Genomic DNA, 111270 nt, shown 5'->3' with positions numbered 1-111270 from the left:
ATCTGGCGGCGCTCACCGCCGCCCCGCAGGGCTCCGCGATGACGATCCTGCGCACCCATTTCGCCTTCGAATACGCCCAGATGGTCGAGGACCGGCGCACCCGCGAGATCATCCGGATGTTGCTCGCCGAGGTCAGCCGCTTTCCCGATCTCGTCGAGCGCTGGCGCGCCGAGGTGATCGGCCCCGAGGTGGAGGCGCTGCGCCGGGTCGTCCGCTACGGGATCCGGCGGGGCGAGTTCCGGCCTTCCGCCGCCGAGGAGTTCCCCCACCTGCTCTTCGCCCCGGTCATCATGGCCTGCACCTGGCGGCTGATGTTCGGCGACGACCACGCCATCGACGGACCGGCCTACCTGGCCGGGCACCTGGACCTGCTGGAGCGGGGGTTGACGGGCGGCTCCCGCCCGAACCCTTCCCTGCAGACGGCAGGGCTGTCCGAATAAAATCCCATTTGAAATCAGGCGCGGGATTCCCTCTCCGGGCGATGCCGGGCTTGCCCGGTATCGCTGCAAGGTGTGGGAGAGGGGTAGGGGCGATCGAAGATCGCGCGAGGGTGACACGCTTCAGTGTAAAGCTGTGACTGTTGTGCTGGCAGCTCTACGCTGAGTGCTTCACACGGAACCGTAACACCCTCACGCGGGATCTTCGATCCTCGGCCCCTCTCCCACACGGGAGAGGGGAGGCGCGCTTTTTTCTTTCCCCGGATAGCCCTGAGGGGGGGAGGGTTCGGGCGCGAGCCTTCGGATCGGAAGCGCAGCCCCACCGCCCCGCTCCCGCCGCAATGCGGCGGGACCAGTGCGCCACCGGGGGCGCGACGCGCTTCACCACCGCTTCACCACGACGGGCGAGCGTCGCCGAAGGACATCGTCATGCTGCGCCCGTCCCGTCTCCTCGTCGGCTTCCTGCCTGCCGCTCTCGCCGCGGCGACGCCGGCGCTCGCCCATCCGCATGTCTGGATCACCACCCGGGCCGAGCTCGATTACGGGCCGGACGGGGTGCTTCGGGCGGTGCGCCACGCCTGGACGTTCGATCCGACCTACTCGGCCTTCGCGATCCAGGGACTGGGCCAGTCGACGACCGGGCCGGTCAACCCGGCGGCGCTCGCCGCGCTCGCCCGGGACAATGCCGAGAACCTCGCCGACAACGCCTACTTCACGGTGCTGAAGGTCAACGGCCGCAAGGTCGATCTCGGCGCCGCCGCCGATCCGGCGATGACCTTCGCGGACGGGCAGCTGACCCTGCGGTTCACCCTGCCGCTCAGGGCGCCGGCCGCCGGCACGGCCTCGCTCGAGGTCTACGACCCGACCTACTTCGTCGCCTTCAGCCTCGCGGAGGGCGGCGAGGTCGCGACGCTGGTGGGCGCGCCCGCCGCCTGCCGCGTCACCGCCCACCGGCCCAAGACTGCCGCGCCGGCGCCCGCCGCCACCGGCATGTCGGAGGCCTTCTTCGAGGCGATCACCGCCGCCTCGACCTACGGCGTGCAATTCGCCAACCGGATCGTCGTCGCGTGCTGACCCGAGCCCTTCCCCTCGCTCTCCCCTCCCGCGGCGTCCAGCGCCTGATGCTGGCCGCCCTCGCGGTCCTCGCCGCCGCCGCCCTGCTGGCGGTCCTGCTCGGGCTGCTCGCTCCCGGTTTCCGGGCGCCGCCGCGCTCCCCCTTCGGCATCGGCTTCCGCGAGGCGAGCCCCAACGGCGCCACGAGCCTCGGCGCCTGGCTGCTCGCCATGCAGGCCGGCTTCTCGCGGGCGCTCCAGGCCGCCGTCTCGGCGGTCAAGGACGGCCGCGACGGGGCGCTGACGCTCGTCGGGCTCGGCTTCGCCTACGGGGTGCTGCATGCCGCCGGGCCCGGCCACGGCAAGGCGGTGATCGCCGGCTACCTGATGGCCGGCGAGCGCGCCCTGCAACGCGGCTTCACCCTGAGCCTGCTGGCGGCCCTGCTCCAGGCGGTCGTCGCCCTGGCCCTCGTCGGCGGCGGCGCGGTGGTCTTGCGCCTCACCGCCGCCGGCCTCAACCAGGCCGGCACGGTCATCGAGACGGCGGGCTTTGCCTGCGTGGCGGTGCTCGGCGCGGCGGTGACCTGGCGCAAGGCCGGGCAGCTCGCGCGCCTCCTCAACCGCGAGGCGGGGCCGGCTTGCGGCCCGGGCTGCGGCCATGCCGGCCTCGCCGACGGGACGAAGGTCGAGCGGCTGGCGGGCTGGCGCGAGCAGGCCGGCGTGGTGCTGGCCGCCGGCACGCGCCCCTGCGCCGGGGCGATCCTGGTCCTGGTCTTCGCCCTGTCGCAGGGCATCCTGTGGGCCGGCGTCGCCGCGACCCTGGCGATGGCGCTCGGCACCGCGATCACCACCGGGGTGCTGGCGGCGCTCGCGGTGTTCGCCAAGGCGTTCGCGCTCCGGCTCGCGGGAGGCCGCGGTCAGGGTGGGGCGATCGCGGTCGGCATGCTTGAATTATGGGCCGCCGCCTTCGTGATGGTGCTCGGGGCGGGGCTGCTCTCGGGCTGGGCCGCGACGGCGTTCTGATCGGGCGAGCCGATCGGGCGCCTCTGATCAGGCGCCTCTCTGATCAGGCGCCTCTCTGATCAGGCGACCTGGGCGACCCGCCGGCGCCGCGGGTTCGCCTCCGCGACGGCCGCGAGGCTGATCTCCTGGCGCTCGCGGGCCACGAAGGCTCCGGGCATCTCGCCCTGCATCTGGACCTCCAGGTCGCGCAGCAGCGAATCGGTGTGCTGCGGGTAGAGGTGCACGATGGCGAGCCTTTCGACATCCCCGGCCTGGCACAGCTCGACGCCCTTCTGCCAGGTCGAGTGGCCCCAGCCGCGACAGGACGGGTATTCGCCCTGCGTGAACATGCCGTCATAGACCACGAGGTCCGAGCCGCGCACGAAGTCGAGGAGCGCCGGATCGGGCCAGGGCTCGGAATGCTCGAGGTCGCTGATGTAGCAGGCCGAGCGGCCGGCATGCCGGAAGCGGTAGCCCGTGGCGCCCTGCGGATGCTGCAGCGGGATGGTGTCGACGACCGCGCCGTCCGGGAAGGTCAGGCTCTCGCCGGCCCGGAACCCGTGATGGACGAAGCGGGCGGGGAACATGTCGAGGGTGATGGGGAAGAGCGGCGGCGAGAAGAGCCGGTCGAGGGGCTCGGCGGCGCTCGCCCCATCGAGGTTGCCGCACCAGGTGTGAATCTCGCGGGAGGGGTCGAGGATCGCCGGCTTCATGAACGGCAGGCCGCCGACATGATCGAGGTGGAGGTGGCTGAGCAGCAGGTCGACCCGCTGGGGCACCCGGTCGCGATGGTGGGCGCCGAACGCGTTGATGCCGGTGCCGGCATCGATCACGAACAGCCGCTCGCCGCAGCGGACCTCGACGCAGGGCGTGTGCCCGCCGAATTCCACGAAATCGGGGCCCGAAGCACAGGTCGACCCCCTGACGCCCCAGAACCGGAGCGTCAAGCCGGCTTCCATGAGAGGACCCCTCGTTGTCATGCCGGTGACCGTGATGGGGGTTGCGGGAGATGGATGTGCGACAACGCACATGGCGAAGGCTCCGGCCGGGCAGGCCGGCAAGGCACGGATGGGAACTGTACACGAAAGATGTGCAGCACGAACGGCGAGCACGAGACGAAGGTTCCCCCGGACGACCTAATCTGGCGTTAAGCGAGTGCGGTCCCGCACCGGCTCTGTGGATGACGAGACCACCTCGGATGACGGGGCCGCCTCTGCGCCGGCGGGAGGCCCGGCCGGGCCGGACTCTGCGACAGCCGTCTCCGCGACATCCGGCATCCCGCCGGCCCGCACCACGGTGGTGCGCTCGGCCCGCAGCACGACGTCGAAGGGGGCGGCCTCGTCCGGCCGGCACTCGGCCGGCAGGCACACCACGAGGCCGCGCCCGGCCCGGGCCGCCCGCAGCCGCTCGATGCCCGCCATCACCTCGGGCGCGCCGCGGTCGTCGAGGGCGAGGCCGACCACCAGGATGTCGGGCCGGCGCACCAGGCAGCGGGCGACGTCGATCGCCGTGCGCTCGAACGGCGTGAAGCCGTCGCGCCCGGCAAGGCCACTCTCCGCCGCCCGCGGATCGACCTGGCTCGCCAGGCCGAAGCGGTAGACCGTGCGCTCGAGGCCGCGCTCGCGCAGCACCGCCTGCATCAGGGTGCGCACCCGGGCGCCCGCCCCGGCTTCCGCCCCGGCGACGCGGCCGAACAGCAGGTTCTCCTCCAGGCTCGCCGCCGCCGTGACCTTGCCGGGATCGTAGAACTCGACCGAGCCGGTGAGCGAGGCCGGCAGCAGGGCCGCGAAGGTGCGCCGGGCCGCGACGAGGCGCGTCTCCATCGCCTCGTCGATGAGGCCGAAGCGGTGCCGGGTCTCGCTGTAGCGCAGGCACAGGCCGATCAGGCGGGCGCGGTCGCGCTGGCCCGCGGGGCCGCGGCGCCAGCCGGAGGCCTCGGGCTGGCGCGCGATCAGATCCTCGAAGAAGCCGCGCTCGCGCGCGGGAAACAGCGAGAAGGCGTCGAAGAGCGGGTGGTCGTCCGGCAGGTCGGAAAAGATCTCGACGGTGGCCCGGGCGATGGCGAGACCCATCTCGGTCATCGGCCGGGTCAGGCCTTCGGCCTCCAGCACCGCCCGGGTGAAGGGGTGGCCGGCGAGCCGCGCCTCCGAGAAGGCCGAGCCGACCGGCGCCCCGAACAGGATATTTTCGCCCACCGTCGCCTGCCGGTTGTAGCGGGCGGGGTCGAAGGGCTCGATCAGGTGCGCGGCGTGGTCGGCGGCGAGCGCGGCCCGCAGGGCGTCCCGGGTCTGCACGATGGCGGCGGCGGTGGCGGCGTCGAGGCGGCGCGGCAGCACGCTGGCGAGCCCGCGCCCGTAGACCAGCCGGTCGAGCCCGGTGACCGACAGGGCCTCGACCAGCCTCTCCTCCAGCTCGCGGGCGTTCGGCGTGCTCGCGTCGGGGCTCGATCCGTCGGCGAAGGCCGGGTCGCCGTAGAGGAGGTTCTGCAGCAGCGTGCCGCTCATCAGCACCGGCTCGCCGCCCGCATAGGCGATGCGGCGCGCCCGCTCCGCCGGCTCGACCGAGCGCAGGTCGGTGCCCGCATAGGTCACCGCCCCGGCGGTGGGTTCGAGCTGGCCGGCGATCAGGGCGGCGAGCACCCGGCCGCCGCTGCCGCGGTCCCCCAGGATCGCGACGTGGCTCGGCATCGGCAGCGAGAGATCGAGGCCGATCAGGCGCTCGCCCGAGGCCGGATCGTAGGCCGCGACGTTCGCGAGCACGATCGGCCCGCCGTCCGGCAGCGGTTCGGACTGGCTGCGCAGCCGGCGCGGCGCCCGGGCGCGGGCCTCCAGCGAGGCGGTGGCGCGGGCGATCTCCCGGAAGGCCGGAAGGGCGGCGCGCCGCCGCCGGCTCTGGCGCAGGAAGGCCGCCACCGCGCTCGACGCGATCGCGAGCGCCCCCAGCACCGCCGACAGCCCGCCGGCACTCACCGGGGCGGCGGGGGCGGGGGCCTGCCACAGGGCGGCCGCCAGCATCACGGTCGGCACCAGCACCGCCAGGGCGAGGGCCGGGGCGCGGGCGCGGGAGAGGTCGTTCTCGGTCTCGGTGAGGGCCCGGCGCGCCCGCTCGGCGACGTGGCCGAGGCGGGCATGCTCGAAGGCGGTGGTGCCGTGGGCCCGCACCGCCGGCAGGCGCCGCACGAGGTCGGTCAGGCCGCGCTCGAGGGCGGCGCCCTCCAGCCGGCGCTGGTCGTCCCGGCGCTCGGTTCGGGCGATGAGGAGCTGGCGGGCGAGCGCCGCGGCGACGAGGCTGATGCCCGCGGCCGCGACGAGGCGCGGGGCCACCGCCGCCGCGACCGCGAGCGCCAGCAGCACGCTGCCGGCGGCGAGCGCCGGGACCAGGATGCCGACCGCGAGGAGCCCGTCGGCGGCGCGGATCGCCGCGCCGACCTGGCCGGCGAGCGCCCGGGCATCGTCCCGGGCGGCGGGCCCGGAGCGCAGGATCGCGTCCTCGGCCACCTCCCGCAGGCGGCGCACCGCCTCGGCCTGGGCCCGGACGCAGAGCCGCGCCACGCCCCAGCCGAGTCCGGCCAGCGCCAGGGCGACGAGGATCAGGGCGCCCAGCGCCCACAGGGTCAGGGCGCTCTCCGGCAACGGCCAGCCGCGCACCAGCGTCAGGCCGTGGCCGCCGAGGCGCTCGGGGAGCGGCACGACGAGATGCAGGAAGTGGATCGGCCCGCGCCCCGGCTCGGCGAGGGCCAGGAGCTCGTCGACGAGGTCGCGCAGGGCGAGCAGCCCGAGCCCGACCAGGGGGCCGCCGAGCCCGAGGGCGACCGCGATGGCGGCGGCGTGCCGGCGCTTGGCGCTGCGCCAGGCGAAGACGATCGGATCGCGGTCCATCAGAGCGGGCGACGGGACCGCGGGGCGGGGGCGCCCGGATGCTGCCGGGCCGGCGCCGGTCCGGTGCGCGGGGGCAGGCCCGGAGGCCGTCTCGCGGTGGTGACCATGGGCCTCCTCGATGCTGCCGGTGGTATGGGCCGCGGGGGCCGGAGCGGTCAAGCCGGGGCCGCCGGCGTCCCGGTCTGCGTGCCGGCGGACGCCGCGCGGCGGCATCTCATCCGATATCGCCACGCGATCGACCGGTCGGAGCGTGCGTGGCCGCACCCGAGAGACCGAGGCCGGGATTATTTCTTCAGATGAGCCCGGGTGCGTGTCCGCACATCCCCCGAATGGCCCATCCCCCATTCTCGGTGTCATCGCTGGAGCGACGATGCCTCGCCGGGCAAGACTGATGAAAATCGACTGATAGTCATTTTCCTCTGCGCCGTCGGCGGGAGGAAGGCAGGCCCGGTCCGGCCTTGCGCCTCCCTCCGACGGGTGGAGGCGTCGCCCGCATCCCTCTCATTCCTGCACAAGGACACCCCGTGGACAGCAGCATCATCCAGGGCATCTCGACCTTCCGCGGCAGCGTGTTTCCGGGCCAGCGGCAGATGTACCAGCGCCTCGTGCGCGACGGGCAGCAGCCGAAGGCCCTGATCATCGCCTGCGCCGATTCCCGGGTCTCGCCCGAGCACATCACCCAGGCCGGGCCCGGCGAGCTGTTCGTCTGCCGCAACGCCGGCAACATCGTGCCGCCCTTCTCGCAGATGAACGGCGGCGTCTCCTCGGCGATCGAGTACGCGGTGGTGGCGCTCGGGGTGCGCGACATCGTGGTCTGCGGCCACTCGGATTGCGGCGCCATGAAGGGTCTGATGCAGCCCGGCGCCCTCGACGCGATGCCGAACGTCGCCGCCTGGCTGCGCCACAGCCACGCCGCCGACCGCATCGTCTGCGAAGCCTACCCGGACGACATCGGCCCGACCGAGCGCCTGCGGGCGCTGGCCCTCGAGAACGTGGTGGCGCAGATCGCCCACCTGCGCACCCATCCGAGCGTGGCGGCGGCGCTCGCCAAGGGACGGCTCGCCCTCCACGGCTGGTTCTTCGAGATCGAGACCGGTGCGCTGCTGGCCTATGACGGCAGCCGCTTCGTGGCGCTCGCCGACGACGGCGTGCTGCCGGTGGCCCACGCCCCGGCGCCCCGGCGCGCGGCCGGCGACGGGGCGCGGCCGGTGCCGGTGGCGGCCGCGTAGCGCCGGCATCGGCCTGCCCCGCACGGATGACGGGGCAGGCCCCGCCGATTCGCGCTTCCGGTGCCTCCGGCGAGCGCTAGATACGGCGCCATGCGCACCGCCCGGATCGTCCCCCTCGTCGTCGCGACGGCCCTGTTCATGGAGAACACGGATTCGACCGTGCTCGCGACGTCGCTGCCGGCGATCGCCGCGGATATGGGCGAGGATCCGATCGCCCTGAAGCTGGCCCTGACCTCCTACCTCGTCAGCCTCGCGATCTTCATCCCCATCAGCGGCTGGGCCGCCGACCGCTACGGCGCCCGGACGGTCTTCCGCTGGGCGCTCGCGGTGTTCATGGCCGGCTCGCTCGCCTGCGCGGCCTCGAACTCGCTCGGCTGGTTCGTCGCCGCCCGCTTCCTGCAGGGCATGGGCGGGGCGATGATGGTGCCGGTCGGGCGCCTCGTGCTCCTGCGCAGCGTGCCGAAGGGCGAGCTCGTCCAGGCGCTCGCCACCCTGACCATCCCGGCCCTCGTCGGCCCGGTGATCGGGCCGCCGCTCGGCGGCCTCATCACCACCGCCCTGCACTGGCGCTGGATCTTCTTCATCAACCTGCCGATCGGGCTCGCCGGCATCCTGCTCGCGACCCGCTACTTCCAGGACATCAAGGAGGAGGCGCGCCCGCCCCTCGACCTCCTCGGCTTCGTCCTGTCGGGGGCCGGCCTCGCCAGCCTGATGCTCGGCCTCGCCTCGAGCGGGCGCCACCTCCTGCCGGAGGTCGTGTCCTGGGCCTGCACCGGGGCGGGGGTCGTGCTGTGCGGGCTCTACCTCGCCCATAGCCGCCGGGTGGAGCACCCGGTGATCCGCCTCGATCTGCTGCGCTACCCGACCTTCCGGGCGGCGGTGCTCGGCGGCAGCCTGTTTCGCATCGGCACCGGGGCGATCCCGTTCCTGCTGCCCCTGATGCTCCAGCTCGGCTTCGGGCTCGACCCGCTGCATTCGGGCCTCATCACCTTCGCGGCCGCCGCCGGCGCCCTGTTCATGAAGACCATCGCGGCGCGCATCCTGCGCGCCTTCGGCTTCCGGGCGGTGATGACGCTGAACGCGGTGGTCGCGGCATGCCTGCTCGCGGTGAACGGCCTGTTCACCGCCGGCACGCCGCACGCCCTCATCATCGCGGTGCTCCTCGTCGGCGGCTGCTTCCGCTCGCTGCAATTCACTGCCGTCAACGCCATCGCGTACGCCGACGTGGATCCGCGCGACATGAGCGCGGCGACGAGCCTCGCCAGCGTCGCCCAGCAGCTCTCCTTGAGCATCGGCGTCGCCTTCGGGGCCTTCGTGCTCCAGTCCGCGGCCGAGTGGCACGGCCGCGGCGACATCCGGGCGGAGGATTTCGGGCCCGCCTTCCTGGCGGTGGCGGTCGTCTCCGGGATTTCGGCCCTGTCGTTCCGCCGCCTCGCCCCCGAGGCCGGCGCCGAGGTGTCGGGCCACCGCATCGTCCGGGCGAAGCCGACGGCCGACGCCGCGTAACAGGCTGAAGGAATTCTGTGGCCGCGCTTCAGCCATCGTTCAGCGTGGCGGCGCGATAACGGTGTCGTCGAGCCGCAGGGATCACGGTCATCCGGTCTCGGGCGCTCGCGAATGCTTGTTCCACCCTTACGTCATGGGGATCTGCCATGAAGCGCATCGCATCCATCTGCGTGGCCGCGGCCACCCTGGCGAGCGTGACCCTGGCCGGCGCGGCTCCGGCCGAGGCGCGCTGGCGGGCCGGGCCGGCCTTCGCCCTCGGGGCGGTCGGCGGCCTCGCCCTCGGCAGCGCCATCGCGGCCGGCGCGCGCCCGGCCTATGGCTACGGATACGGCTATGCGCCCGCCCCGGCCTACGGCTACACCCCCGTCTATGGCGGGCCGGCCTACGGCTACGCCCCGGCCTACGGCCCCGAATGCTACACCGTCCGCCGCCGGATGATCGACGAGTTCGGCGACGTCTACATCCGCCGCGTGCGCGTCTGCGACTGATCTGCGCGACGGGACCGGGACGGCCGTGAGCCTGCTCGCCCGACACATCCCGGCTTTCGGCACCTCCGCCCTGGCGGATTGGGCCGCCGAGCCGCCCTGGGCGCTCACCTCTGCGGCGGACGCCATCGTCCGCCGGCTGCTGACCCGCCTCGGCGAGGCGTTTTCCGTCGCCGACGGGATCGCCGTGCATCACAGCGCCCGGGTCGAGCCCGGCGCGGTGCTCAAGGGCCCGCTCGTCGTCGGGCCGCGCTGCGTCATCGGCCACGGCGCCACCCTGCGGGGCGGCGCCTGGCTGGAGGAGGCCTGCACGATCGGGCCGGGATCCGAGCTGAAGGCCTCGTTCCTGTTCGCCGGCACGGCGCTCGCCCATCTCAACTTCGTCGGCGAGAGCGTGATCGGCCGGGGTGTCAACCTCGAGGCCGGCGCGGTCGTCGCCAACCACCGCAACGAATGGCCCGGCGCCACGGTGGCATTCCGGCACGATGGGGCCACGATCGAGACCGGCTGCGCGAAGTTCGGCGCTCTCGTCGGGGACGGGACGCGGCTCGGCGCCAATGCCGTGGTGGCGCCCGGCGCGATCCTCGCCCCCGGCACGGTGGTGCCGCGCCTCGGGCTCGTCGACCAGGGCGTGGCGCCGGACCTCCGGTGATGCCGGGGACCCGCCGATCGACAGTCCGGGCCGCGACGCCCCGTCACTCCGCCCCGCCGAGCCGCGCCAGTCCCTCCCCGTCCAGCCGGAAGAAGACCTTGTCGGGCTTGGGCGCCGCGCCGAGGCTTTCGTAGAACGCGAGCAGCGCCGGCTGCCCGGCATCCGCCGTCCAGTCGACGCGCTTCAACCCGCGCGCCACCGCTTCCACCGCCACCGCCCGCACCAGGGCGCGGCCGTGGCCGCCGCCGCGGTGGCGCGCGCCGACGAACAGCTCCTTCAGGAAGAGGCCGCCCGCGAGACCCGGGCCGGGATAGATCGCCGAGAAGGCCGCGAAGCCGGCGAGGGCCGCGCCGTCCTCCGCCACCAGGATCTCGGTCCCGGCCGGGCGCCCGGCGAGCGACGCCTCGATGTCCTCGCGGGGCGGGCAGGGCACGGCGTAATAGGCCTGCATCTCCTCGAAGAGTCGCGCCAGGGCCGGGTGGTCGGCCGGCGAGAGCGGCCGGATCACAGGGCGCCCCGGCGCAGGTCGGTCAGCACCGCGGCGAGGTGGGAGAGGAAGCGGGCTGCCGCCGCGCCGTCCACCGCCCGGTGGTCCCAGGACAGGCTCAAGGGGAGGATCAGCCGCGGCTGGAAGGTGCTGCCGTCCCAGACCGGCTCGATGCGCGAGCGCGCCGCGCCCAGGATCGCCACCTCGGGCGCGTTGATGATCGGCGTGAAGCCGTCGCCGCCGATGCCGCCGAGCGAGGAGACCGAGAAGCCCCCGCCCTGCATGGCGGCGGGCGGCAGCGTGCCGGTGCGTGCCTGCTCGGCGAGCTCCCCCATCTCCCGGGCGATCTCGACGAGGCCTTTGCGGTCGCAATCGCGGACCACCGGCACCAGGAGGCCCCGCGGCGTGTCGACCGCGAAGCCGACATGGACGTAATCCTTCAGGATCAGGTCGTCGCCGTTGAGCGCCGCGTTGAAGCGCGGATAGGCCCGGAGCGCCGCCGCCGCCGCCTTGATCAGGATCGCCACCATGGTGACCTTGTGGCTGCCGGGGCGGGCGGCCCCGTTCAGCTCGCGGCGCAGGGCCTCGGTCTCGGTGACGTCGGCATGGTCGAAATTGGTGACGTGCGGGATCGTCAGCCAGTTGCGGGTCAGCGCCTGGCCGGAGATCTGCTGGATGCGCGACAAGGCTTCGCGCCGCACCGGGCCGAACTTGCCGTGATCGACCTGCGGCCAGGCCGGCAGGCCGGCGCCGATCCCGGAGGCGGGCGCGGCCGGAGGCGCCGCGGGGGCGGCGGGCGCAGGGGCAGGGGCAGAGGAAGCCGGGGCGGCCATCTGGCCGCGCACGAAGGCCAGCACGTCCTCGCGCAGGATGCGCCCCTGGGGCCCCGAACCCGGGATGCCGGCCAGCGCGACGCCGAGTTCGCGGGCATAGGCGCGCACCGACGGGGTGGCGTGCGCCTCGGACGATGCGGTCGACGCCGAGGCGCCCGCGGGGGCCGGGGCCGGTGGCGCTTCGGCGGGGGCCGGTGGCGGCGGAACGGAGGCTTGAAGGGCGGGGATCTCGGCCGGCGCGGGCTGGGCCGCCTCGCCGGAGGTGTCGACCATCAGGATCGGCACGCCCTGCGACACCCGGGTGCCGGGCGCGACCAGGATCTCGGAGACCACTCCCGCCACCGGCGAGGGCACCTCCATGGTGGCCTTGTCGGATTCGATGCTGATCAGGAGGTCGTCGACGGCGATCCGGTCGCCGGGCTTGACCAGGATCTCGACGACCGGGACGTCCTTGAAGTCGCCGATATCGGGCAGGGCGACCGGCAGGCTGGCACTCACGAACGTCCTCCGCGGCGGTGTCTCGTTGTCCCCTCGCGGCTCGGCCCGTCACGGGCGGCGCGGCATCCGGGATGCCGTGCCTAGCCGATTTCGCCGCCGAGGTGAAACCGTCGCGCGCCGGGTGCGCGGCCCGCCGCGTCCTCCTCGGCGCTACCGCGTCTTGCGGGTGCGCTCCGGCAGGCTCGGGCGCAGGGCCGGGGCCGCCGCCGCCGGGCGCAGGCGCGGCGAGGCCGGGCCGTGGGCCGGACGATGCTGGTCGGGCGTCGCGCCGCGGGCGGCCGGTTCGCTGCCGAGGATCGAGGCGACGAGGTCGCGCGCGGTGGCGGCGTCCATCGAGCGAAACAGCTTCGTGAGGCCGAACACCGCGTCGACCGAGCGGGCGATCGAGGGATCGAGGCGCAGGAAGATGAACACCGCCTCCTCCTCGGCGAGGTCGGCGGCGCGCAGCGCCAGGGCCAGGAGGTCGCGGCGCTCCGGCTCGGTGGCGCGGAAGCACGCTCCCGGCATGCCGAGGGCCTCGCCGAGCGCCGCCTCGAACCGCTCCGGCTCGCCCCGGCCCGCGAAGGCGGTGAGGGCCGCGCCGGCGGCGCGCATCCCGGCCCGGCCCTGGGGCCGCAACGCCGCCCGGGCCGCCACGCCGTCCCGGATCGCGGTCCGGCGCTCGGGCCCGGCCTGGAGGTAGAGCGGGGCGAGGTCGACGGCCGGCAGGTCGTCGCGGGAGAGAAGCAGGGCGGCGAGGTCCGGTTGGCGGCGCGCCCGCTCGACCAGCCGCTCCAGGGCCGGCCCGGCGAGCGGCGCATCGGCATTGCCGGCGAGCGCCCGGTCGACCTCGGGGTCGCCGCGCAGGCTCAGATCCTCGATCAGGGCCCGGCCGAGATCGGTGCGGCGGGCCAGCACCGCGTCGAGGCCCGGGCCGCTGCCGGCGGCCTCGAGCAGGGCCGTCGTCAGGACCGGGCTTCCGGCCAGCACCGCGTCGCGGGCGCCGCCGCCCTGCGCGGCCAGCAGCGCCAGCACGCTCTGGGGCGTGTCGGGGAGCGGCGCGAGCTTCTGGGCGACGATCTCGGCGGTGGCGGCGTCCACCGTCGGGATCAGCCCGCAGGCCAGGGCCTCGAAGGCCCGGATCGTCGCGACGTCCCGCACGGGGGCGGCCCGGAAGAGGTCCGTCTGCACCCGCAGCAGGACCGGTTTCATGTCGAGACGCCGGTCTCGTGCGAGATCGAGGAGGCCGGACAGGTCCGGCGGAGCGTCGGCGGCGGAGCGGGCCATGGGCGATCGGATACGCAGAACATGAAAGCGACCCCGAGAATGCGAGGGGCCGCGTAAAGCGACGCTTAAGGCTGCGGGCACGGGCCGGGGCGGAGCCTGGGGACAACGGGGATGACGCGCGGATTCGCGCCGATCCGCTCACCGATGGTTTACGCCGCCGGCCCGCCCGCCCCTCGGGAGCGACGGCCCGGAAACAGTCCGTTAACCATGCCCGTGCTTTCGTCCACCCGTGAAGCCGCGACGGGCGGCGGTCCCGGAGGGACGTGGAGAGGCGGGAGAGCGCGCATGATCGGCCACCAGCGACGTCCCTCGGCGGACATCATCCCGTTCCGGGCCGAAGGCCCGCGCCGCGCCGGCGTCCTCCGCGGCGGCGCATGCGGCCCGGCCGATCACCCTGCGGCGGACCCGGTCCGCGGCACGATCCTGCTGTTCACGGGAGTGCGCTATGAGAGGCTGCCCGATCCCGCCGAGACGGACCGGCCCGCCCCCGAGCGGCGCCGGACGCGCTGAACCGAGGGTCCGGGTCATGGTTCTCCGGGGCATGTCCGTGCGTGGTCTCCTGATCGGCGGCGTGCTGCTGGCCGCGCCCCTGGTGGCGTCCTGCGTGCAGCAGGGCGATTTCGGCCGGCCGGCCCCCACCGCCTGGAACAGCCTGATCGACGCCGCCGACACCATCGCGGCGCATGAGCGCGGCGAGGCGGCCTCGCTGTTTCCGTTCACCGAGGACGAGCGGGCGTTGCGCGACCGGGCCTGGCGCTTCCTGATGCCGGCGCGCGAGCGCAGCCTGTTCGAGGCCGCCCTAGACAACCTCACCCGCGCCCGGGTGCTGCCGGTCGGCTGGCGCCTGTCGGACCCCGCCGCCTATTACGAGGCGATCACCGCCGGGCCGTACCGCTCGGTGATCTCGCGCTACCGGCGCCTCTCCGACGACATGGTGGCCGACGGCCGCCTGGTTCCGGCCTTCGCCGAGACCGCGTCCCGGGTGGTGCGGGCCGACCTGACGCGGCTGCAGAGCCTGCCCTTCATCACCACCCTCGACGACCGCGACGTGCGCAGCGCCGCGATGCGGGTGGCGGAGAACCGCTGCCTCATCGCCTGGGTGCGGCTGGAGACGGGGGCCCGGACGGCCTCCTACCGCTACGCCCTCGAGCACCTGCTGATCGCCGCCCCCGAGGAGGAGGCGGTGGCCGGCGAGCGCGCCCTCGCGTTCCTCGACTCGCGCCGCACCCTTCTCGACCCGCTCTTGCCGCCGGATGCCGAGGCGCGCTGCGGCCTCGTCCCGCCGGAGCCCGGCCCGGCGGTGCTGGTGCGCAAGGGATAAGGGCTCCGGTCCTACTCGTCCGGCCCGTCGATGGTGCAGGAAACCGAGCGGGCGGCCTCGTTGGCGAGGGCCTGCTGGCTCGGCAGGGCGGCCAGCACCCGGATGCTGACGAAGCCCTCCCGGCTCGGGGCGACGATCCGCATGTCGCGGTTGCGCTCGTCCTCGTCGGCGCTGGCCAGCGCCTCGTCGTACTGGCGCTTGGTCATGATCACGAGCTCGACGGTGCCGCGCAGGGCCGCCTGGTCGGTAATGGCGTAGTAGGCGCCGTTGCGGCCGTGCAGCGCGATCGTCTCGAGGAGCGGGCCGGTCTCGGCGGTGATCCGCACCGGTCCGTCGTCGAGGTCGTAGGCGCAGATGCCGACCGCCACCGCCGGGTCCTGCCGCGGCAGCCAGCCCGCGGCCGGCGCGCCCTCGGCCTTGCCGCCGGTCTCGACGGCGTGGACCAGCACCGAGGTGTCGTTGGCGAGCGTGGCGCGGGCCTGGCTCAGGGCGTCGCCGGTGGCGAGGTAGGGGATCGCCAGCACCGCCGCGACGTGGACGAGACCCGCCAGCACGAGGCCGCACAGGGTGGCGAGGAGGAAGCGGCCGAACGGCGTCACGGGCAATCCTCCCGGGTGATCGAGGGCACGCCCTCGCGTTCGAGCACGCCGGTGCTCGCCGCCACCGGCGTGTCGTAGAGGCGCAGCACCAGCCGGATCGAGCCCTCGCCCGCCGGCATTGGCAGCCAGTTGCCGGGCTGCACGGTGGGGCTCAACGTCACGGCGAAGCGGCCGTCGCGGTCGCGCAGCACCTCCGTGGAGGTGAAGCCGGTGCGCGGCGCCATGCCGGTCTCGCCCGCGGGTTCACCGGCGGCCTCGGCCTTGGCCCGACCGCGCCGCTCCACCGTCAGGGTCCAGGCCCGGGACGGCGGGGTGGCTCCGGCGATGCGGTAGCGGCAGGACGGATCGAGCCGGCGCCCGGATTCGTCGGTGAGCGCGGTGAGCAGCAGCCCCTCGCCGAGCGCCAGCGGCACCTCGCCGGTGCGGGCATGGATCGCCCGCACGTAGGGATCAGCGTCCCGCGCCCCGATCTTCGGCCAGGCCGTCCATGCGTTGAGGACGACGCCCCCGAACGGATAGCGCCCCCGCGTCGCCCAGTTGGCCGTGGCGAGACCGAGGCCCGCGCCGAGGGCGAGGGCGTAGAGGACGAGGCCCACGGTCCCGACCTGGCGCGGACACGCGAGGTTCTGCAAGAGGCGGGGGCGGAATCGCGAGCCTGGGGGGGCAGCGCGTCCGGAGGCCGGGAGGGCGACGTTCTCGGTCAGCATTGTGGGAGTGTGTCTAGCCCAGGTCGGGTCGGGGCCGAACGGTTTTTTTCCCCGGAGGCCCACGGACGCTGGCGGACCAGTCGGCAAGAGGGGCGCACGAAGATCCTACAACATAAGCCGCTTGTACTCTTTATCGAACCTGGCTTCGAATAGGGCTATCCGCGTATCGGTTGCCTCGTTACGGTCGAGGATATCGAACCTCTCGCGCGAGTGTTCGCGCGGCTGGTTCGATGCGTAGTTCGCATCGCCTCGCATCATGCGGGCGCGAAATTCTTCATAGGTCTTGCATTGATAATGGTTGATCTGAATGCCGTCATGTGCGATGCGATCCGACATTCCGCGTTGGTACATCTCAAATTCTTTGAAGTCAGACAGCACTTGGCGGCCGGAAGATGTCCATATATTGTGAATATGAACATCGACTGCCAGTTTTGTCCTTGCGAAGGTTTTGAAGTGGTGATGATTTCCCCATTGGGGATCGGCCGCTTGGAAAAAAGTTTTCGTCACGAAAGTATAATCGGACGATGTCCTGCCACCCGAACCGAAATTTCGCCAGTTGACATGCACACTCGCGACGTCGTCTGGAACGCGATCGAGGAAGCGCTGCACACTGCCGTCAGCAAAGGGTAGGAGGAATTCGTCGATATCTAGAAAGATCACCCACTCCGTCGCGACGATGCTCAAAGCATGAGCATATGCTGTTACTTGGGGGGACGTATCGGGGATCGACGGCCACTCAATAAGTGACACTCTCGGGTCGCGCTTTGCAATCTGCGAAACGACCTGATTCGTTTCATCGGTGCTGTCGTTCGAAAAAACGATGACCCGATTGAAACCGATTGTGAGATTATACGCAATCCACTCTGCTATGTATCGCCCCTCGTTTTTGGCGATTGCGACAACGGTAGAGCATACCTCGGAAATCATGGTCGTGTTCCGGACTTCATGGTCGATCATGGGCTTGGGGCAAGAGCAGGCGAGGGGCGAGATAGGCACATGCATCGAGCCTATTTTATTCGAACGGGCAGGCGACACGTCGTTGGCTCCAGAATCGCCGTCTGCCCGAGGAGCCGTCGCGGTTGTCTTATAATCATCGTAGCAGCGAAATCTCCGCCATCGTTATAGAGGTGCGCTCACTGCTTCTGCGGCCGCGTCACTATGCGACATGCGAGTTTCGATAGAATCAAGGGAAGATTGGCAATATTCGGTCGATCGCCATATTCCACCCTAGTTGCATTGTCCGCCCACCCTTCGAAAAATCTTGCGTGATCCAAGGGTCGTGGCATATCAGATTCTGCTCTTGGGCGAAAGGTGTGCGACCAGAGGGCTGCAGCACGTCAGGGGAAGAATATTGCGTCGTCTATTTGAGATTTCTCGGATGTGGTCACGGCAGAGTGCTGCGCGCATATCAGATGAAGGCGCCGGGGCGCGCCAATTTTCTGAGACCAAGCTGCCTTTACCATCGAATGAGCCGGGTGGGTCTCAAGTTTCGGGATGCCCGATTTTTCACAAAGACTTTCCGACGCATTATGCAAATCTTATGATGCAATACATGGTAGCGAAAAAACTGAAGTCTTTGATACCAAATCTTGAGTTATCCAATTTCATGATGCCATATTGGAATATTGATCATCGTCCAATCGACGATACTGGGTCCTATGCCTCGTGTGTTCTTGATCACGAGCAGCATGTTGATATGCAGCGAATTGCATACTTAGCAAATAATAAATTATTTGACCGGTTCAATTGGCGCGGATACGGTCAGAGAATCGAGTATTTCCCCCCAGTCGATGAGGCTCGAGTGCTATTCTCTCGACCGGACATCGTCGCTCCGGTTTTCGACGGCGATGCCGTGGTCTGCCCAATCCGCGGCGGCGAGATACTCGATGCGAGACATCCCGGATACACGATCTTGCCGATCGATTTTTATGTCGATGTCATTGACGAGATGGGATGGCGACCTGTCTTCGTCGGTCAGACCGAAGACAATATTTACATGCGGGCGCTGAAGGACCGGTTTCCACAAGCGGAAATCGTGAGCCATCAGGGTGTGATGGAGGATTTTGCCATCATCCGTGCGGCCTCGAACGTGATCCTGTCAATCAGCACTTTCGCCTGGCTCGCCGCGTGGCTATCGCACGCAAAAACCATTGTCCTGCCGGTTTACGGCATGTTCAATCCCGCTCTCTTCTCGTTGCACGACCTGCTGCCGCTGGGCGATGACCGCTATCGCTTTTACCAATTCCCGCCGCAGCCCGCAGTGCCGCTGCACGAGCTCTTGGAAGTCCATTCAGCAATGAAGGGGCAATGGCATCGGGTTGGCCGAGATGAACTCAGGCGACTCTGATTCTGCCTCGCGCTGACGCGCCTCACTGCGGCATCGTCCGTGCGTCGTCCACCGCATTGAACGCCGCCCGCCCAGGCGGCGGGCGCTCGACAGGAACATGTTACCAAGCCCCACCAGCACCCCTCGAAGGAGCACCGCGCCGGGCGACCATCGGATTTTGAGCGGTTCGGGCGCCGACCGTGTCGGATCCAAAGCCTAACGGAGGTGTGCTTCGACGGCCCGCGTTGAAATCGCCAGCTGCCCGACCGCTTGGCCTGCTCGACTCAGGGCCCGACGAACAACGACGCCTCGAACCCGTCCAGGATCGTGTCGGTCTCGGCGATCGTCCGGCCGTCGTAGAAGCGCGCGCGCAGGGCGTCGTCCATCATGATCCCGCGATACTCGTCGAGGATGGCGTAGTAGTTCCGCTCCAGGATCATGGAGGACGGATCGAGGTCGGTGATGCAGATGCTACCCGCCGGGCGCACGTCGACGGCGGTCACGCGCAGGTCGGGGCGGTATTTTTCCAGGATCGGCAGCAGCTTCCAGACGTCGCCGGTCCACCACCCCGCCAAGTCCCTGTTCGCGCGTCCCTCCGGGTTGTGGGTGCGCTCGGTCATCTCGGCATTGGCGGACAGGCAATCGTCCCGCATGAGCAAGCCGTGGCGATGCGTCGCCCTCTCGCTGTTGGTGAAGTCGCGCAGCAGGTATTCGAACGGGTGCAGCCCATCCAGGAAGATCACGTCGATCGGCGCGTTGATGATCCTGCTCGGTTCGTAATCGCGAAAAAAGTCGGCGCTCGTCATCTGATAGAGATAAAGGTTCGTCTTCTTTCCAATCACGTTGCCGGTGGTCTGGAAGAACGGATCGACGCCGATGCTCGGGCAGTCGATCCGCGACAGGGTGGTACCGTCTCGGACGCCGACCTCCAAGAAGCCCCGCGCATTCTTGGCGCGCGCCATCCTGGCGACGAAGTCGAAATACGGGGGACCGGAATGCCAATGGGTGAAAGCCGTCGTCATCCGTTCCGAGTCCGTCGCGTGTGGTCTGTCGGATGCAGGTCAGCTCCGTATAGGCCCCGTGCGGGCCCTCCGCTCTAGTTCGACGAGCTGCCGGGCGAGCCGGGCCGGTCGATCACGTTGAACGCCGCCCGCCCCGGCGGAGGCGCCTCGACCGAGCGGAACAGGTTCCCCAAGCCCCCCAGTACCTCGAAGGAGCGGCGCGACAGGGCGCCGGCCGGCGCGCCGGGGGGCGGCGCGGTCGGGGCCGCGGCTTGCGCATTGCGGGCGCTCGCCTTGTCGGTATCGAAGCCCGGCAAGGGCTTGATCTCGATGCCCTGGTGGGCCGGGGCCATCACCTCGTGGAAGGTCATCGCCGGCAGCGAGCCGCCGGTCATGTTCTTGGTCGAGGAATGGTCGTCGTTGCCGTACCAGACGGCGGTGACGAGGTTGCCGGTATAGCCGACGAACCAGGCGTCGCGGTAGGCGTTGGTGGTGCCGGACTTGCCGGCGGTGCGCACGCCCTCGATCGCCGCCTTGCGCCCGGTGCCCTCGTCGACGACCTTGTTCAACATGAAGTTCATGTCGGCGACGACGCGGGTCGAGAGCACCTGCTCGGGGGCCGGCTCGCTGGTGTCGTGGCGGTAGATCACCTCGCCGGCGCCGGTGCGGATCTCGGTCGCCGCGTAGGGCTTGGCCCGCTTGCCGCCATTGGCGAAGACCGAGTAGCCGGCGGCCTGGTCGATCACCGTGACCTCGGCCGAGCCGATCGGCAGCGAGACCGAATCGACCAGGTTCGAGGTGATGCCCATCTTGTGGGACAACTCGATGATCTTGGCCCGGCCGAGCTTGGCGGCGCGGGCGTCGTGGGTCTCGCCGAGCTGCTTGCCCATGGCGATCGAGAACTGCACCGGGATGGTGTTGATCGATTTCGCCACCGCGACCCAGAGCGGCACCGTGCCGGCGAAGGAGCGGCCGTAATTCGCCGGGCACCAGTTGCCGATGCAGACCGGCCGGTCGACGACCTTGCTCTCGGGCCGCCACTGCCCGGTGGCGAGGGCCGCGGCGTAGACGTAGGGCTTGAACGAGGAGCCGGGCTGGCGCAGCGCATCGGTGGCGCGGTTGAACTGGCTCTGGCCGTAATCGGCCCCGCCGACCATCGCCCGCACCGCCCCGTCCGGATCCATGGTGACGAGGGCCGCCTGCTCGACGTCGAAGGCGTCGCCGAACTGGCGCAAAACATTCTCCACCGCCTGGTCGGCCCGCTTCTGGATCGCGAGGTCGAGCGGGGTCTTCACGACCAGGACCCGCTCCTTCTTCAGCTTGCCCTCGTCGACGAGCTTCTTGATCTCGTTGAAGGCCCAGTCGAGGTAGTAGTCGGCGCTGATGTCGCGCGAGCGCGTCACCGGCGTCGCCGGGTTGCGCAGGGCCGACTGGATCTGGCCCTCGGTCAGGTAGCCGGCCTCGACCATGTTGTGCAGCACGTCGGCCGCGCGGGCGCGGGCCGCCGGCAGGTTGACGTGGGGGGCGTATTTCGTCGGCGCCTTGAACAGGCCGGCCAGCATGGCCGCCTCCGGCAGGGTGATGTCCTTGAGGCTCTTGCCGAAATAGTAATCCGCCGCGGCCGACGCCCCGAAGGTGCCGCCGCCCATATAGGCCCGGTCGAGGTAGAGCTTCAGGATCTCGTTCTTGGTCAGGTGGCATTCGAGCCACAAGGCCAAAAACGCCTCGTTGATCTTGCGCTCGAGCGAGCGCTCGTTCGACAGGAAGAGGTTCTTGGCGAGCTGCTGCGTCAGCGAGGAGCCGCCCTGGACGTGGCCGCCGCCCCGCGCGTTCACGGTGACGGCACGCAGCGTGCCGATCGGGTCGATGCCCCAATGCTCGTAGAAGCGCCGGTCCTCGGTCGAGATCAGCGCCTTGATCAGGATGTCGGGAAACTCGTCGATGCGCAGCGAATCGTCGTGCTTGATGCCGCGCCGCCCGACCTCGGTGCCGTAGCGGTCGAGGAAGGTGACGGCGAGGTCCGGCGCCTTCAGCCAGTTCTCGCTGGTCTGGTTGAAGGCCGATTGGGCGAGCGTCAGCATCACCACGCCGCCGGCGAGCCCGAGGGTCACGCCCTCGCTGGCGAGGTCGAGGACGAACCGCTTGACGCCGGTGACCCGGAAGCACCGCTGGATCTTCTCGGCGAATCGGCCATAGGCCTCGCCGAACGAGCGGCCGCCATTGTAGAGGCCGTCGTTCAGCCAGGCGTCGAAGCCGAGCAGCCCGTGGGACAGGCGGGTCCGGAGCTGGGTCAGCCGGTTGGTGGGCCGGTTCTCGGGCACGACGAGTCCTCGGATGGGCGCGCGGTCGGGTCTATCAAGCCCCGCACTCTAGCGCGAGACCGGGGCGGCAGAGAGGCGGATCGCCCCCCTTCCGTGCAGTATATGGGGCACGAACGCGCCGACACGACGTCGCAGGAATGCGGAGCCCCGTTCGGCCGCGCTTGCCCTCGGGGCGAGGGTGCGGCAGGGGAGGGGCCTCCCATCCGCCTTCCCCGCATCCGCGCCCAGTCCTCCGGCGCCCTCGAGGCCGAACGTCCGTGGCCGACGCCCCCGAATCCTCCATCCCGAAAGCCCCCGCGGGCAAACCGTCCGCCTCCAAATCCTCCGTTTCCAAGCCCTCCGCTTCCCTCAAGGCCGCGGCCCCGTTCTGGCGCGGCCGGAGCCTGGAGGAGTTCAGCCCGGCGGAGTGGGAGAGCCTGTGCGACGGCTGCGGCCGCTGCTGCCTCCTGAAGCTCGAGGACGAGGACACGGCCGAGATCCACTACACCGATATCGGCTGCACCCTCCTCGATGCGGCGTCCTGCCGCTGCCGCGACTATCCGCGGCGCCAGAAGAAGGTGCCGGACTGCGTCCGCCTGACGCCGGAGGCGGTCCGCACCCTGTCCTGGCTGCCGCCGACCTGCGGCTACCGCCTGGTGCGGGACGGGCACGACCTGCCCTGGTGGCACCCTCTGGTCTCCGGGACCCGCCGCACCGTGCACGAGGCCGGCATCTCGGTGCGCGGACGCGTCAGCGGCACCGAGGAGGAGTTCGAGACCGAAGAATTGCTGGATCGCATCGTCGACTGGCCGGGGCAGGACCCTCAGAAGGACCCGCAGGCCGGGGGGTGAGGCCGGGCGGCCCCGATCCGTCGCGTTGGCACGCCACTTGCTCCGTCTCTCCCGACGCTCATGGGCGTTTCCTCCCCGACTCGGGGCCCCGCTGCGCTTGGCGCGCGGGGCCTCCTTTCCGTCACCGCCGTTGCCATCGGGCGCGGGCCGCCCGATAACCCCGGGCGACCGGAGATCTCCCGACATGGCCCTCACCGTCGCGGTCCAGATGGACCCGATCCAGGCGATCCGCATCGCCGGCGACACCACCTTCGCGCTGCTCCTCGAAGCGCAACGCCGCGGCCACACGCTGCTGCACTACACGCCCGACCGCCTCTCGATGCGCGACGGGCGCGTCACCGCCCGGGTCGAGCCCCTGCGGGTGCAGGACGTCGAGGGCGACCACGCGCAACTCGGCGCCCAGGAGCGGGTCGATCTGGCCACGGTCGACGTGGTGCTGATGCGCCAGGACCCGCCCTTCGACCTCGCCTACATCACGGCGACGCACCTGCTCGAGCGCATCCACCCCCACACGCTCGTGGTGAACAACCCGTTCGAGGTGCGCAACGCCCCCGAGAAGCTGTTTGTCACCGCCTATCCGGACCTGATGCCCCCGACCCTGATCACCCGCGACAAGCAGGAGATCGAGGAGTTTCGCGCCGAGCACGGCGCCGTGGTGATGAAGCCGCTGCACGGGCATGGCGGCGCGGCCGTGCTGCGGGTGCTCCCCGACGACCCGAATTTCGGCTCGATGTTCGACCTGTTCTCGGTCACCTTCCGGGAGCCCTGGGTGGTGCAGCGCTTCCTGCCGCGGATCACCGAGGGCGACAAGCGCATCATCCTGGTCGACGGCGAGCCGCTGGGCGCCGTCAACCGGGTGCCGGCGGCCAACGACATCCGCTCCAACATGGTGCGGGGCGGCAAGGGCGGCGCCACGGCGCTGACCCCGCGCGAGCAGGAGATCTGCGCGGCGATCGGCCCGGAATTGCGCCGGCGCGGCCTGATCCTCGTCGGCATCGACGTGATCGACGGCAACCTCACCGAGATCAACGTCACGTCGCCGACCGGCATCCGGGCGATCAAGCGCCTCGGCGGTCCCGACCTCGCGGTTCCGGTCTGGGACGCGATCGAAGCCAAGGTGACGAAGCCGCAGAGCGCCTGACGCCGTCGGAGCCGAGAGGCTGTTCAACCGGGAGGGCGGCTTTCATCCTCCCCGCGACCTCATCCTGAGGTGTCAGTCCATCGGTGATGGGCTGACCTCGAAGGAGGACTCCAAAAGCCTCCGCGATCCCTGGAGCCCTCTTTCGAGGCTTCCTTTCGGCCGCACCTCAGGATGAGGCGGGAGGATAGGACGTGACGATCCCCCGGACTCCGTCCCGGGCCGTCGAGCCTCGTTCGAAGGGCGAGCCTCAGCCCGCATTCTCCCCCAGCGTGTCCTCGATGTAGAGCCGGTCGAGCAGCACCTTGGCGACCGCCATCAGCGGCAGCGCCAGGGCGACGCCCCAGAGGCCGAACAGCACGCCGAGCAGGATCTGGCCGGCGAACAGGGTGGCGGGCGGGATGTCGAGCGCCCGCTTCTGCACGAAGGGCGTCAGCACGTAGCTCTCGAGGGTCTGCACCAGGAGGTAGACGGCCATCCCGGCGACCACGCCCTTCAGCCCCGAGGCGAGGGAGGCGAGCACGATGATGATGCCGGCGACGAGCGCCCCGATGGTCGGGATGAAGCAGAGCAGGCCCGCCTGGAGCCCAAGGATCAGGGACCCGTCGATGCCCACGAGCGTCAGCCCGAGCCAGACGCAGACGAAGATCGCCGCCATCACGACGAGCTGGCCGAACAGCCAGTGGCGGAGCGTGATGCCGATGTCGTCGGCGACGGAGGCCGCGTGGGTGCGCTGGCGCGAGGGCACGAAGCGCAGCAGCCCGTCGCGGTAGGTGCGCGGTTCGGCGGCGACGAACAGCCCGAGCACCACCACGATGAACACGTTGCCGATGGCGCCGAACACCGCCAGCGCCACCGTGGAGGCCTGGCCGAGCACGCTGCCGGCACCCGAGAGCAGCGTTCCGGGGCTCGGCAGGCTCGGACCCTTCGGGCGCTCCTCCTCCGCCGCGCCGCCTTGGGGCCCACCCTGGGCGGCCGCATCCTTGAGCTTGCCGAAATCGAGGAAGCGGGTGTCGACCCCGCGGGCATCGAGCCAGGACTTCACGGTGCCGGACTGCTCCCGCAGCGTCTGGCCCAGGCGCTGGGCCTGCCCCGCCACGGTGGCGCCGCCGAGCCCGACCATGCCGAGGATCAGGACCGTGAGCAGCAGGCTGACGATCGCCAGCCGGAACCCGTGCCCGAGCGGGACGACGCGGCCGAGATAGTGCGTGAGCCCGTCGAGGAAGACCGCGAACAGGATTCCGGCGAAGATCAGCAGCAGGGTGTCGGCCGAGTGCCAGGCCAGCAGCAGGGCGGCGGTGAACGCCACCACCCCGATCCCCGCGAGGACGAGCGAGCGGGTGCTCGTCCAGGCGGCGCGGGGGACGCCCTGGGACGACGCGTCCTGCGAGGGGGAAACGGGCATGTCCGGCGATCTCTCCGCTGGCGGCCCGCATGGCCGCCCTGCCGCACAGATAGCCCCGCGCGGCCGTCCGGCGACCGCGGACCGGCTTTTATCCCTCCTCGCGCCGGCGCCGCACGCCGGCGAGGACGGCGGGATGGGCCGGTGTGCTCCAGGCCGCCTCCGCCGGAGCGGCGACCGGCTCGGCCGCCGTCATCCCCTTGGGCAGGGCGATGGGTTTCGGCAGCGCCAGGGTCGGCGCCGGGCGCCGGGGTGCCCATTCCTCCGGCTCCAGGATCTCGACGACCGGCATCGGCCGAGGACGAACTTTTCGGCGCACCGGTTGCGGCGCGCGCCCGAACACGCGCAGCAAGGCCCAGCCGACGAGGCCGCCCCAGGCCAGCAGCACGCCCCCGGGCGTCGGCCGCTCGGAGATCAGGAGGGTGACGAGCCCGACGAGCGCGCAGACCATCGCGAGGTTGCGCGCGCTGAAGGGATCGAACGGCAGCGGGTCGGAGGATCTGTGGTCGCGGATCATGGGCCGAGCTTGCCCGAGCCCGGTCAGCGAATCCTCAGCCCGACCGCTCGAATTGTCCGCAATCCCCGCTTCCCACGCCCCACGCGCCCCCGTTTCGCGGATTTCCCGCGCGCGGCGGCGTCCCGGGCCGGCTCACCACCGCTCTGCGGCGGCCGCGTCGTGCTCGGTCGCCTCGACCCAGCCGCCGAGCGTACCGTCGGCATGGTGCTCGCGCTTCCAGAACGGGGCGCGGGTCTTGAGGTAGTCCATCAGGAAGCTCGCGGCCTCGAAGGCGGCGGTACGGTGGGCGGAGGCGGCGAGCACCAGCACGATGCCCTCGCCCGGGCGTACCAGGCCGTGGCGGTGGATCGCCACCGCGCCCTGGAGCGGCCAGCGCCCGGCGGCCTCGTCGAGCACCCGGCCGATCTCGGCCTCGGCCATGCCGGGATAATGCTCGAGCTCCAGGGCGGCGAGCCTCCCGTCCTCGTCGCGGCACAGGCCGGTGAAGCTGACGATGGCGCCCGCCCGCCCGCCGAGCTCCGCCGTGAGGGCGGCGATCTCCGCCGCGACGTCGAAGGGCTCGGGCTGGATCGAGAGGCGAGGGGTCATGGCGGGTCCGCACGGAGGGGTCTGACGGGGCTTCTCTAAGCAGACTTGCATTGGCAGGCCAACGCTCCGCCCGCTCAGGTTCTTGTTTCGTCGCAGATTCTTGCCGCCGAACCGGTGTCCACTTCGGCGAAATCTGCTTAGCACGGACGCGCCCGCGCCGAGACCCGCCGCCGACGCGGCCGGGCTGTCGGCGGCGGCCGGGCGGGGGTAGAGAGAGGGAAGGAACGGCCGGCCGCGCGGTCGGCCGGACGGAGGACCCGCCCCGTGACCCCAGACCTCCTCCTCCCCTACGACGACACCGAGCCGACCTTCGCGGCCCGTCCGGTCTGGTGCGGCCGTGGCAGCGCGGTGATCGGGCGGGCGAGCCTCGGCGCCCAGGCCTGGCTCGGCGACGAATCGGTGATCCGGGCCGACGGCCACGACGTCGTGGTGGGCGACCGGTTCTGGCTCGGCGCCCGCTCGACCCTGCACATCGCCGCCGAGATGTATCCCTGCATCGTCGGCGACCGGGTCACGGTCGGGCGCGACGCGGTGGTGCATGCCTGCACGGTCGGGGACGAGTGCGTGATCGAGGAGGAGTGCGTCGTCCTCGACGGGTCCGTGATCGAGGACGGGGTGCTGATCGAGGCCGGCAGCACGGTGTTTCCGCGTACCACCCTGCCGGCGGGCTTCGTCTGCGCCGGCAGCCCGGCCCGGCCGGTGCGGCCGCTCGCTCCCGGTGAGCGGGCGGAGCGGGCCGAGCGCCTGCGCGAGGCCGCCGCCGCCGAGCCGGCCGCCGCCCCGGGCGAGGCCTTCGAGCCCGATCCCGGCGTGTTCGTCGCCCGCACCGCGCGGCTGCACGGCCGGGTCGCCCTGGCGCCGGGGGCGAGCGTGTTCTTCTCCTGCCGGCTGGAGGCCGGGCTCGGGCCGATCGTCGTCGGCGCCAACGTCAACGTGCAGGACAATTGCGCGCTCCACACCCGCGGCGAGGGCCTGGTGATCGAGCACGACACCACGCTCGGCCACAACGTGCGCGCCGGCGACGGCCGCATCGGGCCGCACTGCCTCATCGGCATGGGTGCCCGCCTCAGCCCCGGCACGGTGGTGGAGGCCGACGTGCTGCTGGCCGCCGGCAGCGCCACCGATCCCGGGCAGGTCCTAGAATCGGGATGGCTCTGGGGCGGGCGCCCGGCCCGGACGCTCGCGCGCCTCGATTCGGAGCGCCGCGCCATGATGGCCCGGACGGTGGCGAGCTACGCGGCCTACGGCCGGACCTTCCGCCGGCTCCAGGCGCGGTCGGGCGGGGAAGGTTAGAGACCCGCCGCCGCCCGTCCCGATCCGGCCCGGCGGGCCGCCTCGGCCACGTCGAGGAGGTGGCCGAGCTCGGCCGCCGCCGCCGCGACCCGCTCGGCGACCCGCGGATCGCTGACCGCGCCGTCCTCGATCTCGGCCTCGCCGGCATAGACCGCCGTCGGGGCCACGTGGGCGGTGAAGAAGCCGAAGAGCGGGCGCAGCTGGTGCTCGACCATCAGGGCGTGGCGCGGCCCGCCGCCGGTCGCGGTCAGGACCACCGGCTTGCCGGCGATGGCGGCGGGGTCGAGGAAGTCGATCACGTGCTTGAACAGGCCCGAATACGAGCCGTTATAGACCGGCGAGCCGACGATCAGGCCGTCGGCGCCCTCCATCGCCTCGATCATGTGGCCGATCGGCAGCGGCAGGGCCTGCCGGCTGGTGGCGCCGAGCCCGGTGCCGACCTCGGCGAGGTCGTAGAGCTTCAGGTCGATCGGCCGGCGGCGGCCGAGCTCGGCCGCGACCGCCTCGACCAGCACGCGGGTCCGGGAGGGGCGGCGGACGTTGCCCGAGAAGGCGACGATGCGGGCTGGTCTCACGGTGGGCTCCGGTTGTCGAGGACGGGTTCCCGGAACGGGTCGCGGGACCGGTCGCGGCGGCCCCCGACTGTGCCGGGAGCGCGCGCGAGGTCAATGCGAAACCGGTGCCAGGGCTCCCCGTCCCTTAACGGGACTCTGGGTCCCACGTCCCGAGAAGATGGGGCAGGTCGGCGAATTCGTCGAAGACCCGGACGGCGCCGGCGGCCAGAAGATCCGCCCCGGCCCGGTCGTGCGACCAGTGGCCGCCGCCGCAGAAGCCGAGCGCCGGGATCCCGGCGGCCCGCGCCGCGGTGACGCCCGGCACGCTGTCCTCGATCACCACGCAGGCCTCCGGCGCCACCCCCATCTGCGCGGCGGCGTACAGGAAGAGGTCGGGGAACGGCTTGCCCCGCGACACCATGGTGGCGCTGAAGACGTGCCCGTCGAAGTGGCGCAGGAGGCCGGTGAGCGCCAGCGCGTGGCGCAGGCGCTGGGGATCGCTGCTCGAGGCGACGCAGCGCCGATCCGGCATCGTCTCCAGCACCGCGGCGACGCCCGCGATGGCCTGGAGCTCGGCGTCGAAGGCCCGCAGCGTGTCGGCCCGCACCGCGTCGACGAAGCCCTCCGGCGTCGGCACGCCGTAATCCGTCGCGATGTGGGCCATGATCGAGGTCATGCTGGTGCCGGTGAAGCGCCGGGCCACCGTGTCGAGGTCGATCGGCACGCCGATGCGCTGCAGGTTCTCGGTCAGGCGCGCGAGGCTGATCGGCTCGCTGTCGATCAGCACGCCGTCGCAATCGAAGATCACCAGTTCCGGTCGCCCGCCCGTCCTGCCGCTCATGCCGCTTCCCTCATGCCGCCCCCCTCACGCCGCGTCCCTGGCCGGCGGTCCGCCAGGGCCGTGGCACGCCGGGTCGTGTGGGATCAACCCGCCACGGTGCCGCGCTCACGCTTGCCCCGGCCCCCGCAAATCCTTGCGCCGGCAAGGGCCTCTCACTACTCAAGGTGCCGCGCGTCCCGGGGGGCGCGGTCCGGAGCCCTGGATGATCCGCTTCCTCTGCCGTTGCCTCGGCCTCTTGCTTCTCGCCGCCGGCTTCGTCGGGATCGTCTATGACGGCGCCCGCTCGATCGCCAACAACGCCGTCCTGGTCACCTCGGTCAGCGACGTCGCCTCCGCGCTGATGAAGGACCGGGCCGCCAGCCTCCAGGCCATGGCGGAAGGCGGGCAGCCGGCGCTGTGGAAGCTCCTGGGCCTGCCCTTCACCCTCTCGCCGGCCGCGCCGGTCGCCCTGGTCCTCGGCCTGGTCCTGCTCTGGCTCGGCCAGCCGCCCCGGGCCGGCATCGGCACGGGCTTCCGCCCGTGAGCCCAGGCGTGAGCCCAGGCTCGCTTCCCCTCACACGACCGTCTTCCCAGAGACCCTCCTGCGCGAGCTTGCCCGGCGATGCGGCCTGACACGATGGGGCGCACCGCGATCGCGGTCCTGCCCGGCCTCTCCCTGTGCGTCGCCGTCACGGCGGCGGCGAGCCTGGTCCAGGCGGCGGAGGAGCACCTCGTCCACCACCCCTACGTCGAGGCGCTGGTGATCGCGATCCTCGCCGGCATCGCGATCCGCTCGCTCTGGGAGCCGGGACCGCGCTGGCGCATCGGCATCGCCTTCAGCGCCAAGCAGCTGCTCGAGGTCGCCGTGATGCTGCTCGGCGCCTCGATCAGCCTCAAGGCGCTCGTCGCCTCGGGGCCGGCCCTGCTCACCGGCATCGTCGCCACCGTGGTGATCGCGCTCGTCGCCAGCTACGCCATCGGACGGATGCTCGGCCTGCCGGCCCGGATGTCGATCCTGATCGCCTGCGGCAACGCGATCTGCGGCAACTCGGCCATCGCGGCGGTCGCCCCGGTGATCGGGGCGAGCGGCGACGACGTCGCCTCCTCGATCGCCTTCACGGCGATCCTCGGCGTGCTCGTCGTGCTCGGCCTGCCGCTCCTGATCCCGCTGCTCGGCACCAACCCGACCGAGTACGGCGTGCTCGCCGGCCTCACGGTCTACGCCGTGCCCCAGGTGCTCGCCGCCACGGTGCCGGTGAGCCTCGTCAGCACCCAGGTCGGCACGCTGGTCAAGCTCGTGCGGGTGTTGATGCTCGGGCCCGTCGTGCTCGGCCTGTCCCTCGTCGCCCCGCGCCTGCGCGACGAGCCCGGCGCGCCGGCCGGGGCGAGGAAGAGGCTCGGCTTCTTCAAGCTGGTGCCGTGGTTCATCCTGGGCTTCCTCGGGCTCGCCGCCGCCCGTTCCCTCGGCCTCGTGCCCGATGCGGCGCTCGCGCCGCTGACCCGGGTCGCCGGCATCCTGACGGTGATCGCCATGGCGGCTCTGGGCCTCGGGGTCGACGTGCGGGTGGTGGCCCGGGTCGGCGGGCGGGTGACGCTGGCGGTCGTCGCCTCCCTCGCCGTCCTGCTCCTCGTCAGCATCACCCTGGTGCGGGGGCTCGGGATCTCCTGAGCCGGAGCGAGCATCAGTTGCGCAACGTCGCCGCGCCCGCGCGCGGCCCCACCCCCTCCGGCACCGGCACCGAGGTCGCGCCGTAATTGGCGTTGAGGTGGAGGTTCGGGCCCTCGTAGAGGTTGATCTGCCGGGCGACGATCACCGTGTAGGCCGACTGGTCGGCCACCGGGCGGCTGCTGTCGACGATCAGCCGGCCCGCCGGCAGGTAGATCGTCCCCAGCATCGTGCGGGCGTTGTCGCTGAGGATGCGGTACTCGCGCATCGGCTTGGCGCCGCCCGGGGGCGGCGGGGGCGGGGGCGTGACGTAGGTGTCGATCGGCACCGGGACCGGATTGACGACCGTGCGGCTCTCGGCGATCAGCAGTCCCGCCATCAGCCCGCCCGTCGGCGCCGTGAGGCTCACCGTGGTATCCTTGTCGAACAGCATCCCGCCCTTGTTGCCGGTGAAGTAGAGCGCCACCCCCTGGCCGGTCAGGTTCGCGGTCTTGTCGACGATCAGCGGTCCGTCCTGCATCACGTAGGTGCCGGGGCGCAGGGTCACGCTGGCGGTCTCGGTGATGCGCAGGCCGCCGCAATAGGTGCCGGGATCGAGTGTGACGACGCCCGTCACGATGTTCGGAGGACCCGAGGGCCTCTTTCCGCTGGGATTGGCGGACGGGCTCAGGATCACGCAGTCGTAGCTGGGGCTCGGCAGCGGCCGGTCCTTCAGGGGGTCGTCGATCGGCGTGCAGTCGGTGATCGGCGCCGGCGTGAACAGGGCCTTCGATCCGTCGAAGCCGCCGGCCGAGCAGATCGAGAGCGCGCGGGCGGTGGCGCTGTCCTTGCCCTGGATGCCGCTCGGGCTCCTGGAGTTCGAGTAGAGCGTGCAGCCCTCGGCGGTGACCTGCGCCCGCTTTTCGAGGTCGAGGGCGCCCTTGGCCGAATTGTCGAGCGCGAGCAGGCAGAGCCGGAACGAGCCGACGAGCTGGGCGGTCGCCCGGACCATGATCGTGGTCGAGGGCAGGCTTAGCAGCTTGCCCATGAGCGACGGCACCGTCTCCTCGATCACCGTCGAGACCGAGCTGCGCCTGTCGCCGACCTCGGCGCTGACGAGGCTCCGCCGGTCGGCCGGCGTGCGCGCCTGCGCCTCGATCGCCTGCCGGGTGATGCTGACCACCGAGGCGTCGTCCGCGTTGGCGAGCTTGAGCATGTTGGCGCCGGCCAGAACGCCGGCATCGGCGGCGCTCTGCAGCTGCGCCTTGCGGTAGAGCAGGCGGCTGTACTCGACGGCGGCGCTCACCGCGCCCATGAGGACCGGCAGGGCCACCGCGAAGGCGATCAGGAAGGCGCCGCTGCGGTCCCGGGCGAAGCGCCGGAGCGGATGCGCGTCGCGCGGGCGCCGATCGCCGGGCGGCGTCATCGGGGACCCGGCGCGGAGCGGGGATCGGGTCGTCGGATCGGGGCCATGCCTGCGGCGCGTGCGTGGGAGCTAACGCGTTAGCTTGGCCGCGACAGGTCATAACGAATGATGAAAGATACCCGCCCCCGGCATCTTTGTGCTGGGGGCGAGGGCGTGATCTCGGTGGCGCTGGAGCCTTGTCCGACGAAGTGGGTACCGGTTCGGCGATAGAAAATGCGGCCAAATCAATGACCGAGAGCGGCGCCCGGTTGCAGGCGATCGGGCGCTGCTCTCGTGCCGCGATCTGCCGGACGGACCCGGGATGCCGGCGGCGGATCAGGTCGCCGGTGCAGTGGCGCGGCGGTCGGCGGACGGTGCCGTCCGGGGCGGCACCGCCTTGGCGGAGGGCTCGGGGGAGGTCCGTCCGGAGTCCGTTGCCGGCTTCGCGCCGGCCGGTTTCACTGCGGCCGGATGGGTCGCGGAGGGCTTGGTGAGGCCTGGCTTGGCGAGGCCTGGCTTGGCGAGGCCTGGCTTGGCCGGCGCTGCCTTGCCGGGCCCGGCCTGGCCCGGGACGGCCTTGCCCGGGGCCGGCTTCGCGATCGTCCCCGTCACCGCCGGCTCCGCCGACTTGCCGGGTTCCCTGCCGGGTTCCTTGCCGGGTTCCTTGCCGGTATCGAGGCCGTAGACGTCGTCGCGAAAGTGCACGCGGCCGTCGGGGGTGGCGTAGCCGGTGAGGTAGACGAAGGTCACGGGAATCGGCTTGGCCAGCTTGATGTCGCGCCGCTCGCCCGTGGCGATGCCGGTCTCGATCTCCATCGGGCCCCAGGTCGAGCCGGGGCCGTTCGGGCCCGGCGTACCCTCGAGCAGCCAGCCGACCAGCGCCTTCACGTCGGCGACGCGCACGCAGCCCGAGGAGTGGAAGCGCACGTCGCGGGAAAAGAGCGACTTCGAGGGCGTGTCGTGCATGTAGACCGCGTGCCGGTTCGGCATGTCGATCCGCACCTGGCCGAGCGAGTTGTCGAAGCCCGGATCCTGGCGCAGGGTGTAGTTCACCGCCCGCTCGGTCGACCAGTCGACGGCGGTCGGCTGCACCTCCTGGCCCTGCCCGTCGAGCATGCGGATGTGCATCTTGGCGAGGTAGCCCGGATCCTTGCGCATGTGCGGGATGATGTCCTTCTTGATGAGGGACACCGGCACGGTCCAGGTCGGGTTGAAGTTGATGTTGGTGATCTTCGTCTCGACCGACGGCGAGGCGCGTTCCGGCTTGCCCACCACCGCGACGTAGCGGCGCGCGACGCTGCCGTGGTCCACCGCCTCGACGGCCGCGGACGGGATGTTGACCGCCACGTACCGGTCCCCGAACGGGAAGCTCGACCCGATCAGCCGGTTGGCCGAGGCCGCGAGCTGGCGCTGGCGCACGCTCGCCGGCACGTTGAGGGCGGCCAGCGTCTGGCGGCCGAGGAGCCCGGTCTCGGGCAGGTTGTGGCGCGCCTGAAAGCGCTTGAGCGCCGCGACGAGGCCGGGATCGAGCTGGTCGCCCTCCGGGCCGCCGGGCGCGAGGTCCTCGGTCAGGACGAGATGGCGGCGCAGAAGCGGGATCGCCGGGTTGCGCTCGCCGGGCTTCACCGCGAGGTCGGCCGGCAGCGACGGCCAGCCGCCGGCCTCGACCAGGCCTTGGTAGCGCTCGGCCGCCCGCAGGGTGTCGAGGAAGGTCGCCGGGGTCAGCGTCGGGGTGGTGTCCTGCGACATCCGCGCCACGACGAGCGGCGGCAATTCGCGCGAGACCTTCTTGGCGGCCGGCTTGCCCTCGCCGGATTGCGGCTCGGCCTGCCGCGCCTCGGCCGGCTTGCCCTCGGCCGGCTTGCCCTCGACCGGTCTCGTCTCGCCCATCCTCGGGGCGGCACCGGGCTTGATCGGGCCGACCGGCAGCGGCGGCGCATCGGCGGACGACGACAGGGGCTCGGGCGCGGCCGTCGTCTCGCGCCGGGTGGGCTCGACCGCGGCGGGCGGGACGGGGGCAGGACTCTGGACCGGGCCGGCCTGCGCCGCCGGGGTCGGGACCGGGGCGGGCGGGACCGGAGCCGCGGGCTCGACGGCCGCCGCGAGGCCGGTGCCGAGCATCCAGGCGACCGCGGCCGCCGACGTCAGGTACGGAAACGCAACACGCAATACCATCACCGGCCTCGGACAGGGACGCCCCCCAGCTTGGTCACGTGAGGGTTACCAAAAGCCTGCCGGCCCGCCGCGCCGGGTCGGATGGCCGAGGGTCGGGGCCCGCACCGGCGCCGGCATGACGCCCCGCAACCTCCGCACAAGGCAGCCGCGTCACAGAGCGATCAGGCAAGGTCGCCTGCGCTGGGACGGGATTGGCGAACAGAGATGTCCGGTCGCGAGCAAGCCGAGAGGCTGTGGAGCAACATCGTCGAGCTCGGGCCGCGCCGCCTCGCGGCGCTCGGGCTGATCGGCCTCGTGGTGTTCCTGGCGGTGGGCCTCGGAGCCTACTACCTCAGCCGCCCGGCGCAGGAGACGCTCTATACCGGGCTCTCGCGCGAGGACGTCGCCCGCATCGGCGGCGTGCTCAAGGATGCGGGCATCCGCTTCGACGTCAGCGCCGACGGCGCCGCGGTGCTGGTGCCCTACGGCAATACCGCCCAGGCCCGGATGCTGCTCGCCGAGAAGGGCCTGCCGCAGAGTTCGAAGTCGGGCTACGAGCTGTTCAACGACCTCGGCTCGCTCGGCATGACCTCGTTCATGCAGGAGGTGACCCGGGTCCGCGCCCTCGAGGGCGAGATCGCCCGCACGATCCAGGGCATGAAGGGCGTGCGCGCCGCGCGCGTCCACATCGTGCTGCCCGAGCGCGGCTCGTTCCGGCGCGACCAGCAGCCGCCCTCCGCCTCCGTGGTGGTGCGCACCGAGCCCGCCGACGACCGCAGCGGCGCCCAGGCGATCCGCCAGCTCGTCGCCTCGGCGATCCCCGGCATGAAGCCCGACCGGGTCACGGTGATCGGCGCCGACGGGACCCTGCTCCTGTCGGGCGACGACGGCGCCCAGGCCCCGACCGGCAAGATGGCGAGCCTCGAGAAGGATTTCAGCCGCGAGGTGCAGGACCGGATCCGCCGGGCGCTCACCCCGTATCTCGGCCTCGGCAACTTCGAGGTCAGCGTCGCGGCCCAGCTCAACACCGACAAGACCTCGACCAGCGAGACGACCTACAACCCCGACCAGCAGGTCGCCCGCTCGGTCCGCTCGGTGCGCGAGAACGAGAACAGCCAGAACCGTAGCGCCCAGCGGCCGACCAGCGCGCAGCAGAACCTGCCCGACCAGCGCACCCGTTCGGACGGCAACGACACCGCCAGCAACGAGACCTCCAAGAAGGAGGACCTCACCAACTACGAGATCGGCCAGAAGAGCGTCCAGACGGTCAGCGACGGCTACGCGGTCAAGACCCTTTCGGTGGCGGTGCTGGTCAACCGCTCGCGCCTCGTCCCGCAGGGCGGGACCCAGAACGGCCAGCCGGCCCCGGATGCCGCGGTGGCCGCCGCGATCGAGAAGCAGATCGCCGAGATCGAGCAGATCGTCGCCTCGGCGGCGGGCGCCAGCAAGGACCGCGGCGACACCGTGAAGGTGGCGGCGGTCAGCTTCATTAACGACGGCCAGGCCCTGGAGCCGGTGCCGCCGCTCAGCCTCGCCGACGTGATGATGCGGCAATCCGCGACCCTCATCAACGCGGCCACCATCCTGATCGTCGCCGGCCTCCTGATCTGGTTCGGCCTGCGTCCGGCGCTCCGCGCCATCCTGGCGGTGCCGGAGGCGGCTCAGGCGGAGATCGCCGCCCTCGAGGCGGCCGGTGCCGCGGCGGCCCTGCCGGGCGCCGAGACCGGGGCGCTGCCGGCGCCGGGCGGCGCGCTCGCCGCCGGCCAGGTCCTCCCCGGCCAAGTCGTCCCCGGCCAGCCGGCGCTCGCCGGGCCGGACGGGATGCCCGCCATGGCCAGCCTGATCGAGGACATGGCCGAGAAGGCGAAGAACTCGCCGCAGAAGCGCCTCGAGCAGATGATCGACCTCGACGAGGAGCAGGTCGCCGCCATCCTCAAGCGCTGGCTGCTGCGTGAGGAGCTGGCGTGATGAACGCGGCGATCTCCCGCTACCTGCCGGAATTTCCCGCCGCCCCGGTCGGCGCGCAGCCCGCCGCGCCCGAGACCTTCGACGACCCCTGGGCCGGCCTCGCCCGGGCCCCGCACCGCGCGGCATCTCCCTCCGAAGCGGCTCCGGCCGATCTTCGCGTGGCGGAGGCGCTCCTGCGCGAGATCGTGCAGCCCCTGCCGGTGCCCCGCCCGGCGGCGGCGCAGCCGGCGGCGGAGGCCTTCGCGCCGATCCGGTTCGCCCCGCTGCGGCCCGAGGCTCCGGCGCCCGAGGCCGGTCCGGCCCCGCTCCAGCCCGCCTTCAAGAGCGAGCCGCGGCGGGACGCCAAGCGCGAGACGCCCGAGGAGCGCGCGGCGCTCCTCGCCGCCGCCGAGGAGCGCGGCCGGCAGCAGGGCCTCGCCGAGGCGCGGGAGGAGGCCGAGATCGCCCGCCGCCAGGCGGACGAGGCGGCGGAGCTCCGCCTCGAGGCGGCGCGCCGGCACTGGAGCGCGGCGGAGGCCGAGGCCCTGGCCGACGGCTTCTCGGCGGCGCTCCGCGCCCTCGACGCGACCCTCTCCGACCGGATCGCCCGGCTCCTGGCGCCGGTCCTCACCGACGCGTTGCGCCGCCAGGCGATGGCGGAGCTGAGCGGCGCGCTGGCGCGGCTGCTCGGCCAGCCGCAGGCGGCCAATGTCCGGGTGAGCGGGCCCGAGGACCTCCTGGCGGCGCTCGCCGCCCGGCTCGGCCCCCTCGCCGACACCGTGTCGTTCACGCCCTCGCAGACCGCGGAGGTGCAGGTGAGCGCCGACCAGACCGTGATCGACACCCAGCTCGGCGCCTGGACGCGCCTCATCGCGGCGGCGGTGGCGGAGATCTGACATGTCCGAGGGCCACCAGGAAATCATCATCATCAAGCGCCACGGCGACCACGAGGACGGTCACCACGGCGGCGCCTGGAAGATCGCGCTCGCCGACTTCATGACCGCCATGATGGCGCTGTTCCTGGTGATGTGGCTGATCAACTCGACCAGCAAGGAGCAGAAGCAGACCATCGCCGAGTACTTCAACCCGGTGAAGCTCGCCGAGGTCACCCACGACAAGAAGGGTCTTCGCGATCCCCACGACACCCCCTCCGAGCCCGGCGCCGAGGGCGGCAAGGCCGAGGGGAAGGGCGGCGAAGGCAAGGGCGAGGGGAAGGGCGAGGGCAAGGCCGGCGAGGCCGCGCCGGGCAGCCGGGCGCGGGAATCGGCCCTGTTCCAGGATCCCTACGCGGTGCTGGCGCGGCTCGCCGCCGAGACCGACCGCAGCGACGTCGCGAGCGCCGACGCGGCCGCGCTCGAATCCGGCCAGCCCGGCATCAGCGGCGGCGACGCGGCGCGCGATCCGTTCGATCCGCTCTATTGGCAGGTCGAGGCGCTGCCGCGCCACCGGACCGAGCGGCCGGGCAAGGTCGGCACGACGGTCGCGGCCCCCGCAGAGAACCGCCTCGACGCCGCAGGCCAGGTCGCCTCCGCCGCCAAGCCCCGGGACCCGAAGGACGCGCCGGTCCGCCTCGCCTCGGCCGAGGACGGCCTGCCGCTCACGCCGCGGGACCCGGCCAAGGACGCCGCCAAGGACATCGCGAAGGACGGGGGCGCCAAGGTCGCCGCCCTGAAGGAGCCGGCGGTCAAGGAGGCTCCGAAGGACCTGGCCAGGGATCCCGCCAAGGACGCTGCGAAGGACGCCGCGAAGGCGGCCGAGACCGCCGCGGTCGCCGCGATGAAGGCCGAGATCGCCAAGGCGGTGGCACCCGCCGCCATCGGCACGCCGATGCCGAACGTCGAGGTGCGCCGTTCCGGCGAGGGCATCCTGATCAGCATCACCGACGACATCGGCTTCAGCATGTTCAATGTCGGCTCGGCCGAGCCGACCCCGAAGGTCGTGCGGGCGATCGAGAAGATCGCCAAGATCATCAACACCCGACCCGGCCGCATCGTGGTGCGCGGCCATACCGACGCGCGTCCGTTCCGCTCCGAGACCTACGACAACTGGCGCCTCTCGACCGCCCGGGCCCAGATGGCCTCCTACATGCTGGTGCGCGGCGGCGTCGACGAATCGCGCATCGAGCGCATCGAGGGCTACGCCGACCGCGCCCCCCGCAACACCGCCGACCCGAAGGCGGCGGAGAACCGGCGCATCGAGATCCTGGTGCGGGGGCTGCCCGAATGAGGCGCCTGCGGGCCTTCGCGACGGCCGGTATCCTTCTGGCCGGGCTCGCCTCGGCCGCGCTCCCGGCGCGTGCCGGCGGCGACGGGCACGGCGCGCCGGCCGCCGACGCGCATGGCGGCGGCGGTGGCGGACATGGCGGGGGGGGCGGCCACGGCGAGCCGCCCAAGCCGATCGAGCCCCTGCCGGTGGCGCCCCGCGGGCTGCCGGTCGAGCTGGTGCGCACGCTGCAGCTCTTGCAGGACCGCATCGCCCGCGGCTCGACCCAGGCCCACCTCGCCCAGCGCCAGCTCCTCGGCCATATCGAGCAGCGCCTGCTCGCCCTCGAACCCGAGACCTGGGCCGCCCCCGAGAACCTGCGGGCGGCGGTGGTCTTCGCCTTGAGCGGCGGCGGGCCGGCCCTGCTGCGCCGGATGATCGAGACCGGCAAGCTGCCCGAGGCCGATTCGGCCCTGGTGGTCGGCTCGCTCGCCTACCTGGAGGGGAGGGAGCGCGAGGCGCGCACCCTGCTCGGCCGCTACGATCCCCGGACCCAGCCCCCCGGCCTCGCCGGCCAGCTCGCCTTGACCCAGGCGGCGGTCACGGTGCGGGAGGCGCCCCGCAAGGCGATCGAGCTCCTCGACCTCGCGCGGCTCCTCGCCCCCGGCACCCTGGTGGAGGAGGGCGCGCTGCGCCGCGAGATCTTCATCCACGCGCAGGGCGGCGACGCCAAGCGCTTCGAGGTGCTGTCGATCCAGTACCTGCGGCGGTTCCGCCGCTCGGTCTATGCCGGCAACTTCCGCCAGCGCTTCGCCACGGCACTGACCCGCCTCGACTTCGACAGCGACCGGTCCCGTGTCGCCCAGCTCGAACGGATGCTCGACGAGATCGAGCCGAGCGAGCGGCGCGACCTCTACCTCCTGGTCGCCCGGGCCGGGCTGGAGCAGGGCCGGCGCGAGACCGCGACCTTCGCGGCCGAGCGGGCGCTCAGCCTGGCGGGCCCCGACAGCGAGGCCGCCGCCCGGGGCCGGCTCTACCGCGCCGCCGCCCTGATCGTGGCCGAGGGCCGCTACGAGGAGGGGCTCGACGCCCTGCGCGGCGTCGACCGGGCGGGGCTGGCCCCGGCCGACCTCGCGCTCCTCGACGCGGCGCTCTCCACCGCCCGCCAGATCCGCGGCGGCGCCCCGCCGCCGCCCGCCGCCGAGCCGCCTTCCGCCCGCCGCCAGATTCCCGAGGCCGCCTCGATCACCCGCGCGCAGGAGGCGCTCGCGCGGGTCGATCGGATGATCGACAGGACCGACGACCCGTGACCCCCCTCGACGCCATGCTGCAGGGTCCGCGCACCCGTCTCGACGGCGGCCGCACCGCCGGCGAGCCGGCCCGCCCGGACGCCGCCCCCGGCTTCGATGCCGTGCTCGAACTCCTCGAGAGCCGCGAGCGACCGGAACCGCCGGCCCCGCCGGAGGGCGGGACCCCGACCTCCTCCGAGCCCGCCTCCGCGCCGGCCGAGCCGGCCCCCCGCGCGGCGGGCCTCGGCGCGCTTCTCGCCGGCCCGGCCGCGACCCCCGCTCGTCCGGGTGCCGTCGATATCGCTGCCCTGATGGAGCGAGCCGCGAACCGGCCGGCCGTGCCGAACCCCGGGCCCTCGGCGATGGCCGGAGTCGCGATCGCGGCTGTTCCCTCCGCACCGGCGGTCCCCGGCGCGCCGATACCGGCCACGCCGACGACTGCCGAGGCTCCGGCGGCCGGCATCCCCGTGCCCGAGATCGCGTCGCGACCCGTCGCGCCGGACGGCGTTCAGCCCCGGCTCGGGCAGCGGGAAATGCCGTCCGCGACCCGCGAGGCGCCGTCCCGGTCGCCAGCGCCGGCCCGGGCCGCCGCGACGACGGACGCGACTGCGCCGGCCACCGATCCGGCGATGCCGGCTTCGGACGGGGCCGAACCGCAGGCCGGGCCGGTGCCGGCCGTGGCCGACCCTCCCCCGGCCGATCCCGTGCCTGCGTCCGGTCCCCTCGCCGTCATCGCGTGGCCGACGCGCCTCGACGCGGCGATGCCCGCTCCGGTCGCCCCGGCGGCTCCCCCCGGCACGCGGGCCGCCGCAGCGGCCTCGGCTTTGCGCATCGTGGCCGACGCTATGCCGGCGCCCGCCGGTTCGCTTCCGACGCTCGCCGCCGGGGTCGCGATGCAGCCGGTGGCCTCCGTGGTCGCGCAGGAAACCCATTTCGCCCCGGTCTCAGGCGTTGCCCGTCCCGCCCGCCCGGAAGCGGCGCAGGTCGCGCCTCCGTCGGTGTCCGGCGCCCGGGAGCCCGTCTCCCCGGCTCCGGCATCCCGCTTGGCGTCGGTTATCCCGGTGCGTCCTGCCGCCCCCCCATCCGCCTTGGACGCGCCGACCCCGATACCGGGAACCGGCTTTCCGGCCGCCGCTCCCGCAGCACTGCCGGCCGCGAGACCCGTTGCGCTCGCTACGGCACCGGCCGCCGCCGGCGGTCTCGCCTTTGCGCCCGCTACCTCCGGCGCCGCGTCGACGGCTGTCGAGGGATCTGTCCTAGGATCGGCTCAGGGATCGGCGGCGTCGTCCGCGCCTGTCGGTCCGGTATCCGCCCTGCCCTCTGCTCCGGCGAGCGCCACGGTGCCGGTCTCTCGGCCGTCGCCCGCTCCGGAGGTGACGCCCACGACCCTGCCGTCGCGCACCGATGCGGCGTCCGTTCCCGAGGCGGTTGCCGCGGAGCGGTCCGCCACGACCGGGACCGCCCCTCTCGCGCCGGCCGTCACCGGTATGGCGGGCTCCGACGCCGCTTCGGCGCGCGATCCCATCTCACCGCGCCCCGCCGCTCTTCCGGACGCCGCGTCGCCCAGCGCCGCACCGTCGACGGCGCGGCCCTCGATCCTCGAACCGGTCCGCGATCCGGGTCGAACCGGTGCATCATCCGACACGGCGCCGCCTCAGGCGGCCTCCATCGCCGACGATCCGGCGGCACCATCGCACGACGGCACGGGCCCTGCGGCCGCTCCGGAACCCCGCGCTCCGTCCGATCGCCCCGTCGCCGTCGAGGCCAAACCCGGACCGGCGCCGGCCCCCACCAGCCCGATGCCCGCCGCTCCCGCAGCCGGATCCGTCTCCGGCCATCCGGCTTCCGCCGCCATGCCGCCGAGTGCGGCTTCCGCCGCCATGCCGCCGAGTGCGGCTTCCGCCGCCATGCCGCCGAGTGCGGCTTCCGCCGCCATGCCGCCGAGCGCGGCTCCCCCGGTGCAGGCCGGTGCCGGCTCCGCCGACCCGGCGCCCGGCTCCGAGCCGGTGCCGGGCGTGAAACCCGCGCCCGAGGCCGATGCGTCGGCGCAAGCCAAGCCTCCCGCCGTGGAGGAGCCCCCGCGCGCGGCCCGATCGGCGACGGAGGCGAGACCGGCCGAGACCCGGATCGCCGACACCAGGACGGCCGAAACCCGGACCATCGAGGCGAGGCAGGCCGAGGCGCGGATCACGGCCGCCTCCGGCGACTGGCGAAACGACGGCCCGGCCCAGCCGGCGGCCGGCGCGCCCGCCTCCCTCGCGACACCGTCGGCCCCCGCGGCGCTGCCGCACACGACCCTGCGCCAGATCGCCGACGCGGTGGCGACGGGGGCCGCCGCGCTGCCGGATTCCGCCTCGGTCCGGGCCGGCGCGGTCGCGGCGGCCTGGAGTGCCGCCGCCCAGGCGGAGGGGCCGGTGCGGCTCCTGACGCTGCAATTGCGTCCCGCCGAACTCGGGCAGGTCCAGGTGCGGATGCGCCTCCAGGACGGCCGCCTCGAGATGACCCTGCGTGCCGAGCGCGAGGAAACGGCCGAGCTCCTGCGCCGCGACGGCGGCCTCCTGACGGCCCTCGTGCGCGAGGCCGGCTACCAGCCCGACCTCGTCACCGTGCAGTCCGGGCGCGTGCCCGGCGACGCGCCGCCGCAGGGCGGCCAGAGCGGCGCACAGGCGGGCGGGCCGTCCTTCACCGCCGGCGGCCAGCAGCAGGGCGGCGCGAGCCCGGACCAGCCGGCCCGCCGCACCCCCGACGCGCCCGAGGAAGGCGGGCGCCGGACCATGGAGCAGAGAGATGATGCGCAGAGCGGCGATCGCGGCGGCCTTTACCTTTAGCACCGTGGCGGCCGCGCACGCCGCCGCCACGGTCTCCGGCGCCGCCAAGGCCCCCCTGCCGGCGACCGGCAACGTCTGCGAGCAGCAGATGGCGGCGGCGGCCGCGCGCCACGGCGTGCCGCTCGGCATGCTGTACGCCGTCGGGCTGACCGAGAGCGGCAACCGCGGCTCGCTCCAGCCCTACGCCATGAACATCGCCGGCAAGGCCTATTTCGGATCGAGCGCCGCCGACGTGATCCGGCGCCTGGGCGAGGCGCAGGCCAGCGGCGTACGACTGGTCGATCTCGGCTGCATGCAGATCAACCACCACTATCACCGGGCGAAGTTCACCTCGCTCGAGGCGATGATCGACCCGCGCCAGAACGTCGAATACGCGACGGTGTTCCTGAAGGAGCTGAAGGCCCGGGAGGGCAGCTGGACCCTGGCGGTCGCACGCTATCACGCCGGCCCGAACAACAATCCGGCGCAGAAGCAGTATGTCTGCCGGGTGATCGCCAACATGGTCGCCTCCGGTTTCGGCCAGTGGACCCCGGGGGCGAAGACGTTCTGCCGGTGAGCCGGCGCCGCGCGGGCGCGATCCAGGGTCGGGGCCATCGGGCCCCGCCCCGGGGGCCGTCAGCCGACGTAGGTGTAGCCGATGTAGCGCTTGGCCTCGATCGGGTCGTGGCCGAGGAGCTGCGCCAGCTTCTTGCGCAGCTTGCTGACGTGGCCCTCGACCACGCTCTCCTCGACGCCGTCGCTGTAGACGCCGTAGACGCCGTTGAAGAGCTGGGTCTTGGTCACCCGCCGGCCCCGGTTGCGCACCAGGAATTCGAGGATGTGCCGCTCCCGCCGCGGCAGCGAGACGGGCACGCCGTCGATCTCCGGGTCGCGTCCGTCGAAGAACACCCGGAGGCGCTCCGGGCGGGGCGGGCTCGCACCCTCCGGATCGGCGGCAGGGGCGCCGACGCCGTCGGGAGCCGCCTCCGTCGCACCGTTGACCCGGCGCCAGATCGCCTCCGCCCGGGCCAGGATCTCGCGGACGTGGACGGGCTTGGGCAGCACGTCGTCGATGCCGGCATCGAACAGGACGAGGGTCTGCTCCAGCGACCGCGAATCGGCCAGCGCGATGATCGGGGCGCGGGACTGGCGGCGGATCGCGCTCGCGCAGCGGGCGCGCTCGTCGAAGTCGCCGAGCAGGAAGCCCTGGACCGCGTCGAGGTCGCTGCGGGACGCCGACTCGATCCAGCTCGTGAACTCCTCCGGCGACAGCGAGAAGGACGACACGCCTTCTCTGTCGAACCCGGCCTTGAAGCCCGCATTCACCGATTTCCTGGCATCGACCAAGAAATACATCTGTCGTACCCTCATCGAGCCCGTCCGAGTGCCGCAGCGATACCGCGTCTCGATCTGTGCTCTGTCTTGTTCTCTCGGTGCGGAACCTGCGGCCGCGGTGCGCCCGATATGCGCGCGCCGTTCCGAAATCCTGCGATCTCCGAGTTGTCCCGATCGAATTCATGTCCCGGCCGACGCGGCCGGTCAATGATTGCTGCGCCGCAGCAAGCCCGCTTCGCAGGGCTTTTTTAAGAATTGGCCGGGGGTGTGTGCATGCGGACGCGTTAGGCGGCGGTTAGCTCGACCGCAGGTAGCGCAATCGCTGCCACAACCGATGTCGAGGCGAGCGAGCCGGCGCAGGGCCGCTCGGCGCGCGGTCGGCGATCTGCCGAATCACCCGCACCGGTGCCGGGGGCGGCCGTCCAGGAAAGCAATCGGACGCGGACGCCTCCCGTGGACAGGAGACATCCGCGCCCGATCGTCGAGGGGAGGGTGTTCGCAGCGGCTCAGGCGGAGAGCCGGGCATCCGAGAGGGCGCGGGCGAAGGCGTCGAGGCGCAGGGGCGGGGCGTCCTCGGCTAGGATGCGCTGGATCGCGACGCCGACGAAGCAGCCGTCGAGGACCAGCTTGAAGAACACCGTCACGGATTTCGCCGCGAACTCCATGTCGAGGACCACCTTCATCGAGCGGCCCCAGTCGAGGCTGACGTCGGCGGCGTCGGCGTAGGTCAGGGTGGCGTCCTTGAAGAACAGCTCGGCCGAGGAGGCGACGAGCTCGGCGATGTTGCCGTGGCGCTCGCCCCGCACCCAGCCGATCAGCACGCTGCCGTCGAGCAGGCAGAACTCGGTGATGAAGTCGCGGATCGCCGTCGCGAAGACCTCCTCGGCCGCCGCGATCACGTCGCCGGGCATCGTCCGGGCCTGTGCGAGATCGTGGTCGTGAGGGATCATCGTTGTCTCGCGAACAGGAAGAACAGGATCTGCGCGACCGCGCGATAAAATTCCGCCGGAATCATCTGGTCGACCTGGACAGCATCGTACAGCGACCTTGCCAGAGGCTTGTCTTCGATCACCGGGATGCCCTTCTGCTCGGCGATCTCGCGGATGCGCAGGGCGATGAGGTCCTGGCCCTTGGCGAGCACGACCGGCGCCGGCCCCTCGGAGGGCTCGTAGCGGAGCGCGATCGCGAAGTGGGTCGGGTTGGCGATGACCACGGTGGCGCGGTCGACCTGGCCGAGCATGCGCTTGCGGGTGCGGTCCTGGGCGAGCGAGCGCAGGCGCGCCTTCACGGTCGGGTCGCCCTCGACCTGCTTGTGCTCGTCCTTGATCTCCTGGCGCGACATCTTGAGCGAGCGCTGCCAGCGCAGGCGCGCCCAGACGAGATCGCCCGCGACGATCACGATGGTGGCGATGCTGACGGCCGAGACCAGGCGGATCGCGGTCGTCAGGATCAGCTCGGGAAGCTGGCTCGGGTCGACGAACATGGCACTCACGGCTTTGCCCTGTTCCGAGCGCAGGAGCAGGAGGACGACGAGACTGACCGAGGAGACTTTAAGGACGGCTTTCAGGAACTCGACCTGGCCGGAGCGGCCGAAGATCCGGCTCCAGCCCGAGGCCGGGGAGACGCGGTTCCATTTCGGGGCGATCCGGTCGGAGACGAGGCTCGGGACGTTCTGGGCGAGGGAGGCGACGAGCCCGAAGCCGATCAGCACGAGGAGGATCGGCGTCAGGAAGCGGGCGAGCGCGAACCCGGTGGCGTGCATCAGGGTCAGGGCGTCCTCGGCGCTGCCGAGGGCGAACCCGCCCGGATGGTCGAGGAAGGACGCGAGGTCGCGGGCGAGCTCGGCGGCCCGGTCCCGCACCACGAGGCTCAGGGAGACCAGGAGACCGAGGATCGAGGCGAAGACCGGCGCCTCGCGGGAGAACGGGACGTCGCCCTTCTCGATCGCATCGCGCACCTTCCGCTCGGTGGCGGCCTCGGTCTTGCTCTCCTGGTCGGTCTCGTCAGACATCGGTCAGGCCCCGGGCGTGCTCAGCGGATGAGGGCTTCATCCTCGCCTCCCGGGTTGATCTCGATCTCGCCGCGGCCGGCCATGTCCATGGCGAGGTCGGTGATGCTGCGCCGCGCCTCCATCACGTCGCGCTGGGCCGCCGGATCGCCGCCGTTGAGCTCGTGCTCGACCATGCGGCGCACGCGGGCCGACAGCGCGCTCAGCACCACCGTGCGGAACTCCGCCTCGGTGCCCTTGAGCGCCAGCACCAGCCGGTCGTTGGGCACCGCGTCGAACAGGGTGGTGCGCGCGCGCGGCGCCAGCTTGACGATGTCGTCGAAGGTGAAGAGCAGGCCCTTGAGGATCTCGACCGATTTCGGCCGCGTGTCGGAGAGGCTGGTGAGCGCCTCGTCCATCTGCTGGCGGTCCATCTTGTTGATGATGTCGGCCATCTTGGCGTGGGTGTCGGCGCCGGAATTGCGCGACCCGTTGATCAGGAAATCCTCGTGCAGGGCGCGCTCGATGGCCTGCATGACGTCGTCGGTCACCGGCTTGAAGCTCAGCATCCGGCGCATCACGGTGTTGCGCACCGGCAGCGGCAGGTGCCCCATCACCTTGGCGGCGACGGCGGGCTTGACCCGGGACAGGATCAGGGCGGCGGTCTGCGGGTGCTCCTTGACGAGGTAGCTCGCCAGCACGCTCTCGGACACCGTGGCCATCCGCTCCCAGACCGAGCGGTTGGCGTTGCCGCGCACCTCGGCCAGGATGTCGGCGAGCTGGTCGGCCGGGATCAGGCCGGTGAGGAGCTTCTCGACCTCCTGCACCGTACCGACGAGGCTCGCCCCGCCGGCGAACTCCTCGGCGAAGTGCTCGATCACGGTGTCGACCTGGTCGGGGCTCACCGCCCCGAGCCGCGAGGCCGAGTGGGTGATCCGCTTGATCTCGTCCGGCTCGAAATACTTCAGCAGCCGTCCCGCCGCGGGCTTGCCCATCGCCAGGAGCAGGGTCGCGACCTGATCGACGGGCGCGAGCTGCCGGGAGGCGCCGCGCAGGGCCGGGGGGGAGGCCGCCATGTTCACGCGATCAGCCGTTCTGCGCAGCGTCGGCCGGGCCGACCACCTCGGTCAGCGAGACGCCGAAGCGGGAATTGTCCTCCTCGACGATGACGATCTCGCCGCGCGCGATCACCCGGCCGTTGACCATGATGTCGACCGGCTCGCCGACCCGGTGGTCGAGGGCCACGATCGCACCGCGGCCGAGCTTCATCAGGTTGGCGACCGGCATGGTGGCCGAGCCGAGCACCACCTGCACCAGGACCGGGATGCGCAGGATCGAGTCGAGGTTGCGCGGGTCCTCGCCGACCGGGACGCCCGGCTGCGGGGTGCCCTGGCTCGGGAAGGCGGCGCTGGCGCCGGCATCGGGGAAGGGGCTCGTGCTCATCGCGGGCTCGCGTGAAATCCTGACGTCCGTGACAGTCCTAAGTGGTCAAGCTGATCCGAGGCTTGCGGGCGGCGGCGCCCTCCCGCCGGAAGCTCAGCGCCCGCCTTCGGCCCGGATTGCGGCGCGGCGGCCGGCCTCGAGGGCCTCGAGGGTCGCCTTCGCCTCCTCGATCTTGGCGCTCAGGGCTTCCAGCACCTCGCGGCCCTCGCCGGTGAAGTTGCGCACCGCCTCGCCCGCGGTGGCGAGCGCATGGCCCGAGGCCGCGACCGCCCGGCCGTACTCGGCCTGGGCGCGGTCGAGCCGCTTGAGCTTCAGGTAGAGCGGCAGCACGCAGGCCGTGGTGCCCACCAGGGCGGCGAGCAGCACCCCGTCAACCAGCGACACCATGCTCCGCCCCTTCCTTGTCCTGATTGATGGCCTCGTCGATCCGCAGGACGTAGGCGCCTTGGGACTGTCCGGCATGGCACCAGAACAGCGGCTTGTCGTTGCCTTCGAGCTTGATCCGGGTCGCCGGAGTGGCGTCGAGGGCGATCACCTGGCCGACCTTGAGCCCGGCGATCTCGCCGAGGCTCAGGTGGCGCTCCTCGAGCACGGCCCGCAGGTGGACCGTGGTCTTCTGCACCTCGGCGGCGATCTGGCTCGTCCAGCGCGGGTCGCGGCGGGTGCTGGTCTCGCCGGTGAGCACCTTGGCGAGGCTCGGCCGCAGCGGGTTGAGCACCGATTGCGGGATGATGATGAACATCTCGCCGCCGCGGTTGAGAGCCTGGAGCAGGAACTTGGCCTGGATCGCCTTGTTGCTGCGCCGGCCGATCACCGCGAACTCCATCCGGGTCTCGGTGCGCTCGAGGGTGAAGGCGGTCTTCGAGACGAGGCCGAAGGAGGATTCGAGCGCCCGGCCGACCTGCTCGAGGATCATCTGGGCGATGCGCAGCTCGATCGCCGAGAAGGCGCGCTCGTCGTCGACCGGCTGCTCCGAGCCGTCGGCCCCGAACAGCACCTCGACCATCGTGAAGATGAAGTCGCGGTCGAAGCCGACCAGGATGTGGCCGTCCCAGGCCGGAGCCTGGAAGATGCCCACCACCGCGTTCGAATCGTAGACGTCGAGGAACTCGCCGAAGCGCCCGCTCTCGACCCCGCTGAGCGAGTAGAGGATCGAGGAGGCGGCGAGGTGCTTGAGGCCGTCGCCGCAGGCGGTGGCCAGGCGGTCGAAGATCAGCTGCAGCATCGGCAGCCGGTCCAGGGAGAGGCCGGCGGCCTCCTGGATGCGGGCGCGGATGTCGGCGGGGTTCTTGAGGATCGTCGGGTCCATGGCTGGCGGTGTCCCGGCCCTCAGGCCGCTGCGCGGATGGTCGGGGTCGGGCCGCGTCGCGAGGCGGTCACGCCGCCTCGCGGTTCTGGGCGCCCGGCACGGTGGCGGCCTCGACCTCGTCGATGGTCGGGCGGTCGGCGGCGGCGATGCCCTTGCGGCCGTGCTCGATCGCCACCTGGGGCAGGGCGCCGTTCATGTAGGCGATCAGGCTCTGCTTCACGATGGTGTAGACCGAGCACTGCTTCTCGCGCACGCCCTTCACCTTGATGGCGAGCGGCGCCAGCACGCCGTAGGAGGCGAACACCCCGAAGAAGGTGCCGACCAGCGCCGCGCCGATCAGGCCGCCGAGGATCTGGGGCGACTGGTCGAGCGCGCCCATCGCCTTCACGATGCCGAGCACCGCCGCGACGATGCCCAGCGCCGGCAGCGCCTCCGCCACCGTGTTGATCGCCGCGTAGGGCTTCAGCGCGTACTTCTTGTGCGTGCCGATCTCCTCCTCCATCAGCGCCTCGATCTCGTGCGAGCGGGCGCCGCCGATCAGGATCAGCCGGCAATAGTCGCAGATGAACAGGACCAGGCCCTGGTCCTTGGTCACGTCCGGATAGTTCTTGAAGATCTCGGAATTCGCCGGATCGTCGAAGTGGGTCTCGACCTCGTTGCGCGGCTTGGTCTTGATCTCGCGCAGGAGGGCGTGGATCAGGCCGAGCAGCGACAGGAAATCCTTGCGCTTCGGGCCCTTGCCGCTGAACGCCTCCATGGTCGCCTTGCCGGAATCGACCACCGTCTTCATCGGGTTGGCGATCACGAAGGTACCGGCCGCCATGCCGCCGATGATGACGAACTCCCAGGGCTGCCAGATCACGATCAGGTGGCCGCCCATGGCCACGAAGCCGCCGAGCATGCAGCCGATGGCAATGAGCAGGCCGACGAGGATTCCCATGTCCCGCAACGCTCCGTCTTGACGGCGACGGGTCTAGGGCCGGTGGCTTGCGCGGGGCTTTTTCGAGGCGCGACCGGCCCTCCGTCCCGGGGCCGGCCAGCGGGATTCTCCCCGATTCTTCCGCGCGTTATGCAGGTGTTATCCCGGGTATCCCCAGGCTTCCCGGCCTGCTCGGGCCGGCTTAATCGCTTGATAAGGCGGGAATCGCGATAGTCCCTCCTGTCGGCGGGGCCAACTAAGGCCGCCGCGGCAGGCGCAGCGGATGGGCTTTTACAAGCTCAAGACATGATGTCGAACCGCTGACCCCGGTGAGAAGCCGGATGTGTATGAGTGCGCAGACGGATCTGTGCTTCGCGACAGCGGGCACAAGACCATTCTCTGCCCCGGTGCGAGCCCGGAAACCATCCCACATTCCCGCCCACGCGCAAGACCGGAATCATCGCCGTGACCAGCCTGCTGACCAACAACGCCGCGATGACTGCCCTGACGACCCTCAAGTCGATCAACAGTCAGCTCGATACGACCAGCAACCGCGTCTCGACCGGCCAGCGCGTCTCGGCCGCGTCCGACAACGCCGCCTACTGGTCGATCGCGACCTCGGTGCGCACCGACAACGCCTCGCTCTCGGCGGTCAAGGACTCGCTCGGCCTCGGCTCGTCGTCGGTCGACACCGCCTATAACGGCCTGAACTCGATCATCACCGACCTGCAGAACATCCGCGGCAAGCTGCAGAGCGCGATGACCCCGGGCGTCGACCGCGCCAAGGTCCAGACCGAGATCTCGGCCATCCAGTCGAAGATGAAGGCCACCGCCGACTCCTCGAACTCGAGCGGCCAGAACTGGCTCTCGGTCGACTCGACCGCCACCAACACCAACTACCAGGCGACCCAGAAGGTCGTGGCCGGCTTCTCCCGCGCCTCGGACGGCACCATCAACTTCTCGATGGTCAACGTCGACGTGAACGGCATCAAGCTCTACGACAAGAACGCCGGCTCGACGGTGACGAAGCCCGCCACCGCGGCGCTCGTCGTCGGCTCGACCTCGCTGACCGGCACCGGCGCCTTCTCGGGCGGCACCGCCGACTTCGCCACCGCGACCGCCGGCAAGACCCAGCAGGTCAACCTGGTCGTCGATCTCGGCGGCACCTCCGTCGCCACGATCCAGCTCGACAAGGACACCCTCAAGTCCACCGCCAAGGACCTGACCAAGGTCACCACCGACGAGCTGCTGGCGGCGATCAACAACCAGATCTCGGCTTCCGGCACCGCCAAGCTCGGCGGCAAGGTCACCGCCGGCCTCGACTCCGCCGGCCGCCTGACCTTCACCACCGTCGGCACCGGCACCACCGCCACGATCAAGGTCGGCGTCGCCAACCCGACCGACGCCACGAAGTTCGCCGCCGCCGATATCGGCTTCGGTGCGACCTCGAACGCCCCGATGCTGACGGCGGCGAGCAACTACTCGGCGGCGTTCGACATCTCGGGTGCCAACACCCGGGCGATCACCATCAACGACGGCACCACCACGACGACCGTCACGCTCAGCTCCGCGGCCTACGACGCCGCCGGTTCGGCGGTGAGCTCGGCCAAGGCGACGCTGAGCGGCGCGGACGCGGCGACCCTGATCAACATCGCCCTCAAGGCGGCCGGCAACACCGCGAGCGCCAGCTTCGCGGGCGGCAAGCTCAGCCTGACGACCTCGGGTGCCGACACCAACTCGTCGGTGACGGTCACCGCGCCTGACGCCCTCTACGGCTTCACCGCCGGCCAGACGGCCTCCGGCACCAACGCGGCGGCGGGCGCCGGCACGGCCTCCACCACCACCACCGCCAAGGGCATCCTCGACACCACCGCCGGCAACTACAACGCCTCGTTCGGCGCCGGCGCCTACTCGGTGGCGAACTTCAACATCTCGAACCTCGTCGGCTCGAACGGCGATGCCGACGTGCAGAGCATTCTGAACATGGTCGACAAGGCGATCGCCAGCGTGACGGATGCGGGCACGAAGCTCGGCGCCAACAAGACGCAGATCGACGGCCAGAAGACCTTCGTCGACACTCTGATGAAGGCCAACGACCGCACCATCGGCGTGCTGGTCGACGCCGACGTGGAGGAGGAGTCGACCAAGCTGAAGGCGCTGCAGACGCAGCAGCAGCTGGCGGTTCAGGCGCTCTCGATCGCCAACTCGTCGAGCCAGAACGTCCTCTCGCTCTTCCGCTAAGCGGGGGAGGGCGGTCCCCCCGGGGACCGCCGGTGCCGGATCGAACGGGAAGGGCCGCGCTCGGGTCGAGCGCGGCCCTTCTCGCGTTGGGGAATGGACGCGGTCAGGCGTCGGCGTGGATGGTATCCGTCTCCCGGCGGCGCTCCCGCCAAGGCATTGGTTAAGATATTTTCTACGTCGCCCCGCCCGACGGCAGGATGGGCGGATCTCTGTACGACGTATCCACAGATCGTTGCTGGCCCAAAGCTCGCCTCGACGGGACAACGCGTTGCGTCTTTGGTTAATCGCTTCGTAAGCCTATCAAGCCATTATCACCCTATCGAGCGGCGCCACCGGCAACACACGGGGCGCTGCCGGCAACAATCCAGCGGATGGGCCTCCGGTGAGACCCAAGGACATGATGTCGGTCCGCTGATCCGGTGCGAGTCCGGAGGTGTGATTGCGCGACGGAGGGATCCCCGCAGGTCCGTCCCGGTCGTCGAAGGACCGCCTCGGTCCCTCGACCGGCCGACAGGTCGCATCGGTGCAAGCCCGGTGAGTCGAACTCTCCTCCATTCTCAGCCCGGAAGACAGATCCGTGACCAGCCTGCTGACCAACAACGCCGCGATGACGGCGCTGACGACCCTCAAGTCGATCAACACCCAGCTCGACATGACGAGCAACCGCGTCTCGACCGGCCAGCGCGTCTCGGCCGCGTCCGACAACGCCGCCTACTGGTCGATCGCCACCACCGTGCGCACCGACAACGCCTCGCTCTCGGCGGTCAAGGACTCGCTCGGCCTCGGCTCGTCGTCGGTCGACACCGCCTATAACGGCCTCAACTCGATCATCACCGACCTGCAGAACATCCGCGGCAAGCTGCAGAGCGCCCTGACCCCGGGCGTCGACCGCGCCAAGGTCCAGACCGAGATCTCGGCCATCCAGTCGAAGATGAAGGCCACCGCCGACTCCTCGAACGCCAGCGGCCAGAACTGGCTCTCGGTCGATTCGAGCCCGTCCAACACCAACTACCAGGCGACCCAGAAGGTCGTGGCCGGCTTCGCCCGCGCCTCGGACGGCACCATCACCTTCTCGATGGTCAACGTCGACGTCGCTTCGATCAAGCTCTACGACCGCAACGCCGGCACGACGGTGACCAAGCCCGCCACCGCGGCCCAGGTCGTCGGCTCGACCTCGCTCACCGGCACCGGCGCCTTCTCGGGCGGCACCGCCGACTTCGCCACCGCGACCGCCGGCCAGACCAAGCAGATCAACTTCGTCATCGATCTCGGCGGCGGCGCCAGCGCGGCGATCCAGCTCGACAAGGACACCCTCAAGTCCACCGCCAAGGACCTGAGCAAGGTCACCACCGACGAGCTCCTGTCGGCGATCAACAACCAGATCGCGGCCTCCGGCACCGCCAAGCTCGGCGGCAAGGTCACCGCCGGCCTCGACACCGCCGGCCGCCTGACCTTCGCTACCGTCGGCACCGGCACCGGTGCGACGCTCAAGATCGGCGTCGCCAACCTGACCGACGCCACGAAGTTCGTCGCCGCCGATATCGGCTTCGGCGCGATCTCGAACGCGCCGTCGCTCACCGCCGGCACGGCCTACTCGGCCCTCAACATCTCGGGCGCCAACACCAAGGTCCTGACCGTCGACGACGGCACGGGCAGCGGTGCGGTGACCGTGACGCTGAACGCCGCGGCCTACAACAATGCCGGCTCGGCAGTGTCCTCGGGCGCCGCGACGCTGAACGGGGCGGACGCGGCGCAGCTGATCAACATCCAGCTGAAGGCGGCTAACAGCACGGCCAGCGCCAGCTTCGTGGGCGGCAAGCTCGTGCTGACGACGACGGGCGCCGGCACCAACTCGTCGGTGACGGCGAACGGCGCGGACGTGACGAGCTTCGGCTTCACCGCCGGCCAGACGTCCGTCGGCACCAACGCGGCGGCGGGCGCCGGCACGGCCTCCACCACCACCACCGGCAAGGGCATCCTCGATACCACCTCCGGCACCTACACCGCCATCACGGCCGGCGCCTACTCGGTGGCGAACTTCAACATCTCGACCCTGGTCGGCTCGGCCGGCGACGCCGACGTCGCCAGCATCCTGAACATGGTCGACAAGGCGATCGCCAGCGTGACGGATGCGGGCACGAAGCTCGGCGCCAACAAGACCCAGATCGACGGCCAGAAGACCTTCGTCGACACGCTGATGAAGGCCAACGACCGCACCATCGGCATCCTGGTGGACGCGGACGTGGAAGAAGAGTCGACCAAGCTGAAGGCGCTGCAGACCCAGCAGCAGCTGGCGGTTCAGGCGCTCTCGATCGCCAACTCGGCGAGCCAGAACGTCCTCTCGCTCTTCCGCTAAGCGGGGGAGGGCGGTCCCCCCGGGGACCGCCACGACCGTCCCTGAACGAGACAAGCCGCCCGCGACCGTCAGGGTCGCGGGCGGCTCTTTCATGAGGCGGTCCGGGTGGGATCAGCCGACGCGGGATCAGCCGACGAAGGTGTAGCCGGTCATGCGCTTGGCCTCGATCGGGTCGTAGCCGAGCCGCATCCGCAGCTTCTTGCGCAGCTTGCTGATGTGGCCCTCGACCACGCTCTCGTCGACCGCCGTGTCGAGGTCGCCGTAGACCGCCTTGAAGATCTGGCCCTTGGTCACCGGCCGGCCGCGGTTGCGGGCGAGGTAGTCGAGGATGTCGCGCTCGCGGCGCGGCAGGAGCAGGCTCTGGCCGTCGATCTCCGGGTCGCGCCCGTCGGCGTGGACGGTCAGGCGGCCGCTCTTGTCCGGGGTGCTCGCGGGCTTCGCGTCGCTGCGGTTGGTGCGGCGGCGGATCGCGCCGGCCCGGGCGATGATCTCGCGGACATGGACGGGCTTGCGCACCACGTCGTCGATGCCGGCGGTGAACAGCGCCAGGGTCTGTTCGAGCGAGCGGGTCTCGTTGAGGGCGATGATCGGGGCGCGGGACAGGCCGCGCAGGGCCGCGGTGAAGGCCGTGCGGTCGGCGCAATCGCCGATGACGAAGCCCTGGACCGCTTCCAGGTCCTGGGGCGGCGGCGCATCGATCCAGGTCTGGATGTCGCTCACGTCCAGCCCCCGGGCCGCCACGCCCTCGGCGCCGAAGCCCTGAACGTACTGTGCGGCCACGCTTTCCCGCTCGTCGACCACGATGTACACGCCAGCCCCCAAGATATCTTGACGACCTGTCTCACCCCGCAGCCAGTCAAGGCGCGAGCTCGATTGCCGTCGAATTGTCTGGATATTTCCGAGATCTTCGCGGCGAGCCGCGAGATGATCCGGCTTGCGCCTTGCGGGCGCCAACTCGTGAATGATTTGTTAAGGCGTCTATCGCCCTGAAATGGTTAATTTTCTGTTAAGCTCGCTCACAAGCTGTTCACTTGGGGACACAACGTGTTGCGGCCAGGCCACGACCGGCTCAGGAAATCATTGTAGATCAATGAGTTGCGATGAGACAGGGTGTCGTCGCCCCCTGTGGCGGGGGAGCGACAGCTGTCCGGCGCTCAGCCGTCGAGTTCGGGGTAGCGCCGAAAGATTCCGTCCTCGCTGAACGCCAGGCGTCGATCGCTCGCCAGATAGGCGGCGATGCGCGGGCGCGCGGCGACGAGCCGGTGGAGGGCAACGACCTTCGGGGTCGCGGCGAGCGCCCGCTCGGTCGCCTGCGGAAAGGCGTAGGCCAGGCCCTCGACGAGCTGGAACAGCGAGAGGTCGGCGTAGCTCAACCGGTCGCCGACGAGGTGGCGCGGTCCGGCGTGATTGGCGCCCAGCACCCGTTCGAGCCAGCCGAGGAATTTCGGGATCCGCTCGTCGCGGAAGGCCGCCGCCCGCCGGGCGGCCTCGGGCTTCTGGTCCTCGTAGAAGAGCGAGGACGCGATCGGATGGTGGGTGTCGTGGACCTCCGCCACCGCATCCGCGATGGTGAGCTGGATCTGGTGGGTCCAGATCCGGTCGGCCTCGCTCTCGCCGACGAGACCGAGGCGCGGCCCGAGATAGTGCAGGATCGCGGCGGTCTGGCCGACCACGAGATCGCCGTCGCGCAGGTATGGCGGCGCAAAGGCCGGGCGGGGCGGGGCGTCGAGGCCCGCCACCATGTCGTCGATGCCGTCCTCGCGGGTGATGTCGCGGTAATCCGCCCCCGCCTCCTCGAGCGCCAGCCGGACGAACTCGCCCCGGCCCTGGATGCACGGCCAGTAGTGGAGCTCGTAGGCCATCGCAGCACTCCCTCGACGATGTCGGGCGCCCGGGCGGTGCCGGGCGCCGAGCGGATCATCCTCGGCATCTCACCAGCCGCGCATCTCGTCGTGGTTCGGGCGCCGGCCCTGGGGCGTCAGGCCGTCGATCACCCCGGGCAGCACCTGGGCGAGTTGCGCCAGCAGGTCGTCGCGGCCGAGGCCGGTCTGCCGGCTCAGGGTGTCGACCGTGTCGGGCCCCAGCGCCTGGGCGAGCTGGCGCGGCTCGATCGACCGGTTGTGGCCGGGGCCGATCCAGGATTCGATCACGTCGCCGAGGCCGCCGCGGCGGAAGCGGTCGATCAGCTGGTCGAGACCGCCGCCGCCCGCATCGTCGGGCTGCTCACGGTCGAGGTGGGAATATGGGCCGGCGCCCTGGTCGCCGGCGCCTTGACCGAAGGAGTTCTGGTCGAAGGGATTCTGGACGCCGCCACCCGTCGGGGAGGGGGATGCGGTGCCGCCGCCCGGGCCGTCGAGCATGCCGGCGAGATCGGAATAGGGATTGTTCGGATCCTCGCCGCGCCGGCTCCGGCCTTCGTCCCGGGGCTCGGGCGCGCCGTAGCCATGCGGATCGGGGGCGTAGCCGTCCTCCGGCCCGGCCTGCGGGACCGGCCGGCGCCCGCCGCCGAAGATGTCGCCGAAGCCGCCGTTCATCGCCTTGGCGGCGAGCAGCATCAGCAGCGCCTTCACGAGGGGCGACATCGCCCCCGAGCCGCCACCTCTCTCCTCGTGCCGGCTCCCGCCCCCGAGGACGTTGCCGAGCACGGAACCGATGACCTGGTCGAGCAGACCCATGGGTGCCTCCCCCTCGCGCGTGCCGCGCCGGGGTTAACCACGCTGTGCCGCCTCGGTTGCCTTCCGGGAGGGGGCTAGTGCGCTTCACGATCGCGTTGCAATCGCGAAGCTCTCTAAGTCTTTGTTTTGCCGCATTTTCTTCGACGAACCGGCATCCACTTCGTCGGAAAATGCTCTAGCGCCGGTCGCCGGAGCCGTCGCCGCCGCCGGTGGCGCGCCGGTCCTTGGGGTCGAGCTTGTCGAGGGGGTTGGTCCGCGCCGGCGTGCCGCCGGGGGGCGCTTGTGACGGCGTCACCTGCGTCTCGGGCTTGAGTGCCTGGGGCGGCGCGACGCCGGAGTCCCCGGCGCGCGTGCCGTCGGGCGGGTCGGCATGAGGCAAGTCGTTACGAGGGAGGTCGGCCTGGGTCGGCTGGTCGCGCCGATCGGAGATCGCGAACGCCGGCACGGTGCCGGCAGCGAGGAGGAGAAGGACGGAGGCAAGGCGGGCGAGCGGGGGCATGGCTGTCTCCGGCGGGGCGCCTGGATTGGGACGTTCGGGTGAGGAATCGTCTCGGAATCGCCGCGGTTCCGGGCTCGGCCGATCCCCGGCCCGTTCGCGAAAAAGAGGACCGCCCTCGGGGGCGGTCCTCGTTCGCGGTCACATGTTCATCAAGGCGCTAGCCGTGCCGAAGGCGGTCATCGCGAGGCCGCCGGTCAGGACGCCGATCATGCCGTAGGAGACCGCGCGCAGAAGCTTCATGTCACTCATTCTCGACTCCCTCGAATTTCGTGTCGGTCCATCCGGAATCCGCCGATGTCCCGCCCGGCGGACGTCCTCAGCAGCGGTAGCCGCCCGAGGTCTGGCCGTACTGCTTGACCGGGAAGTTCTGCTGCTTGGCGTTGCCTTCGGCGGCCGAGCTCATCGGGCAGGCGCCGTAGAAGGGCACGCTGTCGTTGGCCGAGCCGATCGAGCCGGTGGTCTCGACATCCTGCGTCCAGAACGGATGGGCCGGAGCGTTCGGGCCGAACGCCATGGCGGAGGAGATCGGGGCGACGCCAAGAACGAGGGCAGTAACGACTGCGGCAATGCGGGTCTTCATTCGTTGTCTTCCTTGTTCGGTGTGGTGAAAGCCGGTCCTGGCGACCCGCTCTCTTGCGATGATTGGAATATAGGTGGCGACATGCCGGCGCGATGTGCCGCCGCGCACGCGACGCGGCGGAACAAACATCGCGTTCTGGACGTGGGTCGCGCGGCCGTTCCGCTGCGGGAGCGCGGCGGTTTCGCCGGGCCGGCGCGGCGCGGGGCGTCACATCCCGCTACCACCCGGTCCGCTTCCCTGGAGCTAGTCTAAGCGCCGACACCCGGGCGGCCGCGCGCGGCGCCCCCATCACACGAGGTTTCCGCTGCCGATGGCCAAGCCCGTCCACTCGATGATCCGCGTCCTCGACGAGGAGCGCTCCCGCGCCTACTACGCCCGCGCCTTCGGCCTGGAGCTCGCCGAGCGCATCGGTTTCGACGGTTTCGCGCTCGTCTACCTGCGTCACCCCTCGTCGCCGTTCGAGCTGGAACTCACCGTCAACTTCGACCGCACCGAGCCCTACGATCTCGGCAACGGCTACGGCCATCTCGCGGTGGTGGTCGACGACGTCGATGCCGAGCATGCCCGCTTCACCGAGGCAGGGCTGCCCGCGACCCCGGTCAAGGACTTCCAGCACCAGGGCAAGACGCTGGCCCGCTTCTTCTTCGCCACCGATCCCGACGGCTACAAGATCGAGGTGATCCAGAAGGGCGGCCGCTTCGCCTGAGGCCCCGACGGGCCGGGCCGGGAAGCGCGCGAAGACGCGACCCCGGCCCGGCCTTCGGCAAGACCCACCAAGAAACGATCCCGAGGAGACACCCGATGAGAGAAGTCGATCCGCGCGTGCGGTTCAGCCGCCGCGGCTTCCTGCAGACCGCCGCCGTCGCCGCACCGGCCGCGGCGCTCGCCACCGGCGCCGGGCTCCAGGTCTCGGAGGCCTGGGCCGAGAACGGCGCCGCCCTGGCGCCGGCCGAGCTGAAGACCCTGGTGAAGATGGCGCGGGACATCTACCCGCACGACTTCCTCGGCGACGTCTACTACATCACGGCGATCAAGCCCTGGGACGGCAAGGCCGCCGCCGACCCCGCGGTGAAGACGCTGCTGACCCAAGGCGTGCGCCGCCTCGACGAGGACGCGCAGGCCCGCCACAAGGTCGCCTACGCGCAGATCGGCTGGGAGGCCGACCGCGTCGTCATCCTTGAGGGGATCAGCCACACCGACTTCTTCAAGAAGATCCGGTCCGACCTCGTCGTCTCGCTCTACAACCAGCCCGAGCTGTGGCCGAAATTCGGCTACGAGGGCTCGTCCGCCGACAAGGGCGGCTACATCAACCGCGGCTTCAACGACATCGACTGGCTGCCGAAGGTCTGATCGGCCTGCGACTGCCGATAGAGTGAGCGTCAACCAAAGAACAATCAACGAACGCCGCGCCGGATCGGCCGCGACCGGGCCGCGCGGGCCGGAGGAAACCATGGCCACATTCGACCTGAACGACGACGGGCTCGTCGTCATCGTCGGCTCGGGCGCCGGCGGCGGCACGCTCGGCACCGAGCTGGCGCTGAAGGGCATCCGCTCCGTCATCCTGGAAGCCGGTGCCCGCCACAACATGGAAGACTTCGTCAACGACGAATGGGCGAGCTTCGCCCAGCTCGCCTGGACCGACATGCGCACCACCTCGGGCTCGTGGCGGGTGGCGCGGGACTTCCCCAACCTGCCGGCCTGGATCGTCAAGGCGGTGGGCGGCTCGACGGTGCACTGGGCCGGCGCGTCCCTGCGCTTCGAGGAGCACGAGTTCCGCATCCGCGACCATTACGGCGCGATCCCCGGCGCCAACCTCCTCGACTGGCCGATCACCCGGGCCGAGCTCGACCCCTGGTACGAGAAGGCCGAGGACCGGATGGGCGTGACCCGCACCAACGGCATCCCGGGCCTGCCGGGCAACAACAACTTCAAGGTGATGGAGGCCGGCGCCCGCCGCCTCGGCTACAAGGAGGTCCATACCGGCCGGATGGCGATCAACAGCCAGGAGCGGCACGACCGCGGCTCCTGCCAGCAGATCGGCTTCTGCTTCCAGGGCTGCAAGTCCGGCGCGAAGTGGTCGACCCTGATCGCCGAGATCCCCCGCGGCGAGGAGACCGGCAACCTGGAGGTCCGCCCGAACTGCATGGCGATCCGCATCGAGCACGATGCCTCGGGCAAGGTGACGGGCGTGGTCTACGCCGATGCCGACGGCAAGCTGCAGCGGCAGAAGGCCCGCATCGTCGCGGTGGCCGGCAACTCGATCGAGAGCCCGCGGCTGCTCCTCAACAGCGCCTCGTCGCTTTTTCCGGACGGCCTCGCCAACTCGTCGGGCCAGGTCGGCCGCAACTACCTGCGCCACATGACCGGCAGCGTCTACGGCGTGTTCGAGAAGTCGGTCCACATGTACCGCGGCACCACCATGGCGGGCATCATCCGGGACGAGGCCCGGCACGACCCGAAGCGCGGCTTCGCCGGCGGCTACGAGATGGAGACGGTCTCGCTCGGCGTGCCGTTCATGGCGGCGTTCCTCAATCCCGGCGCCTGGGGCCGCTCCTTCACCAGCGCCATGGAGCAGTATCCACGCATGGCCGGGATGTGGCTCGTCGGCGAGGACCTGCCGCAGGAGACCAACCGCATCACCCTCGACCCCTCGGTCAAGGACAAGCACGGGATGCCGGTGGCGAGCGTGCATTTCGACGATCACCCCAACGACGTCGCGATGCGCAACCACGCCTACAAGCAGGGCGCGGCGATCTACGAGGCGGTGGGCGCCACGGTCACCTATCCGGTCACGCCCTATCCGAGCACCCACAACATGGGCACCAACCGGATGAGCGCGAAGGCCCGGGACGGCGTGGTCAACAAGTTCGGCCAGACCCACGACGTGAAGAACCTGTTCGTCTCCGACGGCAGCCAGTTCACCAGCGGCGCGGCCTGCAACCCGACCCTGACGATCGTGGCGCTGGCGTTGCGCCAGGCCGACCATATCGCCGGCGCGATGCAGCGGCGGGAGATCTGATGCGCCCTCTCGCCCTCCGCCTCGCCCCGCCCCTCCTCGGGCTGCTGGCCGCCGGCCTCCTCGCCGGGGCCGCCGCCGCGCAGGGCTCGCCGACCCCGGCCGCACCCGCACGCCAGCCCGGCGGGGCCGCGGCCTACCCGAACAGTCCCGGCGGCCAGCCGGCGGCCGAGCGGGACGGCCGCTCGGTCGCGACCGATCACGCCGCCTGTCCGGGCCCCGGCCCTTGCCCGGCGGCGCCCGGGCCCTCGGGGGCGGCGGACACGAACCGCACATCCGCGCCGAGCAGCTCGGTCGGCCAGGCCGGGCCCGTGCCGAGCACCGCCTACCCGGACGCCCCGGGCGGGATGCCGTCGAACCGCCCGGACGGCACGGCGCCCCGGTAGGGCGCCGACCGATCGCGTCGCGGTCGGTCGGCGCTCCAGTGCCGCGTCACGCCCGCCCCTGCACCGGCAGGTCGAGGAGCGTCGGGCGCGGCCGCTCGATCAGGGCCGCCGCCAGCATCGCCTCGAGCCGGATCAGGTCCTCGTCCGGCTCGGGCTGCCAGCCGCAGCCGCATTGCGGCACCGGGCCGTGCAGGGAGGCGATCTGGCGGTAGAGCGCGCCGACCGTGCGGGCCGCGGCTTCGAGCGCGGCCATCGGCGGCAGCGGTCCACGCTCCAGGGCGTCCCAGAAGGCCAGGGTGAGGGCGCGCTCCAGGGCCGCCTGCGACCGCCGCTCGGCCTCGACCCGCGGGCGCTCGTACCGGGGGGCGCTCATCGCACGACCTCGGCCTCGCTCAGGAGGACGACCAGCCGCTCCCAGGGCAGGCCGACCGGGGGCCATCCCTCCCGGATCAGTCCGGCACAGCCGTGAATCAGGATCAGCGCCCGCGCCATCGCGGCCTCCATCTCGGATCGTGCCGGGGTTCGGCGCGCCCTGAATGCAGCAAGACATTTGCGACCGCAAGATCATCACGAAATATTGGAGGGTTTCTACATTGGTGATGCTCATCTATATTGATCTGTGAATTATGAAAATTCCAAAGAGCCGGAAGCGCCGCCGGGCGGATTGGCAGCGGCGGCGGGAGCGGCTACCTGGGGCGCCGACCGAATCCCGGAGACCGGCCCGATGTCCGACACCCCGCCCGACCGCCTCAGCACCGATCCGCGCAGCCCCTTCCACGACGCCGCCCTGCTGGAGCGCGGCGTCGGCGTGCGCTTCAAGGGCGTCGAGAAGACCAATGTCGAGGAGTATTGCGTCAGCGAGGGCTGGGTGCGCCTCGCCGCCGGCAACGCCAAGGACCGCTTCGGCAACCCGATGACGGTGAAGCTCAAGGGCGCGGTCGAGCCGTATTTCCGCGGCCCGGAGGCCGGGACCGACGCGCCCTAAGCGGACCTGCGTTGGCAGGCCGACGCTTCGCCCGCTTAGGGTCTTGTTGTGTCGCAGATTTTCGGCGCCGAACCGGTCACCGCTTCGGCGAACTCTGCCTAGGACCGGGTTCCCGCGGCCCGCAGGTCCGCGAGGTCGAGGCGGCGGGTCGCCATCCTGAGGCCGCCCGCCTCGTCCCGCGGCCATTCCGCCTCGGGGCGGTCGCGATAGAGCTCCACCCCGTTGCGGTCCGGATCGTCGAGGTAGAGCGCCTCGCTGACGCCGTGGTCGCTCGCCCCGGTGAGGGGGATCCCGGCGGCATCGAGGCGCATGAGCGCGTCGGCGAGCGCCGCCCGGGTCGGGTAGAGGATCGCCACGTGGTAGAGCCCGGTGCTGCCGGGCGGCGGCGGCGATCCGCCGGCGCTGTCCCAGGTGTTGAGCCCGATATGGTGGTGGTAGCCGCCGGCCGACACGAAGGCGGCCTGGGTGCCGTAGCGCTGCATCAGGGTGAAGCCGAGCACCCCGCAATAGAAGCCGAGCGCCCGGTCGAGGTCGGCCACCCGCAGGTGGACGTGCCCGATGCGGGTCTGCGGGTCGATCGGCCCGGTCGTGGCGATCGGCGTGGTCATGCGGCCCTCCTCGGCTGCGGGGCCGGCGCCATCGTCTCCCGGCCCCGGCGGTCCCCGCAGACTGCCTCGGTTGCAAACCCCGTGGAATCCGGCATTCCGTCGTTTCACCTCACGCCCGCGGAGTGAGATCGCCCCGTGCTCGACCGGCTCACCGCCATGCAGACCTTCGTGCGCGTCGCCGCGACCGGCAGCTTCTCGGCCGCCGCGCGGGCGCTCGGCCTGTCGCAGAGCGGCGTCACCAAGCACGTCGCCGCCCTGGAGGAGCGGCTCGGCGCCCGGCTCCTGCACCGCTCGACCCGCCGGCTGACCCTGACCGAGGCCGGCCGGCGCTACCTCGAGGCCTGCGAGCGCATCCTCGGCGAGATCGACGAGGCCGAGGCGGAGGCCGGCGCCGAGGCGGCGGAACCCCGCGGCACCCTGCGGCTCAACGTGCCGGTCTCGTTCGGTGTCCTGCAGGTCGCCCCGGCGCTGGCCGAGTTCGGTCGCGCGCATCCGGCGCTCGCCGTCGAGCTCGGCCTCAACGACCGGCCCGTCGACCTGATCGAGGAGGGATGGGACCTGGCGCTCCGGATCGGCCACCTGCGCGATTCGCGCCTCGTCGCCCGGGCGCTCGCCCCGTGCCGGATGCGCGTCTGCGCGGCGCCCGCCTACCTCGCGGCGCGGGGCCGGCCGCGCCGCCCGGAGGACCTGAGCGATCACAACTGCCTCGGCTACACCCTCGCCAGCAGCGACGGCTGGCGCTTCGAGGCCGGTACCGTCGCGGTCGAGGGCTCGCTGCGCGCCTCGAACGGCGACGCCCTGGTGGCGGCGGCCGCCGCCGGGCTCGGGGTGATCTACCAGCCGACCTTCCTGGTCGCCGACGCCCTGCGCCGCGGCGCCCTCGTGGCGCTCGATCTCGGGCCGATCCCGTCGCTGCCGATCCACGCGGTGATGCCCTCGCGCCGCCGCCCGCCCGCCAAGGTCCGGGCCCTGGTGGCGTTCGTGGCGGCCCGCTTCGCCGACCCGCCCTGGGACCGGGACCTGCCCGCGCCGCTCGGAATCGACGCGCCGCTGCCCGCCGCAATTCCGGCCCTGGCACCCGCGCCGCATCGCGCCGAGGGAGCCGTCGCATGACCGGGACCGAGCCGGACGGCGCCCCGGACGACCCGCACGGGATCCTGACCTTCCCGGATGGCGACGCCCTCCGGCTGCTCGAGGCGCATGGCCTGACCGGGACCTGGGCCTGGAATTTCGTCACCGACGAGTACGCCTGGTCACCGGGGCTGTTCCGCCTGCTCGGCCTCGCCCCGGGTGCGGTGCGACCGGGCTATCACCGGTTCATGAGCTTCGTGCATCCGGACGACCGAGCCCAGCTCGAGACCGGCACCCAGATGATGCGCGAGGGGGTCTTCACCGGTTCCACCTTCCGGGTGATCCGGGCGGACGGGGCGGTCCGGCTCCTGACCGGCCGCAGCACGATCTACGTCACGCCCGAGGGGCGACCCCGCGCGGGGGCTGGCGTGGTGCTGGACATGACCGAGCCCGAGTTCCTGGCGGCGTCGCATCGCGAGAACCAGCGGCGGCGGCGCGCGCTGTTCGCCCAGACGCAGACGTGGATCCATACTCTGCCGAATGCGCCGCATGCGAGCCCGGTTCGCGTCGCCTCCTGGGAGATCATGAGCCTGACCGGCGTCACCCAGCAGGCGTTCCAGGAAAACTGGACACTGATCTTCGCGCCCGAGGAGCGTGCCAGGGCCGACCACGAGATCAGCGCGCGGTTCGCCGCGGGGCGTCCCTTCGCGGTCGAGCAGACCCTGGCCCTCGCGCGTGGCGATCGCGGCCTGTTCCGCAGCGTTGCGGTCCCGGTCCGCGGCGATGACGGGCGGATCGAGACCTGGGCCACCTTGAACGGCCGGGTCGACGGGCCCCGGCCGGTGCCGTCCGGAATCGTGCGGCAAGGCCTGGAACAGGCGGTGCAGGCCGCGCATCTGCGCGCCGCCCGGGGCCTCGTCGGCTGGTCGATGGCCGATCTCGCCGGGGCGAGCGGCCTGTCCCTCTCCACCGTCCGGCGCCTGGAGGAGGGCGGCGAAGGGCCGGCCTCCCGCAGCCGCCACGCCGCGGTCGCCGCCCTGCGCCGGGCCGGCATCGGCTTCGTGGTCATCGACGGGGATACTCTGGCGGTCGTCAAGGTGCGGTGATCCGGGCTCTTTCCGGGCCCGGCACGGCTTGCCATATCTGCCGCATGCCCGCCCCGAAGAAGCTCCGCCCGTCGACCGGCAAGGCCTCGAAGCCCGAGCTGAAGCCGCTGGACCCTTTCCTCGCCGAGTTGCTGAACCCGGCGCTGAACCGCGACCGCCTGCCCGTCGTCGAGCCGCCCCCGCCCGAGCCGCCCAAGCGGGGCCGCCCGCGCAAGGATGCCGCGGCGGCGAAGCCAGCGCCCGGCCCGGTCTCGGAAGCGAAACCCGCGCGTCGCACGAAGCGGGCCGAAACGTCGGCTCCCGACGGCTTCGGCGAGGCGCCGCAGGCCGCCTTCGCGCACGGCACGGCGGCGGATGTCGATCCCAGGCTCGCCCAGGCCCTCGGCCTGCGCGAGCCCGAGGCCGCCGGCGGCCTCGATCCGTCCGAGGCGGTGGAGGAGCGCGGGTCGCTGGCCGCCGAGGGCGTCTCGGCCACGGTCGACGCGCTGACCAAACTCCTCACCGAGGGCAACCCGCTGTTCAAGAACGGCGAATTGTGGCGTCCGCACCGGCCCGAGCGGCCGCAGAAATCCGAGGGCGGCGTCCCGTTCCGGCTGAATTCCGAGTTCACCCCGGCCGGCGACCAGCCCCGCGCCATCGCCGAGCTGGTGGCCGGCATCCAGGGGCAGGAGCGCGATCAGGTGCTCCTCGGCGTGACGGGCTCGGGAAAAACCTTCACGATGGCCAAGGTCATCGAGGAGACCCAGCGCCCGGCCCTGATCCTCGCCCCGAACAAGACTCTGGCGGCGCAGCTCTACGGCGAGTTCAAGAGCTTCTTTCCCGACAACGCAGTCGAATATTTCGTTTCCTACTACGATTATTACCAGCCCGAGGCCTACGTCGCGCGCTCCGACACCTTCATCGAGAAGGAATCCTCGATCAACGAGCAGATCGACCGGATGCGCCACTCGGCCACCCGGGCGCTCCTGGAGCGCGACGACGTCATCATCGTCGCCTCGGTGTCGTGCATCTACGGTATCGGCTCGGTCGAGACCTATACGGCGATGTCGTTCACGGTCTCGCTCGGCGAGAAGATCGAGCAGCGCCAGCTCGTCGCCGATCTGGTGGCTCTGCAGTACAAGCGCATCCAGTCCGATTTCGCCCGCGGCACCTTCCGGGTCCGCGGCGACGTGATCGAGCTGTGGCCGGCCCACCTGGAGGATCGCGGCTGGCGCATCGGGCTGTTCGGCGACGAGATCGAGGCGATCTCCGAGTTCGACCCGCTGACCGGCAAGACCCTCAACACGCTGAAATTCGTCAAGGTCTACGCCAACAGCCACTACGTGACGCCGCGCCCGACCCTCCAGCAGGCGGTGAAGGGCATCAAGGACGAGCTGAAGTGGCGGGTCGAGGAGCTGACCCGGATGGGCCGGCTGATCGAGGCCCAGCGCCTGGAGCAGCGCTGCACCTTCGATCTCGAGATGATCGAGGCAACGGGGGCCTGCAACGGCATCGAGAACTATTCGCGCTACCTCACCGGCCGCAAGCCCGGCGAGCCGCCGCCGACCCTGTTCGAGTACCTGCCCGACAACGCGCTGGTCTTCACCGACGAGAGCCACGTCACGGTCTCGCAGATCGGCGGCATGTACCGGGGCGACTTCCGCCGCAAGGCGACGCTCGCCGAATACGGCTTCCGGCTGCCCTCCTGCCTCGACAACCGCCCCCTGCGGTTCGAGGAATGGGACGCGATGCGCCCGCAATCGATCCACGTCTCGGCGACGCCGGCGAAGTGGGAGCTGGAACAGACCGGCGGCGTCTTCGCCGAGCAGGTCATCCGCCCGACCGGCCTCGTCGATCCGGTGATCGAGGTGCGCCCGGCCCGCTCGCAGGTCGACGACCTGCTCGGCGAGGTGAAGGAGGTGGCCGCCGCCGGCTACCGCACCCTCGTGACCACGCTCACCAAGCGCATGGCCGAGGACCTGACCGAGTACCTGCACGAGAACGGCGTGCGGGTGCGCTACATGCACTCCGACATCGACACGCTGGAGCGGATCGAGATCATCCGCGACCTGCGGCTCGGCGCCTTCGACGTGCTCATCGGCATCAACCTCCTGCGCGAGGGCCTCGACATCCCGGAATGCGCCCTCGTCGGCATCCTCGACGCCGACAAGGAGGGCTTTCTGCGCTCCGAGACCTCGCTGATCCAGACCATCGGCCGCGCCGCCCGCAACGCCGACGCCCGCTGCATCCTCTATGCCGACCACATCACCGGCTCGATGGAGCGGGCGATGGCCGAGACCGAGCGCCGGCGCAAGAAGCAGCTCGCCTATAACGAGGAGCACGGCATCACGCCCCAGAGCGTGAAGCGCAACATCTCCGACATCCTGGAGAGCGTCTACGAGCGCGACCACGTCCAGGTCGATACGGGGCTCGCCAAATCCGCCGTCACGGTGGGCCACAACCTCAAGGCCGTGATGGCCGATCTCGAGAAAAGGATGCGGACGGCGGCCGCCGATCTCGACTTCGAGGAGGCGGCGCGCCTGCGCGACGAGCTCAAGCGGCTCCAGGCGACCGAGCTCGCCATCGCCGACGATCCGATGGCCGAGCAGGCCGACGTCGAGCGCGAGGCCGGCCGCTTCGGCGCCAAGCGCAAGCGGCGCGGCGCGGAGCCCTTGGGCTACGGCCCGGGCGGCAAGGGCACCTCGGACGAGGGCACCCGCATCCGCCAGCCCGACCTCGACGACATGGGCCCGGGCACCGACCGCGAGGTGCCGTTCTCCTATGCCGAGCGCCCGACCGGCCGCTCGACGCAAGGCTTCCCGGGCCAGAAGCCGAAATACAAGGGGCGCAAGGGCCGGGGCTGAGGCCCATGCAAGAGGCCGGTGCGGTGGACAGTCCCCGCGCCGGTCGGACCCCGCGCGGGGCACGGCTCATCGTCCGTTCGACCCGCGATATCCCCGTCTATCACCCCGGTTGCTGCGGCCGCGCGCCGCTTTCTCGAAGCCGCTTGCGGAACACTTGCGGAACGCTTACCATGTTCGCGATTTGTTTCCGGAGCGCGGCAGCGCGGGGATGAGAGTGTCACATGCTCACGCGTAAGCAGTTGGACCTGCTCCGCTTCATTCAGCAGAGAATGCGCGAGACGGGAGTCCCGCCGTCCTTCGACGAGATGAAGGACGCCCTCGACCTCAAGTCGAAATCGGGCATCCACCGCCTGATCACCGCCCTGGAGGAGCGCGGCTTCCTGCGCCGCCTGCCGAACCGGGCCCGGGCGATCGAGGTGATCCGCATTCCCGACACGGTGACGGGGCCGGCGACGGCGACGGCGACGGCGCCCGCGGCCGGGGCCGAGGTGGTGCGGTTCAACCCGAGCGTCGTCGAGGGTGGGCGCGCCCACGAGCCGAAGCGGCCCGCCGGCATTCCCGCCATGGCGACCGCCTCGGACGAGAACGGTCACTCGGTCAGCGTGCCGGTGATGGGCCGGATCGCCGCCGGTACGCCGATCTCGGCGATCCAGAGCCAGAGCCGCACGGTGGCGATGTCGCCGGACTTTTTGGCCAGCGGCGAACACTACGCCCTGGAGGTGCGCGGCGACTCGATGATCGAGGCCGGCATCCTCGACGGCGACCTCGTGGTGATCCGCCGCCAGGAGACCGCCAATACCGGCGACATCATCGTCGCGCTGATCGACGACGAGGAGGCGACCCTGAAGCGCCTGCGCCGCCGCGGCTCGTCGATCGCGCTGGAAGCCGCCAACCCGGCCTACGAGACCCGGGTGCTCGGGCCGGACCGGGTGCGGATCCAGGGCCGGCTGGTGAGTTTGGTCCGGAAGTACTGAGAGGTCTTCCAGTCAGGCGCTGAAACCCTCCCCCCTCTGCGGGGGAGGGTGGACCCTGCGTCATTAGGGGCCGGGAGAGGGGCAGCGCGACGCTGATCCAGGGAGTGCCCGTCAGAACGGTTCAGTCTTTTCCGGAGGCGGCGTCCCCTCTCCCGCCCCGCTTCGCGGGGCACCCTCCCCCGCAGAGGGGGGAGGGTTGGAGCGGTAGCGCCCGTCAATGCGCGCTCCCCGTCGCCACGAACTTGAACAGGAACACCGCCGCGATCACCCACACCACCGGCTTCACCTCCCGGAACCGCCCGGTGAGCAGCTTGATCACCGCGTAGGTGATGAAGCCGAAGGCGACGCCGTTGGCGATCGAGTAGGTGAAGGGCATCAGAAGTGCCGTCACGCAGGCCGGCAGCACCTCGGTCAGGTCGTCCCAGTCGAGATCGACCAATTCGTGCAGCATCAGGCAGGCGACGTAGAACAGGGCCGGGGCCGTGGCATAGGCCGGGACCGAGCCGGCGAGCGGCGCGAAGAACAGGCAGGCCAGGAACAGGACCGCCACCGTTGCGGCGGTGAGCCCGGTGCGGCCGCCCTCCTCGACGCCGGACGCGCTCTCCAGATACGCCGTGGTGCTCGACGTGCCGAGCAGCGAGCCGACGAAGATCGAGGACGAATCCGCCATCAGCGCCTTGTCGAGGCGCTCCATCTTGCCTTGGGTAAGCAGTCCCGCCCGGTTGGCGACGCCCATCAGCGTGCCGGTGGCGTCGAACAATTCGACGAGGAAGAACACCAGGATCACGTTGAGCAGGCCGCCCGACAGGGCACCCTTGATGTCGAGGGCGAACAGCGTCGGGGCGATCGAGGGCGGCAGCGAGGCGACGCCCTGGAAAGTGTTGTCGGCGACGATGAAGCTCAACGCCGTGACGGTGAGGATGCCGGCGAGCAGCGCGCCGCGGATCTTGCGCACCGAGAGCACCGCGACGATCAGGAAGCCCAGCACTGCCAGCACCGCGCTCGGCTTGTGCAGGTCGCCGAGCGTCACGAAGGTCGCCGGGCTCGCCGCCACCACGCCGGCGCTCTTCAGCGCGATGATCGCGAGAAACAGCCCGATGCCGACCGTGATGGCGATGCGCATCGATCGCGGGATGCCGTCGACGATGATCCGGCGTAGCCCCGTCAGCGTGACGGCCATGAAGCACAGGCCGGAGATGAACACCGCGCCGAGCGCCGCCTGCCAGGTGTAGCCCATCTGGAGCACCACCACGTAGGCGAAGTAGGCGTTGAGCCCCATGCCGGGCGCGAGCGCGATCGGGTAGTTGGCGTAGAACGCCATCACCAGCGAGCCGATCGCCGCGACGAGGCAGGTCGCGACGAACACCGCCCCCTTCGGCATCCCGGCATCGCCCAGGATGTTGGGGTTGACGAAGACGATGTAGGCCATCGTCAGGAAGGTGGTGAGCCCGGCGAGCAGCTCGGTGCGTATGGTGGTGCCGTGGGCCGAGAGCGCGAAGGTGCGCTCCAGGAACCCGCCTCCGGAGGAACCGGTCGGCCGGGTCAGGCCGTCGTCGCGCTTCAGGTCCATCGCTCCTCCTCGCCGCTCTGGGTCGTGGTGCTGATCTGTCGGAAGATCCGGTCGGGCGCGAACGGCGTCGCGGTCAGCCGCGCGCCGGTCGCGTCCCGGATGGCGTTGGCGAGCGCCGCCGCCACGGGGTTGAACGGGCTCTCGCTCATCGACTTGGCGCCGAGCGGCCCGACCGCGTCATGGGTGTCGGCGAAGATCACCTCGGTGCGCGGCACGTCGGCGAGGGCCGGGATGTGATAGGTGCGGAAGGTCGGGGTCGCGACCCGGCCCCCGGCGTCGATCGCCAGGTCCTCGTAGAGCGCCGCGCCCAGCGCCTGGGCGACGCCGCCCTCGATCTGGCCGCGGCACTGGACCGGGTTCATCACCCGGCCGGCATCGGCGGCGTGGACGCTTCGCAGAATCCGCACCTCGCCGGTCTCCGGCCGCACCGCGACCTGGAAGCCCTGGACGTTGAACGCCACCGAGCGCGGGCTGCCGTCGGCGTGCCCCGCCGCCTCCGCGGGGCCGAGATCGGCGAGCCTCACCCGGGCGTCTCCCGCGCTCACGCCGTCGCCGTCGAGCCGGCAGGCGGCGGGATCGACGCCGAGCCGGGCGGCGGCGCGCCTCCGCAGCAGCGCGGCCAGGCTGTCGGCGGCGCGCCACGTCGCCTGGCCGGCGACCACGATGCCGGTGCTGCCATAGGCGCCGGTATCATGCCCGACCGCGTCGGTGTCGCCCTGGCGCAGGACGATGCGGTCCGGCGTGGTGGCGAGAACCTCCGCGGCGATCTGGCCGTGCACCGTCGAGGTGCCGTTGCCGAACTCCACCGTGCCGACATGCAGGACGTAGCGGCCATCCGCGAGCGCGATCCGCGCCTCGGCGAAGTGGCCCCGCGGCGGGATGGTGTCGATCATCGACAGCGCCATGCCCGATCCCGTGCGCCAGCCCGCCGGGGCGGGGGGAGGGGGCTCGGCCAGGGACGCCGCGACCGCGTCGAGGCATTGGTCGAGGCCGTAGCTGCCGTACCGGACGTCGTGCGGCTCCAGGCTCGTCGACACCATCGGGTCGCCGGGGCGGACGACGTTGCGCCGCCGCAGCTCGAACGGGTCGAGGTCGAGCGCGCGGGCGAGCTCGTCCATGGCGGATTCGACCGCGAAGATGGTCTGGCTCAACCCGTAGCCGCGAAAGGCGCCGGCCGGCAGGGTGTGGGTGTGGACGGCATAGCCGTCGACCCGCTTGTTGGCGCAGCGATAGACCGCGATCACCTCGTTGCAGCCGTGATGCAGCACGCCGCCGGCATGGTTGCCGTAGGCGCCGGTATTCGACAGCACCTGGAGATCGATCGCCGTCAGGGTGCCGTCGGCCCGGGCGCCGAGGCGCACCCGCACCCGCATCGGGTGGCGGGTGGTGGTGGCGGTGAACTGCTCGGTGCGGGTCAGCTCCCAGCGGACCGGCCGGCCGGTGGCCAGCACGGCCAGCGCCACCAGATCCTCGGTCAGCATCTCCTGCTTAGCCCCGAAGCCGCCGCCGACCCGGCCGCACTCGACCCGGACCTTTTCGCGCGGGAGATCGAACAGGGCGCAGAGGGCGTCGCGGGTGAGGAACGGCACCTGGGTGCTGGAGCGGAGGACGAGGCGCCCGTCCGGGTCGCGCCAGCCCATCGCCGCATGGGTCTCCAGATGCGCGTGCTGGATCCGCTGCGAGCGGTAGGTGCCCTCGTGCACCACGTCGGCGGCCGCGAGACCGGCGGCCACGTCGCCGATCTCGCCATGCGCCTCGGCGGCCAGGTTGGGATGGGGATGGAGCGGCGGCGCGTCCTCGCCCGTCGGCCGCGCGCCGTGGACCAGGGGGGCGTCGGGGTCGAGCGCCCGCTCGGGATCGAGGCAGGCCGGCAGCACCTCGTAGTCCACGATCAAGGCCCGGCAGCCGGCGGCGGCGGCGGCCTCCGTCTCGGCGAGCACCGCGGCGACGCGCTGGCCGACGAAGCGCAGGACCGGATCGAGCACCCGCGTGTCGCTGGCATCGTCGCCCGGGTTCTGGTGCCGGCCCGTGGAGAAGAGCCGGTCCGGCGCGTCCGCATGGGTCAGCACCCGCACGACGCCCGGCACCGCCAGGGCCGCCGCGGTGTCGATGCGGACGATCCGCGCATGGGGATGGGGCGAGCGCAGCACCTTGAGATGGAGCGCGCCCGGCAGGTCGCGGTCGAGGGTGTAGCGGGCCCGCCCGCTCACCACGGCGGCGCTGGCCGGGGCCGGGGGGCTGTGCCGGCAGGGCGCCGTCGGCGATCCGTCCACCCCCGCGGCGGCGTCGGCGATGCCCGCGATCGCGTCCGCGATCGACCGGTAGCCGGTGCAGCGACACAGGTTGCCCTTGAGCGCCGCCGGCAGGTCGCGGCTCTGGCCCTGGTCGAGGGCGGCCGCCGTCATCACCATGCCGGGGGTGCAGAACCCGCACTGGAATCCTTGCGCGGCGACGAAGGCCGCCTGGACCGGGTGGAGCGCGTCCGGCACGCCGTCCCCGGGCGCGCAGGGGCCCGCCAGGCCCTCGACCGTGGTGACCTGGCGCTCCGCCGCCCGGAAGGCCGGCACCAGGCAGGCATGAAGCGGTTCGCCGTCGAGATGGATCGTGCAGGCGCCGCAATCGCCCGCGTCGCAGCCCTTCTTGACCCCGAACCAGCCGAGTTCGCGCAGCAGGGTGCGCAGGGATTGGCCGGGCCGGGGCGCGACCTCGTGGCTCGTGCCGTTGACCGTCAGTCTCATGCGCGGCCTCCCGCGAGCTCGGCCCGGGCCTCCTCGGCGAGGAGGCCGGTGACGTGGCGGCGCCAGTCGGGCGCGCCGTGGACGTCGTCGTACCAGAGCCCGTCGGGGATCGCGGCGGCAAGCGCCGCCTGCAATGTCTCGGCCGAGGGCGGGGCGGGCCGGTCGATCCGCACCGGGCGCCGGGTCGCGGCCGTCACCGTGAGGGCGAAGGCGCCGGCGGAATCCAGGGTGGCGATCACCAGGGCGCCCGAGCGGCCGTTGGGGCTGAGCGAGATCCGCCGGAAGGCGGTGCGGCGGCCGAGGGCGGCCGCCGGCAGGTCGATGCGGCGCAGGATCTCGCCGGGGCGGAGCGCCGTCTCCTGCGGCCCGAGCACCAGATCGCGGACGGGGAGGCGCCGCTCGCCGCCCTCCGGCGTCCAGATCAGCCCCACGCCGTCGAGCGCGACCGTCAGCGCGATCATCGGCCCGGCCGGCAGCGCGAGGCACAGGTTGCCGCCGACGGTCGCGGCGTTCCAGACCTTGAACGAGCCGAGGAGCGCCCGGCAGCACTGGCCGACGAGGGGCGCCGCCCGGAAGGCCGGCGGCAGCGCGAGCCGGTCGAGGGCCGCGATGGGGCAGGTCGCGGCGATCCGCACGCCTGCATCATCCACCGCGAGCGGCTCCCAGCCGAGGGAGGGCAGGTCGATGAGCCGGGCGATCCCGTCCTGCGGCTCGGAGAAGAGCCAGGTCCCCCCGGCGAGCCAGGCGTCGCCCGGCCGCCACGCCGGCAGCGCGTCGCGGGCGCGGGGGGCCACCACCTCCGTGATGCTGTCGAGGTCCATGCGTCGTTCCCGCGATCCTCCGGGGCGCGGCCCCGGGCGGGGCCTGCCTCACCATAAGGCAAGATCCTGTCCAGCGCGGCTGCGACGTGGCGGCGGCCGCGGTCCGGGCCGCCCGGGCCCCGTTCCTGAGCCGGCGAACATCCTTTTACGAGGGCGCGTTAACTATTTGTCAGCAATCCGTTTGACTTTAATAGGTCATTAATACATTTTTCGCGCATACCGGACGATGAACAGGTCGGCGCCATGTCTACCCTTAGCAAGATTACTTTCGATCACGCGGTGCCGTCCGCAATCATGACGAAGGACATGGCGCCGCGCTCCCCGAGCGTCATCGACGCTCCCGCCGCCGCGTCGGAGGCGGTCGAACTGGTATCGGCCAGTTCGCACCAGCGGCAGGACGGGCCCGCCGCCCGGTCGGGCAAGTCCGGCGGCAAGTCCAGCGGCAAGTCCGGCCGCAAGTCGGCGGCTTCGAAGCCCGTCGATGCCGACGCGGTCATCAAGGCGTTCAACACCTGGGCGTTCAAGCGCGAGCAGCCCGGCAACGCCGAGCGTCTGGTGCCGATGGTCGAGGCGGCGGCCGAGGCCGGGCGTCCGATCGAGTTCGTGCTCTACTGGGGCAAGGGCCCGCGCGCCGAGATCGCCGCGCCGGACCTCGCCTGCCTCGACTATCTCGGCCAGCTCGCCGAGCGGGTGCGCCAGGTCTACGCTCCGGGCGCGGTCTTCCGGCTGATCTTCACCGACACCCACGCGACGCTGAACGGGCATCCGGCCGCGGCGATGAATGCCTATTTCGACGCCATCGATGCCGCCGCCCAGGCCCGCGGCTTCGCCAGCACCCGGCTCAGCGACGTCGTCGCCTTCGCCCGGGAGATCGGCGCCGCCGCCGCCGAGGAGGAGCCGTCCGGCGAGATCCTGGCGAGCCTGATCGCCTGCGCGGCCAAGTGGTACCGCGGCGAGGGCTCCACCGAGCAGGGTGCCCTCGACTACCACCGCATGAACATGGTCGAGAAGCGCGCCGTCGCGGCGGCCTTCCCGGAGGCGGTCTTCGTCACCTTCAACGGCAGCGAGTTCCGCGACCTGTTCCCGGCCACGATGCCGATCTTCTACATGTACTCCCTGCGCCGCGGCGTCGGGGTGAAGCCCTGGTTCATGGACGCCCACCCGGTCGCGCAGACCTCCGCCTGATCCGGCGACGGCCTCGGAGAGCCCGACCATGCAGAGCGCCGCCCGCCCTCAGGCCGCCGATCGTCCCGCCGTCACCGGCCGTCCCGCCGACAACGTCCCCCTCGGAATCGCGCTGATGATCGGGGCGACGGTGCTGCTGACCCTATCGAACGCGTTCTCGAAGCACCTCGTCGCGCATTATCCCGTCGGCGAGGTGATGTTCCTGCGCTCCTCGATCGCCTTCGGGCTGGTCTGCGCCTTCATGCTGCCGGCGACCGGTCTGTCGGTGTTCCGCACCGCCAAGCCCGGCGCCCACGTCGCCCGCGGCCTGTCCCAGGCGATCTCGCAGACGCTGACGGTGCTGGCCCTCGGCCTGATGCCCCTCGCCGGAGTGACGGCGATCGGCTTCTCGGCCCCGCTCTTCGCCGCCGTGGTGGCGATCCTCTGGCACAAGGAGGCGTCGGACCCGGTGCGCTGGGCCGTCCTGGTGGTGGGCTTCCTCGGGGTGCTCGTGGTGACCAATCCGGGCGCCGACTCGCTCCAGGTCGGCGCCCTGTTCGCGCTCGGCAATGCCGTGATGTACGGCACCGTCACGGTGGCGGTGCGGGGCATGGCCAAGACCGAGAGGCCCGGCACCCTGCTGATCTGGCAGATGGCCGTGATGACCGCCGCGCACGCGGCGCTGCTCGCCTTCGGCTTCCGCTGGCCGAGCCTGCCCGACGCCGCCCTGTTCGGGCTGCTCGGCGCCTCGAATGTCGGCGCGCAGTATCTCTGGACCCGGGCCCTGTCCGCGGCGCCGGCCACCGCGGTGTCGCCGTTCTACTACCTGATGCTGGTCTGGGGCATGGCCCTCGGCTACCTCGCCTTCGGCGAGGTCCCGAACCTGCACCTCGTCGTCGGCGGCGTGATCGTGGTGGCGGCGGGCGCCCTGCTCCTGTGGCACGAGACCTGGACGCGCCGCGGCCGCTCGCCCCTCGGGCTCCCCGGTCGGGCGGTGGGGCGGGCGATGCACCGGTGGGCGACAGCGCTGCGCCGTAAGCCCGCGACGCGCTGAAGGGCCTGCCCCGCCGGGGCCGTCAAAGGACGAAAAGCCGGAGATCCGCCGTGTCGGACCTCCGGCTTTTCGTGTGCCGTCCTCTCCCGCGCGCGACCGGGCTTTGCCGTTCGCGCCGTCGATCCCGGGTCGTGCCGCCCCGATGCGGGACGGATCAGGCCGCCCGCGTCGTCGCGCGCCGGTCCTCGGGGCGCCAGCGGGTGATCAGGGCCTGCGCCTCCTCGGCCGGAACCGGGCGGCTGAACAGGTAGCCCTGGACCTCGTCGCAGCCGAGCAGCGACAGGACGTGCTGCTGGTCGGCTGTCTCCACCCCCTCGGCGGTGGTGCGCATGCCGAGCGCCCGGGCGATGTCGATGACCGCCCGGATGATCGCGGCGTTCTGGGCTCCGGAGCCGAGCCCGGTGACGAAGCTGCGATCGACCTTGATGCGGTCGAACGGGAAGCTCCTCAGGTAGTTGAGCGAGGAATAGCCGGTGCCGAAATCGTCCATCGCGACGCGCAGGCCCAGCGCCTTGAGGTCGCGCAGGATGGCGAGCGTCGCCTCGCCGCTGTCGAGCAGCATCTGCTCGGTGATCTCGAGCTCGAGGCGGTGGGCCGGCAGTCCGGTGCGCTCCAGGACCCCGCGCACCATCCCGACGAGGTCCGGGCCGGCGAACTGCACCGGCGACAGGTTCACGGCGATCTTCAGGCGGTCGGGCCAGGTCGCGGCCTTGCGGCAGGCCTCGGCCAGGGACCACTCGCCGATGGCGTGGATGAGGCCGCATTCCTCCGCGATCGAGATGAAGGTCGTGGGCGGGACGTTGCCCCGCACCGGGTGGCGCCAGCGCGCCAGCGCCTCGAACCCGGCGATCTCGCCGGTCTTGAGGACGACGGAGGGCTGGTAGTGCAGCTCCAGCTCGCCCCGCTCGATCGCCCGGCGCAGGTCGGTCTCGAGCTGGCGCCGGTCGTCCAGCCCCTCGCTCATCTGGCGGTCGTAGAACTGGAAGGTGCCGCGCTTGCCCGCCTTCACGGCGTAGAGCGCGAGATCGGCGGCGATCAGGATGTCGTCGGCATTCGCGCCGTCCTCGGGTCCGACCGCGATGCCGATGCTGACGCTCGAGCGGATCTGGTGGCTGCCGATCTCGAAGGGCGGCAGGACCACCTCGGCGATGCGCGCCGCGAGGGTCGCGAGATCGGCCCGGTCGCCGACATGCGGCACCAGCAGCGCGAACTCGTCGCCGCCCAGGCGCGCCAGGACCTGGCCGGGCGCGAGCGTGGCGGCCAGCCGCACGGCCACCGCCTGGAGCAGGTCGTCGCCGATCTTGTGGCCGAGGGTGTCGTTGACGATCTTGAAGCGGTCGAGGTCGAGGAACAGCACCGCGTACCGGGCGCTGCCGGGGGGGACCCCCTTGGCGGCCACCGCCTCGAGCGAGGCACGGAACACCCGGCGGTTCGGCAGGTCGGTGAGGGGGTCGAGCGAGGCCAGGCGCGCGACCCGGGCCTCGGCCTCGGAGCGCTTGGCCTCGATGCGCAGGAGCTTCTCCACCGCGATCCCGACGAGGAGGGTGATCAGCGCCGCCGCGATGGCGTCGATCCGCAGGGTCGCCTGGGCATCGCGGTAGATCTCGGCCTCCGGCACGCTGACGCTCACCCAGAGCGGCTGCTCGCGCACCTTGCGGATCGTCACCAGCCGCGGCTCGGCCCCGTCGGGCATCGCGAGGGTGAAGGTGCCGGAGCGGCCCGAGCGGATCTTCTGGTAGGTCTCGGTCCGAGAGAGGTCGGCGCCGACCCCGAAGCCGCCGCCGGCGCCGCCGCTCGAGCGCACCACCCCGTCGCTGCCGATCAGCGAGATCGAGGCCGGGCTGCCGAGGTCGATCTTGTCGTAGAACTGGGTCAGATGGCTCGGGTTGAGCGAGGCCACCACCACGCCGCCGAACTGGCCGTCCGGCCCGAGGAAGCGGCGGCTGAACTGCACCGAGACCCGGCCGCTCGCCCGTCCGATCACCGGCCGGCTGATGTAGAGGGCGTCGTCCGGGTTCTCGACCTGGGCGCGGAAATGGTCGCGGTCGCTGAGGTCGGTGGCCGGCGGCGGCTGCGGGCCGACATTGGTCGCCCGCATCACGCCGTCGCGCCCGATGATCGCCACCTGCACGATGATCTCGCTCAGGAGGTCGGTCGTGTTGACGATCGTACCGTAATCCTCCCGGCCGGCGCGGCTCTCGATGCTGCGCCGCATGTAGAGCAGCGCCTTGTCGATCTCGCCGATCGAGCGCAGCACGTTCTCCTCGAACACCATCGCGAAATTGTGGGTGGTGCGCTCGGAATCCTGCAACGCGCCGCGCAGGTCGTTCACGTGCTTGGCCGCGACGCCGAGCCAGAGCAGGAGCACCACGATCAGGCCGAGGATCACCGGCCCGCGGCGCTCCGCCAGGAACCTGGGAAATTGCTTGAGGTACACGGCCATCCCGGCTCGTCCAGCGGTGTCAGTCCGCCGATCATGCGCCGTGAAAGTTATCGGGATCTGAATCCGATCATCCTATTCCGACATTTTCGCGTGCTGGTCCAAAGGCATAGCTTGCGACGACGAGGTTTTCGGGTCCGATCTGCTTGGTCTATCCGGTGCCGCTGCGCGGTATAGCTTCGTCCGTCATGGTTCAGACGGGCAGGATTGTTGCACCATGCAGGTCATGGCGTGCGTTCATCGACGCGGTCAAAGTCGAGAGCTGGAATTGCAACCATTGGTAGCGATTGTTTCAGTGCCTTCGTTCGCGTTGTAGATCGACGGGCGGGTGCATCGCGCGCCTTTCGTCTCGATGTCATGCCCTCTCGCCAGTCGATCGTGCGTCATGCGATGCATCGCCTGCGATCCTGCCCGTCCCGATCCGCGGCCAGGCGAGCATCATCCTGGAAACGATTTGGCGACCGATCCGGCCGGGCTATGAGCGTATTCACATGAATAGAAAAATGTCTGCCAGAGGCATCCAGGCGATCCAATGGTATCCGGTCCCTGGCGAAGGCTTTGAACATTGCCGCGCGCGTGGCCAACTCTCCGTGTGATTGCCGATCGTGCCGATAACGGCCGCGATCGGCCGGCAGGGTGTGCCACGTCAAGCGCGCCGGCGGCGCAGGCGGCGCCAGCCGAGGACCGTGCCGCTCGTCGCGATGACGAGGCCCAGTGCGGACAGGGCGACGATCAGTGCGAGGCGCAGGGGCGGGTTCCGGGCCAGCGGGCCGGCATCGAGGGTATGGAGGGCATCGAACAGCCAGCGGTTGGCCCGGCCGCTGCGATCGGTCCGTCCCAGGATCGCCCCGGTGGCGGGATCGAGGTGGAACCAGGTGCCGGCCGGATCGTCGAAGGCGAGGCGCAGGACCGGCAGCGTGGGTGCGCCGTGGCGGTCGTACCAGTACGCGTCCGGTGCCTCGAGCCGGGTGACCGATCGCAGCCGCGCCCCCGGCAGCATCGCCCGGGCGGCGGTAACGATCGCCTCCGGGGGGAGCGCGGTGCCGCAGCACGGCGCCGTGCCCCCCGGGCCGGAGGCGAGGATGACGGGCCGCCCGCCGATCCAGGCGAAGTCGAGCGCGACGGTGCCGGCGGGGGCCCGCGCCAGGGCGTCGAGGCCGAGGGGGAAGATCGGTGCCGTCTGCCCGGCATAGGCCGCCCGCATGGCGGCATCGGCGCCACGCGGACCGAACCAGCCGCGCGGGTTCATCGACAGCCAGCCGCTGAGGAGGAAGGTGACGACGACGAGCCCTCCCGCCACCCCGGCGAGGTGGTGCCAGGCGGCCCAGCCGCGATAGGGCGTCAGCCGGTCGTGCATCAGCCGGACGAAGCCGAGGACGTAGCCGCTCACGGCTCCGGCGAGCGCGATGCCGGAGACCCACAGGACCACGTCCTGCCACAGGCCCGCCCGCGCGCGGAGCGGCGTCAGGTAGATCCAGTGGGTGACGGCGCCGGGCCAGTTCCACACCCGCTCGGTGCGGGTGGTGTCGAGGGCGAGTTCGCCCGTCGCCGCAGACAGGTAGAGCTCGGTCCCGGCCGGATCGCCGAGCGCCACCACGCGGAACGGCCGCAAGGGATCGTAGCGCGCCGTCACCGTCCACTGGTCGCGGGTCACCGTGCCGCGATCGGTGACGGCGCGGGCCGCCGGATGGGTGGCGGCGAGCGCCGTCGCGCTCTCGGCGGTCAGCCGGGGCACGGGATCGCCGGTCGCCGCCGACAGGGCCCGCCGGCGCCCGTCGGTATCGGTGATCCAGTAGACCGGCTCCCCGCCCCGCATCGCGAGCGTCAGCCGGGTGGGGAAGTGCGCGAGGCCCGCCCGCTCGACCGCCGCCTGCGGGGTGATCCGCACCCCGGCGGGGGCGAGCGGCGGCAGGGCACCGAGCCGCTCGCCCTCGGTGAGGGTCGGGAAGCCGACGCACAGCATCACCAGGCCGGATCCGAACCAGAGGAGGATCAGGAGGCCGGTGGCGATGCCGAGCCAGCGATGGCCGAGATGCAGCCAGCGCTTCAGCCGCTTGACCGCCGCCTTCGTCGCCGGCCCCGACATCGCGATCCGCATCAGAACACGACGTGGTAGGCGAGCTCGACCGAGCGCGGCCGGCCGAGCAGCCAGGAATTGGGATTGCCCGAGACCGCGTAGATCTGGTCGGTGAGGTTGTAGCCGCGCAGCGACAGGCGCGAGGTCGGGGTCACCTGCCAGTCGAGCGTCGCGTTCACCAGCGTGTAGGATGGCCGCTTGGCCGTGTTGGCGAAGTCGCTGAACACCGGCCCGACATCGTTGACGCCGACCCGCGCCACCCAGCCCGGCGCGAAGGCGTAGGCGAGCCAGACGTTGGTGACGCGCTGGGGCACGTCGACCGGAACCTTGCCGGCGAACGACACCAGGCCCGCATCGGTGTTCTGCGAGAAGGTGTCGTAGCGGGCCTTCAGCAGCGCGGTGTTGGCCTCGATGCGCCAGGCGTCCGAGATCTGGTAGGCGAAGGCGACCTCGACGCCGCGGGAGGACTGGCTGCCGACCTGCGCCACCTCGGTCGGCCGGCCGGGGATCGGCGAGAGCAGGTTGTCCTTGGCGATGTGGTAGGCCGCCACCGTCCACTCGCCGCGGCCATCGTCGAACAGGCCCTTCGCGCCGGCCTCGACCTGCTCGCCGGTGGCGAGCCGGAACTGCGATTGCGGCACGCTGGTGGTGATCAGGCTGCCGAGCGGGTCGGCGGCGGTGGCGTATTGCGCGTAGAGCGCGAAATCCGGAACCGGGGTGTAGACGGCGCCGACCCGGAAACTCGTCGAGTCGAAGGTCTTTTCGAACGCGGCCCCTGCGAGCGGCCGGTTCACCGCCACCGTCGGTGCGTCGTAGCGCACCCCCGTCACCAGGGCGAGCTGGGGCGAGAATTCGAGCCGGTTCTCGGCGAAGACCGAGGCCTGGCGGGTGCGCGACACGATGTCGGTGCGGGTGCCCGCTACGTTGATGAAGGAGCCGGGGACCGGGTTGAACGGGTCGACCGCGCTCTCGCCGCCGAACGGCGCATTGCTGTCGCGCCGGAACGCGATGTGGTTGACGTCGAAGCCGACGACGGTGCTGGTCTTGAAGCCGAACAGGCTGCCCCGGAACGTCGCGTCGAGCCGGTTCCCGATCTGCTCCTCGTGGTGGAAGATCTCGATGTAGTCGCTGCGGCCGATCAGGCCGGTCGCCGGCTGGTAGGTGTACTGCTCGACGTCGCGCCAGTGCCGCTCGGTCGAGAGCCGGTAGGCGGTGTTGCGCACCGTGATGTCGGCGGTGGGGTTCCACTCGGTGCGCAGCTGCGTCCAGTTGTCGAACCAGGCGATCTGCGAATCCCGGATGTTGTAGTTGGTGAAACGCAGCCGGTCGGGCACCCGGTTGCCGACGAGCGGCGAGCCCCAGTAGCGGGTCGGCTCGTTGTAGCCGAGATCGTGCGAGAGGCTGACGGTCAGGTCGGGCGTCACCCGCCAGGTCATCGCCGCCGAGAGGGCGAGGTTGCGGAAATCGCCGTCGGGCTTGACCCAGCCGTCGGCCCGGTTGCCGCTGAGGTTGATCCGGTAGGCCAGGTCCTCGCCGACCGGGCCGCCGCTGTCGAGGGCGAGCCGCCCCACGCCGTCCGAGCCGATTGCCGCCCGCGCCTCGCCGATCGCGGCGAAGACCGGCTTCTTCGGCACCACGTTGATGATGCCGCCGATCGCGCCCTCGCCGTAGAGCACCGAGGCGGGCCCGCGCAAAACCTCGATCCGCTCCGCCGACCAGGTGTCGAACGGGAAGGTCACGGTGCCGACCCCGACATAGAGCCGGGTGCCGTCGTAGAGCTGCTGCACCGAGCTCGGCCCGACGAAGCCGCGGCTGGCGAAGGACAGGTTGCCGTTGCCGGGCCCGGCGACGCTGGTGATGCCGACGGCGTTCTGGGTCACCGCCTCCTCGACGGTGTTCTGGCCCCGGGCCCGGATCGTCTCGCCGCCGATGACGTCGAGGCTCGCCGGGGTCTCGAGCGGGGTGAGGCCGAGGCGGCTGCCGGAACGCGCCGGCGTCGCGAGGTTGAGGCCGGGAGCCGCCACCTCGCGGCTCCGGCGGCCGGCGACGTCGATGGCATCGAGCGGGAGTTCGTCGGCCAGTGCGGGGATTGCGCCCAGCAGCGGAGCGGCGAGGGCGGCGACGGGGACGAGGTGGGAGACGCGACGGGGGGACATGCGGAGTTCCGGGGCAGGCGTGCGCCTCGTCCCTATCCGAGCCCATCGAAAATGTAACGTTATATAGTCACATTTCGTCCTTCCGCGCCGCCGCCGTAATGGGACGGCACGCGGGCCGTGCACCGAACCGGCGGGTGACGGAAGGAGGGCGGAGGACATGCGGGACGTGACGCGGCTGTGGCACGTCACCGCGAACGACGGCGCGACGCAGGCTCTTCGCCTGCGCCTCGACACCCATCGGGACACCCCGCCCGACGTGCTCGCGTGTGACCACGGCTGACGGCAGGTCTCCTGGCTCACGGGTCCTCGCCGTCCATCGTCTTCCCAGGGACCGTTGCTGGTTCCCAGTGACGTTCGTGATGGAAAGCTCGCCGCTTACAGTTGCGGGGGCAGCCGCGGCCTCGGGCGAGCCCTCACCGCGTTCCCTTTTGATCCCCGGAGGGAACCGTCGGCGGCGAGCTTAGCCATTCGGCAACGAAGGAGCAACCGTCTCCGACCCCGCGAGATGCGAACGCGAACGGCGCGACGGACCCTGCCGATGCACCCCTCAGCTTTCTCAACCACGCCGCGCGATCCCGCATCGACGCCGCCCCGCACCCCTGACATACAGAAGCCCGAACGGCCCGCGCGGGCCGCGAATAAGCTCTGACAAGAAACTCCCTGGGAGGATCCCTCGATGTCGTTCCGCTCTCGGGCCGCCGGTCTCGCCGGCCTCGCCCTGTCGCTGGCTCTGGGCACCTCCGCGGGCACCTCCGCCCTGGCGCAGGACGCCAAGGCGCCGATCAAGATCGGCGTGCTCAGCGACATGAGCGGGCCCTTCGCCGACCAGGCCGGTACCGGCTCGGTCACGGCGGCGCAGCTCGCCGTCGAAGATTTTTCGAAGGAGGCCGGCGAGCTGAAGGTCGAGGTCGTCTCGGCCGATCACCAGAACAAGCCCGATATCGGGCTGGCCACCGCCCGGCGCTGGCTCGACCAGGAGGGCGTCTCGACCATCGTCGACCTGCCGAACTCGGCGGTGGCGCTGGCGGTCTCGAACCTGATGCGCGAGCGGCACCGGGTGGCGCTGGCCTCCAGCGCGCTGACCTCCGACCTCACCGGCAAGGCCTGCGCGCCGACCACCGTGCAATGGGTCTCCGACACCTGGGCGCAGGGCTCCGCCACCGCGCGGGCCATCGCCGCGCGCGGCGGCAAGTCGTGGTACTTCGTCACCGTCGATTACGCGCTCGGCCACGCGCTGGAGCGCGACGCGACCGTGGCGCTCAAGGCCGCCGGCGGGACCGTGAAGGGCTCGAGCAAGCACCCGCTCAATGCCGGCGACTTCGCCTCGCCGCTGCTCTCGGCCCAGGGCTCGGGCGCGCAGGTGCTGGCGCTCGCCGATACCGGCGCCGACATGATCAACGCCGTCAAGCAGGCGGCGGAGTTCGGCGTGATGCCGCAGATGCGGCTCGCCGCGCTGTTCGTGCAGCTCTCCGACACCCATGCGCTGGGCCTCAAGGCGGCGCAGGGGCTCCAGCTCGCCAGCGCCTTCTACTGGGACCGCACCGACGGCACCCGCGCCTTCGCCAAGCGCTTCGCCGAGCGGATGAACGGCCGGATGCCGACCGAGAACCATGCCGGCGTCTATTCCTCGACCCTGGCCTACCTCCGGGCGGTGCGCGACACCGGCACGATCGAGGGCGAGAAGGTCGTGGCGGCGATGCGCGAGAAGCCGATCACCGATCCGCTCTTCGGCACCGTCACGGTTCGCCAGGACGGCCGCGCCGTGCACGACGTCTTCCTGTACGAGGTGAAGAGCCCGGCCGAGAGCAAGGGTCCGTACGACTACTACAAGCTCCTCGACACCGTGCCGGGCGACCAGGCCTTCCGGCCGATGGCCGACGGCGGCTGCCCGCTGGTGAAGTAGGCGGGACGCGCCAGGCCTCCGGCTCGACTTCGGCGGGCCCCGACCCAGATCAGGGGCTCGCACCCCTGCAGGGGCGCGAGCCCCTGTTAGGCCCCGCCGAGAGTGTTCCCATGTCCGACGCCGTCCTGACCCTGAACGACGGGAAGCGCATCCCCCAGCTCGGCTTCGGGGTGTGGCGGCTCGAGAACGAGGAGGCGCCGGCGATCGTCGGGGCGGCGCTGGAGGCCGGCTACCGCTCGATCGACACCGCGGCGGTCTACGGCAACGAGGCCGGGGTCGGCCGCGCCATCGCGGCCTCCGGGTTGAACCGGGAAGACATCTTCGTCGCCACCAAGGTCTGGAACGACCGCCACGGCTACGACGAGACCCTGCGGGCCTGCGAGGATTCGCTCGCCCGCCTCGGCCTCGACCACGTCGATCTCTACCTCGTGCACTGGCCGGTGCCGCAGCGCGGCGCCTATCTCGACACCTGGCGCGCCCTGATGCGCCTGCGCGAGGATGGCCGCGCCCGCTCGATCGGCGTCTCGAACTTCACGGTCGAGCACCTCGAGCGCGTCATCGACGCCTCCGGCTCGACCCCGGCGATCAACCAGGTCGAGCTGCATCCGCGCTTCCAGCAGACCGCCCTGCGCGCCTTCCATGCCGAGGCCGGGATCGTCACCGAGGCCTGGGCCCCGCTCGGCCGCGGCGGGGTGCTGGACGATCCGGCGATCCGGGCGATCGCCGAGAAGCACGGCCGCACCCCGGCCCAGGTCGTCCTGCGCTGGCAGCTCGACATCGGCAACGTCGCGATCCCGAAATCCGCGACGCCCGCCCGCATCCGCGAGAACCGCGACGTCGCGGGATTCACCCTCGACGCCGACGACCTCGCGCGGATCACGGCCCTCGACGACCCGGCGGGGCGGATGGGGCCGGACCCGGAGACGTTCGGTGCGTGATGCGACCTTGATCGGCGGCGCCGGGCCGGCCCAAGCAGACTTGCGTCGGCAGGCCAACGCTTCGCCCGCTCCGATTCTTGTTGTGTCGCAGATTTTTGCCGCCGAACCGGTGTCCACTTCGGCGAAATCTGCTTAGGCTCGGCCATTCCGATCGTGACCGAGAGACAGCCCGTGAGCGGCCGCACGCCCCCCGAGACCCGCGCCGCCTACCGGCGCTTCGTGCCGATCACCACCCGCTGGGCCGACAACGACGTCTACGGCCACGTCAACAACGTGGTCTATTACGCGTTCTTCGACACGGCGGTGAACAGCGTGCTGATCGCCGAGGGCGCCCTGGACATCGCGAAAAGCGCGGTGATCGGCCTCGTGGTCGAGACCGGCTGCCGCTATTTCCGCTCGATGGCGTTTCCCGACCGGGTGACCGCGGGGATCCGGGTGGCGCATCTCGGCACGTCGAGCGTGCGCTACGAGGTCGGGCTGTTCCGCGAGGACGAGGAGGAGGCCGCGGCCCAGGGACACTTCGTCCACGTCTACGTCGACCGGGCGACGCAGCGCCCGGTGCCCCTGCCGGCGGACCTGCGCCGGGTGCTCGGCCCGCTCGCGATATGAGCGGCGAGGCCGACCTCGCGCGGCTCCTCGCCGGGATGCGGCCGGAGCGGCGGCCCGGCACCTACGTCTTCGTCACCCTGCGGGACGGCGCGGTGCCGGCGGGACTCGCCCCCGTGATGAGCTTTCGCGAGGCCGAGGGCACGACCCTGATCCTGCCCGAGGACGAGGCGACGCGGGCCGGGCTCGCCGGCGCCTTCCCGTGCGGGTGGATCACGCTGGCGGTCCATTCCTCCCTGTCGGCCGTCGGATTCCTCGCTGCCGTGACGGCGCGCCTCGCGGCGGCCGGCCTCGCCGTCAACGCGGTCTCGGCCTTCCATCACGATCACCTCTTCGTGCCGGCCGCGCGGGTGGAGGAGGCGATGGTCCTGCTGCGGGACCTCGCCGGACCTTCCACGCCCTGACGCCGGGCCCGGGCCGGCCTACTCGGGCCTCCGGCCCGCCCGGGCCTCCGGCCCGCACGAAGGCAACGTTCGTCCCTTACGGCTTGTTACCCCCTCCTCCGCCGCCCAAGCTCAGGGTGTCGCAACCGGAGGACGCCACCCATGCCACCGCGCATCCCGCTCAGTTCCGGCGGCCCGGGGCCGCTCGGGCTCGTCGCCCTCGCCCTGGCGATCCTCGCCGCCGGCCTCCTCCTCGAAGGGCATCCGGTCGATGCCTCGGTCGCGCCGCGGCCCGGGCAGCCGGAGATCGCCGCCCCGCCGGGGCCGAGCCAGGAATCGATGCTCCAGGACCTGATCGGCCGCGACTGACCGGACCCCGCCGTGACCGATTTTCTCGCCGGCAGCGCCGGCCCGCTCGGCTGGGCGGTGATCCTCGCCACCTTCCTGCTGGCCGGTTTCGTCAAGGGCGTGATCGGCCTCGGCCTGCCGACGGTGGCGGTGGGGCTGCTCGCCACCGTGATGGCCCCGGCTCAGGCCGCGGCGCTGCTGATCGTGCCGTCCTTCGTCACCAACATCTGGCAGCTTCTCGCCGGTCCGCGGTTCGGCGGCCTGCTGCGGCGGCTCTGGCCGATGATGGCGGCCATCGCCGTCGGCACCGTGGCGAGCGCCGGGCTGATCGCCGGGGCGCGCGGTCCGGGGCCGGCGAGCGCGCTCGGCATCGCCCTCGTCGCCTACGCGGTCACCGGGCTCGCCGGCCTGTCGCTCCGGGTGCCGCCCCGGGCCGAGCCCTGGCTGTCGCCCCTCGTCGGCCTCGCCACCGGCCTCGTCACCGGGGCGACCGGGGTCTTCGTGATCCCGGCGGTGCCCTACCTCCAGGCGCTGAACCTCGACCGGGACGGGCTGATCCAGGCGCTCGGCCTCTCCTTCACGGTCTCGACCGTGGCGCTCGCCGCCGGGCTCGCCCGGGAGGGCGCGCTGCCGCTCGCCGCCGGTGCGGCGTCCCTCGTCACCCTGGCGCCGGCGCTCCTCGGCATGGCGGCCGGGCAGTGGCTGCGCGGCCGGGTCTCGGCGCCGACCTTCCGGCGGGCCTTCCTCATCGGCCTGCTGCTGCTCGGCACCCACCTCGCCCTGCGGCCGTGGCTGTGACGGAGGGCGGGGTCTACTCGTCCTCGTCGTCGAGGGGACGCAGGACCTGCATCCGCCGTCCGGTCGCGTCCTCGATCGTCGTGCGGCGCATCACCAGGTAGCCGCCGTCCCGGGCGCGACGGATCCGGTCGGCCCTGGCATCGATCCAGAGATCGGTGGGCTCCCGCAGGTCCGGCGGCGGGACATACCGCACCGCGCCGATCCGGGCCGGCAGCCTCTCGACGACGGGGCGCCCCGGCCGGGCCGCGACCCGCGCCTCGGCCCTGCGCGGTGCGGTCACGGCACGCTCGATCCTGCGGGGCAGGGCGGTCCGCGCCGCGCTCTCTCCGGTCCGCGTCGATCCGGCGGGGCGGCGCTGGTCCGCAGCGATGCGAGACCTGAAGTTGTTCTGGAATTTGGAGTTGTTCCGGAGCTTGGCGATGTTCCGGGACTTCGTCGTCGTCGATGCTGCGGTCCGGTTCCGAGACTTGGCGACGCCGCGGGGTCGGGCGGCGAGATGCGGCTCCGCGGCGGGCCCGGACGTCTGGGGAGCGGACGACGCCTCGGCGGGCTTCGCCGGTGGATCGCTCCATGGACGGGAGCCGGGCTGGACCTGAGCCCGCTCCTGAGCCCAGGCCGGCGCTCCGCACAGGAGGCCGAGCAGCAGGGCGAGCCCGATGGGGCGGCGCATCCCGTCACGCATGATCGCACCTCCGGGCCGGCGGACCTGAGCCCACCGGGTCGCTTCGGTTGCACGGCGGATCCACGCCGCTGCGGCTGAGCACGATCGTTCGCAACCTGACCGTGTCCGGAAAAGGTAGCGAGACACGACGATGCCGTCCACGCCGCGAGGGTTACGAATTCGTTTGCCCGAGCCCGGATGGCTGTTTCACTTCCACACAAAGTGCGGCATTAGGTCCTAAACTTGGCATTAACCATACCCTGCCCAACCCGTACCGCCTATTCTATATCGCGCGCAATTCAGTGGCAGGCGGCGATTCGTTCGGGCCCACCGCTTGCCACCCTGGCTCCAAGACTTCTCCAGGACCGACACCGATGATCCAGTTCGAGACGAATGCCTCCGTTGCGGGACAGCTGGCAGCCCGCGGCGCGTCATTCGAGGCCAGGCTGCGCCGCGCCGCCATGGTGCTGACGCTGATGGTCGGCGTCCCGCTGGTCCTGGTCTGGTTCGGCCTGATCGGCTGGGGCGTTTTTTGGCTGGCGCGGAACGCGCTGGAACTGTCGGTGACCGCCCTCACGCTCTGACGGCGCCGAACGCGCGGGGAACAACCCGGGCCGGCGCGGCCCGCGGGTTGCAGGGGCGTGGGCGCGGTGCCAGGAACAGGGGCCGCAACCGTCCGCCCGGAGGCCCGCCATGCTGTCCATCGACCTCAACTCGGACCTCGGCGAGGGTTTTGGCGATTATCGCTGCGGCGACGATGCGGCGATGCTCGAGGTGGTGACCTCGGCCAACGTCGCCTGCGGCCTGCATGCGGGCGATCCCGAGATCATGGCCCGCACCTTCGCCATCGCCCGCGAGCGCGGCGTCGCGGTCGGCGCCCATCCGGGCTACCCGGATCGGTGGGGCTTCGGCCGCCGGGTCCTGCCCTTCACCCCCGGCGAGGTCGAGCGGCTCGTCGCCTACCAGGTCGGCGCCGCGGCCGGGCTGGCGGCCTATGCCGGCCACCGCCTCACCTACGTCAAGGCGCACGGGGCCCTCGCCAACCTGGCCGCGGTCGAGCGCCCGGTGGCGGACGCCATCGCGCGTGCGGTCAAGACCGTCGATCCGTCGCTGTCGCTGCTCGCCATCGCGCTCACCGCGCAAGTCGCGGCCGGCGAGGCACAGGGGCTCGACGTACACCAGGAGATCTTCGCCGACCGCGGCTACACCGAGGCCGGGTTCCTGATCCCCCGCGGCCAGCCCGGCGCCCTGATCACCGACGAGGCCGAGGCCGCCGACCGTGTGCTCGCCATGGTGCAGGAGGGGGCGATCATCGCGGCGAGCGGCCGGCGCCTGCCGACGCCGATCCGCTCGGTCTGCGTCCACGGCGATTCCGCCCATGCGGTGGCCACCGCCCGCGCCGTGCGCGCCCGGCTGGAAGCCGCGGGCGTCCGCCTCGCCCCGTTCCGGGCCTGATCCGATGGAGAGCCCCCGCCTCCTGGATGCCGGCGAGGCCGCCCTGGTGGCGGAGTTCGGCACCACCGTCGACCCGGCGATCCACGACCGGGTGCTCGCCCTCGACGACGCGCTGCGCGCCGACCCCCCGCCGGGCCTGCGCGAGACGGTGCCGACTTACCGCTCGCTGATGATCCACTACGATCCCCTGGTCCTCGATCGCGACGACCTCGCCGCGCGGGTGACGGCACTCGCCGCCGGGCCTGCCGCAGCCCGGCCCGGCGCCGCCCTCTGGATTCTGCCCTGCTGCTACGATCCGGCCTGCGCCGAGGATATCGGCGCGGTGGCGCAGGCGACGGGGCTCACGGTCGAGCGCGTCGCCGCTTTGCACGCGGGGGCCGAGTACCGGGTCTACATGTACGGTTTCGCCCCGGGCTTCGCCTATCTGGGCGGGCTGCCGAAAGATCTGGCGGTGTCGCGCCGCGCCACCCCGCGGCCGCCGCATCCGGCCAACGCCCTCCTGATCGGCGGCGGGCTCGCGGCGGTCGGCACCTTCCCGATGCCGACCGGCTGGTACGTGATCGGCCGCACGCCCGAGCGGCTCTACGCGCCGCAGCGGCCCGAGCCGTTCCCGGTCGCCGTCGGCGACACGCTCCGGTTCGAGGCGATCGACGCCGCCACCTTCGCGGATCTCGAAAGCCGCGCCGCCGCGGGCGAGATCGTCGCCCAGCGCCGGGAGGCCGCATGACTCCGCGTCTCAGCATCCTGTCGGCCGGGCCCGGGGTGACGCTCCAGGATGGCGGCCGACACGGCTACCTGCGCTACGGCATCACCGCCGCCGGGCCGATGGACCCGCTCGCCCACGCCACCGCCAACCGGGCGCTCGGCAACCCGCTCGGGGCCACCGCCCTCGAAGTCTCCCTCGGCGGCGTCGAGGTGACGGCGGAGGGCGGACCGCTCGGGATCGCGGTCGCGGGCGGCGCCTTCCGGCTCGCCCTCGACGGCGCGCCCCTGCCGCCGGCCTGCGCGCTGACGCTCCATGCGGGCCAGACCCTCGTCATCCGGGCCGGTCGCGCCGGGGCCTGGGCGTATCTCGCCGTCGCCGGCCGGTTCGACCTCGCGCCGACCCTCGGCTCCACCGCCACCCATACCCGCTCCGGCTTCGGCGGCCTCGACGGCCGGGCCCTGCGGGCCGGCGACCGGCTCGCGGTGGAGGATGCCCGCCCGGGCCCGTCCGATCCCCACGCCCTGGTCGCCCCCTGGCTCGACCGGCCGCCGGAGGAGATCCGGGTGGTGCTCGGCCCCCAGGACGATTTCTTCTCGAACGACCAGATCGCCGCCTTCCTGGCCGGGCCCTGGACGGTGACCACCAAGGGCGACCGGATGGCCTGCTTCCTCGACGGGACGCCGCTCACCCACGCCAAGGGCTACAACATCGTCTCGGACGGCATCGCCATGGGGGCGATCCAGGTGCCGGGGGAGGGCTGGCCGATCGTCTTGATGGCCGACCGCCAGTCCACCGGCGGCTACCCGAAGATCGCGACCGTGATCGGTCCCGATCTCGGCCGCCTCGCGCAAGCCCAGGGCGGCACGCGGATCCGCTTCCGCGCCGTCGACCGCGCCGAGGCGGTGGCGGCGCGCCGCGGCGAGGCGCAGGCGCTCGCCGGGCCGGTGGCGATGGAGCCCTTGATCCGCACCGATTTCAGCGCCGAGTTCCTGCTCGGGCGCAACCTGATCGGCGGGGTCGTGGACGGGGCCGGCGCTCACGCGCCGTAGATCGGAAACCTTCGGCAGAGCGCCAGCACCTCCTCCCGGATCGCCGCCAGCCCGGCCGCGTCGTGGGGTGCTGCCACCACCCGGGCGATCCAGCGGCCGACCTGCCGGAACTCCTGCGCGCCGAAGCCCCGCGCCGTGCCGGCATTCGAGGACAGGCGCAGGCCCGAGGGCGCCTCGGGCGGGCGGGAGTCGAACGGGATCTGGTTCTTGTTGACCGCGAGCCCCGCGGCCTCCAGCGCCTTGGCGGCGACGTCCCCGGTCACGCCCTGGGGCGAGAGGTCGACCAGCATCAGACCGCAATCGGTGCCGCCGGCGACGAGGCGCATCCCGGATGCCGCGACGCTCTCGGCGAGCGCCCGGGCGTTGTCGAGGACCGCCCGGTTGTAGGCCCGGAACTCGGGCCGCAGGGCCTCGCCGAAGCAGGCCGCCTTGGCGGCGACGGCGTGCATCATCACCGAGCCCTGCACGCCCGGGAAGATCCCATGGTTGATCCGGTCCGACAGCGCGGGGTCGTTCCACAGAACCAGCCCGCCCCGGGCCCCGCGCAGGGACTTGTAGGTGGTCGAGGTCACGATGTGGGCGTGCGGGAAGGGGTGCGGGTAGAGCCCGGTGGCGACGAGGCCGGCGAAATGCGCCATGTCGACCATCAGGAGTGCCCCGACCTCGTCGGCGATGGCCCTCAAGCCCGCGAAATCGAAGGCCCGGGCATAGGCCGAGCCGCCGGCGACGATCATCTTCGGCCGGTGCTCGCGGGCGAGCGCCGCGACCGCGTCCAGCTCCACCCGCTCGCTGTCGCGCGCCACGCCGTAGCGGACGATGGTGTAGTCGCGCCCGGTCAGGGTGGCCGGGTGGCCGTGGCTGATATGGCCGCCGGCCTCGACGCCCATCGACAGGATGGTGTCGCCGAGCTTGAGCAGCCCGAGGAAGACGCCCGCATTGGCGTTCGAGCCCGAATGGGGCTGCACGTTGGCGAAGCGGCAGCCGAAGAGCCGCGTCGCCCGCTCCACCGCCAGGGCCTCGATGGCGTCGGCATGCTCGGCGCCGCCGTAATAGCGGGCATAGGCCAGCCCCTCGACGGTCTTGTTGGTGAGGACCGAGCCCTGCGCCTCCAGCACCAGCCGCGAGACGATGTTTTCCGAGGCGATCAGCTCGATCCCGTCCCGCTGCCGGGCGAGCTCGCCCCGGATCGAGGCGGCGAGTTCCGGGTCGGCGTCGAGGCCCTGGTCGAAATAGCCGTCATGGAGGAGGCGCATGGTCGGGATCCCGCGGGGTGTCCGTCTGGTCCCGACTGTCGGGGTTGCGGGGACGGCTCGCAAACGGGATAAGCTTGGGCTGAGGCCAAGATTTTCTTGGCCTGGAGCGAAGGCCTCGCGATGGACCAGGGCGGTCGACCCTCGCCTCCCTCCCTCAACGCGCTGCGCGCCTTCGAGGCGGCGGCGCGGCACGGCGGTTATGTCGGGGCGGCGAAGGAGCTTCACGTCACGCCCGCGGCGATCGGCACCCAGGTGAAGGGGCTGGAGGCCTGGCTCGGCCGGCCGCTCTTCCATCGCCTGGCCAACGGCCTGGTCCTCACGCCGGAGGGCCTCGACGTGCTCCCGTCCCTCAGCGCGGCCTTCGACGCCCTCAACGGGGCGGTGCGGGCGATGCGGGCGGTCGGCCGGCCGCGCAGCCTGACGATCGCCGCGCTGCCCTGCATCGCGCAGCTCTGGCTCGCGCCCCGGCTCCCCGACCTGCAGGCGGCCTTCGACCTCGACGTGACCATCCTGACCCGGGACGAGCAGCCGGACTATGCCCGCGACCTCGTCGATCTCGGGCTCTATGTCGGCGACGCGGCGCCCGCCGGGTGCACCTCCGTGGTGCTCGCCCGCGACGACCTGTTTCCGGTCTGCACGCCGGCCCTGGCGGCGGGCCTGCGCCACCCGGGCGATCTGGCCGGGGCGACGCTGCTGCACGATTCGGTCTGGCGCGCGGACTGGCCGCGCTGGCTCGCCGCCCATGGCGCAGGGGCATTGCGGCCGGCCCGGGAGGCGGCGTTCTCGCTCTACAGCCTCGCCCTCGACGCGGCGTTCGCCGGCAGCGGCGTCCTCATCGGCCACAGGGCCCTCGTCGCCGACGCGCTGGGCCGCGGACGCCTCGTCGCGCCGTTCGGCGACCGGGCGGTGGCGGGGCCGCCGCTGCGGCTGATCGTGCCGGAGGGCGGGGAGGGGATGCGGCTCGCTCCGGTGATCCGCTGGTTGAGCGAGGGAGGGGAGCCCGGACGGCGCGACGGCCCGCCGGTCACATGACCTTCTCGAACCGGAACGCCTCGCCGTCGCCGGGCAGATCGTCCTGCCCGGGCCCGTGCGGGTCCGGGTGATGGGCGCTGAAGAACTCGACGATCCGGAAGCCGCAGACGTTGACGTAGAAGTGGATGTTCCGCTTCTCGAAATACGGCGTGTGCGTCTCCCAGACCCGCGTCTGTGGAAACAGCCGCTCGATCGCGAACCAGGCCCGGCGCCCCAGGCCGCGTCCATGCGCGCCGGGCGAGACGAAGAAGAGGTCGAGCGTGTTGCGGTACGTCTCGCCGTCGATCGTCACCACGGCGCCGCCGACCGCCCGGCCCTCGTGGCGGATGCGCAGCACCACGGCGCCCGGATGCACGAACGTGGCGTCGAGGTCGTCGTCGGAGGGGATCGGGCCGTCCGGCAGCGCTCCGAACTCCGCGACGACGGCGATCGCGAAGGCTTCCTGCAATTCCCGCTTGAAGGCCGGAAGGTCGTCGGGATGCGCAGGCGCGAGGGTGACCGTGTCGTTCGTCATGCCCCGCTTCTAGACCATGGCGGCCTCGCCCGTCAGGGCGGGGGGCAGGCGGTCCGGTTCAGGTCGCGGTCGGTCGCCCGGTCTTGCGTTTTGCCCATGGCCGGCAGGGGCGCCTCCACGGTCGCCACCACGCCGCGCGGGCGGTACTCCACCTCCGCCGTGCCGCCGAGTTCGGCGGCCAGCACCCGCTCGATCATCCGCGAGCCGAAACCGCGGCGGGCCGGCTCCACGACCGGCGGACCGCCGATCTCTTCCCAGCGCAGCCACAGCCGGCCCGGATTCGAGCCGTCGACGATGTCCCAGTTGAGGATCACCCGGCCCTGCGCGTTCGAGAGCGCGCCGTACTTCACCGCATTGGTCGCCAGCTCGTGCAGGGCCATCACGAAGGCCAGGGCTAGCCGCGGCGGCAGGCGGACGGGCGGACCGCCGGTCTTGAACCGTGTCCCCTGGCCGGTGCGGAACGGGCGTAGGGATTCCTCGACGATCTCGGCCAGCGTCGCGCCCTCCCAGCTCTCGCGAGTGAGCACGTCGTGGGCGGCCGAGAGCGATTGCAGGCGCGCGTTGAAGGCGAGCCGCGCCTCGGGCAGCGACGTAGCGTGGGTCAGGGTCTGGTTGGCGATCGACTGGATGGTCGCCAGGGAATTCTTGACCCGGTGGTTCAGCTCCTCGGCCAGCAGCGCCCGGTGCTCCTCGCCGCGCTTGCGCTCGGTCACGTCGAGGGTGACGCCCGCCATGCTCAGCGGCTGGCCGTCGGCGTCGTAGAAGGGCTGGCCGCGGATCTGGAGCCAGCGCACCTCGCCGGCCGGCGTGCGGATCCGGTACTCGATGTCGTAGTCGCTCCGGTTCTCGATCGACTCGCGGACCGCCGCCTGCATCCGCTCGCGGTCCTCGGGCAGGATCGCGTCGATCAGATCCTCGAAGGTGAACGGGTCGCTCGGCTCGCGGCCGACGTTGCGCTTGCAGCTGTCGGAGGCCACCAGCCGCATGCCGTCGAGGTCGAGGGTCCAGGAGCCCAGCCGCGAGGCCTTGAGGATGAAGTGCAGCCGCTCCTCGCTGCGCCGCAGGGCCTGCGAGCGCCGCTCGATCTGCTGCTCCAGGGCATCGCGGTCGCGCTGCAGGCGCACCAGCCGCTCGCGCTCCAGCGTCACGTCGAACTGCGAGGCGAAGTAGTAGGTCAGCTGGCCCTCGTCGTCGAAGACCGGCGAGACGAGCAGGCGGTTCCAGAACGTCTCGCCCGATTTCTTGTAGTTCTGGAGGTCGATCTCGATCGAGACCCGGCGCTCGATCGCGTCGCGCACCTTGGCCACGTCGTCCCGGTTGGTCTCGGGACCCTGCAGGAAGCGGCAGTTGCGGCCGAGGATCTCGTCCCTGGTGTAGCCGGTGAGCTTCGAGAAGGCGTCGTTGACGAAGACGATCGGGTTGTCGGCCTGGTGCGGGTCGGTGACGAGCATCGGCATCCGCGTCGCCCGCACGGCCGCGGCGAACGGATCGGTGCTCGCGCCGACCCGGGTCAGCTCGGCGGCGATGCGGTTCTCTTCGCGGCGGTCGGTCACGCGTCGATCGTCCCTTGTGCGCCCGTCGGAGGGTGCACGCCTGCCATCATCTCATGAGCAACCGTCCAGTTCGGCGCAACGCTCCTGATCGCTGCAAAAACGCGCATCCAACGCGTTTGGTTCAATCGTATGCGATGGGATTGTGCAAATTACACCCGGTCGCCGGTGTCACGACGGCAGATCACCGGACGACATCCCGTCGCGTGAGGCTTCGGACAGACCGCGACCCGGTCCATGCCCATCGCTCGCGAACGGTGGCCCGAGGCTCACGGATGCGCCTCCGGAAATCCGTGCCGCACATGCAGGGCGTGCAGGATCGCGTCCTTGTCGTCGATGAAGCGCACGGCTCCGTGGCGGCCGGTGGCGAGGGCATCCGGGGCGTCGGGGGCGAGCACCAGCACGGGCAGCGCCTGGTGCGCCGCGCCGAGGCGCGCGACGAGGGCTTCCCGGGGCCGCGGCCAGGGCAGGCGCGTCACGTCGAGCCGCCGCGCGAGGTCGGGGAAGCCCGCCAGCACCCCCTCGATCAGGGCGCAGTGCCAGCAATAGAAGCGCCGGCCCGGCAGGGCCGGGTCGGTGAAATCGGGTTCGAGCAGGTAGAGGTGATCGCGCATCCCGGCGCCTCCTCCCTGGTCCCGGTCGTCAGACGTCCTGGCGCGGCAGCATCCGGTCGAGGAGGGCGTCGCGGCGCACGATCAGGTGCCAGGCGGTGGCGAGCACGTGCAGCGACACCAGGAGGTAGACCGCGTACTGGCCGGCGAGATGGATCTGGTCGGCGAGATCGGCCACCGCCTTGTTCTTCTCCATGAAGGGCGGGATCGGGAACAGGAAGAAGTACTGCGTGGTGTTGCCGGCGGCGGCCGACAGCACGAAGCCGCTCAGCGGCATCAGCAGGAACACGAGGTAGAGCAGCCAGTGGTTGATCCGGCCGAGCAGGGCCAGGGCCGGCGGCACGAAGACCTCTCGCGGGGCCGGGTGCCAGGCCCGCCACAGGATGCGCAGGGCGACGATGGCGAAGATCGTGATGCCGACCGACTTGTGCAGCTGGAAGACGAATCCCTTCGTCGGGCTCGCCGGCAGGCTCGTCGCCACCCAGGCGAGCGGCAGCACCGCCAGAACGAGGAGGGCGGTGAACCAGTGCAGGGCCTGCGCGACGGCGGTGTAGCGCGGCTGCTCGACGCGGGCGATCGTCGCCGGCGCGCGGGGGAACGGGTCGAGCATCCGGACAAGTCCTCGGGGAACGCCGCCGCGGATATGCGGCGGTCACCCCGTCAGGCTAGCCCGCGGGCGACCCACGGTCACCCTGGAATGTCTCGAAAGTCCCCAGGCGAGACGCGCGATGCCCCCGATCACCCGGCGTCAGATCGCCGCCGCCGGATCGCCGCCGAGGGGATTGCCCTCGTCCTCGTTGCGCTCGTCGTCCCGGCCGCGCCGGCGACGGCGGCGGCCGCCCTCGGCGAGGGACTGGGCCAGCGCCCGGAACGGCGCGGTCAGGCGGCGCACGTCCTCGGCCCGCTCCATGAAGCGCTCGCCGTTGCGGATCTCGCGGTCGAGGGCCGCCATGGTGCGGGCCAGCGCCGGATCCTCGTCCTCGAGCCACACCTCCGTCACCCGGGCGAAGGCGATGACGACCCCCTGGAGCTTGAGGCGGCCGAGCGGTCCCTCGGTGCTGATGCCGGCCGAGGCCAGCATGAAGCGCTGCGAGTTCAGGGCCACCTGGTTGAGGGCGGCGAGCGACAGCGGGTCGCCGCGCAGCGCGAAGACGATGCGGCGGAGCGCCGGCTTGTAGGGGTCCATCGCGTCGAGGCGGCGCATCAGCACGTCGAACAGCCGCTCGCGGGTCGGCTCGTCGTCGAGGTCGTCGCTCGCGCCGTCGAGCACCTGCTTGTCGATCATGCGGGCGAAGCCGCCGAGCACCGCACCCTTCGAGGGATAGCACTCGCGGAACTCGGCCAGGGTCACCCCGGCCTCGCGGGCGATGTCGCCGATCTCGATGTCGTTCCAGGGCTGCTCGGCGGCAAGGCGCATCAGCGCCTCGACGATCGCCTCCCGCGGCGGCAGGCGGGTGGCGTGCGGCGTGTCGCCGGCGCCATCGTGCTCGCCGGTCGTCTTGGGATTGCGGGCCATGGGGACGCTCCGATACCGTGGGCCGACGGGCGCGCGCACCTGCCGTCGGAGCCGGGTCCGCCGCCGTCACCCTCTATCTAGGGGCCGCACCGCCCATCGGGCAGGGGCCCGCGGCGACGCGCCCGAGGGAGGGTGCGGCGGGCGTTCAGCCCGCCAGCTCCTCGGCCCGGGCCTTGGCGGCCGCCACCGCGTCGCGCATCAGCGGTTCCAGGCCGTCCCCGGCCATCAGCACCCCGAGGGCCGCCGCGGTGGTGCCGCCCGGCGAGGTCACGTTCTGGCGCAGGGTCGCCGGGGCCTCGGCGCTCTGCCCGAGGAGCTCGCCCGCTCCCGCCACGGTCTGGCGGGCGAGGCGGTCCGCCACCTCCGCGGGCAGCCCGGCGGCGATGCCGGCCGCCGCCAGCGCTTCGGCGAGGAGGAAGACGTAGGCCGGACCCGAGCCCGAGACCGCCGTCACGGCGTCGATCAGGTCCTCGCTGTCCAGCCACTCGACGAGGCCGACGCCCGACAGGAGCGCGTGCGCGGTGCGGCGCTGGGCCTCGCTCGTCTCCGGCGAGGCGGCGGCGCCGGTCGCGCCGCGGCGGATGCTCGCGGGCAGGTTCGGCATCGCCCGTACCACCGCGCGGGCCCGCGGCAGGCGGTCCCGGAGGTTGGCGATCGTCTTGCCGGCCAGCACCGAGACCACGAGGGTGCCGGGCCCGGCGAGCGCCGAGACGGCCGCCGCCGCGGCGTCGAGCCCCTGCGGCTTGATCGCCAGCACCAGGGCTTCGGGCTCGCCCGGCTCGGCCGGGTTGAGCGCGACGCTGTGGCGCTCGCACAACGCCACCATGGCGGGGGCGGGGTTGGGATCGATCACGGCGGCGCGGGCGCCGGGCAGCCCGTCGGCGAGCCAGCCCTCGAGCAGGGCGCCGCCCATCTTGCCGGCCCCGACGAGGATCAGGGAGGCCGGCAGCGCGGCCCCGGACCCGGTGCCGTCCCGGCTCACGCCTCGCCCTCGGTCTCGAACAGCACGGCGTCCAGGGCCTCGCGGGCGGTCTTGCCGGCCCAGATCACGAACTGGAACGCCTGGAAGTAGCGCTCGCAGGCCTCGACCGCGGTCTTCAGGATCGATTCGCACTGGCCGTGCGTCGGCTCGGCGCCGCCGGTGAGCACCAGCGAGTGGCGGAACATCACCACGTGCTCGCTGTTCCAGAGGTCGAAATGCCCGACCCAGAGCTGCTCGTTGACGAGCGAGACGAGGCGCAGCACCTCGTTGCGGCGCCGGTCCGGCACCTTGAGGTCGAAGGCGGAGGCGATGTGCAGCGCCTCGACGTCCTCGATCCAGGTGAAGGCGACGTGGTACTCGGCCCATCGTCCGGCCACCGCCACCGACATCTCGTCGGTCTCAGCGCGATCGAAGATCCAGTCCCGGAGGGAAGCGAGGCGCTCGACGACATCGAGCGGGTGCTCGGCGCGGGTCAGGTCGTCGATGGTGAGCTGGGTCATGGCGATCCAAGTTTGGCTCGTCCGAGCGGGATACAGCTGCGTCAGCGGACGCGGCGGGTGTCGTCATCAAGGCAGATCGCGACCCGAGCACGGTCAGGACGTGCAGGCGATAAGCTTAAGCGCCGACTTGTTGTCCCCCTGGGCGACGGCGAATCAGTGCGTGACCCACTATAGCCCGGGCGAGTCGAGGGACTCAAAGCGGAAACCCGCGGGGCCGGCGGCAGGCCGCCGGCTATCCACCGAAGCTTCCTGTGCACAAGCGCCGGGCATCCGGCGCCTGTTGCACGGTCCTGTGGCAGCGGCCCGGGCGTCAGGCGGTCGCCGTGCCGGCACCGGCGGCCTTGGCGGCCGGCTTGGTTTCCGCCGGCTTGGCCTCCAGCGCCGCGACGCGGGCGGTCAGCGCCTCGTTCTGGGCGCGCAGGGAGGCGACGAGATCGCGCAGAACCTCGACCTCCTCGCGGGTGGCGACGTCCATGTCCCGCAGCATGCGCTCGATCTGCGCCTTGACCACGGTCTCGGCCTCGCGGCGCACGCCCTGGGCGGCGCCGGCCGCGTCGGTCATCAGGCGGGCGAAGTCGTCGAACAGGCGGTTCTGCTGCATCGGAAAAATTCCTGTCAGGGCGGGTCCGGCGCCCAGCACTAGTGCATTTCCTGGAAAAAAGGGGCCCCGGACGGCCGAGAAATGCGCGTTCGCGCTTCGTCCTCGCCCGGGAATGCGGCACCATCGCGGAGGCGCGGCGGCACCGCGGCAGGGACCGTCGCCGCCTGCGCGGTGGTGTCGCGCCCTGGCGCGTGCCGGCCGGGGTGTCTCGCGACGGTATCGCCGGGGGCGGCCAGCAACACACGGATGCACTTCGATGGCTTCAAGCAAAAGCCGGACTGCGGCATAAGGCGTTCCCGTGAGCACGACACCGCACATCCTGATCGTCGAGGACGATCGCGAGATCAGCACGCTGGTCGCCCGCTATCTCCGCGGCAACGATTGCCGCGTCTCCATCGCCGGCGACGGCCGCGAGATGGATCGGCTGATGGCCGATTCCCGCGTCGACCTCGTCGTGCTCGACCTGATGCTGCCGGGGGAGGACGGGCTGTCGATCTGCCGGCGCCTGCGCGCCGCCTCCGGCATCCCGATCCTGATGCTCACCGCGAAGAGCGAGGAGATCGACCGCATCGTCGGGCTCGAGATCGGGGCCGACGACTACCTGGCGAAACCCTTCAACCCGCGCGAGCTGCTGGCGCGCATCCGCGCCATCCTGCGCCGGGGCGCGGCCGCGCCGGGGCGCGACGACGAGGGCGTGCGCCGCCACGCCTTCGGGGGCTTCGTCCTCGATGCGGGCCTGCGCCAGCTCCTCAACCCGGAGGGCGCGCAGGTCGCCCTCACCGGCGCCGAGTTCGACCTCCTGCACGCCATGTGCCTGCGGCCGGGCCGGGTGCTCTCCCGCGACCAGCTCCTCGACCTGACGCAGGGCCGCGCCCCCGGGCCGTTCGAGCGCAGCATCGACGTGCTGGTGAGCCGCATCCGCCAGAAGATCGAGCGCGACCCGCGCAACCCCGAGATGATCAAGACCATCCGCTCCGGCGGCTACCTGTTCACCCCCGAGGTGGTCTCGACATGATCCCGCGGGCGCCGGCATGAGGCGGTGGGGGCCCGTGCCGGGCCGCATCGCCGGGCAGCTCGCCCTCCTGGTGGTGGCCGCGATCGTGGTGACCCACGTCGTCGTCACGGTCGCCTTCCTGCTGCTGCGCCCCGAGCTGCGCCGCTCCGACGAGCGGCCGAACGCGCTGGCCAACCGCCTCGTCACCGTCGTCCACATGGTGGCGGCGGCTCCGGCGGAGGACCGGACCGACGTGGTGGCGGCGGCCCGCCGCAGCGCCTCGGCCCTGCACCTGACCCTGCTGCCCGCGGACGAGCCGAACGCCCCCCCGGCCGCCAGCGCCGAGGTACCGGAGATCACCGGGCTGCGGGCGGCCCTGGGATCGGGCTACGGCGTCTCGGCCGAGCACATGCCGGGCGGCTCCCTGCACCTGCGCATCGCCGGGCCGGCCGGCCTGCAGCTCTCCGCCGACCTGCCGCCCCTGCCGCTGCCGCACCCGCCGCTGACGAGCGCGGTGCTGATCACCCTGGTCTTCCTCGCGCTCTCGCTCACCCTGCTGTCGATCTGGGCGACGCGGGCGCTCACCGCGCCGCTCGCCCGCCTCGCCGAGGCCGCGGAGGCCTTCGGCACCGCCACCGAGGCCCGGCCGCTGCCCCAGCACGGCCCCGAGGAGGTGCTGGCGGTGTCCCGCGCGCTCGGCCGGATGCGCGACCGGGTGCTGCGCCTCATCGACGACCGCACCCACATGCTGGCGGCGATCAGCCACGACCTGCGCACCCCAATCACGCGCCTGCGCCTGCGAGCGGAATTCCTGGAGGACGAGGTCCTGCGCCGGCAGTTCCTGCGCGACCTCGACCAGATGAACGCCCTCGTCGAGGCGGCCCTGTCCTTCGTGCGCGACGGCCAGTCCCGGGAGGGCCTCGGCCTCATCGATCTCGGCTCGGTGGTGCAGACGGTCTGCGACGGCTTTGCCGATATCGGCGAGGCGGTGCGGGCCGAGGAGGTGCAGGCCGAGGATCTCCGGCCGGCCCTGGTGCGCGGCTCCTCCGGCGAATTGCAGCGGGCGCTGACCAACCTGATCGACAACGCGGTCAAGTATGCCGGCGGCGCCACCGTGCGCCTCGTCGAAGCGGGACCCGGCCGCGTCGCCGTCGAGATCCTGGACGAGGGCCCGGGCATCCCGGAGGCGGAGCGCGCCCTGATGCTCCAGCCCTTCGTGCGCGGCGACCGCGCCCGCACCCTCAACGAGGCCGGCGGCTTCGGCCTCGGCCTGTCGATCGCCAGCGCCATCGCCCAGTCGCATGGCGGCACGTTCAGCCTCGAGAACCGGCAGCCGCAGGGCCTGCGCGTCCGCCTCGAACTGCCGCGGGCCGCTGGCACGCCGTCGCGCCAAGCCGCCTGAGAGAGGCCGCCTGAGGGAAGCCGTCTGAGAAAGGCCGCGCGAGGGCAGGCGGCGGCCCGGCGCCTCAGCGCGCCAGTTCGCGCAAGCCCAGGCGGATCAGGGTCTTGGCCTCCATCTGGGCCGCCCCCTCGCCGGCGTTCTTGAGGGCCGCGGCCACCGCCGCCGAGGCCTGGACCTGGGCGTAGCCGAGATTGACCAGCGCCGAGATCGCATCGGCCACCGGCTGGGGCGCCGTGTTGGCCTCCACCGCCCCGGTGAGCTGGATCAGGGCCGGATCGACGGGCGAGAAGGCCGGGGCCTTGTCCTTCAGTTCCGCGACGAGGCGGGCGGCGAGGCGCGGCCCGACCCCGGGCGCGCGGGCGACCGCGCCCTTGTCGCCGGTGGCGATGGCGGTGGCGAGGTCCCCCGGCTCCATCACCGAGAGCACGCCGAGGGCGACCCGGGTGCCGACGCCCTGGACGGTCTGGAGCAGGCGGAACCACTCGCGCTCCGCATCGGCCCGGAAGCCGTAGAGGCGGATCATGTCCTCGCGCACATGGGTCTCGATCGCGAGCTCCGCCGCCTCGCCGGTGGAGGGCAGGCGCTGCAGCGTGCGGGCCGAGCAATGCACCACGTAGCCGACGCCGTGCACGTCGAGGATCACGAAATCCTCGCCGTAGGAATCCACGACGCCCTTCAGCTTGCCGATCATCGCCGCCACGGTCTCCGGCGGGCCGACAGGCGGGCCCGGGTCCCGGGCCTTAGCGAGCCGGGACCGGAGTCACAAGGCGGGGCGATGCCGCGCGGGAGCCTCTGCATCGGCTTGCGCCCCCGGGGGATTTTCACTAGGAACCGGGAGCACACGTGCACGCGTCGGGGCGTAGCGCAGTCTGGTAGCGCATCTGGTTTGGGACCAGAGGGTCGCTGGTTCGAATCCGGCCGCCCCGACCACCTCTCCACGGATCAGAGCCCGCGATGTCGACCGCCCGCATCTTCCGCCCTGCCAAGGATCCGACCCAGTCCGGCCTCGCCCGGACGAAGCAGTGGACGCTGGAGTTCGAGCAGACGAGCCCGCGCGAGACCGAGCCGCTGATGGGCTGGACGTCGTCCTCGGACATGCTGCAGCAGGTGCGGCTCGAGTTCGACACCAAGGACGAGGCGATCGCCTACGCCACCCGGGAGGGCATCGCCTACCGGGTCGAGGAGCCGCAGGAGCTCCTGCGCCGCGGCCTCTCCTACTCGGACAACTTCAAGTACAACCGCACGATGCCCTGGACGCACTGACGGACGGGTAATGCGGGCGCGGCCGGGGCAATCGCCTCCGGTCCGATCGCCGCCGATGGGTCCCGTGCCATGAATCGAGAAGAGCCCGGCGCCTCGCGGCACCGGGCTCTTCTCGTTTCCCTCGCCATTCGCGTCAGCGCGGGGCGCGCTTGGCCAGGATGCGCTGCAGCGTGCGGCGGTGCATGTTGAGGCGCCGCGCCGTCTCCGAGACGTTGCGGCCGCACAGTTCGTAGACCCGCTGGATGTGCTCCCAGCGCACCCGGTCGGCCGACATCGGGTTCTCCGGCGGGTCGGCCCGCTCGCCCGGCTCGGCCATCAGGGTGCCGTGGATCTCGTCGGCGTCTGCGGGCTTGGCGAGGTAATCGAAGGCGCCGAGCTTCACCGCCGTCACTGCGGTGGCGATGTTGCCGTAGCCGGTCAGGATCACGCCGCGGGCCTCGGGCCGGCGCTCCTTCAGGCGGGCGATCACGTCGAGGCCGTTGCCGTCGGCGAGCCGCATGTCGATCACCGCGAAGGCCGGCGGCTGCGCGTCGACCGCCGAGACGCCCTCGGCCACGCTCTCGGCCACGTGGACCCGGTAGCCGCGCGCCTCCATGGCCCGGGCCAGGCGGGTCGAGAACGGCTTGTCGTCGTCCACGATCAGCAGGCTGCGGTCGGCGTGGTTGAGGAGGGCGTCGCCCTCCGGGATGGTGCCGGTCGCGGCCTCCGGGCTGAGTGTTCCGTACTGCGTCATCAACCGACGCTCCTTCAACTTTCAATCAGCAAGTTCAGGACTTTATATAGGAACGCCGGGAGGCTGCGTCAGGGGTGCGGCGCCCCCCGGGCCCGGGTTTCGGAGACCTTTGGCCTCCCTCTCGAAAATGTGACGTGCCCAACCGATCCGCACCACCGCCCCGGTCGAGGGATCGACCGCGTTGGTGAGCGAGAGCTGCGCGCCGGAGCGCTCGATCAGCGTCTTGGCGATGAACAGGCCGAGGCCGAGCCCCGTTCCCCCGTCGGTGCCGATCTTCGCCGCGCTGCGGGTGCTGACATAGGGCTCGCCGACCCGCAGCAGCACCTCCGGGGCGAAGCCCGGCCCGTCGTCGCGGATCTCCAGCGTGACCCGGTCGGCGCTCCAGCGCGCCTCGATCGACACGCAGCTCTCGGCGAAGTCGATCGCGTTGTCGACGATGTTGCCCAGGCCGAACATCACCCCCGGGTTGCGCCGGCAGGCCGGCTCCGGGCCGTCGCCCTTGGTGGTCACGTCGAGGACGATGCCGAGCGCCCGCTGGGGCGCCACCAGCTCCTCGACGAGGTGGCTGAGCGTGATGGTCTCGATGAAGCCGCCCTGGTCGGCGTCGAGGGAGGTGAGCTTGGCGAGGATGCCGCGGCAGCGCTCGACCTGGTCGCGCAGCAGCGCCAGGTCCTCGGCGACGCTGGGGGAGGCCGAGGGGCCGAGCTGGCGGTCGAGTTCCTTGGCCACCACCGTGATGGTGGCGAGCGGCGTGCCGAGCTCGTGGGCGGCCGCCGCCGCCAGCCCGTCGAGCTGCGACAGGTGCTGCTCGCGGGCGAGCACCAGCTCGGTCGCGGCCAGCGCCTGGGCGAGCTGGCGCGCCTCCTCGGCGACCCGCCAGGCATAGACCCCCGTGAAGGCGGTGCCGAGCAGGATCGCGGTCCAGACGCCGGAGACGTACAGGAACGGCAGCTCCAGCGTCTCGCCGGCGAACCACGGCAGCGGCCGGTAGACGAGGGCGAGCATCGTCGACAGGCCGACGGCGAGGAGCCCCAGCGCCAGGGTGTGGACCGGAGGCAGCGCGGTCGCGGAGATCAGCACCGGGGCGAGGAACAGGAGCGCGAACGGGTTCTGCAGCCCGCCGGTGAGGAACAGGAGCGCGGCGAGCTGGACGATGTCGAAGGCGAGCAGCAGCACCGCCGCGTCGTCGCTGAGCCGGTGGCTCGCCGGGTAGCGGATGCGCAGCGTCAGGTTGAGCCAGGACGAGGCCGCGATGACGAGGAAGCACCAGCCGAACGGCAGGGGCAGGCCGAGGCCGAGATGGGCGCCGGCCACCGCGGCGCCCTGGCCGGCCACCGCGAGCCAGCGCAGCCGCACCAGGGTATCGAGGCGCAGGTGGCGGGCGTCCCGCACGGGGTCGGTCTGCGTGATGTCGAACATCGCCGAGACGATAGTGCGCCGCCGACCAACGCCCAGGGCGGGGCGATGGAAACCCTCCCGGCTCCGGTGCGTTCCCTCCCCGTCGGCGCGATCGATCGCGCGGTCCCGGCCGAAAGCCGGGTATGCCGGTCGCTTCGGTCCGGGACGCGACGGAGGTCCCGCGGCAGCTTCGTACCGTGGCGCAGACTTCCGGGATGCGCGCTGTAGTTGAGGTAAAAAGGGCACAGTGACGGGTTTCGGCCGTTTCGTTTTTCCCAGATCTTGCTCTCCAATAGCAATACTCTATTGTCGGCCTCCCAGTTGGGACAGGCGTCTCCTGGCGGCGGGTGCGCGCGTCGCTGGGTCAATCGTGGACGGTGGCGTCATGGATCTCTCGTATTTCTGGTATGAAGCGGCGCACTGGATGTTGACGCCGGCCCGGGCGGCCGCCGACGCCACGCAACTCGTGTTCAAGAACCCCGCCAACCCGATCACCTACACGCCCTACGGACGGACGGTCTCGGCCGCCTGCGAGATGTTCGAGCGCACCACGCGGCGCTACGGCAAGCCGGCCTTCAACCTGCCCACCACCACCGTCGAGGGGCTGGTGACCGACGTCACCGAGCGGGTGGTGTGGTCGAAGCCGTTCTGCCAGGTGATCAAGTTCGACCGCGCCCTGAAGCGTCCGACCACCCAGGCCCAGCCGAAGGTGCTGGTGGTGGCGCCGATGTCGGGCCACTACGCCACGCTGCTGCGCGGCACCGTCGAGGCGATGCTGCCCGCCCACGAGGTGATGATCACCGACTGGATCGACGCCCGCATGGTGCCGCTCGAGGCCGGCCGCTTCGACCTCGACACCTACATCGACTACCTGATCGAGATGTTCCAGGCCTTCGGCCCGGATCTGCACGTCATCGCGGTCTGCCAGCCCTCGGTGCCGGTCTTCGCCGCCGTCGCCCGGATGGAGGCCGAGGGCATGTCCGGCGTGCCGACCTCGATGACCCTGATGGGCGGCCCGATCGACACCCGCCGCTCGCCCACCGCCGTGAACTGCCTCGCCGCCGAGCGCGGCTCGGAATGGTTCAAGCGCAACTGCATCACCGTCGTGCCGCCCGGCTATCCCGGCACCTGGCGCGAGGTCTATCCCGGCTTCTTCCAGCTCTCCGGCTTCATGGGCATGAACCTCGACCGTCACCTGACGGCGCACTGGGACATGTTCAAGCACCTCGTGCACGAGGACGGCGATTCGGCCGAGAAGCACCGCGACTTCTACGACGAGTACCTGTCGGTGATGGACCTGACGGCGGAGTTCTACCTCCAGACCGTCAATACGGTGTTCGTCGAGCATGCCCTGCCGAAGGGCGAGATGCGCCACCGCGACAAGCCGGTCGACCCGACGGCGATCCGCCATTGCGGCATCCTGGCGGTGGAAGGCGAGAAGGACGACATCTCGGGCGTCGGCCAGACGCTCGCCGCCCTCGACCTGACGCCGAACCTGCCGGCGGAGCGCAAGAGCTACTACCTGCAGCAGGGCGTCGGCCATTACGGCGTCTTCAACGGCTCGCGCTTCCGCGCCAACATCGCCCCGCGCATCTCCGCCTTCATGCACGAGATGCAGGGGACCGCCGGCAGCGGGCAGGGGGACCTGCGGCAGGCCTCCTGAGCGCCCGGGCGGATTTCCTCCGAGCCTGATTCGGTCTTCGTCTCCCGGCGCCCGGCGGCGCCGGGATGTTTCGTCGGGTGCCCCGATGCCGTCACCCGCCCGCTCCCTGCGCGCCTGGTTCGCCGGCCTTCTCGCGCGGGCCGCGCGTGGCGCGGCCCTGGCAGGCAAGGGGCCTTCCTCCTACAAAGGCGGGATGCGAGTCGCGCTCCTGCGCCGGTCGGCGCCCGAACCCTCCCACATCACGGTCATCCACGCCGGCACCTGCTACCCGGTCGCCCTGCGCCGCCGCGCGGCGGCCCGGCGCATCACCCTGCGGGTGTCGAGCGCCACCGGCGAGATCGTCCTGACCCTGCCCGAGCGCGTCGACCTCGCCGCCGCCCAGCGTTTCGCCGAGTCGCACGGCGCCTGGATCGCCGCCCGGGTGGCGAAGCTGCCCGAGCGCGTCGCCTTCCTGCCCGGCGCGGTCGTGCCCCTGCGCGGCGTGCCGCATCGGATCGTGCACGCCTCCACCGTCTCGCGAGCCACCGTCGCCGCCACGGCGCCGGACGGCGCGCCGGTGATCGCGGTGTCCTGCGCCGCCGCCCACGTGGCGCGGCGGGTCCGCGACTTCCTGGAGATCGAGGCACGGCGCGACCTCGCCGCCGCGGTGGCGCGCCATGCCGGAGCCCTCGGCCGCACGCCCAAGCGCCTGACCGTGCGCGACACCCGCAGCCGCTGGGGCTCGTGCTCGGCCGCCGGCCACCTGAACTTTTCCTGGCGCCTGATCATGGCGCCGCCCGCGGTGCTGGACTATCTCGCCGCCCACGAGGTGTCCCACCTCGCCGAGATGAACCACTCGGACCGGTTCTGGGCGATCGTCGCGCGGCTCTACCCGGGCTACGACGAGCCCGAGGCTTGGCTGAAGCGGCACGGCACCGAGCTGCACCGCTACGGCTGAGGGTCCTGGAATCCGGCCCGAAGCCGAGGCTCCGGGGCAGTCGGGATCAGCCCTTGGTGCGCACCACCACCACGCGCTCCGCCGGCCAGGCCGGGCGCGGATCGACATGGCCGGGATAGAGGGTGCGCGGCGCGACGCTGTCGCACAGCTCGCGCTGGCGCAGGATGATCTCGCCGTTCTCGCCCCGGCGCCGGATCACGCCGCCGTCGCGGCAGAAGCCGGCGATCTCGGCCGAGCGCGACGCCCGGCGCCCGCGGGGAGTGCGGGGCACCGGCGGGTGCTCGACCGTCAGCGTGGCGTCCCGGTTGAGCGAGCGCTCGACATAGGTGGTCTCGTCGACCGGCAGCGGCTCGGCCGATGCGGCACCGGTGGCGAGGACCAGGAGGGCGAAGGAGGTGGCGGCGCGTCTCATCGGGGCGGCTTCTCGCGGGGAAGGGGAGGGGGTGCGGGGAACGGGGCTCCCCGTGCTCCCGCTCGGTATGGACCGGGAACCGTGCGAAACCCCTAACGGCCGGAGGGCGCCGGGCCCGTCGTCCGCCTGCCATAAAGCTAAGCCTGCTCGCGCGCACGGGTTCCGTCCGCGGGGTCCGGATCGGCGCCTCGGCTTGACAGCATCCCGGCCCCGTGGTCGGAACGCCCCCGGACCGGCGCGTGGCCGGGGCAGCGGAGCGGTGAGCGGCGTGGGAGACAGCGTGCGACGGATCGGACGCCGGGTGCGGGCCGCCGCCCTCGGGCTCGCCCTCGGTGCGGGCCTCGGCCTGCCGGCCGGCGGTGCCCTGGCGCAGGGCGCGGTCAAGCAGACCTTCGACGACTGGCAGCTGCGCTGCGAGACGCCCGCCGGCGCCAAGGCCGAGCAATGCGCCCTGGTGCAGTACGTCGCCGCCGAGGACCGGCCGAACCTCTCCCTGGTGGTCATCGTCCTGAAGACCGCCGACAACCGCGGCACGCTGCTGCGGGTGGTGGCGCCCCTCGGCGTGCTGCTGCCTTCCGGCCTCGGCCTCAAGGTCGACCAGGCGGAGATCGGCCGCACATCGTTCGTGCGCTGCCTCTCCACCGGCTGCGTCGCCGAGGTGGTGATGGACGACAAGCTCATCACCCAGCTCAAGACCGGCCAGCAGGCCACCTTCATCGTCTTCCAGACGCCCGAGGAAGGGGTCGGCATCCCCCTGTCCCTCAAGGGGTTCAAGGAAGGCTTCGACAGCCTGAAGTGATTCACGACCGGGAGAGGACCGTGACGGCTCGTTGTCTCCGCAGCCTCGGCACCTGCAGCCTCGGCGCCGTCCTGACGCTGGGCGTGCTCGCGGCCCCGGCGCAGGCCCAGACCGCCGCGCCGCAGGACGAGGGCAACCCCTTCGTCAACATCTTCAAGTATGGCGGCACCACCAAGCCGCCGGAGGCCCCGCCGAGCCCCGACGACGTCTACTGCCCGATCATCGACGTCACCGAGGGCGGCTCCTCGCTCCAGACCATGGCCGGCGGCACGGTGCGCACGCAGATCCGGCTGGGCCAGCTCAGCCGCGCCTGCCGGCCGGGGCCGAACGGCGGCACGGTCGTGTCGGTCGGCGTCCAGGGCGTCGTCCTGCTCGGCCCCGGCGGCGCACCCGGCCGCTTCAACGCGCCCGTCTCCATCACGGTGAAGAACGGCACCCAGATCCTCGCCCGGCGCACCCACCAGGGCGCGGTGACGATTCCCGCCGGCCAGGCCAGCGGCTCCTTCACGGTGATCGAGGACGGCATCGTCGTGCCGGCCGCCCAGGCGAAGGACTTCGACATCGAGGTCGGCCTCGGCGCCATCGGCAAGCCGGCGCGGGCGCCGCGGCGCAAGCAGGCCGCGCCGCCGCCGGCCGACGGTTGACCGCCCGGGTGGCGTCCGATTCCTGCCGCATCGTTCCCCACCCGGACCCGGACTTCACCCGCGCGCTGATCCCCGGGCGGCCGACGGCCGGGCGGTGGCTCGCCCTCGCCATCGCCCTCGACCGTTTCGCCGATCCGGTGCGCCCGCTCCTGCGCTTCGTGCGCGCCGAGGGCAGCCACGAGGACGCCCTGCTGCCGGGCCCGGTGCTCGGGCGCGCGACCTGGCTCGGACCGGTGCCGCCCAGCACGACCGCGATCCTGCTCGCCGCCCCGGCGGAGGGATTCCGGGTCGAGGCGCGGCTCCTGTCCCGCCCGGCCATGCTGGCCTTGTGCGCCCGCCGGCGCCCGGACAAGTTGCCGGTCGCGCTCTACCAGTGGCTGCGCCGCGACGCGCGCCGCCTGCGCAACACCCTGCGCATCGCCGCCGGAGTCATGCCGCTCTCCCGCTATCCGGCCTGGAAGGCGGCTCGGACCCGGCCGGTCGAACCCGGCTTCGATCAGCCGCCAGCCGGTCCGCTGCCGCGCCTCGGCCTGATCCTCGAAGCGCTGCCGGAGGAGGCCGGGGCGGTGCGGCGCACGCTCGCCGCCCTGATGGCCCAGGACCATGCCGACTGGCGCCTCGCCCTGTGCTGGCGCGGCCCGGTTCCCGCCGGCATCCCCGCCGATCCGCGGATCTCCGGCGAGGGGCTGCCGGCCGGCGTCGCGCTGGGTCATCTGCGGCCGGGCGACGAACTGGCGCCCGATGCGCTCACCCATCTCGCCGCCGCCTTCACGGGTGAGACGCCGGCCGACCTCGCCTATGCCGACAGCGAGACCGAGACGCCGGACGGCCTGCGCCCCGCCCTCAAGCCGGGCTGGAGCCCGGACCTCGCCCTGACGACCCTCTATCCCGGTCGGCCGCTACTGGTGACCGCGGACCTCGCGGCACGCAGCCGCTGGGCGCCGGAGCAGGGGGCCCGGGCGCTCCTCCTCGCCGCGGCCCTGGCGGAGCCGAAGAGGGTCCGCCGTATCCCCCGCATCCTCTGCCGCACGGTGCCGGACGCGCCCGACCCCGACGGCCACGCGGCCGACCTGAC

Annotated in this window: 108 protein-coding genes, 1 tRNA gene and 1 riboswitch (2 of these 110 running past the window's edge); of the genes, 55 read left to right on the top strand and 54 right to left on the bottom strand. The window is 71.8% G+C overall.

The window, feature by feature from the left end:
* The 3 genes from miv_RS06935 to miv_RS06925 all read left to right on the top strand — a co-directional run.
* Window positions 1–440, top strand: partial view of a TetR/AcrR family transcriptional regulator gene (locus miv_RS06935; protein ID WP_207182006.1) — the 3' portion only. The gene continues 223 nt to the left of window position 1, outside the view; 440 of the gene's 663 nt are visible here — the last part of the coding sequence; its start codon lies off the left edge, out of view; it ends in the stop codon at window positions 438–440.
* A 426-nt stretch (window positions 441–866) separates the two neighbouring features.
* The gene (locus miv_RS06930) at window positions 867–1511 is read left to right on the top strand and encodes a DUF1007 family protein (RefSeq protein ID WP_207182005.1); all 645 of its coding nucleotides are present in this window, start codon (window positions 867–869) and stop codon (window positions 1509–1511) included.
* Between the two features lie 47 nt (window positions 1512–1558).
* A complete protein-coding gene (locus miv_RS06925; protein ID WP_048429536.1) occupies window positions 1559–2512 on the top strand; it encodes a nickel/cobalt transporter in 954 nt (317 codons plus the stop codon).
* A gap of 59 nt (window positions 2513–2571) precedes the next feature.
* Here the strand turns inward: miv_RS06925 and miv_RS06920 are convergent, their stop codons facing one another.
* Complete coding sequence (locus miv_RS06920; RefSeq protein WP_058619481.1) at window positions 2572–3471, bottom strand: MBL fold metallo-hydrolase; 900 nt, start codon at window positions 3469–3471, stop codon at window positions 2572–2574.
* 156 nt (window positions 3472–3627) lie between these two features.
* On the bottom strand, window positions 3628–6369 hold the full coding sequence (locus miv_RS06915; RefSeq protein WP_207182004.1) for an ATP-binding cassette domain-containing protein: 2742 nt from the start codon (window positions 6367–6369) through the stop codon (window positions 3628–3630).
* Between the two features lie 524 nt (window positions 6370–6893).
* Between miv_RS06915 and miv_RS06910 the strand changes: the two genes are divergently transcribed.
* The 4 genes from miv_RS06910 to miv_RS06895 all read left to right on the top strand — a co-directional run bounded on the left by miv_RS06910 (window position 6894) and on the right by miv_RS06895 (window position 10241).
* Window positions 6894–7598, top strand: coding sequence for a carbonic anhydrase (locus miv_RS06910; RefSeq protein WP_048431173.1), 705 nt, complete (start codon window positions 6894–6896; stop codon window positions 7596–7598).
* Window positions 7599–7688: 90 nt separating this feature from the next.
* Complete coding sequence (locus miv_RS06905; protein WP_207182003.1) at window positions 7689–9104, top strand: DHA2 family efflux MFS transporter permease subunit; 1416 nt, start codon at window positions 7689–7691, stop codon at window positions 9102–9104.
* Window positions 9105–9250: 146 nt separating this feature from the next.
* A complete protein-coding gene (locus miv_RS06900; RefSeq protein ID WP_048431175.1) occupies window positions 9251–9592 on the top strand; it encodes a hypothetical protein in 342 nt (113 codons plus the stop codon).
* A 25-nt stretch (window positions 9593–9617) separates the two neighbouring features.
* Window positions 9618–10241, top strand: a complete 624-nt coding sequence (locus miv_RS06895) for an LbetaH domain-containing protein (RefSeq protein WP_207182002.1) — start codon at window positions 9618–9620, stop codon at window positions 10239–10241.
* A 43-nt stretch (window positions 10242–10284) separates the two neighbouring features.
* On the opposite strand, the gene miv_RS06890 is transcribed toward miv_RS06895, so the two are convergent.
* From miv_RS06890 to miv_RS06880, 3 genes are all read right to left on the bottom strand, one after another.
* The gene (locus tag miv_RS06890) at window positions 10285–10692 is read right to left on the bottom strand and encodes a GNAT family N-acetyltransferase (protein WP_082172172.1); all 408 of its coding nucleotides are present in this window, start codon (window positions 10690–10692) and stop codon (window positions 10285–10287) included.
* Between the two features lie 53 nt (window positions 10693–10745).
* On the bottom strand, window positions 10746–12059 hold the full coding sequence (locus miv_RS06885; protein ID WP_207182001.1) for a 2-oxo acid dehydrogenase subunit E2: 1314 nt from the start codon (window positions 12057–12059) through the stop codon (window positions 10746–10748).
* Window positions 12060–12209: 150 nt separating this feature from the next.
* On the bottom strand, window positions 12210–13325 hold the full coding sequence (locus miv_RS06880; RefSeq protein WP_207182000.1) for a DUF2336 domain-containing protein: 1116 nt from the start codon (window positions 13323–13325) through the stop codon (window positions 12210–12212).
* Window positions 13326–13610: 285 nt separating this feature from the next.
* Here miv_RS06880 and miv_RS06875 point away from each other — a divergent pair, with 285 nt between their 5' ends.
* Complete coding sequence (locus tag miv_RS06875) at window positions 13611–13835, top strand: hypothetical protein (RefSeq protein WP_207181998.1); 225 nt, start codon at window positions 13611–13613, stop codon at window positions 13833–13835.
* A 31-nt stretch (window positions 13836–13866) separates the two neighbouring features.
* Window positions 13867–14646 (top strand): hypothetical protein, encoded by a 780-nt coding sequence (locus miv_RS06870; protein ID WP_207181996.1) that lies wholly within the window; start codon window positions 13867–13869, stop codon window positions 14644–14646.
* Between the two features lie 11 nt (window positions 14647–14657).
* Here miv_RS06870 and miv_RS06865 read toward each other — a convergent pair whose 3' ends face one another.
* The 3 genes from miv_RS06865 to miv_RS06855 form a co-directional block, all read right to left on the bottom strand.
* The gene (locus miv_RS06865; RefSeq protein ID WP_048428390.1) at window positions 14658–15245 is read right to left on the bottom strand and encodes a DUF1254 domain-containing protein; all 588 of its coding nucleotides are present in this window, start codon (window positions 15243–15245) and stop codon (window positions 14658–14660) included.
* Window positions 15242–15952, bottom strand: coding sequence for a DUF1214 domain-containing protein (locus miv_RS06860; protein ID WP_207181993.1), 711 nt, complete (start codon window positions 15950–15952; stop codon window positions 15242–15244). Before miv_RS06860 ends, miv_RS06865 begins: the two co-directional genes overlap by 4 nt.
* 105 nt (window positions 15953–16057) lie before the next feature.
* Window positions 16058–16987, bottom strand: coding sequence for a glycosyltransferase family 2 protein (locus miv_RS06855; RefSeq protein WP_207181991.1), 930 nt, complete (start codon window positions 16985–16987; stop codon window positions 16058–16060).
* A gap of 343 nt (window positions 16988–17330) precedes the next feature.
* On the opposite strand from miv_RS06855, the gene miv_RS06850 reads away from it, so the two are divergent.
* A complete protein-coding gene (locus tag miv_RS06850; RefSeq protein WP_207181989.1) occupies window positions 17331–18299 on the top strand; it encodes an O-fucosyltransferase family protein in 969 nt (322 codons plus the stop codon).
* A gap of 263 nt (window positions 18300–18562) precedes the next feature.
* Here the strand turns inward: miv_RS06850 and miv_RS06845 are convergent, their stop codons facing one another.
* Together miv_RS06845 and miv_RS06840 are read right to left on the bottom strand one after the other, a co-directional pair.
* Window positions 18563–19300, bottom strand: coding sequence for a class I SAM-dependent methyltransferase (locus miv_RS06845; protein ID WP_207181988.1), 738 nt, complete (start codon window positions 19298–19300; stop codon window positions 18563–18565).
* 74 nt (window positions 19301–19374) lie between these two features.
* Window positions 19375–21600, bottom strand: a complete 2226-nt coding sequence (locus miv_RS06840; RefSeq protein WP_207181987.1) for a transglycosylase domain-containing protein — start codon at window positions 21598–21600, stop codon at window positions 19375–19377.
* Window positions 21601–21857: 257 nt separating this feature from the next.
* Between miv_RS06840 and miv_RS06835 the strand changes: the two genes are divergently transcribed.
* Together miv_RS06835 and gshB are read left to right on the top strand one after the other, a co-directional pair.
* Window positions 21858–22430, top strand: coding sequence for a YcgN family cysteine cluster protein (locus miv_RS06835; protein ID WP_207181986.1), 573 nt, complete (start codon window positions 21858–21860; stop codon window positions 22428–22430).
* 184 nt (window positions 22431–22614) lie between these two features.
* Entirely contained in the window at window positions 22615–23571 is a 957-nt protein-coding gene (gene gshB / locus miv_RS06830) for a glutathione synthase (RefSeq protein WP_207181985.1), read from the top strand.
* Window positions 23572–23818: 247 nt separating this feature from the next.
* Here the strand turns inward: gshB and miv_RS06825 are convergent, their stop codons facing one another.
* The 3 genes from miv_RS06825 to miv_RS06815 form a co-directional block, all read right to left on the bottom strand.
* Window positions 23819–24973 (bottom strand): AI-2E family transporter, encoded by a 1155-nt coding sequence (locus miv_RS06825; RefSeq protein ID WP_207181984.1) that lies wholly within the window; start codon window positions 24971–24973, stop codon window positions 23819–23821.
* Between the two features lie 88 nt (window positions 24974–25061).
* A complete protein-coding gene (locus tag miv_RS06820; RefSeq protein ID WP_048428394.1) occupies window positions 25062–25487 on the bottom strand; it encodes a hypothetical protein in 426 nt (141 codons plus the stop codon).
* 132 nt (window positions 25488–25619) lie between these two features.
* A complete protein-coding gene (locus miv_RS06815; protein WP_048428395.1) occupies window positions 25620–26075 on the bottom strand; it encodes a molybdenum cofactor biosynthesis protein MoaE in 456 nt (151 codons plus the stop codon).
* A 264-nt stretch (window positions 26076–26339) separates the two neighbouring features.
* Here miv_RS06815 and miv_RS06810 point away from each other — a divergent pair, with 264 nt between their 5' ends.
* Complete coding sequence (locus miv_RS06810; RefSeq protein ID WP_048428396.1) at window positions 26340–27368, top strand: gamma carbonic anhydrase family protein; 1029 nt, start codon at window positions 26340–26342, stop codon at window positions 27366–27368.
* Here miv_RS06810 and msuE read toward each other — a convergent pair.
* Together msuE and miv_RS06800 are read right to left on the bottom strand one after the other, a co-directional pair.
* Complete coding sequence (gene msuE / locus miv_RS06805; protein WP_048428397.1) at window positions 27365–27943, bottom strand: FMN reductase; 579 nt, start codon at window positions 27941–27943, stop codon at window positions 27365–27367. The two genes, miv_RS06810 and msuE, sit on opposite strands and share 4 nt — an antisense overlap.
* A 124-nt stretch (window positions 27944–28067) precedes the next feature.
* Complete coding sequence (locus tag miv_RS06800; protein ID WP_058620398.1) at window positions 28068–28763, bottom strand: HAD family hydrolase; 696 nt, start codon at window positions 28761–28763, stop codon at window positions 28068–28070.
* A gap of 202 nt (window positions 28764–28965) precedes the next feature.
* On the opposite strand from miv_RS06800, the gene miv_RS06795 reads away from it, so the two are divergent.
* Both miv_RS06795 and miv_RS06790 read left to right on the top strand, forming a co-directional pair.
* Window positions 28966–29286 carry a hypothetical protein gene (locus miv_RS06795; protein WP_048428399.1) on the top strand — a complete coding sequence of 107 codons (321 nt, stop codon included), beginning with the start codon at window positions 28966–28968 and terminating at the stop codon, window positions 29284–29286.
* Between the two features lie 78 nt (window positions 29287–29364).
* Complete coding sequence (locus miv_RS06790) at window positions 29365–30411, top strand: YeiH family protein (RefSeq protein ID WP_207181983.1); 1047 nt, start codon at window positions 29365–29367, stop codon at window positions 30409–30411.
* Window positions 30412–30424: 13 nt separating this feature from the next.
* Here the strand turns inward: miv_RS06790 and miv_RS06785 are convergent, their stop codons facing one another.
* Window positions 30425–31813, bottom strand: coding sequence for a TadE/TadG family type IV pilus assembly protein (locus miv_RS06785; RefSeq protein WP_207181980.1), 1389 nt, complete (start codon window positions 31811–31813; stop codon window positions 30425–30427).
* 315 nt (window positions 31814–32128) lie between these two features.
* On the bottom strand, window positions 32129–33967 hold the full coding sequence (locus tag miv_RS06780; RefSeq protein WP_207181978.1) for a L,D-transpeptidase family protein: 1839 nt from the start codon (window positions 33965–33967) through the stop codon (window positions 32129–32131).
* A gap of 204 nt (window positions 33968–34171) precedes the next feature.
* Here miv_RS06780 and fliF point away from each other — a divergent pair, with 204 nt between their 5' ends.
* The 4 genes from fliF to miv_RS06760 are packed head-to-tail and all read left to right on the top strand — an operon-like array spanning window position 34172 to window position 39405.
* On the top strand, window positions 34172–35914 hold the full coding sequence (fliF, locus tag miv_RS06775) for a flagellar basal-body MS-ring/collar protein FliF (RefSeq protein ID WP_207181976.1): 1743 nt from the start codon (window positions 34172–34174) through the stop codon (window positions 35912–35914).
* Window positions 35914–36789: a hypothetical protein gene (locus miv_RS06770; RefSeq protein ID WP_207181974.1), complete on the top strand. Its 876-nt coding sequence runs from the start codon at window positions 35914–35916 to the stop codon at window positions 36787–36789. Before fliF ends, miv_RS06770 begins: the two co-directional genes overlap by 1 nt.
* A gap of 1 nt (window position 36790) precedes the next feature.
* A complete protein-coding gene (locus miv_RS06765) occupies window positions 36791–38119 on the top strand; it encodes a MotB family protein (RefSeq protein ID WP_207181973.1) in 1329 nt (442 codons plus the stop codon).
* Window positions 38116–39405, top strand: coding sequence for a chemotaxis protein MotC (locus miv_RS06760; RefSeq protein ID WP_048428403.1), 1290 nt, complete (start codon window positions 38116–38118; stop codon window positions 39403–39405). The genes miv_RS06765 and miv_RS06760 overlap by 4 nt, the downstream gene beginning before the upstream one ends.
* 1633 nt (window positions 39406–41038) lie before the next feature.
* Here the strand turns inward: miv_RS06760 and miv_RS06755 are convergent.
* On the bottom strand, window positions 41039–41320 hold the full coding sequence (locus miv_RS06755) for a hypothetical protein (RefSeq protein WP_207181972.1): 282 nt from the start codon (window positions 41318–41320) through the stop codon (window positions 41039–41041).
* On the opposite strand from miv_RS06755, the gene fliK reads away from it, so the two are divergent.
* Together fliK and miv_RS06745 are read left to right on the top strand one after the other, a co-directional pair.
* Entirely contained in the window at window positions 41319–42212 is an 894-nt protein-coding gene (fliK, locus tag miv_RS06750) for a flagellar hook-length control protein FliK (protein WP_207181971.1), read from the top strand. The two genes, miv_RS06755 and fliK, sit on opposite strands and share 2 nt — an antisense overlap.
* On the top strand, window positions 42175–42768 hold the full coding sequence (locus miv_RS06745; RefSeq protein WP_089504166.1) for a transglycosylase SLT domain-containing protein: 594 nt from the start codon (window positions 42175–42177) through the stop codon (window positions 42766–42768). Before fliK ends, miv_RS06745 begins: the two co-directional genes overlap by 38 nt.
* Window positions 42769–42827: 59 nt before the next feature.
* On the opposite strand, the gene miv_RS06740 is transcribed toward miv_RS06745, so the two are convergent.
* From miv_RS06740 to motA, 8 genes are all read right to left on the bottom strand, one after another.
* Window positions 42828–43547 carry a response regulator transcription factor gene (locus miv_RS06740; protein ID WP_207183424.1) on the bottom strand — a complete coding sequence of 240 codons (720 nt, stop codon included), beginning with the start codon at window positions 43545–43547 and terminating at the stop codon, window positions 42828–42830.
* Window positions 43548–44032: 485 nt separating this feature from the next.
* The gene (locus tag miv_RS06735; RefSeq protein WP_053220849.1) at window positions 44033–44476 is read right to left on the bottom strand and encodes a hypothetical protein; all 444 of its coding nucleotides are present in this window, start codon (window positions 44474–44476) and stop codon (window positions 44033–44035) included.
* The gene (gene flhB, locus miv_RS06730) at window positions 44473–45537 is read right to left on the bottom strand and encodes a flagellar biosynthesis protein FlhB (protein WP_048427233.1); all 1065 of its coding nucleotides are present in this window, start codon (window positions 45535–45537) and stop codon (window positions 44473–44475) included. Before flhB ends, miv_RS06735 begins: the two co-directional genes overlap by 4 nt.
* Window positions 45538–45557: 20 nt before the next feature.
* Window positions 45558–46589: a flagellar motor switch protein FliG gene (locus miv_RS06725; RefSeq protein WP_048427232.1), complete on the bottom strand. Its 1032-nt coding sequence runs from the start codon at window positions 46587–46589 to the stop codon at window positions 45558–45560.
* Between the two features lie 10 nt (window positions 46590–46599).
* The gene (gene fliN, locus miv_RS06720; RefSeq protein WP_244748901.1) at window positions 46600–46956 is read right to left on the bottom strand and encodes a flagellar motor switch protein FliN; all 357 of its coding nucleotides are present in this window, start codon (window positions 46954–46956) and stop codon (window positions 46600–46602) included.
* Between the two features lie 93 nt (window positions 46957–47049).
* On the bottom strand, window positions 47050–47343 hold the full coding sequence (locus miv_RS06715) for a hypothetical protein (RefSeq protein WP_048427230.1): 294 nt from the start codon (window positions 47341–47343) through the stop codon (window positions 47050–47052).
* Window positions 47327–48265, bottom strand: coding sequence for a flagellar motor switch protein FliM (locus miv_RS06710; RefSeq protein ID WP_048427229.1), 939 nt, complete (start codon window positions 48263–48265; stop codon window positions 47327–47329). The genes miv_RS06715 and miv_RS06710 overlap by 17 nt, the downstream gene beginning before the upstream one ends.
* Window positions 48266–48332: 67 nt before the next feature.
* Complete coding sequence (gene motA / locus miv_RS06705) at window positions 48333–49205, bottom strand: flagellar motor stator protein MotA (RefSeq protein ID WP_048427228.1); 873 nt, start codon at window positions 49203–49205, stop codon at window positions 48333–48335.
* 444 nt (window positions 49206–49649) lie between these two features.
* Between motA and miv_RS33695 the strand changes: the two genes are divergently transcribed.
* Entirely contained in the window at window positions 49650–51425 is a 1776-nt protein-coding gene (locus tag miv_RS33695; protein WP_048427227.1) for a flagellin N-terminal helical domain-containing protein, read from the top strand.
* 577 nt (window positions 51426–52002) lie between these two features.
* Complete coding sequence (locus miv_RS06695; RefSeq protein ID WP_207181970.1) at window positions 52003–53781, top strand: flagellin N-terminal helical domain-containing protein; 1779 nt, start codon at window positions 52003–52005, stop codon at window positions 53779–53781.
* Between the two features lie 126 nt (window positions 53782–53907).
* Here the strand turns inward: miv_RS06695 and miv_RS06690 are convergent, their stop codons facing one another.
* The 5 genes from miv_RS06690 to miv_RS06670 all read right to left on the bottom strand — a co-directional run bounded on the left by miv_RS06690 (window position 53908) and on the right by miv_RS06670 (window position 57535).
* The gene (locus miv_RS06690) at window positions 53908–54591 is read right to left on the bottom strand and encodes a response regulator transcription factor (protein WP_207181969.1); all 684 of its coding nucleotides are present in this window, start codon (window positions 54589–54591) and stop codon (window positions 53908–53910) included.
* 344 nt (window positions 54592–54935) lie between these two features.
* The gene (locus miv_RS06685; protein ID WP_207181967.1) at window positions 54936–55643 is read right to left on the bottom strand and encodes a glutathione S-transferase; all 708 of its coding nucleotides are present in this window, start codon (window positions 55641–55643) and stop codon (window positions 54936–54938) included.
* A 69-nt stretch (window positions 55644–55712) separates the two neighbouring features.
* Window positions 55713–56456 carry a YidB family protein gene (locus tag miv_RS06680; RefSeq protein WP_207181965.1) on the bottom strand — a complete coding sequence of 248 codons (744 nt, stop codon included), beginning with the start codon at window positions 56454–56456 and terminating at the stop codon, window positions 55713–55715.
* Between the two features lie 175 nt (window positions 56457–56631).
* Window positions 56632–56955, bottom strand: a complete 324-nt coding sequence (locus tag miv_RS06675) for a hypothetical protein (protein WP_058618199.1) — start codon at window positions 56953–56955, stop codon at window positions 56632–56634.
* A gap of 316 nt (window positions 56956–57271) precedes the next feature.
* Window positions 57272–57535 carry a hypothetical protein gene (locus tag miv_RS06670; protein ID WP_048427221.1) on the bottom strand — a complete coding sequence of 88 codons (264 nt, stop codon included), beginning with the start codon at window positions 57533–57535 and terminating at the stop codon, window positions 57272–57274.
* A 310-nt stretch (window positions 57536–57845) separates the two neighbouring features.
* Between miv_RS06670 and miv_RS06665 the strand changes: the two genes are divergently transcribed.
* The 4 genes from miv_RS06665 (at window position 57846) to miv_RS06650 (ending at window position 60937) form a co-directional block, all read left to right on the top strand.
* On the top strand, window positions 57846–58241 hold the full coding sequence (locus miv_RS06665) for a VOC family protein (RefSeq protein ID WP_048427220.1): 396 nt from the start codon (window positions 57846–57848) through the stop codon (window positions 58239–58241).
* A gap of 95 nt (window positions 58242–58336) precedes the next feature.
* Window positions 58337–58885, top strand: coding sequence for a twin-arginine translocation signal domain-containing protein (locus miv_RS06660; RefSeq protein WP_048427219.1), 549 nt, complete (start codon window positions 58337–58339; stop codon window positions 58883–58885).
* A 100-nt stretch (window positions 58886–58985) separates the two neighbouring features.
* Window positions 58986–60554 carry a GMC family oxidoreductase gene (locus miv_RS06655; RefSeq protein ID WP_207181964.1) on the top strand — a complete coding sequence of 523 codons (1569 nt, stop codon included), beginning with the start codon at window positions 58986–58988 and terminating at the stop codon, window positions 60552–60554.
* Window positions 60554–60937: a hypothetical protein gene (locus tag miv_RS06650; protein ID WP_058618198.1), complete on the top strand. Its 384-nt coding sequence runs from the start codon at window positions 60554–60556 to the stop codon at window positions 60935–60937. Before miv_RS06655 ends, miv_RS06650 begins: the two co-directional genes overlap by 1 nt.
* A gap of 46 nt (window positions 60938–60983) precedes the next feature.
* On the opposite strand, the gene miv_RS06645 is transcribed toward miv_RS06650, so the two are convergent.
* On the bottom strand, window positions 60984–61310 hold the full coding sequence (locus miv_RS06645; RefSeq protein ID WP_207181963.1) for a hypothetical protein: 327 nt from the start codon (window positions 61308–61310) through the stop codon (window positions 60984–60986).
* On the bottom strand, window positions 61307–61441 hold the full coding sequence (locus miv_RS33690) for a hypothetical protein (protein ID WP_274534395.1): 135 nt from the start codon (window positions 61439–61441) through the stop codon (window positions 61307–61309). Before miv_RS33690 ends, miv_RS06645 begins: the two co-directional genes overlap by 4 nt.
* Window positions 61442–61661: 220 nt before the next feature.
* Here miv_RS33690 and miv_RS06640 point away from each other — a divergent pair, with 220 nt between their 5' ends.
* Window positions 61662–61922, top strand: coding sequence for a DUF3297 family protein (locus miv_RS06640; protein ID WP_048427215.1), 261 nt, complete (start codon window positions 61662–61664; stop codon window positions 61920–61922).
* 98 nt (window positions 61923–62020) lie between these two features.
* Here the strand turns inward: miv_RS06640 and miv_RS06635 are convergent, their stop codons facing one another.
* Entirely contained in the window at window positions 62021–62530 is a 510-nt protein-coding gene (locus miv_RS06635; RefSeq protein ID WP_207181962.1) for a VOC family protein, read from the bottom strand.
* Window positions 62531–62665: 135 nt separating this feature from the next.
* On the opposite strand from miv_RS06635, the gene miv_RS06630 reads away from it, so the two are divergent.
* The 4 genes from miv_RS06630 (at window position 62666) to lexA (ending at window position 68524) form a co-directional block, all read left to right on the top strand.
* The gene (locus miv_RS06630; protein WP_082171586.1) at window positions 62666–63643 is read left to right on the top strand and encodes a LysR family transcriptional regulator; all 978 of its coding nucleotides are present in this window, start codon (window positions 62666–62668) and stop codon (window positions 63641–63643) included.
* Window positions 63640–64707, top strand: coding sequence for a PAS domain-containing protein (locus tag miv_RS06625; protein WP_207181961.1), 1068 nt, complete (start codon window positions 63640–63642; stop codon window positions 64705–64707). Before miv_RS06630 ends, miv_RS06625 begins: the two co-directional genes overlap by 4 nt.
* A gap of 44 nt (window positions 64708–64751) precedes the next feature.
* Entirely contained in the window at window positions 64752–67550 is a 2799-nt protein-coding gene (uvrB, locus tag miv_RS06620) for an excinuclease ABC subunit UvrB (protein WP_207181953.1), read from the top strand.
* Window positions 67551–67771: 221 nt separating this feature from the next.
* Entirely contained in the window at window positions 67772–68524 is a 753-nt protein-coding gene (gene lexA / locus miv_RS06615) for a transcriptional repressor LexA (protein WP_207181951.1), read from the top strand.
* Between the two features lie 214 nt (window positions 68525–68738).
* On the opposite strand, the gene miv_RS06610 is transcribed toward lexA, so the two are convergent.
* From miv_RS06610 to miv_RS06600, 3 genes are read right to left on the bottom strand one after another with little or no spacing between them, the layout of a single operon-like run.
* The gene (locus tag miv_RS06610; RefSeq protein WP_207181949.1) at window positions 68739–70094 is read right to left on the bottom strand and encodes an NCS2 family permease; all 1356 of its coding nucleotides are present in this window, start codon (window positions 70092–70094) and stop codon (window positions 68739–68741) included.
* Window positions 70085–72832 (bottom strand): molybdopterin-dependent oxidoreductase, encoded by a 2748-nt coding sequence (locus tag miv_RS06605; protein ID WP_207181947.1) that lies wholly within the window; start codon window positions 72830–72832, stop codon window positions 70085–70087. The genes miv_RS06610 and miv_RS06605 overlap by 10 nt, the downstream gene beginning before the upstream one ends.
* Entirely contained in the window at window positions 72829–73653 is an 825-nt protein-coding gene (locus miv_RS06600) for an FAD binding domain-containing protein (RefSeq protein ID WP_207181945.1), read from the bottom strand. The genes miv_RS06605 and miv_RS06600 overlap by 4 nt, the downstream gene beginning before the upstream one ends.
* A gap of 294 nt (window positions 73654–73947) precedes the next feature.
* On the opposite strand from miv_RS06600, the gene miv_RS06595 reads away from it, so the two are divergent.
* Both miv_RS06595 and miv_RS06590 read left to right on the top strand, forming a co-directional pair.
* Window positions 73948–74838 carry a hypothetical protein gene (locus miv_RS06595; RefSeq protein WP_207181943.1) on the top strand — a complete coding sequence of 297 codons (891 nt, stop codon included), beginning with the start codon at window positions 73948–73950 and terminating at the stop codon, window positions 74836–74838.
* A 28-nt stretch (window positions 74839–74866) separates the two neighbouring features.
* Complete coding sequence (locus tag miv_RS06590; RefSeq protein WP_207181942.1) at window positions 74867–75871, top strand: DMT family transporter; 1005 nt, start codon at window positions 74867–74869, stop codon at window positions 75869–75871.
* A 154-nt stretch (window positions 75872–76025) separates the two neighbouring features.
* Here the strand turns inward: miv_RS06590 and miv_RS06585 are convergent, their stop codons facing one another.
* The 3 genes from miv_RS06585 to miv_RS06575 all read right to left on the bottom strand — a co-directional run bounded on the left by miv_RS06585 (window position 76026) and on the right by miv_RS06575 (window position 82544).
* Entirely contained in the window at window positions 76026–78314 is a 2289-nt protein-coding gene (locus miv_RS06585; protein WP_058618189.1) for a putative bifunctional diguanylate cyclase/phosphodiesterase, read from the bottom strand.
* Window positions 78315–78957: 643 nt separating this feature from the next.
* On the bottom strand, window positions 78958–80409 hold the full coding sequence (locus miv_RS06580) for a PepSY domain-containing protein (RefSeq protein ID WP_244748900.1): 1452 nt from the start codon (window positions 80407–80409) through the stop codon (window positions 78958–78960).
* Window positions 80409–82544 carry a TonB-dependent receptor gene (locus miv_RS06575; RefSeq protein WP_207181941.1) on the bottom strand — a complete coding sequence of 712 codons (2136 nt, stop codon included), beginning with the start codon at window positions 82542–82544 and terminating at the stop codon, window positions 80409–80411. Before miv_RS06575 ends, miv_RS06580 begins: the two co-directional genes overlap by 1 nt.
* 157 nt (window positions 82545–82701) lie before the next feature.
* On the opposite strand from miv_RS06575, the gene miv_RS33685 reads away from it, so the two are divergent.
* The 7 genes from miv_RS33685 (at window position 82702) to miv_RS06545 (ending at window position 87520) form a co-directional block, all read left to right on the top strand.
* Window positions 82702–82824, top strand: coding sequence for a hypothetical protein (locus miv_RS33685; RefSeq protein WP_280529464.1), 123 nt, complete (start codon window positions 82702–82704; stop codon window positions 82822–82824).
* Window positions 82809–83009: riboswitch (cobalamin riboswitch) on the bottom strand. It overlaps the preceding gene by 16 nt.
* A gap of 211 nt (window positions 83010–83220) precedes the next feature.
* Entirely contained in the window at window positions 83221–84447 is a 1227-nt protein-coding gene (locus miv_RS06570; RefSeq protein ID WP_058617312.1) for an ABC transporter substrate-binding protein, read from the top strand.
* A gap of 110 nt (window positions 84448–84557) precedes the next feature.
* Window positions 84558–85385 (top strand): aldo/keto reductase, encoded by an 828-nt coding sequence (locus tag miv_RS06565; RefSeq protein WP_207181940.1) that lies wholly within the window; start codon window positions 84558–84560, stop codon window positions 85383–85385.
* A gap of 171 nt (window positions 85386–85556) precedes the next feature.
* Window positions 85557–85994: an acyl-CoA thioesterase gene (locus miv_RS06560; protein WP_207181939.1), complete on the top strand. Its 438-nt coding sequence runs from the start codon at window positions 85557–85559 to the stop codon at window positions 85992–85994.
* Entirely contained in the window at window positions 85991–86395 is a 405-nt protein-coding gene (locus miv_RS06555) for an ACT domain-containing protein (RefSeq protein ID WP_207181938.1), read from the top strand. The genes miv_RS06560 and miv_RS06555 overlap by 4 nt, the downstream gene beginning before the upstream one ends.
* A gap of 141 nt (window positions 86396–86536) precedes the next feature.
* On the top strand, window positions 86537–86743 hold the full coding sequence (locus miv_RS06550; protein WP_048427200.1) for a hypothetical protein: 207 nt from the start codon (window positions 86537–86539) through the stop codon (window positions 86741–86743).
* Window positions 86744–86755: 12 nt separating this feature from the next.
* Window positions 86756–87520: a sulfite exporter TauE/SafE family protein gene (locus tag miv_RS06545; protein WP_244748899.1), complete on the top strand. Its 765-nt coding sequence runs from the start codon at window positions 86756–86758 to the stop codon at window positions 87518–87520.
* Window positions 87521–87533: 13 nt separating this feature from the next.
* Here miv_RS06545 and miv_RS06540 read toward each other — a convergent pair whose 3' ends face one another.
* On the bottom strand, window positions 87534–87800 hold the full coding sequence (locus miv_RS06540) for a hypothetical protein (protein ID WP_207181937.1): 267 nt from the start codon (window positions 87798–87800) through the stop codon (window positions 87534–87536).
* A 755-nt stretch (window positions 87801–88555) separates the two neighbouring features.
* On the opposite strand from miv_RS06540, the gene miv_RS06535 reads away from it, so the two are divergent.
* The 4 genes from miv_RS06535 to miv_RS06520 all read left to right on the top strand — a co-directional run bounded on the left by miv_RS06535 (window position 88556) and on the right by miv_RS06520 (window position 91391).
* Window positions 88556–88765 (top strand): hypothetical protein, encoded by a 210-nt coding sequence (locus tag miv_RS06535; protein ID WP_048427196.1) that lies wholly within the window; start codon window positions 88556–88558, stop codon window positions 88763–88765.
* Between the two features lie 109 nt (window positions 88766–88874).
* Complete coding sequence (locus miv_RS06530) at window positions 88875–89636, top strand: 5-oxoprolinase subunit PxpA (RefSeq protein ID WP_207181935.1); 762 nt, start codon at window positions 88875–88877, stop codon at window positions 89634–89636.
* Window positions 89637–89640: 4 nt separating this feature from the next.
* Window positions 89641–90363, top strand: coding sequence for a 5-oxoprolinase subunit B family protein (locus miv_RS06525; RefSeq protein ID WP_048427194.1), 723 nt, complete (start codon window positions 89641–89643; stop codon window positions 90361–90363).
* Window positions 90360–91391 carry a 5-oxoprolinase subunit C family protein gene (locus miv_RS06520; protein ID WP_207181933.1) on the top strand — a complete coding sequence of 344 codons (1032 nt, stop codon included), beginning with the start codon at window positions 90360–90362 and terminating at the stop codon, window positions 91389–91391. Before miv_RS06525 ends, miv_RS06520 begins: the two co-directional genes overlap by 4 nt.
* Here the strand turns inward: miv_RS06520 and miv_RS06515 are convergent.
* The gene (locus miv_RS06515; RefSeq protein ID WP_207181931.1) at window positions 91379–92644 is read right to left on the bottom strand and encodes a serine hydroxymethyltransferase; all 1266 of its coding nucleotides are present in this window, start codon (window positions 92642–92644) and stop codon (window positions 91379–91381) included. The two genes, miv_RS06520 and miv_RS06515, sit on opposite strands and share 13 nt — an antisense overlap.
* 96 nt (window positions 92645–92740) lie before the next feature.
* Between miv_RS06515 and miv_RS06510 the strand changes: the two genes are divergently transcribed.
* A complete protein-coding gene (locus miv_RS06510; protein ID WP_207181928.1) occupies window positions 92741–93676 on the top strand; it encodes a LysR substrate-binding domain-containing protein in 936 nt (311 codons plus the stop codon).
* Here the strand turns inward: miv_RS06510 and miv_RS06505 are convergent.
* From miv_RS06505 to miv_RS06470, 8 genes are all read right to left on the bottom strand, one after another.
* Window positions 93669–94190: a GNAT family N-acetyltransferase gene (locus miv_RS06505; RefSeq protein ID WP_207181926.1), complete on the bottom strand. Its 522-nt coding sequence runs from the start codon at window positions 94188–94190 to the stop codon at window positions 93669–93671. The two genes, miv_RS06510 and miv_RS06505, sit on opposite strands and share 8 nt — an antisense overlap.
* 32 nt (window positions 94191–94222) lie before the next feature.
* Window positions 94223–95743, bottom strand: coding sequence for a PAS domain-containing protein (locus miv_RS06500; protein ID WP_207181924.1), 1521 nt, complete (start codon window positions 95741–95743; stop codon window positions 94223–94225).
* Window positions 95744–96009: 266 nt separating this feature from the next.
* Window positions 96010–96354 carry a DUF3088 domain-containing protein gene (locus miv_RS06495; RefSeq protein WP_207181922.1) on the bottom strand — a complete coding sequence of 115 codons (345 nt, stop codon included), beginning with the start codon at window positions 96352–96354 and terminating at the stop codon, window positions 96010–96012.
* A gap of 28 nt (window positions 96355–96382) precedes the next feature.
* The gene (locus miv_RS06490; protein ID WP_207181920.1) at window positions 96383–96961 is read right to left on the bottom strand and encodes a cytochrome b; all 579 of its coding nucleotides are present in this window, start codon (window positions 96959–96961) and stop codon (window positions 96383–96385) included.
* Window positions 96962–97099: 138 nt separating this feature from the next.
* A complete protein-coding gene (locus tag miv_RS06485) occupies window positions 97100–97867 on the bottom strand; it encodes a hypothetical protein (protein WP_048427186.1) in 768 nt (255 codons plus the stop codon).
* A gap of 145 nt (window positions 97868–98012) precedes the next feature.
* Window positions 98013–98780, bottom strand: a complete 768-nt coding sequence (proC, locus tag miv_RS06480) for a pyrroline-5-carboxylate reductase (RefSeq protein WP_244749033.1) — start codon at window positions 98778–98780, stop codon at window positions 98013–98015.
* A 65-nt stretch (window positions 98781–98845) separates the two neighbouring features.
* The gene (locus tag miv_RS06475; RefSeq protein ID WP_048427184.1) at window positions 98846–99349 is read right to left on the bottom strand and encodes a type III secretion system chaperone family protein; all 504 of its coding nucleotides are present in this window, start codon (window positions 99347–99349) and stop codon (window positions 98846–98848) included.
* Between the two features lie 310 nt (window positions 99350–99659).
* Window positions 99660–99950 carry an accessory factor UbiK family protein gene (locus miv_RS06470; RefSeq protein WP_048427183.1) on the bottom strand — a complete coding sequence of 97 codons (291 nt, stop codon included), beginning with the start codon at window positions 99948–99950 and terminating at the stop codon, window positions 99660–99662.
* Window positions 99951–100248: 298 nt separating this feature from the next.
* Between miv_RS06470 and miv_RS06465 the strand changes: the two genes are divergently transcribed.
* Window positions 100249–100965, top strand: a complete 717-nt coding sequence (locus miv_RS06465; RefSeq protein ID WP_048427182.1) for a response regulator — start codon at window positions 100249–100251, stop codon at window positions 100963–100965.
* A 16-nt stretch (window positions 100966–100981) separates the two neighbouring features.
* A complete protein-coding gene (locus miv_RS06460; protein WP_207181918.1) occupies window positions 100982–102346 on the top strand; it encodes a sensor histidine kinase in 1365 nt (454 codons plus the stop codon).
* A 64-nt stretch (window positions 102347–102410) separates the two neighbouring features.
* Here miv_RS06460 and ruvA read toward each other — a convergent pair whose 3' ends face one another.
* Window positions 102411–103037, bottom strand: a complete 627-nt coding sequence (gene ruvA, locus miv_RS06455; protein WP_048427180.1) for a Holliday junction branch migration protein RuvA — start codon at window positions 103035–103037, stop codon at window positions 102411–102413.
* A gap of 162 nt (window positions 103038–103199) precedes the next feature.
* On the opposite strand from ruvA, the gene miv_RS06450 reads away from it, so the two are divergent.
* Together miv_RS06450 and miv_RS06445 are read left to right on the top strand one after the other, a co-directional pair.
* Window positions 103200–103276 (top strand) — tRNA-Pro (locus tag miv_RS06450).
* Window positions 103277–103300: 24 nt separating this feature from the next.
* The gene (locus tag miv_RS06445; RefSeq protein ID WP_048427179.1) at window positions 103301–103609 is read left to right on the top strand and encodes an ETC complex I subunit; all 309 of its coding nucleotides are present in this window, start codon (window positions 103301–103303) and stop codon (window positions 103607–103609) included.
* A gap of 133 nt (window positions 103610–103742) precedes the next feature.
* Here the strand turns inward: miv_RS06445 and miv_RS06440 are convergent, their stop codons facing one another.
* Both miv_RS06440 and miv_RS06435 read right to left on the bottom strand, forming a co-directional pair.
* Window positions 103743–104342, bottom strand: coding sequence for an ActR/PrrA/RegA family redox response regulator transcription factor (locus miv_RS06440; RefSeq protein WP_089504105.1), 600 nt, complete (start codon window positions 104340–104342; stop codon window positions 103743–103745).
* A 42-nt stretch (window positions 104343–104384) separates the two neighbouring features.
* Window positions 104385–105761, bottom strand: a complete 1377-nt coding sequence (locus miv_RS06435; RefSeq protein ID WP_048427177.1) for an ActS/PrrB/RegB family redox-sensitive histidine kinase — start codon at window positions 105759–105761, stop codon at window positions 104385–104387.
* A 364-nt stretch (window positions 105762–106125) separates the two neighbouring features.
* On the opposite strand from miv_RS06435, the gene miv_RS06430 reads away from it, so the two are divergent.
* Together miv_RS06430 and miv_RS06425 are read left to right on the top strand one after the other, a co-directional pair.
* On the top strand, window positions 106126–107403 hold the full coding sequence (locus tag miv_RS06430; RefSeq protein ID WP_048427176.1) for a polyhydroxyalkanoate depolymerase: 1278 nt from the start codon (window positions 106126–106128) through the stop codon (window positions 107401–107403).
* 193 nt (window positions 107404–107596) lie between these two features.
* Window positions 107597–108340: a M48 family metallopeptidase gene (locus tag miv_RS06425; protein WP_207183420.1), complete on the top strand. Its 744-nt coding sequence runs from the start codon at window positions 107597–107599 to the stop codon at window positions 108338–108340.
* A 46-nt stretch (window positions 108341–108386) separates the two neighbouring features.
* Here miv_RS06425 and miv_RS06420 read toward each other — a convergent pair whose 3' ends face one another.
* A complete protein-coding gene (locus miv_RS06420) occupies window positions 108387–108752 on the bottom strand; it encodes a hypothetical protein (protein WP_058620585.1) in 366 nt (121 codons plus the stop codon).
* Window positions 108753–109032: 280 nt separating this feature from the next.
* Here miv_RS06420 and miv_RS06415 point away from each other — a divergent pair, with 280 nt between their 5' ends.
* The 3 genes in view from miv_RS06415 to miv_RS06405 are tightly spaced (at most 20 nt apart) and all read left to right on the top strand, a layout consistent with a single transcriptional unit that may run on beyond the window.
* The gene (locus miv_RS06415) at window positions 109033–109551 is read left to right on the top strand and encodes an invasion associated locus B family protein (RefSeq protein WP_420865494.1); all 519 of its coding nucleotides are present in this window, start codon (window positions 109033–109035) and stop codon (window positions 109549–109551) included.
* A gap of 20 nt (window positions 109552–109571) precedes the next feature.
* Window positions 109572–110195, top strand: coding sequence for a hypothetical protein (locus miv_RS06410; protein WP_048429427.1), 624 nt, complete (start codon window positions 109572–109574; stop codon window positions 110193–110195).
* 8 nt (window positions 110196–110203) lie between these two features.
* Window positions 110204–111270, top strand: the 5' portion of a protein-coding gene (locus tag miv_RS06405; RefSeq protein WP_207181917.1) for a glycosyltransferase family 2 protein. 907 nt of this gene lie beyond the right edge of the window; the window shows 1067 of its 1974 coding nt (coding positions 1–1067); the start codon lies at window positions 110204–110206; its stop codon lies beyond the right edge, outside the window.

Origin of the sequence: Methylobacterium indicum, from assembly GCF_017347565.1 — a bacterium.
Taxonomy (GTDB): domain Bacteria; phylum Pseudomonadota; class Alphaproteobacteria; order Rhizobiales; family Beijerinckiaceae; genus Methylobacterium; species Methylobacterium indicum.
Note: the sequence above shows the minus strand (reverse complement) of the source record. Positions and strands in the feature narration are given on the sequence as shown.

Coding starts and splice junctions, on each gene's coding strand:
- miv_RS06930 (WP_207182005.1), top strand. CDS start 867: ATGCTGCGCCCGTCCCGTCTCCTCGTCGGCTTCCTGCCTGCCGCTCTC.
- miv_RS06925 (WP_048429536.1), top strand. CDS start 1,559: ATGCTGGCCGCCCTCGCGGTCCTCGCCGCCGCCGCCCTGCTGGCGGTC.
- miv_RS06920 (WP_058619481.1), bottom strand. CDS start 3,471: ATGACAACGAGGGGTCCTCTCATGGAAGCCGGCTTGACGCTCCGGTTC.
- miv_RS06915 (WP_207182004.1), bottom strand. CDS start 6,369: ATGGACCGCGATCCGATCGTCTTCGCCTGGCGCAGCGCCAAGCGCCGG.
- miv_RS06905 (WP_207182003.1), top strand. CDS start 7,689: ATGCGCACCGCCCGGATCGTCCCCCTCGTCGTCGCGACGGCCCTGTTC.
- miv_RS06900 (WP_048431175.1), top strand. CDS start 9,251: ATGAAGCGCATCGCATCCATCTGCGTGGCCGCGGCCACCCTGGCGAGC.
- miv_RS06890 (WP_082172172.1), bottom strand. CDS start 10,692: ATGCAGGCCTATTACGCCGTGCCCTGCCCGCCCCGCGAGGACATCGAG.
- miv_RS06880 (WP_207182000.1), bottom strand. CDS start 13,325: ATGGCCCGCTCCGCCGCCGACGCTCCGCCGGACCTGTCCGGCCTCCTC.
- miv_RS06875 (WP_207181998.1), top strand. CDS start 13,611: ATGATCGGCCACCAGCGACGTCCCTCGGCGGACATCATCCCGTTCCGG.
- miv_RS06870 (WP_207181996.1), top strand. CDS start 13,867: ATGTCCGTGCGTGGTCTCCTGATCGGCGGCGTGCTGCTGGCCGCGCCC.
- miv_RS06860 (WP_207181993.1), bottom strand. CDS start 15,952: ATGCTGACCGAGAACGTCGCCCTCCCGGCCTCCGGACGCGCTGCCCCC.
- miv_RS06850 (WP_207181989.1), top strand. CDS start 17,331: ATGTGGTCACGGCAGAGTGCTGCGCGCATATCAGATGAAGGCGCCGGG.
- miv_RS06845 (WP_207181988.1), bottom strand. CDS start 19,300: ATGACGACGGCTTTCACCCATTGGCATTCCGGTCCCCCGTATTTCGAC.
- gshB (WP_207181985.1), top strand. CDS start 22,615: ATGGCCCTCACCGTCGCGGTCCAGATGGACCCGATCCAGGCGATCCGC.
- miv_RS06825 (WP_207181984.1), bottom strand. CDS start 24,973: ATGCCCGTTTCCCCCTCGCAGGACGCGTCGTCCCAGGGCGTCCCCCGC.
- miv_RS06820 (WP_048428394.1), bottom strand. CDS start 25,487: ATGATCCGCGACCACAGATCCTCCGACCCGCTGCCGTTCGATCCCTTC.
- miv_RS06815 (WP_048428395.1), bottom strand. CDS start 26,075: ATGACCCCTCGCCTCTCGATCCAGCCCGAGCCCTTCGACGTCGCGGCG.
- miv_RS06800 (WP_058620398.1), bottom strand. CDS start 28,763: ATGAGCGGCAGGACGGGCGGGCGACCGGAACTGGTGATCTTCGATTGC.
- miv_RS06795 (WP_048428399.1), top strand. CDS start 28,966: ATGATCCGCTTCCTCTGCCGTTGCCTCGGCCTCTTGCTTCTCGCCGCC.
- miv_RS06790 (WP_207181983.1), top strand. CDS start 29,365: ATGCGGCCTGACACGATGGGGCGCACCGCGATCGCGGTCCTGCCCGGC.
- miv_RS06785 (WP_207181980.1), bottom strand. CDS start 31,813: ATGACGCCGCCCGGCGATCGGCGCCCGCGCGACGCGCATCCGCTCCGG.
- miv_RS06780 (WP_207181978.1), bottom strand. CDS start 33,967: ATGGTATTGCGTGTTGCGTTTCCGTACCTGACGTCGGCGGCCGCGGTC.
- fliF (WP_207181976.1), top strand. CDS start 34,172: ATGTCCGGTCGCGAGCAAGCCGAGAGGCTGTGGAGCAACATCGTCGAG.
- miv_RS06770 (WP_207181974.1), top strand. CDS start 35,914: ATGAACGCGGCGATCTCCCGCTACCTGCCGGAATTTCCCGCCGCCCCG.
- miv_RS06765 (WP_207181973.1), top strand. CDS start 36,791: ATGTCCGAGGGCCACCAGGAAATCATCATCATCAAGCGCCACGGCGAC.
- miv_RS06760 (WP_048428403.1), top strand. CDS start 38,116: ATGAGGCGCCTGCGGGCCTTCGCGACGGCCGGTATCCTTCTGGCCGGG.
- fliK (WP_207181971.1), top strand. CDS start 41,319: ATGCCGCCGAGCGCGGCTCCCCCGGTGCAGGCCGGTGCCGGCTCCGCC.
- miv_RS06755 (WP_207181972.1), bottom strand. CDS start 41,320: ATGGCGGCGGAAGCCGCACTCGGCGGCATGGCGGCGGAAGCCGCACTC.
- miv_RS06745 (WP_089504166.1), top strand. CDS start 42,175: ATGCGCAGAGCGGCGATCGCGGCGGCCTTTACCTTTAGCACCGTGGCG.
- miv_RS06740 (WP_207183424.1), bottom strand. CDS start 43,547: ATGTATTTCTTGGTCGATGCCAGGAAATCGGTGAATGCGGGCTTCAAG.
- miv_RS06735 (WP_053220849.1), bottom strand. CDS start 44,476: ATGATCCCTCACGACCACGATCTCGCACAGGCCCGGACGATGCCCGGC.
- flhB (WP_048427233.1), bottom strand. CDS start 45,537: ATGTCTGACGAGACCGACCAGGAGAGCAAGACCGAGGCCGCCACCGAG.
- miv_RS06725 (WP_048427232.1), bottom strand. CDS start 46,589: ATGGCGGCCTCCCCCCCGGCCCTGCGCGGCGCCTCCCGGCAGCTCGCG.
- fliN (WP_244748901.1), bottom strand. CDS start 46,956: ATGAGCACGAGCCCCTTCCCCGATGCCGGCGCCAGCGCCGCCTTCCCG.
- miv_RS06715 (WP_048427230.1), bottom strand. CDS start 47,343: ATGGTGTCGCTGGTTGACGGGGTGCTGCTCGCCGCCCTGGTGGGCACC.
- miv_RS06710 (WP_048427229.1), bottom strand. CDS start 48,265: ATGGACCCGACGATCCTCAAGAACCCCGCCGACATCCGCGCCCGCATC.
- motA (WP_048427228.1), bottom strand. CDS start 49,205: ATGGGAATCCTCGTCGGCCTGCTCATTGCCATCGGCTGCATGCTCGGC.
- miv_RS06685 (WP_207181967.1), bottom strand. CDS start 55,643: ATGGCCTACGAGCTCCACTACTGGCCGTGCATCCAGGGCCGGGGCGAG.
- miv_RS06680 (WP_207181965.1), bottom strand. CDS start 56,456: ATGGGTCTGCTCGACCAGGTCATCGGTTCCGTGCTCGGCAACGTCCTC.
- miv_RS06675 (WP_058618199.1), bottom strand. CDS start 56,955: ATGCCCCCGCTCGCCCGCCTTGCCTCCGTCCTTCTCCTCCTCGCTGCC.
- miv_RS06670 (WP_048427221.1), bottom strand. CDS start 57,535: ATGAAGACCCGCATTGCCGCAGTCGTTACTGCCCTCGTTCTTGGCGTC.
- miv_RS06665 (WP_048427220.1), top strand. CDS start 57,846: ATGGCCAAGCCCGTCCACTCGATGATCCGCGTCCTCGACGAGGAGCGC.
- miv_RS06660 (WP_048427219.1), top strand. CDS start 58,337: ATGAGAGAAGTCGATCCGCGCGTGCGGTTCAGCCGCCGCGGCTTCCTG.
- miv_RS06655 (WP_207181964.1), top strand. CDS start 58,986: ATGGCCACATTCGACCTGAACGACGACGGGCTCGTCGTCATCGTCGGC.
- miv_RS06650 (WP_058618198.1), top strand. CDS start 60,554: ATGCGCCCTCTCGCCCTCCGCCTCGCCCCGCCCCTCCTCGGGCTGCTG.
- miv_RS06645 (WP_207181963.1), bottom strand. CDS start 61,310: ATGAGCGCCCCCCGGTACGAGCGCCCGCGGGTCGAGGCCGAGCGGCGG.
- miv_RS33690 (WP_274534395.1), bottom strand. CDS start 61,441: ATGGAGGCCGCGATGGCGCGGGCGCTGATCCTGATTCACGGCTGTGCC.
- miv_RS06640 (WP_048427215.1), top strand. CDS start 61,662: ATGTCCGACACCCCGCCCGACCGCCTCAGCACCGATCCGCGCAGCCCC.
- miv_RS06635 (WP_207181962.1), bottom strand. CDS start 62,530: ATGACCACGCCGATCGCCACGACCGGGCCGATCGACCCGCAGACCCGC.
- miv_RS06625 (WP_207181961.1), top strand. CDS start 63,640: ATGACCGGGACCGAGCCGGACGGCGCCCCGGACGACCCGCACGGGATC.
- uvrB (WP_207181953.1), top strand. CDS start 64,752: ATGCCCGCCCCGAAGAAGCTCCGCCCGTCGACCGGCAAGGCCTCGAAG.
- lexA (WP_207181951.1), top strand. CDS start 67,772: ATGCTCACGCGTAAGCAGTTGGACCTGCTCCGCTTCATTCAGCAGAGA.
- miv_RS06610 (WP_207181949.1), bottom strand. CDS start 70,094: ATGGACCTGAAGCGCGACGACGGCCTGACCCGGCCGACCGGTTCCTCC.
- miv_RS06605 (WP_207181947.1), bottom strand. CDS start 72,832: ATGAGACTGACGGTCAACGGCACGAGCCACGAGGTCGCGCCCCGGCCC.
- miv_RS06600 (WP_207181945.1), bottom strand. CDS start 73,653: ATGGACCTCGACAGCATCACGGAGGTGGTGGCCCCCCGCGCCCGCGAC.
- miv_RS06595 (WP_207181943.1), top strand. CDS start 73,948: ATGACGAAGGACATGGCGCCGCGCTCCCCGAGCGTCATCGACGCTCCC.
- miv_RS06590 (WP_207181942.1), top strand. CDS start 74,867: ATGCAGAGCGCCGCCCGCCCTCAGGCCGCCGATCGTCCCGCCGTCACC.
- miv_RS06585 (WP_058618189.1), bottom strand. CDS start 78,314: ATGGCCGTGTACCTCAAGCAATTTCCCAGGTTCCTGGCGGAGCGCCGC.
- miv_RS06580 (WP_244748900.1), bottom strand. CDS start 80,409: ATGCGGATCGCGATGTCGGGGCCGGCGACGAAGGCGGCGGTCAAGCGG.
- miv_RS06575 (WP_207181941.1), bottom strand. CDS start 82,544: ATGTCCCCCCGTCGCGTCTCCCACCTCGTCCCCGTCGCCGCCCTCGCC.
- miv_RS33685 (WP_280529464.1), top strand. CDS start 82,702: ATGCGGGACGTGACGCGGCTGTGGCACGTCACCGCGAACGACGGCGCG.
- miv_RS06570 (WP_058617312.1), top strand. CDS start 83,221: ATGTCGTTCCGCTCTCGGGCCGCCGGTCTCGCCGGCCTCGCCCTGTCG.
- miv_RS06565 (WP_207181940.1), top strand. CDS start 84,558: ATGTCCGACGCCGTCCTGACCCTGAACGACGGGAAGCGCATCCCCCAG.
- miv_RS06555 (WP_207181938.1), top strand. CDS start 85,991: ATGAGCGGCGAGGCCGACCTCGCGCGGCTCCTCGCCGGGATGCGGCCG.
- miv_RS06550 (WP_048427200.1), top strand. CDS start 86,537: ATGCCACCGCGCATCCCGCTCAGTTCCGGCGGCCCGGGGCCGCTCGGG.
- miv_RS06535 (WP_048427196.1), top strand. CDS start 88,556: ATGATCCAGTTCGAGACGAATGCCTCCGTTGCGGGACAGCTGGCAGCC.
- miv_RS06530 (WP_207181935.1), top strand. CDS start 88,875: ATGCTGTCCATCGACCTCAACTCGGACCTCGGCGAGGGTTTTGGCGAT.
- miv_RS06525 (WP_048427194.1), top strand. CDS start 89,641: ATGGAGAGCCCCCGCCTCCTGGATGCCGGCGAGGCCGCCCTGGTGGCG.
- miv_RS06520 (WP_207181933.1), top strand. CDS start 90,360: ATGACTCCGCGTCTCAGCATCCTGTCGGCCGGGCCCGGGGTGACGCTC.
- miv_RS06515 (WP_207181931.1), bottom strand. CDS start 92,644: ATGCGCCTCCTCCATGACGGCTATTTCGACCAGGGCCTCGACGCCGAC.
- miv_RS06505 (WP_207181926.1), bottom strand. CDS start 94,190: ATGACGAACGACACGGTCACCCTCGCGCCTGCGCATCCCGACGACCTT.
- miv_RS06495 (WP_207181922.1), bottom strand. CDS start 96,354: ATGCGCGATCACCTCTACCTGCTCGAACCCGATTTCACCGACCCGGCC.
- miv_RS06490 (WP_207181920.1), bottom strand. CDS start 96,961: ATGCTCGACCCGTTCCCCCGCGCGCCGGCGACGATCGCCCGCGTCGAG.
- miv_RS06485 (WP_048427186.1), bottom strand. CDS start 97,867: ATGGCCCGCAATCCCAAGACGACCGGCGAGCACGATGGCGCCGGCGAC.
- proC (WP_244749033.1), bottom strand. CDS start 98,780: ATGGGCGGCGCCCTGCTCGAGGGCTGGCTCGCCGACGGGCTGCCCGGC.
- miv_RS06475 (WP_048427184.1), bottom strand. CDS start 99,349: ATGACCCAGCTCACCATCGACGACCTGACCCGCGCCGAGCACCCGCTC.
- miv_RS06470 (WP_048427183.1), bottom strand. CDS start 99,950: ATGCAGCAGAACCGCCTGTTCGACGACTTCGCCCGCCTGATGACCGAC.
- miv_RS06460 (WP_207181918.1), top strand. CDS start 100,982: ATGAGGCGGTGGGGGCCCGTGCCGGGCCGCATCGCCGGGCAGCTCGCC.
- ruvA (WP_048427180.1), bottom strand. CDS start 103,037: ATGATCGGCAAGCTGAAGGGCGTCGTGGATTCCTACGGCGAGGATTTC.
- miv_RS06445 (WP_048427179.1), top strand. CDS start 103,301: ATGTCGACCGCCCGCATCTTCCGCCCTGCCAAGGATCCGACCCAGTCC.
- miv_RS06440 (WP_089504105.1), bottom strand. CDS start 104,342: ATGACGCAGTACGGAACACTCAGCCCGGAGGCCGCGACCGGCACCATC.
- miv_RS06435 (WP_048427177.1), bottom strand. CDS start 105,761: ATGTTCGACATCACGCAGACCGACCCCGTGCGGGACGCCCGCCACCTG.
- miv_RS06430 (WP_048427176.1), top strand. CDS start 106,126: ATGGATCTCTCGTATTTCTGGTATGAAGCGGCGCACTGGATGTTGACG.
- miv_RS06425 (WP_207183420.1), top strand. CDS start 107,597: ATGCGAGTCGCGCTCCTGCGCCGGTCGGCGCCCGAACCCTCCCACATC.
- miv_RS06420 (WP_058620585.1), bottom strand. CDS start 108,752: ATGAGACGCGCCGCCACCTCCTTCGCCCTCCTGGTCCTCGCCACCGGT.